The sequence below is a fragment of the Pseudomonas sp. AS2.8 genome, from assembly GCF_014190935.1.
Taxonomy (GTDB): domain Bacteria; phylum Pseudomonadota; class Gammaproteobacteria; order Pseudomonadales; family Pseudomonadaceae; genus Chryseomonas.
Window position 1 is genome coordinate 784,467 of sequence record NZ_JACHVV010000003.1, and the last position, 110,671, is coordinate 895,137.

Below are 110,671 nucleotides of genomic sequence, written 5' to 3' on the forward strand. Positions count from 1 at the left end.
CGTTCCAGCCGGCGTGCAACAGGGCGGCGAGCAATACCAGGGCGAACAGGGGCGTGGTCACGAGGCCTCCGGCCAGGCGGGTCCATCAGTCTAGCCCAGGGCGCCTTCCAGGAGGCCGCCCATGGCGCCCGAACCCTGTACGCCGCACACTGGCAGCCGTGTTTCGCTGCCGCGCCAGGATGGCTGCCATGAGTTCCCCCGCTACCCCTCCGCCCCTCGCCCCGCCCGTGACACCACGGCATGGCGCGGTCGGCCTGGCGCTGGTCGCCGGTCTGTCGCTGCTAGCCGGCATGACCGATGCCATCGGCTTTCTCGCCACTGGCGATTTCGTCTCCTTCATGAGCGGTAATACCACCCGTCTAGCTGCCGATGTGGCGGCAGGCCGCTGGGCCGCCGCGGGGCATCTGGCGCTGGCCATCGGCACCTTCGTGCTGGGCAATGCCGGTGGGGTGCTGCTGCAGCGGCTGACCCGCCAGCGGGCCTGCCTGCTGCTCGGCCTGCTGGCCCTGTTGCTGGTCGTGGCGGCCAGCCTGCCCTTGGGGCGCCTGGCCCTGCTGACGGGCGTGTTCGCCATGGGCATGGTCAATGCGGTGGTGGAGCAGGTCTATGGCCTGCCCATCGGCCTCACCTACGTCACCGGCGCCCTGTCGCGTTTCGGACGCGGCCTGGGTCACTGGCTGCTGGGCAAGCGCCGTCGCGGCTGGCGCATCCAGCTGGTGCCCTGGCTGGGCATGCTGCTCGGCGGGGTACTCGGCGCTGCACTGGAGGCGGGACTGGGCCTGGCGGCCTGGTACGCCAGCGCGGCCCTGGCCGCAACGATGGCGGTGGTCTTTCGCCTGATCCCGCGGGCCTGGCAACTGGGTTATCTGGCGTCATGAGTGCCGCGACCCAGACCCTGGCCGTCAGCCCCCGCGATCCCGAACTCGGCCAGGCCAAGGTCCGTCTGGCCTTCATCCTGCCGGCCTCGGCCTACATCATCGGCGCCTGGGCCTGGGGGCTGTTCGGTACCCCCATCCTGCTGGCCAACCTGCTGTGCTACGCCCTGTTCGCCGTGGTGGCCGTCGGCCTGTTCTTCGAGGTGCGGCGGCGGCCGGGGGTGAAGCCCTGGCGACGGCTGCTGGCCATGAGCCTGGACTTCGGCGCCATCACCTTTTCCTCCATCACCAGCGGTGAGGCCCTGCTGCCGTTGTTCGGCGTGCTGCTCTGGGTCACGGTGGGCAACGGCCTGCGCTATGGGCGCGGCTACCTGCTGCTGGCTACCGCGCTGTCGCTGACCGCCCTGGTCGCCATCATCGCCGGGATGCCCTTCCTGCAGCGTTATCCCACGGTGGCGCTGATGATGCTGGTGACCGCACTACTGGTGCCGGGCTACGTGCATTTCCTGCTGACCCGCATCCAGGATTCGCTGCGCGAGACCCAGGCGGCCAACCTGGCCAAGGCGCGCTTCCTGGCCCAGGCCAGTCACGACCTGCGCCAGCCGATCCACTCCATCGGCCTGTTCACCGCCTGCCTGCGCGACGGCCAGCTGAGCGCCGATCAGGGGCGGCTGGTCGACAACATCGACCGCTCGCTGCTCGGCGTCGAGCAGCTGTTCCGCTCGCTGCTGGATATCTACACCCTCGATCAGAAGCAGGTCAGTCCGCGGCGCACGGTGGTCGATCTGGATACCCTGTTTGGCGACTTGGTGCGGCAGAACGCTGAGGCGGCGCGCTGGGCCGGGGTGGAAATCCGCTGGCGTGCCTGCGGATTGCAGGTCTACAGCGATCCGGCGCTGCTGCTCACCTCGCTGCAGAATCTGCTGTCCAACGCCCTCAAGTACGCGCCTGGCAAGCCCCTGCTGTTGGCGGTGCGCCGCCGCCAGGGCCAGCTCGCCCTGGTGGTCTACGACCAGGGACCGGGCATTGCCGCCGAGCACCTGCCGCACCTGTGCGAGGAGTTTTACCGGGTGCGGGAGACGCGCGATCGCGACATCGAGGGCGTCGGCCTGGGGCTGTCCATCGTGCAGCGCATCGCCACCCTGCTTGAGTTGCGGCTGACCCTCAGCTCGCGCCCCGGTCGCGGTACCGCGGTCACGCTCCAGGGCCTGCCGCTGGCCACCCTGCCGCTGGAGGCGCGGCCCCGGCCGGTGAGCGGCCCCCAGCACCTGCTCGCCGGCTGGCGGATCCTGCTCATCGAAGACGATGCCAATGTGCTGCTGGCCACCGCGACCCTGCTGCGCAGCTGGGGCTGCGAGGTCACCACCGCCACCAGCATCCCCTCCGGCGCCGTGAGCTGCGACCTGGTGATCACCGATTTCGATCTGGATCGCAGCGCCTCGGGCGCCGACTGCATCGCCTATCTCAATCGGCTGCAGGGCCGGCGCATCCCGGCCATCGTGGTGACCGGGCATGACATCCCCCAGGTGCAGCAGGCGCTGGGCGACGCCGAGATCCCGGTGCTGGCCAAGCCGGTGCGACCGGCGGAATTGCGCGCCCTGCTGCTGGCCTTTCGCGTCGCGGCTAGCTGAGCGAGCGTTGGGCGCCGAGGCCGGCCTTGGCGCCAAAGGCGGCCGCCGCCGCGCGGCTGCTGACGCCCAGGGTGCGCAGCAGTGCGGAGACATGGATACGCACGGTAAAGGGCGAGATGGCCAGGATCCGGGCGATCTCCTTGTTGCTCAGGCCCTGGGTGATCAGGCCGAGCACCTCCAGCTGCCGCGGCGTCAGCGCCTGCAGCCGGTTGTCGGGCGTCAGGCTGACCGGGGCCAGGGTGGGCATGGCATAGCGCACCACCGGTTGCCCGGCGAGGCAGTCGGCGATCGCCTCGGCCATGGCCGCCGGCGGCAGCGCCTTGCCGATGAAGCCATCCACGCCCGCCGCCAGGATATGCTCGATCACCGTGGCGTCTTCCAGCATCGAGACCACGATCAGGGTGCTGCGCTTGAATTCCTGGCGCAGGGCGCGCAGCGAAAAGCTCAGGTCCTGGCCGGGATAGAGCAGGTCCAGCAGCAGCCCGCTGGGCGGTTCGCCCTGGCGCGCCAGTTCCAGGACCTGTTGCAGGCTGTCGGCCTGCTCCACCTGCGCCTGTGGCTGCAGCTGGCGCAGGATGCGCACCAGGCCTTCACGAAACAGCGGATGGTCGTCGGCGACGATGAAACGTTGCATCTTTGGCTATCCTAGGGCCCTGGACACCGGTCGCAACGCCGGGGTGGCCCAAAACTTCTAGTCTAGCGCAGGCCCCAAGGGTGGACCACTTGGTGAAACGCTTGGGCCACCGCGGCGCTCAGCCGTTTTGCGCCATGCCGTGCGGCGCGGCCAGTGGCTCTGCGAAGCCCGCACCCAGCTGCCGCCGCATCAGCCACTCGAAGGCACCGGTCAGCAGCAGCGCCGCACAGGCCAGTCCAAATGCCAGGCCCCACCAGACGCCATGGGGGCCGAAACCCAACCGGACGCCCAGCAGCCAGGCGCCACTGGCGCCGATCAGGCAGTAGCAGAGCAATCCGCCGTAGAAACCCAGGCGCGCCTGGCGGATGCCGCGCAGTGCCCCCTGGGCAATGCTCTGGGTGCCATCGAAGATGACGAACACCGCAGCGATCAGCACCAGCTGCCGCGCCAGCTCGCTGACCGGGCTGTGGCCGTCCGGCAGAAACAACCCTACCAGCCAGCCGGGAAAGCTCCAGAACAGCAGGGCGATGCCCAGCATCACCAGCGCGCCGCCGCCGATGGCCAGCCGCCCCACCAGCAAGGCCTCGCGCGGCCGCCCGGCACCCTGGTGCTGGCCGATACGGATGCTGGTGGCGTATGAGAGGCCGGCTGGCAACATGAACACCAGGTACACCAGCTGGTTGGCGATCTGATGGGCCGCCAGCGCCGTGGCGCCCAGGGCACCCATGCACAGCGCCGCCGAGAGGAACAGGCAGGCTTCTACCGCATAGGTGCCACTGATCGCCAGGCCCTGGCCGAGAGTGTCGGCGAGGGCGCGGCGATCCGGACGGCGTAGATAGCGACGCAGGGGATAGGCGGCATAGGCCGGATGGCGGGCGATATACAGCGCCAGGCCCAGGGCCGCGCCATTCATCACCACCGCGGTCACCGCGCCGATGCCTGGCAGCCCGGGTTGCGGCAGGCCACCCCAGCCGTGCAGCAGCGCCAGGTTGAACAGGGCATTGAGCAGCGCCGCGCCGAGTACGATGGTCAGCACCGGTCCGGGTCTTTCCAGGGCGCTGGTGAAGCCCCGCAGGGTCATGAACAGCAGATGGCCGGGCAGGGCGAAGGCCAGGCAGCGCAGGAAGACGCCGGCCGCCTGACGACTCTCTTCCGGCTGGCCGGCCAGGGCCAGCAGCGGTTCGATGTGCCACAGCAGGGTGCCGGCCAGCAGCGCCAGCACCCCGGCAATCCAGATCCCGGCAGCGGTGACCGCCGCTACCCCGTCGGTATCCCCCGCACCCCGGCGCAGCGCCGCCAGATTGGCCACCGCAGTGATCACGCCGACGCAGATCACCGAGACGAAGGAGTAGACCGCCGCTCCAAGGCCGCCACCGGCCAGAGCTGCCGGACCCAGGCGACCCATCATCAGGGTGTCGGTGAAGACCATGGCCACATAGGCCAGCTGCGCGCCGATCAGGGGCAGGGCGAGACGCAACAGCGCGAGTAATTCGTGACGCGGCAGAGACATGGGTGGATCTCGCTGAGCAGGTGGCCGACGTTTGATAAGAACTCATTGTTGGATGCGGGCGCGCCGCCCACAATCGGAAAATAGCCATGCCATCCATGAGTCCGAGTCATGCCCGAGCACCCCTCGCGTCTGCCGCCGCTGTACGCCCTGCGCGCCTTCGAGGCCGCCGCTCGGCATGGCTCCTTCACCCGCGCGGCCCAGGAGTTGTCCCTGACGCAGAGTGCGGTCAGTCGCCATGTGCGGACGCTGGAAGAGACCTTTGGCTGCCGCCTGTTCGAGCGCGCCGGGCGTCAGCTGGCGCTGACCGAGCCCGGCAAGCTGCTCTCGCCGGGCCTGAGCGAGGGCTTCGAGGCCCTGGCGCGGGCCTGTGGCAATCTCGCCGTGGCCGAGGGCACCGTGAGACTCAAGGCGCCCACCACCCTGTCGCTGCGCTGGTTACTGGCACGTCTGGCGCGCTTTCGCCAGCTCAGCCCGCAATTGGACGTCCAGCTCACCAGCGTCTGGATGGCCAGTGACCGGGTCGACTTCGTCCATGAGCCCTTCGATTGTGCCGTGTTGCTCGGCGATGGCCGCTTCCCGGCGGACTGGGAGGTAGTGCCGCTGTTCGAGGAGTGGCTGGTGCCGGTCTGCTCGCCGGCCGCCGCGTGCGAGGGCGTCTGGGACCTGGCGCGGCTGCAGGGGGAAGAACTGCTGCATCCCACCTTCGACCGCCGCGACTGGCGCCGCTGGCTGCAGGCCATGCGCCTGACCCAGGCAGTGCCCCTGAGTGGCGGCCAGGTGTTCGACACCCTGGAGCTGGGCATGGCCGCCGCCGCGCGTGGCTACGGGGTTTCCATTGGCGATCTGGTGATGCTCGCCGAAGACGTGGCGGCCGGGCTCATCGCCTTGCCCTGGCCCGAGGCGGTGGCCAGCGGCGATGCCTATTACCTGGTCTGGCCGCGCAATCGCCGGGGGCAGGCGCGCCTTCGCCAGCTGGCTGACTTCCTGCAGCGGGAAGTAGCGTCCCAGAGCCTTCCGGAGGTCGTTCGCCATAAATAAGGCGCCAGACTGCTGTCATTCGCTTTAGTTCATCGTACCTCTGCCGATAAAATAACCGTTAACCGCTAAGAAGACCGCCCTAGAGCGGTCGGTCCCCTGATATAGCCCTTGCCCTCAAATTCGTACTGCCCTACAGGGATGTAGGCGCTTTGGAGCCCCCTATGGTCATTTCCCCGCGTCGTAGTATCGCCCGACAACTTGCCTTGGCCCTCAGTCTGGTACTGATTGTGGTGATCGCCGGCAGCTGTTTGTTCGCCCTGCATGCCTTGAGCGTGTCCATCGAAGGCACCCAGCGCAAGCACCTGGGCAGCGAGGCCCGGCTGCTCTCCGATCAACAGCAGACCTTTCTCAGCACCCTGAAGATCAGCACCCAGCGGCTGGCCAACCTGTTCGAGCGCCGCTTCGATGCCGGCTTGAGCCTGGCCGGCGAGCGACTGCCCCTGGGCAGCGCTACGGCCCCCGCCCTGCTGTTCGCCGGTCAGGCCCTGAACAGCGACTTCAGCCAGGTCGACGACTTCACCCGGCTGACCGGTGGTGTCGCCACCATCTTCGTGCGTGATGGCGACGACTTCACCCGTATCACCACCTCGTTGAAGAAGCAGGACGGCAGCCGCGCCATCGGTACCCAGCTCGATCGCAAGCACCCGGCCTATGCCGGTCTGCTGCAGGGGCAGAACTACGTCGGGCGCGCCCAGCTGTTCGGGCGCTCCTACATGACCCAGTACACCCCGGTCCGCGACAGCGCCGGCAAGGTCATCGCCGTGCTCTTCGTCGGCTTCGACTACACCGACGCCCAGGCCCAGCAACTGGCCCAGCTGACCCAGCTGCGCATCGGCGAGACCGGCTCCCTGGCCCTGCTCGACGAGCAGGGCAACTGGCTGGTGCCGCCGGCCAATGCCAAGCAGACCAACGAGCTCCTCGCCGCCCTCAAAAACGATCCCAAGCAGCACGAACACAGCTGGCAGGACGGCAACGAGGACTTCCTCAGCGTCAGCGCGCCGGTCGCCGGCGAAGGCTGGACCGTGGTCGCCACCCTGCCCAAGGCCGAACTGGACGCGCCGGTGCACGCCGTGGGCCTGCGCCTGGCCATCGGCAGCCTGATCGCCTTGGTGCTGGCGGTACTCGCCTCGGTCGTCCTGCTGCGCCACAAGCTGAAGCCACTGGGCCAGCTGGTGGAGCGGGCCCAGGCCTTGGGTCGCGGTCAGCTTAGCGTGCGGGTCGAGGCGCGCAGCCACGACGAAATCGGCGAACTCGCTCAGAGCTTCAACCAGATGGCCGATGCCCTGGCCTCCACCGTCGAGCAGGTCCGTGGCTCCTCCCGCGAGGTCACCGATCGGTCCCAGCAACTGAGCCAGCTTTCCGACCAGACCCTGAGACGCTCCGCCGAGCAGTCCAGCCAGATCGACAGCATGGCCAGCGCCGTGGAGGAATTCAGCGCCACCGCCCAGAACATCGCCGACGGCATGCAGCGCACCGAACGTCTGGTGCAAGAAAACGCCCAGCAGACCCGCACCGGGACCCAGGCCATGCAGGGCGCCTCGGGCGCCTTGGAGCAGATCGCCGACTCCCTGGCCAGCACCGCCGAACTCATCAAGGGCCTGGACAGCCGCTCCCAGCAGATTGGCGGCATCATCGGCGTCATCAGCGGGATCGCCGAGCAGACCAACCTACTGGCGCTCAACGCCGCCATCGAAGCGGCGCGGGCCGGTGAGCAGGGCCGCGGCTTCGCCGTGGTCGCCGACGAGGTCCGGCAGCTGGCCGGTCGCACCAGCGAAGCCACCCGCGAGATCTCGCAGATGATCGGCGCGGTGCAGGGCGAGACCCAGCGCGCCATGGGCGCCATCGACGAAGGCAATCGCCTGATGGAACAGGGGCTGGCGCGCAACGCCGACGTGGCCCAGGCGCTGCGCAGCATCGACCAGCAGGTCGCCGAGGCGGTGGAGCAATTCTCCGGCATCGCCCAGGCCACCGCCGAGCAGAGCACCACCGCCACCGCCCTGAGCCGCAACATCCAGGCGATCGCCGTGGATAACGCCGCCCAACGCGATGCCGCCGAGGTGCTGGCCGGTACCGCTGGCGAGCTGCGTCATTTGGCGGAAGACCTGAGCGCCGAGGTGGGTCGGTTCAACTGACCGGACCTTTTCCGGCAGCAGTGAAAGGGAGGCTCAGGCCTCCCTTTTTCATTCCCGCGCCGCTTGGGCCTTGCCTGGCTGCAATACTCTGACTACTGTATGCAAATACAGTATAAGAGGAGGGGTGTCATGGGCGTATCCAACGAGGCGGTGCAAGCCGTCGAGCGCATGCTGACCACGCTGCGGGCAGAGCGGGACGACTATCGCGAGCTGGCCCATCAGTGGCGGGCCATGTGCTTCGAGCTGGCCCAGGAAAACCAGGCGCTGCGCGATCGCCTGCAGGAGCCGCCGCGACGCTACGGCCCGCCTGCCGGCGCCTAGTGACTCGCCCGATACTACAGCGCTTCCGCCAGCTGCGGCCGCTGGATCTCGGCCTGGCCGGCGAGATCGGCCAGGGTGTGGGCCACCTTGACCACCCGGTGCAGGGCACCCAGGGACAGATTTAGGCGTTCGCCGGCGTCCTCTAATCAGCGCTGATCGGCCTCGCTAAGGGCACAGACCTGGTGCAGTTGATCACGCGATCCTTGGCTTCGCGGACGGCGGTTTCCGGCAGGCCGCCCAAGGTGAGGGCGGGCAGGCCATTGGCCAGATGCGTCTCAACGATCACTGGCGGCGCTTCCACGCCTACCTGGGCCCAGGTATGAACGAGGGCAAGCGACATGATCTGTCCTTGATCGTAATTCGCCAGACTCAGGGCTGCACCATCCTGGCGCGCCCTTGGGGGTCAGTCGGCGGGTGCGACGTCCGTGGCCGGGGTGACCGGCGGCTTGACCTCGGAGGTCTGCGGCTTTTCCAGTTCGGTCAGGCGTGCCTCGAGGGCTTCCAGGCGCGCACGAGTGCGCGCCAGCACGGCCATCTGGGCATCGAATTCGTCGCGGCTGACCACGTCGAGCTTGCTCAGAGCGCCTTGCAGCAGGGCCTTGAACTGGCTCTCGATCTCGGCCTTGGGCAGCGGCGAGTCCTGACCGAACAGCCGGCTGGCCTGCTGAGTCAGGGAATCGAACAGCGAACGGGTCGTGGACATGGTTTGGCCCCTGCAATGGATCGAGGCCCGAGTGTAGCACAGCGGGGGTGCCGCCCCTGGTGGCGTCTCTGCACCGCTTTGGTGCCAGTCCCGGGCCAGAGCTGTTCGCTGTTGGTGCAAAGTCCTGCCCGCGGGGCCGAGCCTTGCCCCTTCAGGAGGCGCGCCAGGCGCGCTGGCGCCCGAAATCCGTACGCCTTCACAAACCTGGCAAGCTTTCTGCTACTGCCGATGCAGAGACGGGCGTCAGAGGGCGCCTGGGGTAGAGGCGCGCTCTGGCCGCTTCTGCCGTAACCACGGCGATTACCACGCCAACGGTTAAACAGACGGTCACTGCGCTAGACTTGGGCCGGGGTTTGTTTTCCTGGGGCCAGTCAACTCAATCGGGAGAAGTTCATGAAACTAGTCACCGCCATCATCAAGCCGTTCAAGCTCGACGACGTGCGTGAGTCGCTGTCCGAGATCGGTGTGCAAGGCATCACCGTTACCGAGGTCAAGGGCTTCGGCCGTCAGAAGGGCCATACCGAGCTCTATCGCGGCGCCGAATACGTCGTCGACTTCCTGCCTAAGGTCAAGATCGACGTCGCCATCGCCGACGATCAGCTCGACCGCGTCATCGAGGCCATCACCAAGGCTGCCAACACCGGCAAGATCGGTGACGGCAAGATCTTCGTGGTGAATCTCGAGCAGGCCATCCGTATCCGCACCGGCGAAACCGACACAGACGCCATCTGACGCGCTAACCGACCGCCCAACCCCACACGAGCCCCAGGAGAAACAACGATGACTCTGCGCACCTACGCAGGGCTAGGAGCCCTCATGTCTTTCGTAGCGCTGCCGGGCCTGGCCATGGCCCAGGAAGCGGCTGCGGCACCAGCCATCAACAGTGGCGATACGGCCTGGATGCTGGTCTCGACGGCCCTGGTGCTGTTCATGACCATCCCGGGTCTCGCGCTGTTCTATGGCGGCATGGTGCGTGCCAAGAACGTCCTCTCGGTGATGATGCAGTGCTTCGCCATCACCGGTCTCGTCAGCATCCTGTGGATGGTCTATGGCTACAGCCTGGCCTTCGACACCACCGGCATGGAGAAGGGCGTCACCAACTTCAATTCCTTCATCGGCGGTCTGGGCAAGGCCTTCCTGTCCAGTCTGCAGCATGATGCCGTGACCTCGGCCACCGCCCTGTTCCCGGAAAGCGTCTTCGTCACCTTCCAGATGACCTTCGCCATCATCACCCCGGCGCTGATCGTCGGTGCCTTCGCCGAGCGTATGAAGTTCTCCGCCATGCTGGTCTTCACCGGCCTGTGGTTCACCTTCGTCTACGCCCCCATCGCCCACATGGTCTGGAGCGGTGACGGCGGCCTGATGTGGGACTGGGGCGTGCTGGATTTCGCCGGCGGCACCGTGGTGCACATCAACGCCGGTGTGGCCGGTCTGGTCGCGGCCCTGGTCCTGGGCAAGCGCAAGGGCTATCCCACCACCCCCATGGCGCCGCACAACCTGGGCTATACCCTGGTCGGTGCCGCCATGCTGTGGGTCGGCTGGTTCGGCTTCAACGCCGGTTCCGCCGCCGCTGCCAACGGCACCGCCGGCATGGCCATGCTGACCACCCAAATCGCCACCGCCGCTGCCGCCCTGGGCTGGATGTTCGCCGAGTGGATCACCCACGGTAAGCCGAGCGCTCTGGGCATCGCTTCCGGCGTGGTCGCCGGTCTGGTCGCCATCACCCCGGCCGCCGGTACCGCCGGCCCCATGGGCGCCCTGATCATCGGCCTGGCCGCTGGCGTGATCTGCTTCTTCACCGCCACCAGCCTCAAGCGCAAGCTCGGCTACGACGACTCCCTGGACGCCTTTGGCGTGCACGGCATCGGCGGCATCGTCGGCGCCCTGCTGACCGGTGTCTTCGCCGCACCGTCCCTGGGTGGCTTCGGCACCGTCACCGACATCGGCGCCCAGCTGTTCATCCAGTTCAAGGGCGTGGCCTTCACCATCGTCTACACCGGCATCGTCACCTTCGTGATCCTCAAGGTGCTGGACCTGGTCATGGGTCTGAGAGTCAACGAGGAAGAGGAAACCGTGGGTCTGGACCTCACCTTGCACAACGAGCGTGGCTACAACCTGTAAGCCGCCGCTCTGGAAAAAGGCGCCGCAAGGCGCCTTTTTCATGTCCGCCATACGGCTGGAACAACCGCCATCCTGCTGTGTCTAGACTGCACGCCAGTGGTGTGCAATCACCGCTTTGCTTTTCCGATCGTCGCGCTAGAATGCGCGCCCAGTCAGTCGGCGGGGGTTGTTCATGTGGCTGCAGCGGAGCTTTTCCCTGCGCGCGCGGGCGCGTGGTTTCCATCTCGTCACCGCTGAGGTGCTGGAGCAACTGCCCGAGCTTGGCGAATGCCGAATCGGCCTGCTGCACCTCTGGCTGCAGCACACCTCGGCCTCGCTGACCATCAATGAGAATGCCGACGGGGCGGTGCGGCGCGACTTCGAGCGGTTCTTCAACCAGCTGGTGCCCCAGGGGCAGGCCGGTTACGAACACGACTACGAAGGGCCGGACGACCTGCCCGCGCATTTCAAGAGCAGTCTGCTCGGCTGCAGCCTGAGTCTGCCGGTCCAGGCAGGGCGCCTGGCCTTGGGAACCTGGCAGGGCATCTATCTGGGCGAGCATCGCGACCAGGGTGGCGCGCGGCGGCTGATCGCGACGCTGCAGGGCGAATAGCCAGGAATTTTTTTTTAGCGGCCGCGTCAAAACGCGCGGTCCGATTTTGCCAAAGTCTGTGGAGGCGGTTTATGAGCGACGAAGATCTGGAGCAGGACGACCTGGAGACAGGCGCGGAAGAAGAGGGCGATAACGAAGACTTCGCTGCCGCAACCGACGACGCCGAGCAAGAGGAAAGCGGGGAAAGCGAAGCGCCCGCGTCCGGGAGCAAGGCCAAGAAGAAGCGTGAAGCCGAGCCCGAGGAACTGCCTTCGGTGGAAGCCAAGCAGCGCGAGCGGGATGCGTTGGAAAAGGCCATGCAGGACTTCCTGGCCCGTGGTGGCAGGGTCCAGGAGATCGACGCCAATGTCGTCGCCGATCCACCCAAGAAGCCCGACAGCAAATATGGCAGTCGTCCTATCTAGGAGCGTGCCATACCGCCTTCGAAACCCCGCCTCGGCGGGGTTTCGTCTGTCTGGCGATTACAACAAGGCCATCACCATGATGAAGCCGGTGAAGGCCGCAGCCATGGTCGCAAGGCAGGCCATGCAGATTACATCATCTCTCTCATACATGTTGGCAGCGCCCTAAAGCCTAATGGGTGATGGCATTCTGCTCCTCTTGCAAATATCTCCCTGTGTGGCTCATCGCAAAAGGCCATCATCTCGCCACCGTGATGCCAAGCAGTTCACCAATGGCGGGGCGGACCGTAATAGGGACGGGGTTCATAGGCCGGCTGGTAGGGGTAGTAGCCCCGCGGTGCCGGTCGCCAGTGGGGGGCGCCATAACCCGGCTGTGGGTAGGGCTGGTAATAGCTGTAGGGATAGCGATCCCTGCGGTAATAGGGGTGGTGCCGGTGATACCGTCGAAATTCGCCTGCCGGCAGGAATTCGCCGCCTTCGGCGACCACCGCGGGGCGGCCCGCCCACGGTTGCCCCTGATCGGGACCCTCGTAGGCGGCAGCCAGGCCGCTGGCGGTCAGGGTGGCAGTCAACAGCAGAATCAACGACGCTCGCGATGCCATGGTGCTCTCCTCGCGGCGCTCGATGGGCCGCGTCACCATGAAACACCTTTGGCGGTCAGCGGACGTCAGGCCAGGTAAAGGTCTGGTAAGGCCGCCCGCCGGCTCAGGCCCAGTCCAGGCCCTGCATGCCCACGGCGACGATGAGCGCCATGGCCAGGAGACCGATGCCGCACATCAGGATGGTCAACTCCAGTTGATCCAGGCGCCGCTTCATCCCTGCCACCAGTGCCATAGGGTAAAGCCGATCAGCGCCATGACCAGGCTGAGAAACAACCGGTTCAGCCAGAGGCTGACGCCACTCAGGAGTCTGAGCCAGAAGGGGGCGGTGGGCTCGACGGCGAGCGTGCCGGGCTGAGCGGTGGCTTCCTGGGAGAGCGCGCCGGGCAGGGTGGAAGCGACAAGGGGAATCGAGGGAGTGGGCATGCAGTGAGCGCCTCCGTGCGCCTTATGCGGGGTCTGGCTGCGCCTGATGGCCAGCCAAGGTCGAGCGGCGCCCTGGACGGGTTGCCACCGCTGCGATCGATCATCGCCGAAATCCTGTACAGCCGGGAAACGACCTTTTGAAAAGGTCGGGCGGATCGCACTCTTGACGGCAAATGGCAGAGCACCTGAGGCCAGGGTGGCGCCTCCGGGCGACGTGGGGCCCTTCGAGACTTGAGCGCCTGATCGGACAGGCGCAGTCTGGATCACCTTGACGCGCCCTAGCGCGAGGCTCAGCGGGAAAACGTCATGCTTAATCTGTTTCGCGACCTGCCCGATGCCGCCGCGGCAGAGGTGTTCACGGCCCTGCTGGAGCGTCCCGGCTGTCGTATCGAACGGATCGTCTCCCAGGGCCAGACGACGCCGGCGAAGGCGCCCTGGCGGCAGGGCCATGAGGAATGGGTGCTGCTGCTGAAGGGCGCCGCGCGGATCGCCCTGGAGGGGCGGGAAGTGGTGCTCGAACCGGGCGATACGCTGTTCATCCCGGCTGATACCGAGCACTGGGTGACCTACACCGATCCCGCGGTCGCCACGGTGTGGCTGGCGATCCATCTTGGCGTGGTGGACGGAGCCCCGGCACCCGCGTGAGCAAGACGGCACCCGAATGCTCTGGGTCAGGTGCTGGCAGCGCGGGTCGCTTAAGGGGCATCCTGGGCGGCAGGGAAGGGACGCGGTGACGCGGTGGGACTCTGGAGGCCGCGGGCAATTATCGCGGGCACAAAAAAACCGGCGCTAGGCCGGTTTCTCTGATTCCAGATCCCGCAGGATTCGGAAGCTTGTCTTGGTGCCCAGGGACGGAATCGAACCGCCGACACGGGGATTTTCAATCCCCTGCTCTACCAACTGAGCTACCTGGGCAACGGGGCGCATTAAAAGCGTTTCTCGACCTTGTGTCAACAGCGAGCCCAAAAAAATTTAGATTTTTCGGGCGCTTAGCCGTCGACTCAGGCGCTGGGGGGCACGTAGCCCTCGGCCTGGGCGTAGTCTTCACCGGACAGGAACTTGTCCATCTCGGCCTGCAGGAACTTGCGATCCTCGGCGTTCATCATGTTCAGCCGACGCTCGTTGATGAGCATGGTCTGGTGCTTCTGCCACTCTTCCCAGGCCTGCTTGGAGACGTGCTGGTAGATGTCTTCGCCCTTGGCGCCGGGATAGGGCGGGCGATCGAGGGCGGGCAGCTCCTGCTTGTGCTTGCGGCACATCACGGTGCGGGTCATGCGGGTTCTCCTTTGAGCGCCTGCTCGGCGCGCTTGAGCAGTTTCTGCACCGGGGCGGCGAGGCCCAGGCGCGGCGGGGAGGCGAGGTTATACCAAAGCCAGTCGCCCTCGGCCACGCGGTGCTGGCGGTGGTCCACCTGTACCAGCCAGGGTTCGATGGCCAGCTGGAAGTGGCTGAAGGTATGCACCAGGCCGGGCAGTGCCTGGCGTTCGTCGATGACCAGGCCCTGGCGTTCGGCGAGGGCTTCGAGCTCGGCCGCATCGGCCACCTCCGGCGGTCCCCAGAGACCTCCCCAGAGACCGGTCGAGGGACGGCGCTGCAGGAGCACGGCATTGGCGTCGTTGACGAACAGCGGCATCAGCGTCTGCCGCTGTGGCAGGGTCTTGCGCGGCTTGGGCGTGGGAAAAGCGGTTTCCTGGCCCAGCAGATGGGCGCGGCAGCCCGGCTTGACCGGACACAGCAGGCAGCTGGGCTTGCTGCGGGTGCAGAGGGTGGCGCCCAGGTCCATCATCGCCTGGGTGTAGGGGCCGACCCGCTCGCGGGGCATCAGCCGGTCGGCCACTTCCCACAGGCGGCGGGCCACGGCCGGTTCGCCGGGATAGCCGGCGGTGGCGGTGTAGCGGGCCAGGACGCGTTTGACGTTGCCGTCGAGGATCGGGGCGCGAATGTCCATGCTCAGACTGGCGATGGCGCCGGCGGTGGAGCGACCGATGCCGGGCAATTCGGCCAGGGCCTCGACGCTACGGGGGAATTCGCCGCAATGACGCTCGACCACGGTCTTGGCGGCCTTGTGCAGGTTGCGCGCGCGGCTGTAGTAGCCGAGGCCGGTCCAGAGATGCAGGACCTCGTCTTCCGCAGCCGCGGCCAGCGCCTCGACGGTGGGCAGCGCCTGCATGAAGCGATCGAAATAGCCCAGTACGGTGGCCACCTGGGTCTGCTGGAGCATGATCTCCGAGACCCAGACGCGATAGGGCGTCACGCCCTGTTGCCAGGGCAGGTCCTTGCGACCGTGCAGGTCGTACCAGGCCAGCACGGCGGTACCAAAGTCGTCATCAGTCATCGACGTTGCAGCAGCCCTCGGATGGCGTTCTGGATGTCGGGACTGATCTTATCACCGAGCTTCTCTTCGATTTTTTCGTTCAGACGATTGCCGGCGGCGCGGGCGACGATCTGGCCCATGGCCTCGCGATCCAGGCGGCAGGCCTTGGCACCCAGTTCCAGGGGGCCGCGGCACTGCAGCGGCCACTCGATATCCGCATAGCGCTCGCCGACCTGGCAGCCGGGATCGGCGGCGGCATTGGTGTCGCCCTGCACGGTGATGCCCAGCCGGTAGTCGAGGCCGAGGGTGCGCAGGTCGATGTCGCCCGCACCCTTCACCGCAAGGCCCGGGACGCTGACACTGAGGTCCTGGTTGCGGGCCACGCCGTTGACGATGCTGAGGCTGCCGCTCAACTGGCGGAAGGGCGTGTTCTGGCCGCCATGGGGTAGCTCCAGCGGTTTGCGATTGAGCAGGGCGATGCCCTGGCACAGCTGGCTTTCGACGTTGGCGTCGATCAGCTGACCGTTGCGCAGGGCGAAGCGCGCGGTGCCGCCCAGGTTGTCGATCAGGGTGCGCTGGCTGGCGCCCGAACTGCGCAGATCAGCGTCCAGATCGAGCTGGCCTTCCACCGGCGGCTTCTGGCCCTGAGCCTGGAGAATGCGTTCCACCGGCACGCCCTTGATGCGCTCGCGGGCGGTCAGTTGCGGCTGGGCGCCCCGCACGTCGAGGGCGCCGTTGGCTTCGAAGCGACCACCGAACAACTCGCCTTCCAGAGCGCTGAGCTGCAGCTGGCCATCGGCGGCCCTGGCCTTGAGGCTGGCGCCTTCGAAGGGCAGGCGATTGAGGGTCAGGTGCTGCAGGCCGAGGTCGACCTCGGCGTCCAGGCTGCGCAGGCGCTCCACCGGCAGCAGGGTTTCCTGACTCCAGGCGTGCTGGGTCGGCGCCTCGGGCAGCGGCGAGTTGCCCTGGGTGGCGATGGCATCGACCTGGGCGACCTCTTCCTGGCGCGCGCCGTTGGCCTGGCGCGCCGCGGCGGCCTTGGCCGGCAGGTAGCGATCCAGATCCAGGCGATCGCCGCTGAGCTGGACGCGCAAGGCGCGGCGGGCGATGTCGGCCACGGCGACCCGACCCTTGAGGCTGCTGTCGTCCAGCTGGAAATTGAAGTCGTCCAGCGCCAGGGCGTTGCGGCTGGCCTGCACTTGGGCATTCATCTCGAAGCGCTGCAGGGTCTTGGCATCGGCCATGGCCGGCAATTCGACGCCGATACTGTCGAGGAAGGCGCGCAGGTCCAGGCGGGCGATGGAGACACGTCCGGCCAGCTGCGGATCGCTCTCCAGGCCGCTCAGCTTGAGATCGCCCAGGGCCTTGAGGTCGTTGGCGGTGAGCTTGAGGCTGGTCCACTCGGCGGTCTGGGCGCGGCGGTCGAAGGCCAGCTGGCCGCTGGCGGAATAGTTGACCAGCTTGCCGTTGAAGGGCTCGCCACTGGCGTCGCCGGTCAGCTGGAGATTGTCCAGGGCGTACTGCTGGCTGGCCGGATCGAAGCGGAATTCGCCATTGAGCAGCACGGTGGCGTTGACCGGCGGCTGGGTGGTGCTGGCGGTGCCGGCCAGCTTGATGGGAATGGGCGTGCCGGCGTAGATGGCCCCGGTCTCCAGGTCGATACCCTCGAAGGCATAGCGGGCGCCGTTGCGGGCATCGCTGTATTCGACCCGGGAATTGCGCACGGTCAGGCTCTCGACATTGAGCTTGAGCGGCTGGCGTCCCGCGGTCGCCTCGCCCGGGGTACCCGTGGAGGTATCAGCCGGCGCGCCACCCGTGTCCGCCTTGGGCGCCGGGCGGCCGATCTCGGCCCAGTTGGTGCGGCCCTGGTCATCGCGGCTGGCGGTGAGGTCCAGGCCGTCGATCTTGATGTCGCTCATCTCCAGGTCGCGGCGCAGCAGCAGCGGCAGCAGGCGGACCGAGAGGATCAGCCGCTGCACCTGCGCCAGCTGGCGATCGGGCGTGGCGGCACTGGCCAGGGTGGCGTCGTGCAGTTCGACGCCCAGCCAAGGAAACAGACTCCAGCCGATATCGCCCTTGAGCTGCAGGTCGACATTGGCCTTGTCGCGCGCCAGCTGGCGGATCTCGTCCTTGTAGTCGTTAGGATCGACCAGGTGGGTGAGGGCGAAGCCTACGGCGACCAGCAGGAGCAGCAGGCCGACGAGGACGATACCCAGCACTTTGGCGAAAGCTTTCATGACGAGGAAATTCCTGTTCCGGCGGGCGAAGGCGCGACTGGCCAGTATAGGGGCTCGGCCGCGCCCGATGACATCGGGGTGTCGGCGCTGTGACAGCCGTGGTACTCGCCCGTTTCGTCGGATGGCTGATGCCGCCCGTACCCTGATAAATGAGCAGGGCTGGCAGTTGGCTAGGGTGCGCTTTAATGTCGCGCACCTCTGGTCGGTTGGCGCCGTTTCTTTGACTCGTTTACGGGGAAGCGTGCAGGGAATGTCCACCGGCCTGGACGCTATACACTAGAAAAGGGCTGAACCCATGAGCACTACTCTCACTGCTGGCGGTGTCGCTTCGGCACGTCCGGCTTTCCTTTCCAAGGAGCGCATCGTCGCCCGGCCCGGTTTCAACCGCTGGCTGGTCCCGCCGGCCGCTTTGGCCATCCACCTGTGCATCGGCATGGCCTACGGCTTCTCGGTCTTCTGGCTGCCGCTGTCCAAGGCGATCGGTATCACCGCCGCCGTGGCCTGCCCGGTCGAGATGGGCTTCTTCGAGCAGATCTTCAGTGCCACCTGTGACTGGAAGATCTCCCAGCTCGGCTGGATCTACACCCTGTTCTTCATCTTCCTCGGCTGCTCGGCCGCCCTGTTCGGTGGCTGGCTGGAACACGCCGGTCCGCGCAAGGCCGGGGTCGTCTCGGCGCTGTGCTGGTGCGGTGGTCTGCTGATCTCCGCCCTGGGCATCTATACCCACCAGATCTGGATGCTGTGGCTGGGTTCGGGCGTGATCGGCGGTATCGGTCTGGGCCTGGGCTACATCTCGCCGGTGTCGACCCTGATCAAGTGGTTCCCGGACAAGCGCGGCATGGCTACCGGCATGGCCATCATGGGCTTTGGTGGCGGCGCCATGGTGGGTGCACCCCTGGCCGATGCCCTGATGCGTCACTTCGCCTCGGCCACCGAAATCGGTGTCTGGCAGACCTTCCTGGTCATGGCGGTGATCTACTTCGTGTTCATGCTGAGCGGCGCCCTGGGCTACCGCGTACCGCCGACCGGCTGGAAGCCCGCGGGCTGGACGCCGTCCACCAAGAAAGCCGGCAGCAACATGATCACCAATCGCCACGTCCACGTGAGCAAGATCTGGGGCATCCCGCAATTCTGGCTGGTCTGGGCCGTGCTCTGCCTGAACGTGACCGCCGGCATCGGCATCATCGGCATGGCTTCGCCGCTGCTGCAGGAAGTCTTCGGTGGTCGTCTGCTGGGCAATGGCCTGGCCTACGGTGAACTCAGTGCCGATCAGCTCAAGCAGATCGCCGCCATCGCCGCCGGCTTCACCGGTCTGCTGAGCCTGTTCAACATCGGCGGTCGCTTCTTCTGGGCATCCTTCTCCGATTACATCGGCCGCAAGATGACCTACTTCGTCTTCTTCACCCTGGGCTTCGTGCTCTATGCCATCGTGCCCTGGACCGGTCACCTGGGCAGCGTGGCGCTGTTCGTCTTCGCCTTCTGCCTGATCCTGTCCATGTACGGCGGTGGTTTCGCCACCGTGCCGGCCTACCTCGCCGACCTGTTCGGTACCCAGATGGTCGGCGCCATTCACGGTCGCCTGCTCACCGCCTGGGCTGCCGCCGGCGTCTTCGGTCCGGTGCTGGTCAACTACCTGCGCGAGTACCAGCTGAGCATGGGCATCCCCCGCGCCCAGGTGTACGACATCACCCTGTACATCCTGGCCGGCCTGCTGGTGCTGGGCTTCATCTGCAACCTGCTGGTGCGTCCGGTCGCCGACAAGCACTTCATGACCGAGGCCGAACTCGCCGTCGAGCGGGCCAATGGCCACGACAGCAACGCCGGCAGTGCCCAGGTGTTGGAGTGGAGCGCCGATCCCAAGACCAAGCCGCTGGCCATCGCCGCCTGGCTGGCCGTGGGCATCCCGCTGGCCTGGGGCATCTGGATCACCCTGCAAAAGACCGCCGCCCTGTTCAGCTGAGTCATAGCCGCACCGGACGGTAACGGGGCGTCCCCACGCGGGCGCCCCTCGCGGTGGGACGCCTCGTCCCGCCGCGCTTTCGATCCAGCCCCCGCGCCCCTATAATATCGGCCCTTTCGCCCACCGATTTTCGCGGAGCAGGCTATGGCCGAACGCAAGGCAACCGTCGAGCGCAACACCCTGGAAACCCAGGTCAAGGTATCCCTGGATCTGGACGGCACGGGCGCAGCGCGCTTCGACACCGGGGTCCCCTTCCTCGAGCACATGCTCGACCAGATCGCCCGCCACGGGCTGATCGACCTCGATATCCACTGCCGCGGCGACCTGCACATCGACGACCACCATACGGTGGAAGACATCGGCATCACCCTCGGTCAGGCCTTCGCCAAGGCCGTCGGCGACAAGAAGGGCATCCAGCGCTATGGCCATGCCTATGTGCCCCTAGACGAAGCCCTGTCGCGGGTGGTCATCGACTTTTCCGGCCGGCCCGGGCTGCACTGGAACGTGCCCTTCACCCGCGCCACCGTGGGGCGCATGGACGTCGACCTGTTCCTCGAATTCTTCCAGGGCTTCACCAATCACGCCCAGGTGACCCTGCACGTCGACAACCTGCGCGGCGTCAACAGCCACCACCAGATCGAGACGGTGTTCAAGGCCTTTGGCCGCGCCCTGCGCATGGCCCTTGCCGAAGACCCGCGCATGGCCGGTGTCATGCCCTCCACCAAGGGGTGCCTGTGATGCAGACGGTAGCCGTCATCGACTATGGCATGGGCAACCTGCACTCCGTGGCCAAGGCCCTGGAGCACGCCGGTAGCCACCAGGTACTGGTGACCGGCGATCCCGCGGTGATCCGCGAGGCGGACCGCATCGTGCTGCCCGGCGTCGGCGCCATCCGCGACTGCATGGCCGAGATCCGCCGTCAGGGCATCGATGAGCTGGTCCGCGAAGTCAGCCAGGATCGTCCCTTCCTCGGCGTCTGCGTCGGCATGCAGGCGCTGATGCAGCGCAGCGAAGAGAACGGCGGGGTAGACTGCATCGGCCTGTTCCCCGGCGCCGTGCGGCGTTTCCCGGGTGGCATGCAGGAAGAGGGCGAGACCCTCAAGGTGCCGCACATGGGCTGGAACGAGGTCAGCCATGTGCTCGACCATCCGCTCTGGCACAGCATCCCCGATCGCGCCCGCTTCTATTTCGTGCATAGCTTCTATGTCGAGGCCGGCAATCCGCGCCAGGTGGTCGGGCGCGGCCATTACGGCCTGGACTTCGCCGCGGCGCTGGCCGACGGCTCGCGCTTCGCCACCCAGTTCCACCCCGAGAAGAGCGCCGACTGCGGTCTGCAACTCTATGCCAACTTCCTCGCCTGGGACGGCCGCTGGTAATGGCACGCAAGCCGCCCGCGCCGCTGGTGACGCTCGAACCTGAGCAGAGCCAGCGCCTGGTCACGGCCTTGCAGACCCTGCTGGACGATCGCTTCGAGGTCCGCCTGGGGCGGTTCGAAGTCGAGGAACTGCTGGATTTCTTCGCCCGCGAGTGCGGGCCGCTGTACTACAACAAGGCGGTTGCCGACGTGCAGACCCTGCTCAGGGAGCGTGTCGACAGCCTGGAAAGCGACATCTGGGCGCTGGAAAAGCCCTAGATCGCCCTCACCCCCGAGCCAAGGTATTGCCATGCTGATCATCCCCGCCATCGACCTCAAGGACGGTGCCTGTGTCCGCCTGCGCCAGGGGCGCATGGAAGAGTCCACCGTGTTCTCCGACGATCCCGTGGCCATGGCCGCCCAGTGGGTCGACGGCGGCTGCCGCCGGCTGCACCTGGTGGATCTCAACGGCGCCTTCGAAGGCCAGCCGGTCAATGGCGAGGTGGTCACCGCCATCGCCAGGCGCTACCCCGGCCTGCCGATCCAGATCGGCGGCGGCATCCGCTCGCTGGAGACCATCGAGCACTATGTGCGCGCCGGCGTCAGCTACGTGATCATCGGCACCAAGGCGGTCAAGCAGCCGGAATTCGTCGCTGAAGCCTGCCGCGCCTTCCCCGGCAAGGTCATCGTCGGCCTGGACGCCAAGGACGGCTTCGTCGCCACCGACGGCTGGGCCGAGGTCAGCGAGCTGCAGGTCACCGACCTGGCCCGTCGCTTCGAAGCCGACGGCGTCAGCGCCATCGTCTACACCGACATCGCCCGCGACGGCATGATGCAGGGCTGCAACGTGCCGGCCACCCGCGCCCTGGCCGAAGCCACCAGCATCCCGGTGATCGCCTCCGGCGGTATCCACAACCTGGGTGACATCCAGAATCTGCTCGACGCCCGCAGCCCGGGCATCATCGGCGCCATCACCGGCCGGGCGATCTACGAGGGTACCCTCGACGTCGCCGAGGCCCAGGCGCTGTGCGACAACTTCAAGGTCTGAGGACTCAGTCATGGCGCTGGCGAAACGCATCATCCCCTGCCTGGACGTGGACAATGGCCGCGTGGTCAAGGGCGTCAAGTTCGAGAACATCCGCGATGCCGGTGATCCGGTGGAGATCGCCCGCCGCTACAACGAGCAGGGCGCCGACGAGATCACCTTTCTCGACATCACCGCCAGCCACCAGGGCCGCGATACCACCCTGCACACCGTGGAGCGCATGGCCAGCCAGGTGTTCATCCCGCTGACCGTGGGCGGTGGGGTGCGCACCGTGCAGGACATCCGCAACCTGCTCAACGCCGGTGCCGACAAGGTCTCGATCAACACCGCGGCGGTCTTCACCCCGGAGTTCGTCGGTGAAGCCGCGGCGCGCTTCGGGGCTCAGTGCATCGTGGTGGCCATCGACGCCAAGCGCGTCAGCGGCCCCGGCGAAACCCCGCGCTGGGAGATCTTCACCCATGGCGGGCGCAAGCCTACCGGCCTCGACGCCGTGGCCTGGGCGCAGAAGATGGAAGGCCTGGGCGCCGGCGAGATCCTGCTCACCAGCATGGACCAGGACGGCATGAAGAACGGCTTCGACCTGGGCGTGACCCGCGCCGTCAGCGAGGCGGTGGGCATTCCGGTGATCGCCTCCGGCGGCGTTGGCAATCTGCAGCACCTGGCCGACGGCATCCTCGAAGGCAAGGCCTCCGCGGTGCTGGCCGCGAGCATCTTCCATTTCGGCGAATGCACCATTCCCGAGGCTAAACGGTACCTGGCCGAAAAAGGGATTGTGATACGCTCCACAAAATCTTAAGCACCGGCGGTGCCGGCAGGGAGAGGGGTGTGCGCAAGGGAGTCTGGGCCTGCTTGGCCGGTTTGCTGCTGGTATCCACCGCGGCCAGGGCGGAGCTCCCGGCGAGTTATCAGCTGACGCTGCTGACGGAAAACTTCCCGCCCTACAACTTCTCCGTGGATGGCAAGAACTTCGCCCGCGAAGGCGAGCTTAAGGGCATCGCGGTCGACATGGTCCGTGAGATGTGCCAGCGCGCCGGCATCTCCTACAACCTCACCCTGAGATTTCCCTGGGAGCGGATCTACGGCATGGCCCTGGATCAGCCCGACCACGGCGTCTTCGTTACCGCCCGGCTGCCGGAGCGCGAGGGCCTGTTCAAGTGGGTCGGTCCCATCGGCCCGGATGACTGGGTGCTGCTCGGGCGCGCCGACAGCCACCTGCAACTGCGCAGCCTGGAAGACGTCCGCAAGCAGCAGCTCAAGATCGGCGCCTACAAGGGCGACGCCATCGCCGAGAGTCTCGTCCAGCAGGGGTTCCAACCGGATCTCGCCCTGCGCGATCAGGAAAACGTGCAGCGCCTGGTCAAGGGGCAGATCGACGTCTGGGCCACCGGCGATCCCGCCGGGCGCTACCTGGCCCGCCAGGAAGACGTGAGCGGACTCAAGATGCTGCTGCGCTTCAACAGCGGCGAGCTGTTCCTGGCGCTGAACAAGCAGACCCCCGACGAGGTGGTACAGAAGCTGCAGAAGGCCCTCGACGAGATGCGCCAGAGCGGCGCGGTTCAGACCATCTTCAATCGTTATCTGTGATCCCGGCGGGCCGAGCAATCGGCGCGGACGGTCGCCTGAGGAGAGAGCTATGCGCAAGTCCTGGTTGGCCATCGCCGCCGTGCTGTTGAGTTGCCCCCTGGCCCTGGGAACGGCCTGGGCGGAATTGCCAGCGGGCTATCGCGTGGTGGTGCTGACCGAGAACTTCCCGCCCTTCAACATGGCGGTGGACGACAAGAACTTCGCGCGTGACGATGCCATCGACGGCATCAGCGCCGATCTGGTGCGCGAGATGTTCAAGCGCGCCGGGATCGACTACAACCTCTCGCTGCGCTTTCCCTGGGATCGCATCTACAACCTGACCCTGGAAAGCCCCAACTACGCGCTGTTCTCCGTGTCGCGCACCGAGTCCAGGCTGCCGCTGTTCAAGTGGGTCGGGCCGCTGGGCAAGACCCGCAAGGTGTTCATGGCGCTGGCCGGCAGCACCCTCAAGGTGCCGGACCTGGCCACGGCGGCCCGGCTGCGCGTCGGCGCCTACAAGAATTCCGCCGTGAGCCTGATGATTCAGGAAAAGGGCATCGTCCCCATCGACGCCCTGCGTGATCAGGAAAACATCGCCAAGTTGCAGAAGGGCGAGATCGACGTTTGGGCCACCACCGACGTGGTCGCCCGCTACCTGGCCAAGCAGCAGGGCGTCAGCAACCTGCAGACCCTGCTCAGCTTCCAGGAATCCGACCTCTACCTGGCCTTGAACAAGGACACCCCCGACGAGGTGGTGACCCGCCTGCAGCAGGCCTTGGATGCCATGCGCCGCGAAGGCCTGGTCGACAGCATTACCAATAACTATCTCTAGTGCACCGCCGCCTGGCTGTGGGCATTCGCACACGCCTCGTCTGGAGGCGGGCGTGGACGTGAGGGACTACGGATTTCGGATCGGCTAGGCGGCTAGACCGGGATCGACGCAGGGCTGACGATCGCGGTGAGCCGAGCCGCAGTGAGCGCTGAACGTTGTAAAGGGATACTCAACGAAACCTCGGAAATGCGGCCTTGCGTCGCCAGGGAGTTGCAATGCAAAAGCTATGGTTACGTCTTGCCGGTGTACTGCTGGGTTGCACGCTGGGCCTGACCCAGGCCCGTGCCGAGTTGCCGGATTACTATCAGGTCGTGCTCCTGACCGAAAATTATCCCCCCTTCAACATGTCGGTCGATGACAAGAACTTCGCCCGCGATGACGCCATCGATGGTATCGCCACCGATATCGTCCGCGAGATGTTCAAGCGGGCCGGCATCAAGTACAGCCTTTCGCTGCGCTTCCCCTGGGACCGCATCTATCGGCTGACCCAGGAGACGCCCAACTACGGCCTCTTCTCCGTCGCCTACACCGAGGCGCGCAAGGATCAGTTCAAATGGGTGGGCCCTTTCGGCCGTTCGAGCTGGACCCTGCAGGCGCTGCCTGGCAGCAAGCTGGACGTCAAGACGCTCAAGGACGCCGCCCGCTATCGCATCGGTACCTATCGCAACGATGTGATCAGCAAGACGCTGGCCGCCCAGGGCATTCCGGTCATCGACGCCCTGCGTGATCAGGAAAACGTCGACAAGCTGGTGAAGGGCCAGATCGATATCTGGGCTACCGCCGATCCAGTCGGCCGCTATCTCGCCAAGCAGCAGGGTGTGACCGGCTTGCAGACGCTGCTGCGCTTCAACGAGGTGGACCAGTATCTGGCGCTGAACAAGGACACGCCTGACGAAGTGGTGACACGCCTTCAGGCGGCCCTGGAGCAGATGCGCAAGGAAGGGGTGATCGACAGCATCACCAACAACTACCTCTGACCCCTGGAGGCCGTCTGCCGGTCGCTAGCGATAGCGCCCGTCACGGCCGTGCCCGGGCATGGCCTGATTGGCGCGCAGGGCGATCATCTGTGGCAGGTCGATGACCTCCACGCCCTGGGCCTTGAGTTGCGGCAACTGCTGGGCCAGCACCGCCAGGGTCGCCGGGTGCGGATGGCCGATCAGCACGGCGCTGCCCTGGCGCTGGGCCAGGCGTACGCCTTCGGCCAGCTGGGCCGCCACCGCCGCCGGGGTGGCGTCATTGTCGAGAAAGACATCGCGCGAGACGCTGGCCAGGCCGATCTTCTGGGCTTCCGCCGCGGCCACGGTGGCGGCGCTGGTGCGGCTGTCGAGAAACAGCAGGTGGCGCTCCTGCAGGACCTGCATCAACTCGGCCATGGCCGGTCGGTCCGCGGTCATGCGACTGCCTTCGTGATTGTTCACCCCATCCGCCTCGGGTACCCGTTCCAGTGCCCGGTCCAGGCGTTGCAGGCGCTCGGCCGAAGACATCTCCGGATGCCAGGCATAGGGACCGCCGGCCGGGTCCATGGGCAGATGCAGCAGCACGGTGCGCCCGGCGCGGTGGGCCGCGGTGGCCAGTTCGGCGGCGTAGCGGGTCTCGGGGATGATCGCCAGGACCACCGGCGCGGGCAGGGCCAGCACCTGACGGTCCCGGGCCGGATTCTGCCCGAGGTCGTCGATGATGATGGTCAGCTGCGCGGTGGCAGCCTGGGCGAGTACGCTGACCAGGGCGAGCGCCCCGGCCAGTAGCCAGCGTCCAGCCCTCACGGGGTATGGGTGACGTTAAGTCCCTTGAGCAGCGACAGCGCCTGGGAGAGCTGGAAGTCGTCATCCTGCGGCCGCGGACTCTGATTGGGCGCCTTGCTGCCGGTGGGTCGATCGGCGCCGCCATTGCCATTACCCAGGTGACCAGCCAGATCGGCTTCGCGGAAGTATTCGTCGCCACCGCTCTGCGGGGTGACCTTGGCCGGCGCCACGGCGATGTCCGGGGTGATGCCCTGGGCCTGGATGGAGCGCCCGCTCGGCGTGTAATAGAGCGCCGTGGTGAGCTTGAGTGCGCGGTCGTTGTTGAGCGGCAGCACCGTCTGCACCGAGCCCTTGCCGAAGCTGTCGGTGCCCATGAGGATGCCGCGCTTGGAATCCTGCAGGGCGCCGGCGACGATCTCCGCGGCCGAGGCGCTGCCGCCGTTGATCAGCACCACCAGGGGCACCTTCTCGCTGGGATCGGCGGCGTCGGCCGAGAAGCGCAGCTCGGAGTTGGGCAGGCGGCCCTTGGTGTAGACGATCAGGCCGTGGGTCATGAAGGCATCCGCCACCTCGACCGCCGACTGCAGGACGCCGCCCGGGTTGTTTCTCAGGTCGAGGATCAGGCCCTTGAGCTTGCCCTTGTTCTCCTGACGCAGCTTGGCAAGGGCCTTGACCGTCTCTTCGCCGGTATTGACTTGGAACTGCGAGATGCGCAGCAGGCCGTAGCCGGATTCGAGCAGCTGGCTCTTGACGCTGTTGACCTTGATCACCGCCCGCGCCAGCTTGACGTCGAACGGCTGGCCGCCACCGCGAACGATGGTCAGCACGATGGGGCTGCCCGGCTTGCCGCGCATCTTGTCGACGGCTTCGTTGATGGCCTGGCCCTTGGTCGGCTGGCCGTCGATCTTGACGATCAGATCGCCCGGTTGCAGGCGCGCCTTGGCCGCCGGGGTGTCGTCGATGGGCGAGACCACCTTGATGAAGCCGTTCTCCTGGCCGACTTCCAGGCCCAGACCGCCGAATTCACCGCTGGTGGTTTCCTGCAGTTCGGCGAAGTCCTTGGGTTCCAGGTAGGCGGAATGCGGATCCAGGTTGCTGAGCATGCCCTTGATGGCGTTTTCCAGCAGGACCTTGTCCGACACCGGCTCCACATAGGCGGCCTTGATACGGTCGAACACCTCGGCAAAGGTGCGCAGCTCGTCCAGCGGCAGCGGAGCACTGGCCGGGGCCGCGGGCGCGGCGCCCGGTGCGACCGGCGTCACCGCAGCCGGCGTGCTCTGCGACGATTGCGCCTGGACGACTCCGGCGCCGCTGAACAGCAGGGCGAGGACCAGGACGGTGGGACGAAAGCGATGCGGCATGTGCAGCTCCTAAACCGAGGTGTGTCGCACTATCCCTGAGCACGGCACCAGATGACCGGGTCCGTCGGGCGGCCCTGTTGGCGGATGGCGAAGTACAAGGCGGAGGCTTCCTGACCGCCGCTGGCGCCGACGGTCGCGATGGCATCCCCGGCCTTGACCACGTCACCCGCAGACTTGAGCAGGCTCTGATTATGTCCGTACAGGCTGAGATAGCCATTCCCATGATCGATGATAACCAGTTGGCCGGCGCCTCTTAGCCAGTCGGCGAAGACCACCCGGCCGTCGTGCACCGCCTTGACCCGGGTACCGGCCCCGGCCGCGATCAGGACACCGTCCCACTTCGCGCGGGGGTCGTCGCCGCGGGCACTGCCGAATCGGGCCACCAGACGGCCATCGACCGGCCAGGGCAGCTTGCCGCGGGCATTGGCGAAGGCGCCGCCATAGGCAGGTGCTGCACTAGACACCGTCAGTTCCGGGGCGTTCGAGGGGCGCGGGGCTTTCGGCTCGCTTTGCGCCTGGCGCCGTGCCGCTTCCCGTGCCTCGGCGGCGCGGGCTTCGGCCAGTTGTCGCTGGCGAGCTTCCTCGGCTTCGCGAGCCTGGCGCGCGAGGGTTTCCTCGATGGTCTTGAGCACCTTGTTCAGCGCGGCCTGATCCTGCTCGCGATTCTCGATCTCGCGACTCTTGTCGCGGTAGTCCGCGTTGATCTTGGCCAGCGCCGCCTGGCGCTCCTTGCGCACCTCGGCTAACTCCGCCTGACGCTTCTCCAGGTCTTCGCGGCGGGCGACCAGATCGCCCTGTTCCTGCTGGATGCCCTGTTCCACCTCGCGCAACTCGCGCAGGGTGTCGTTGAAGGTGGCGAGCTGATCCAGCCGGGTGCGATTCAGGTAGTTGTAGTAGGTGAGGGTGCGGCTGACCTTTTCCGGATGCTCCTGGTTGAGCAGCAGCTTGAGGTATTCCTGGCGGCCGCTCTGGTAGGCGGCCCGCACCTGCACGGCGATCAGCTGTTGTTGCTCAGCGCGAGACTGGTCGAGCTTCTTCTTGCGCCCGTCCAGCTCTTGCAGCTTTTTTTCGCCGTTCTCCAGCTGCTTCTGCAGCGAGTCGACCTGCTTTTCCAGCTCGCCCATCTGGGTCTCGGTGCCCTGCAGCTGCTTCTGCACGCCGGACTTTTCGGCCTGCACCTGCTTGAGGACCTTCTGCATCTCCTGGATTTCCCGGCGGGTCTGCTCGATCTGCCGCTGGGTATCGGCGCGATCGTCGGCCAGGGCGGGAGCGAGAACGCTGGCAAGCAGGAGAAGGGCGAGAACACGGCGCATGCGAGGTCGTACGTTTCTAGGGCGAAGCGCCTAGTATGCCCGTCACATCCGGCAAAAAAAACGGCAAGGCACGCCGTTCAGCGTTCACAGCCCGACCAGGCGGCCAGGCTGCGAACGAGGGGGCATTTCCGTTTCAGTAGCCGACGGTGAAGCGAGTGCGGTAATGGACGGGGCGTTCGACCTCGTCCAGCAGGGCCATGGCGAAGTCTTCATAGGAGATATGGCTGTCCCCGGCCGCATCGAACAGCAGGGCATCGTCGCCCAGGCGGAAGCGGCCCGTGCGCGTGCCGGGGGCGAAGACCATCTGCGGACTGACGAAGACCCAGTCGAGGTCGCTGACCGCTCTCAATGCCTCCAGGGTAGCGATGCCGGCCCCGGCCTCATTGCGGTATTCCACGGGAAAGGCCGGCGCATCGAACAGTCGCGAGCCATCCGGCAGATGCAGGCTGGCGGCGCCGCCAACGATCAGCAGGCGGGGGATGCCGGTGGCGCGGGCGAAGTCGATCAGGGCGCTCGGCGCGAGGTCGGCGAATCTCAGGCTGCTGATCAGCACCTCATGACCGGCTAGAGTCGGGGCGGCCTGCAGGTCGGTGACATCACCGGCGATGACCGTCAGGTCGGGCCGCGACGCCAGGCGCGCGGGATCCCGTACCAGGGCGGTGACCCGGTGGCCGCGGGAGAGGGCTTCGTCGAGCAGACGGCTGCCGACGTTGCCGGTAGCGCCGAGCAGGGCGATGGAGGTCATGGCTGGATTCCTCGGAAATGAACGGAAGCCAAGCCTAGGCAGAGCGGCGGAAGCCGCCAAGGAGGCAGTTCGAGATGAGCTGGTTACCTGCAGATAACCCGGGGTCGGCGAGGGTATGGCGCCATCGGGGGGCTGTGTATACTGGCCAGCATTTTTAGCCCTCCTTGGATAGCTCTTTCATTATGGAATTTATCGGTCGGGCGGTTGAATTCGCCACCCATCATCCGCTTCTCGTCGCCGCCTTCCTCGCCATCGTCGCCCTGATGCTGTTCAACGAGACCCGTCGTGGCGGGCGCAGCCTGTCCACCGCTGAACTCACCAACCTGCTTAACCGCGAGCAGGGCGTGGTCCTCGACATCCGTCCGAGCAAGGACTTCGCCGCCGGGCATATCGTCGGCGCGCTGAATATCGCTCAGGAGAAAGTCGCCAGCAGCCTGTCTCTACTGGAGAAGCACAAGGCCAAGACCCTGATCGTGGTGGACAGCGCCGGCCAGCAAGCCGGTGCCGTGTGCGGCGATCTGCAGAAGGCCGGCTTCACCGCCGCCCGGCTGAACGGCGGCATTGCCACCTGGCGTGCAGAGAATCTGCCCCTGGTGAAGTGAACCCCTAGCGTGGCCGCCTCATCGGCCACTGGAGACCGCGCATGTCTGACGTCGTCATCTATACCAGTGCCTGGTGTCCCTATTGCCATCGTGCCAAGCACCTGCTCGATCGCAAGAACGTGGCCTACCGGGAAGTCTCCGTCGACGGCCAGCCCGCGCTGCGCAGCGAGATGGCCCGCAAGGCCGGTCGCACCAGCGTGCCGCAGATCTGGGTCGGCAGCACCCACGTCGGCGGTTGCGACGAGCTCTATGCCCTAGACCGAAGCGGACGCCTCGATCCGCTGCTGTCCGCCTGACCAACACTCACAACTCAAGGCCCTACCATGACCGACCAAGCCAATGGCGCCCAGGAAGACGGCGCTCAGTTCTCCCTGCAGCGCATTTACATCCGCGACCTGTCCTTCGAGGCGCCCAAGAGCCCCGAGATCTTCCGTCAGGACTGGCAGCCCAACGTCAACCTGGATCTGGCCACCCGCCAGAAGACCTTGGGCGACGACTTCCACGAAGTGGTGCTGACCCTGACCGTGACCGTCAAGAACAACGAAGAGACCGCCTTCATCGCCGAAGTGCAGCAGGGTGGCATCTTCCTGATCAAGGGCCTGGACGCCGCTTCCATGGCCCATGCCCTGGGCGCCTTCTGCCCCAACATCCTGTTCCCCTACGCCCGTGAGGCGCTGGACAACATGGTGGTGCGTGGCTCCTTCCCCGCGCTGATGCTGCAGCCGGTGAACTTCGACGCCCTCTACGCCCAGGAACTGGCGCGCATGCAGACCGCTGGCGAAGCCTGATCGGCGCCGCTGCGATGATGAACGCCCCTTGCGAGGGGCGTTCTGCTATCTGGCCTTCAGCTTGCGACTGGCGCGCCAGAGATCGAAGCTGAACACGGCCAGGCCCGTCCAGATGCAGATGAAGGCGAACAGCCGCTCGCGAGGGAAGGGTTCGTCGTAGAGCCAGACCGCCTGGATCAGCACCAGGGTCGGTGCCAGGTACTGCAGAAAGCCCAGCGTCGAATAGGGCAGCTTGCGCGCCGCGGCGTTGAAGCATAGCAGGGGGATCAGGGTGACCGGCCCAGCCAGCACGATCAGCAGGCCCAGGGAGGACTGCCAGGTCTCGGCCTGCAGGCTCACCCCCGGGGTCAGCAGCGGCAGCGCGACCAGGGCGATCGGCACCAGCATCCAGCTCTCAACCACCATGCCCGGCAGGGCGGCCACCGGCGTCTGCCGCCGCACCAGGCCATAGAAGGCGAAACTCAGGGCCAGGGCCAGGGAGACCCAGGGCAGTTGCCCCAGGGTCCACAGCTGCTGGGCCACGCCCAGCACCGCGAGGCCCACGGCGATCCACTGCAGCGGACGCAGGCGCTCGCGGAGGATCACCAGGGCGAGCAGGATGTTGACCAGGGGATTGATGTAGTAGCCCAGGCTGGCCTCGACCACGTGGGCGTTGTTGACCGCCCAGATGTAGACCAGCCAGTTGCAGGCCACCAGGGCGCCGGACACCGCCAGCCAGAGCAGCCGTCGCGGGTGGGCGCGCAGCTCCGCCCACCAGCCGCGATGGCGCCAGACCAGCAGCAGCAGGGCGCTGAACAGGGCGGACCAGAGGATGCGCTGGAACAGGATCTCGGTCGCCGGCAGGGCCGCCAGCAGTTTGAAAAACAGCGGAAACAAGCCCCATAGCCCGTAGGCGGTGAGGCCCAGGGCGTAACCCTGGCGCAAGGCAGACATGAGAGGTCCTTAGGCAGGCAACGATTTTTGTTTGGGGAGCATAGCTCAAGGGGTGGTCGGGTGTGGACTGAGGTGCTGCGCCTGTGGTGTGACCGTCGCGACGGTCGAGCACGGCCCTGGCGGTCCGCCGATGCGGCCACGCCTATGGAAACTCCCGTGCCTACAGGAGCGGCCCGTGGCCGCGATCAGTGCTGTAGCCTGGAAAGCGGCGCAGTCCTTCATTGAAGAGTTCATCGCAGGGCCTACCCTCACCCCGGCCTTCTCCCAGAGGGAGAGATGAAGTTCGAGCCCGTAGCGTGGAAAACGGCGCAGCCTTTTCCACTGAGTCGCACAAAGACTAGAACAATCGCAACGGCGCCTCGTCCAGGGCGGCGCGCTGTTCGCGCAGGGTGAGGATCTGGTCGCCCCAGTAGCGTTCGCTGCCGAACCAGGGAAAGCTCTTGGGAAAGGCCGGATCGTCCCAGCGACGCGCCAGCCAGGCGCTATAGTGCATCAGCCGCAGGGTGCGCAGCCCCTCGATCAGGGCCAGCTCGCGCGGCTGGAAGTCGTGGAATTCCTCGTAGCCGTCCATCAGCTCGGACAGCTGCGTCAGCCGTTCCTGGCGATCGCCGGCCAGCAGCATCCAGAGATCCTGCATGGCCGGGCCGTGGCGGCAGTCGTCGAGGTCGACGATATGGTAGGCGTCATCGCGGCAGAGCAGGTTGCCCGGATGGCAGTCGCCGTGCAGGCGGATGACGTCGTAGCTGACGCTTTCGAAGAGTTCGTCGAGGCGCTGGAGCAGGTCGCGCGCCACCGATTCATAGGCCGGCAGCAGGCTCTGGGGAATGAAGTTGCCAGTCAGCAGCGTATCCAGAGAGGCATGGCCGTAGCCCTGGACGTCCAGCGTCTCGCGGTGCTGGAAGGGTCGGCTGGCGCCCACCGCGTGCAGGCGACCCAGCAACTGGCCAAGGCGATGCAACTGGTTGAGATCACCCGGCTCCGGCGCCCGCCCGCCGCGGCGGGGAAAGAGCGCGAAGCGGAAGCCGGCATGGCTGAACAACGTCTGGCCGTCACGCTGCAAGGGCGCGACCACGGGCACCTCGCGTTCTTCCAGCTCAGCGGAAAAGGCGTGTTCTTCCAGAATGGCCGCATCGGTCCAGCGATCCGGCCTATAGAACTTGGCGATCAGCGGGGTCTCGCCTTCGATGCCGATCTGGTAGACGCGATTCTCGTAGCTGTTGAGGGCCAGCACCCGGGCATCGCTGAGATAGCCCAGGCTTTCGATGGCGTCGATGACGAGGTCGGGACTCAGATTTTCGAACGGATGAGACATGGCGCGCTCCTCGGTCACGGGGGACGATGGCGATTGCCACCCTGCATCCGGGAGATGCTAGCGCATGCCCGAGCCCCATGGCGAAGGCTCGAGCGCTATCCGCTCGCCGGTCAGGCGCCGATCACACCGCCGTCTTCGCGGGTAATGACCATCACCGAAGAGCGCGGCTGACCGTTCGGCTGGGCCTCGGGAAAGGTCGAGCCGCCTTCTTCGCCAGGGTGCTGGATGCCAACGAACATCGTCCGATAGTCCGGCGAGAAGGCCAGGCCGGTGACCTCGCAACCGACCGGGCCGACCAGGAAGCGGCGCATCTCGCCGCTGCGCGGATCGGCGCAGAGCATCTGGTTGTTGCCCATGCCCTCGTAGTCGCCCTTGTTGCTGTACTTGCCATCGGTGAGCACCCACAGCCGGCCGGCGGCGTCGAAGCCCAGGCCATCGGGACTGTTGAACATGTTCTCGGCATTGATCTGCTGCGAGCCCGCTTCCGGCTTGCCCGGGTGCACCTTGGGATTGCCGGCGATGACGAACAGGTCCCAGTCGAAGCTCAGGGCCGCGGCATCGTCGTCGCGCTCGCGCCAGCGCACGATCTGGCCGTAGAGGTTGTTGGCGCGGGGATTGGGGCCGCCCACCGGCATGCCGTCCTCACCACGCTTGGTGTTGTTGGTCAGGGTGCAATAGACCTGGCCGTCCTTGGGGCTGACGGCGATCCACTCCGGACGGTCCATGCGCGTGGCGCCGACCTGGGTGCCGGCCTGGCGGGCGTGGATGAGCACCTCGGCCTGGCTGGCGAAGCCGTTGGCGGCGGTCAGGCCGTTCTCGCCATGCACCAGCGGCAGCCACTGGCCGCGGCCCTTGGGACGGTTCGGGTCACGATCGCCTTCGTCGAAGCGCGCGACATAGAGGGTGCCGTGATCGAGCAGCTCGCGATTGGCCTTGGGATCGTCCTGCAGGCGATCGCGGCTGACGAACTTGTAGATGAATTCACCACGCTCGTCGTCGCCCATGTAGACCACCACGCGGCCATCGCGGGTGCGGGTCAGGGCGGCGTTCTCGTGCTTGAAGCGACCCAGGGCGGTACGCTTGACCGGTTTGGCCTGGGGGTCGAAGGGGTCGATCTCGGTGATCCAGCCGTGGCGATTGAGTTCGTTGGGATTCTGCGCCAGGTCGAAGCGGTCGTCGTGCAGGTGCCAGTCATTCTCCACGCTGGCGTGCTTGACGCTGTAGCGCTTCTGGGCGGCGTCGAATTTCAGATTGGCATCGCGACTGCCGAAGACGTCGGTGAAGTTTTCTTCGCAGGTCAGGTAGGTGTGCCAGGGCGTGGCGCCGCTGGAGCAATTCTGGAAGGTGCCCAGCACCTCGCGTCCGGCCGGGTCGGCGGCGGTCTTGAGCAGGTCGTGACCGGCGGCTGGACCGCTGACGGCGATGAGCGTATTGCCATGCACGCGACGGTTATAGGTCGAGCCCTGGACGAAATGCCACTGGCCATCCACGCGCTTAACCTCGATCACCGAGACGCCCTCGGCGGCCTGGGCCTTGCGGGTGTCTTCCAGGGACTTGGGTGGCGTGCCGTGGCTGAGCAGATAGCGGTAGTTGGTGTATTCGTTGTTGATCGCCATCAGTGCCCGATCCGGATCGTTCGGGAAGGGATAGAAGGCCATGCCGTCGTTGTTGTCGCCGAATTGCACCGCCTGGTCGGCGGCGCTGGGGCTGCCATCGGGGCGGAAGGCCGGGCCGTCGGCATGCAGCGGCTGGCCCCAGCTGATGAGCACGCTGGCGCGATAGCCGGGCGGCACCACCAGGGTGTCGGCGGTGGAGGCGGGGATGTTGGCGAAGCCGATCAGCGGATTGCCCGAGGCCTCGCTGACCGCGTCGGCCAGGGCGCTGCGACCGAGCAGGCCGCCGCCCAGGAACAGGGCGGCGCCGGCCAGGGCGCCGGCGCCGATGAAGCGGCGGCGGCTGAGGTGGACGAGGCGTTCGAGATCGGTCTGGTCGTTATGCATGCTGATGGCTCCCTCACAGTGTGCAGGCGAGGCTAGTCAGACTAAATGACGTTTTGGTGACATGGCTACTCGCCGGGTGGCAGCGTCCGCGCCAGGCAATAGACATCGACCCGCCGGGCGCCCGCGCGCTGGAGCAGGCGCGCCAGGCTGTCGGCGGTGGCGCCGGTGGTGAGGACATCGTCCACCAGGGCCAGGTGGCGACCCTCCAGCTGGGCATCTTCCACCAGGGCGAAGGCCTGCTTGAGATTGCGCCGTCGCTCGCTGGCGCTCAGGCCCTGCTGGCTGTGCTGCTCCAGCAGGCCGCTATCCACCGGCAGTTGCAGGCTCCTGCCGAGCCAGCCGGCCAGCAGCGCGGCCTGGTTGAAACCGCGTTGGCGCAGGCGCAGCGGGGCGAGGGAACCGGCAGCAGCAATGCCGGGCGCGGCTGGCCTTCGTCGAACAGGTGCTGCAGATGCCGCGCCAGCAGTGCGCCGGCCAGGCGGCCGAGACTGCCCTGGTCGCGGTGCTTGAATCTGTTGATCAGGGTGTCGACCGGAAAGGCATAGCGCCAGGGCGCCAGTACCTGGTCGAAGGCCAGTGGCTTGGCCAGGCAGCCACCACAGAGCAGGCCGTCCACTGGCAGAGGCAGGGCGCAGCAGCGGCAATGGGGGCCGAGCCAGGGCAATTCGCTGTCGCAGCCTTCGCACAGCGGCAGTCCGGCCGCTAGCCAGGCGCCGCAGAGCGCGCAACCGGTTCCGGGGCGCAGGCGTTGCCAGTGACGCTTCAGCGCGAGAGAAAGGGGTGGGGGCATGACGGCTTCCGTGCCGAGCGAAGACCCTACTGTGCCAGGCGGCTGGCCTTGCGACCAGTCAGCCGCGGATCAGCCAGCTCATCACCATCAGGCCGAGGATCAGCCAGATGACGCCGCCCACCACCGAGCGAGCCATGAAGGCGCGTACCGCGGCGTAGAGCAGCAGCAGGCCGATGGCCAGGACCACGAAGCTGATATAGGAGTCGTCCATGCCGATGGAGCGGGCCATGCCATGGAGGAAGTCGTGCACGGCGTCAGCGAGGCCGCCGAGGACCGAGCCGAACAGATCGATGATGAAACGGATGACCTGGCCGAGCGCGGCGCCGAGCCAGTCGAAAAAGCCTTCAGTACGCATGGATGTTTCCGGATCCTTGGCAATGTCCCTTGGAACCCGCGAAGCCCGCCGGGTTCGCTGGTGATCCGCGCTACACTGCGCGTTTTCCGCAGTGTCTCTCAAGTCCCCCGTGATGACCGCTACCGATTCCCTTCCGCTGATCCTGCTTCCCGGCCTGCTCTGTGACAGCCGTCTCTGGGCCACCCAAGCCGCCGACCTGGCCGACGTCTGTCCGGTACTCATTCCTGACCTCACCCGCGATCTGGGCATCGCCGTCCTGGCGCGCCGGGTGCTGGCCGAGGCGCCCCCGCGCTTCGCCCTAGGCGCGCTGTCCATGGGCGGCTACGTGGCCTTCGAGATCCTGCGCCAGGCGCCGGAGCGGGTGGCGCGACTGGCGCTGTTCGACACCATGGCCAGCCCGGATGCCCCCGAGCGCGCCGCCCAGCGCCGCGCCATGCTCGAACTGGCCGAGCGCGGGCGTTTCCTCGGTATTAGTCCGCAACTGCTGCCGCGGCTGATCCACGCCTCGCGCCTGGGCACGCCGGTGGCCGACACCGTGCTGGCCATGGGCAAGGCAGTGGGCAAGGAGGCCTTCCTGCGCCAGCAGCAGTCGATTATCGACCGCCCCGATTCGCGGCCAACCCTGGCGCAGATTCGCATCCCGACCCTGATCGTGGTCGGCGCCCAGGACCAGCTCACGCCGCCGGCCGAAGCCGAGCTCATGCACGCTGGTATCCGGGACTCGCGCCTGGTGGTGCTGGACGACTGCAGTCACCTGCCGCCGCTGGAAGTGCCGGAGCGGACCACGGCGCTGCTGCGGGAATGGCTGGCCTGACCCCTCGTCGCGGGCGCTGAACCCGGGCGCCAGGCGGACCTCCATTGGCAAAGCCCTGTTGGAGTCCCGCATGTCGCCTCAACCGCCGCTTTCCATCCTTTCCCTGGTGCTGGGCCTGGCACCTGCCACCCTGGCCCTGGCCGCGCCGGTGGTTGCCGGTCAGCCCGAGCTACTGCACTTCGCCGATGACGGCATCATCCCCAACAGCCGCCTACCGGTGCTGCTCTATCGTAAGGTCCCGCTGCCGGGTAGCGACCGCGCCGCGGCCTTAGAACGGCTGTTTACCGCCAATGCCTGGCCGCCGCAGTGGCGCTATGGCGTCTACCGCTATCATCACTATCACCCCAATGCCCATGAGGTGCTGGGTGTGGCCAGCGGCCAGGCACGGCTGCGCCTCGGCGGCGAACAGGGGCAGGATGTGCAGGTGACTGCGGGCGATGTGGTGGTGCTGCCAGCGGGGACCGGGCACCGCAATCTGGAATCCAGCGCGGATTTCCTGGTGGTGGGCGCCTATCCGCCCGATCAGCAGGACTTCATCACCCAGCGCGCCGATCCGGCCGCCCATGCCCGCGCTCTCGAACTCATCGCCCAGGTACCTATGCCAGTAAGCGATCCAGTGACCGGACGGGAAGGGGCGCTACCTGGGCTCTGGCGCTAGCAGAGTCGGGTCAGGGTGGCTTCGTCCGGCCGCCCGGCGAAAAAGGTCTTCAGCGCCTGGCGAAAGGGCTCGGGGTCTTCGGCCACGGCAGCGAAGAGGGTCAGGCAGGAATGGAATTTGAGATCGTCCGGCTGGCCGAACAGCGCCGTGGCGGATAGCTCCGGATGCTCCAGCGCGGCGGCGGTGATCTCCCGCAGCCGTGGCCCCAGCAAGGGATGCGCCAGATAGGCACTGGCCTCGTCGCGGAAGGCGATGGCGTAGTGCTGTGCCGTCTCGCTGCGCCCGAGTCCCTGGATCTGCGGAAAGACAAACCACATCCAGTGGCTGCGTTTGCGGCCGGCGCGGATCTCCGCCAGGGCGGTGGCGTAGGTGTCGGCCTGGGCGTCGAGGAAGCGTTGCAGGTCGTGAGCGGCGGGCATGGGAAAACTCCGGGCCTTTTGCCTATCGGCAGGCCGGCCCGGAGGAAGTGCCGGTCATTAGACGAGCGGTTTAGCCTCGCACCGGGCGATAAGCCGTTTCACCGCCTTCGCCGACCTCGTCCAGATCGATACGCGAGGTCTCGGGCAGACTCAGGCCACCGACCAGGCCAAGCAGGGCGATCAGGATCAGGTAGAGCGCCGGCGAGAGGTTGCTGCCGGTGGTGCCGATCAGCCAGGTCGCCATCAGCGGCGCGGTGCCACCGAAGATAGTGTAGGCCAGGTTGTAGGTGATGGCGCCTGCGGTGTAGCGGGTGCGGGTGGGGAAGATCTCGCTGAGCAGCGGCGCGGTTACCACGTTGCACAGCACCGCCCCGGCGCCCAGCAGCAGACTGCCCAGCAGGGCGCTGCCGAACTGCCCACTGCTGGCCAGCAGCAGCGCCGGATAGACGCCTACCGCCAGGACCAGACTGGCCAGCACCGTGGTCATGCGCCGGCCGATACGGTCGGTGACGCGCCCCAGCACCGGGCAGGCGGCCGCGGCCGCGAACAGGGTGATCAGGCTGATGGCCAGGGCCGCGGCCCGGTCGAAGCCGCCGGCCAGTTGCAGGTAGGTGGAGAAGTAGGTGGTGAACATATAGAAGGACAGCGCCGTCAGCGAGATGAAGGCGCCCAGGCGCAGGATCGAGCGACCCTGCAGCCTGAGTGTCTCGCCCAGCGGCGAATGGCTGACCTCATGGTCCGCTTCCAGTGCCTGGAAGGCCGGCGTCTCGTCCAGCTTCAGCCGCAGATAGAGGCCGATCAGGCCCAGCGGCGCGGCGGCCAGGAAGGGGATGCGCCAGCCCCAGTCGGCCATGGCCGCGGCGCCCAGCAGCCGCTCCAGGCCCCAGGCGGTCAGGGCCGCGCTGGCGAAGGCGAGAAAGGTCGAGACCGGTACGAAGCTGCCATAGCGCCCGCGCCGATCGCGTGGCGAATGCTCCATCACGTAGGCGCAGGCCCCGGCGTATTCGCCCCCGGCGGAAAAGCCCTGGGCGCAGCGGATCAGCGTCAGCAGGATCGGCGCCCAGATGCCGATGGTGGCGTAGCTGGGCAGGATGCCGATCAGGGCGGTGGCGCCGGCCATGATCAGGATGGTCAGCGCCAGGGTGCGCTTGCGGCCGATGCGGTCACCCAGCAGACCGAAGACGATGCCGCCCAGCGGCCGGAAGGCAAAGGCCACGGCGAAGACGGCAAAGGTCTTGAGCAGGCCGGCGGTGGCATCGCCACTGGGAAAGAAGTGCGCCGCGAGCAGGGTGGCGAGAAAGCCGTAGAGGGCGAAATCGAACCATTCGACGAAATTGCCGATGGACGCGGCGGAGATGACCTTGCGCAGGGTGGCGGGTGAAACGGAAGTCGCTGTCTGGCTCATGGCGGGCCTCGGGAAAGGGCGGAGACGGAGGCAGAAATGGAGCGCCTTGTTTTATTGTCATGAAATCGGGGCGTACCGCAGGATCGACCCTAGTCCTTTTGCCGTGACCGAGCAGTCCCGCCAGCGACTTGTCCACCGTTGGAACCGACTTCAGGAGCCCCGCCATGACCATGACGACCACCTATGCGGAAAAGGAGCCCGCCCGCACCGATGTCGACGCCCTGCCGGGTGTCACCCTGCTGGAGTTCGGCGCACCCTGGTGCGGCCACTGTCGTGCCGCCCAGTCACTGCTGGCTACGGCGCTCGCGGACTATCCCGGTGTACGCCATCTCAAGATCGAGGATGGCCCCGGCCGCCGCCTGGGGCGCTCCTTTCGCGTCAAGCTCTGGCCCACGCTGGTCGTGGTCAAGGAGGGCCGGGAACTGGCGCGGCTGGTACGTCCGGCGACGGCGGCGGCCCTGCGCGAAGCCCTGGCCGAGGCGGACTGACCGGTCGCTCCGCTCGTCCTCGCCGCGCTTGACAAGGCCAGGCCTGGAACATTAGTTTCAAACGACTGTTTAAACGCCCTGGCGACAGGTCCGCAGCGACGCTGCCGCCACCCTCGACAACAAGCATTCGCAAAGAGGTAACAGTCATGCCCGATTACAAAGCCCCCCTGCGGGACATCCGCTTCGTTCGCGACGAACTCCTGGGCTATGACGCGCACTACCAGAGCCTGCCCGGGTGCGGTGACGCCACTCCCGACATGGTCTCCGCCATCCTCGAAGAAGGCGCCAAATTCTGCGAGCAGGTCCTGGCGCCGCTCAATCGCATCGGCGACCAGCAGGGCTGCACCTGGAGCGAAGACGGGGTGAAGACCCCCGATGGCTTCAAGGAAGCCTATGCCCAGTTCGTCGAGGGTGGCTGGCCGAGCCTGGCGCACAACCCGGCCCACGGTGGCCAGGGCCTGCCCGAGTCCCTTGGCATCTCCCTGTCGGAAATGGTCGGCCAGGCCAACTGGTCCTGGGGCATGTACCCGGGCCTGTCCCACGGCGCCATGAACACCCTGGAGCAGCATGGCACCGACGAGCAGAAGCACACCTACCTCGAAAAGCTGGTGACCGGCGAATGGACCGGCACCATGTGCCTGACCGAGCCCCACTGCGGTTCCGACCTGGGCATGCTGCGCACCAAGGCCGAGCCGCGCGCGGACGGCAGCTACGCCATCACCGGTACCAAGATCTTCATCTCCGCCGGTGAACACGACATGGCCGAGAACATCGTCCACATTGTGCTGGCCCGCCTGCCCGACGCCCCCGCCGGTACCAAGGGCATCTCGCTGTTCATCGTGCCCAAGCGCCTGCCCGACGCCAGCGGCGCGGCCGGCGAGCGCAACGCCGTGCACTGCGGGTCCCTCGAACACAAGATGGGCATCCACGGCAACGCCACCTGCGTGATGAACTTCGACGGCGCCACCGGCTTCCTGATCGGCCCGCCGAATCGCGGTCTGAACTGCATGTTCACCTTCATGAACTTCGCCCGCATCGGCACCGCCCTGCAGGGCCTGGCCCATGCCGAGGTGGCCTTCCAGGGCGGTCTGAAGTACGCCCGCGAGCGGCTGCAGATGCGTTCCCTGACCGGTCCCAAGGCGCCCGAGAAGCCCGCCGACCCCATCATCGTGCACCCCGACGTGCGCCGCATGCTGCTGACCATGAAGGCCTTCGCCGAGGGCAGCCGGGCGATGATCTACTACACCGCCAAGCTGGTGGACATCCTCAAGTACAGCCAGGACGAGGAGCAGAAGCAGCAGGTCGAGACCCAGATGGCCTTCCTCACCCCCATCGCCAAGGCCTTCATGACCGAGGTGGGTTTCGAAGCGGCGAGCCACGGCGTGCAGATCTATGGCGGCCACGGCTACATCGCCGAGTGGGGCATGGAGCAGAACCTGCGCGATGCCCGCATCGCCATGCTCTACGAAGGCACCACCGGCATCCAGGCCATCGACCTGCTGGGTCGCAAGGTGCTGATGACCCAGGGTGAATCGCTCAAGGCCTTCACCAAGGTGGTGCACAAGTTCTGCCAGGCCAACGTCGAAAACGCCGAACTCAAGGCCTTCGTCGAGCCGCTGGCCAAGCTGAACAAGGAGTGGGGCGAGATCACCCTCAAGGTCGGCATGGCCGCCATGAAGGATCGCGAGGAGGTGGGTGCCGCCGCCGTCGACTACCTGATGTACTCCGGCTATGTCTGCCTGGCCTACTTCTGGGCCGACATGGCCCGGGTTGCGGCCGAGAAGCTGGCCGCCGGTACCGACGAGGCTGCCTTCTACCAGGCCAAGCTGGCCACCGCGCGCTTCTACTACGAGCGCCTGCTGCCCCGTACCCGCGCCCACGCCGAGGCGCTGCTGGCCGGCGCCGGCAGCCTGATGGCCCTGGCCGAGGAAGACTTCGCCCTCGGCTACTAAGCCGTCGCAGCTCCACTGAAAACCCCGCTCCGGCGGGGTTTTCGTCTTTTCGCGGCTGCGAAAAAACCACCCGCTACAGACCTCCGATCGGCTGACCATTGGGTCAGATCATGAACCTATGTCTCCCTTCCGGTTCGGTCTTACACTCGAGTCATACCGACAAGAACACCTTCCGAGGAGACTCGACATGGCCGACTACACCCCGCCGCTTCGCGATATCCGTTTCGTGCTGGATGCCGTCCTCAAGGTCAAGGACCGCTGGAGTCAGTGGCCCGCCCTGGCCGAGGTGGTGGACGGCGAGACCGCCGATGCCATCCTCGAAGAAGCCGGCAAGCTGTGCGCCCAGGAACTGGCGCCGCTCAATCGCAATTCCGACGAAGAAGGCTGCCACTGGCAAGCCGGCGAGGTGACCACGCCCCAAGGCTTCCGCCAGGTCTACCAGGCCTTTGCCGAAGGCGGCTGGGTCGGGGTCGGTGGCGATCCCGAATACGGCGGCATGGGCATGCCCAAGGTGCTCACCGCCCAGGTCGAGGAAATGATGCACGCCAGCTGCCTGGCCTTCGGTCTCTATCCGATGCTCAGCGCCGGCGCCTGCCTGGCCCTGCACGCCCATGGCAGCGAGGCGCTCAAGCAGGCCTATCTGCCCAATCTCTACAGCGGCCAGTGGGCCGGCTCCATGTGCCTGACCGAACCCCATGCCGGCACCGACCTGGGTCTGATCCGCACCCGCGCCGAACCTCAGGCCGATGGCAGCTACCGGGTCACCGGCACCAAGATCTTCATCACCGCCGGCGAGCATGACCTCACCGAGAACATCATCCACCTGGTGCTGGCCAAGCTGCCCGATGCCCCGGCCGGCTCGCGGGGCATCTCGCTGTTCCTGGTACCCAAGATCCTGGTGGACGAGGCGGGCGCCCTGGGCGCGCGCAACGCCGTGGCCTGTGGCTCCCTGGAACACAAGATGGGCATCAAGGGCGCCGCTACCTGCGTGATGAACTTCGATGGCGCGGTGGGCTACCTGGTGGGCGAGGTCAACAAGGGCCTGGCTGCCATGTTCACCATGATGAACTACGAGCGCCTGGGCGTCGGCATCCAGGGCCTGGGTTCGAGCGAGCGTTCCTACCAGAATGCCCTGGCCTATGCCCGCGAGCGCCTGCAGAGTCGTTCGCCGGCCGGCATCCAGCAGGCCGCCAAGAACGCCGATCCCATCATCGTCCATCCCGATGTGCGGCGCATGCTGCTGACCATGAAGGCCCTCAACGAAGGCGGCCGACTGTTCTCCAGCTATGTCGCCCTGCAACTCGATACCGCCAAGTACAGCCCCGAGCCCGTCGAGCGCGAACGCGCCGAAGCCCTGGTGGCGCTGTTGACCCCGGTGGCCAAGGGCTTCCTGACCGATCTCGGCCTGGAACTCTGCGTCGCCGGTCAGCAGGTGTTCGGCGGCCATGGCTACATCCGCGAATGGGGCCAGGAGCAGCTGGTGCGCGACGTGCGCATCACCCAGATCTACGAAGGCACCAACGGCATCCAGGCCCTCGACCTGGTCGGCCGCAAGCTGGCCGGCAGTCGCGGTGCCCTCTACCGGCCCTTCAGCGAAGAGGTCCACGGCTATCTGAGCGGTCTGCCGGCGGACAACGAATTCGCCGCACCCCTGCGCCAGGCGCTGGATCAGCTGGACGGCGCGACCGAGTGGCTGTTGCAGGCCGGCGCCAGCGACCCCCATGAGCTGGGGGCCGCCTCGGTGGACTACCTGCACCTGTTCGGCTATGTCGCCTACGGCTATCTCTGGGCCCGTGCGGCGGCCGCCGCGGCGGATCAGGAGGCGACCTTCGCCGAAGCCAAGCTGGCCACCGCGCGCTTCTATTTCGCCCGCCTGCTGCCGCGCACCCTGAGCCTGGCTGCAGCCGTGCGCAGTGGCGCCCAGCCGCTCTACGCCCTGGCCGAGGAGGCTTTCTAAGCTGTTGACCGACAAGGTAAAAAGCCATGCCGTGTAAGCTTTGGCTTACATGACGTCGCCGCGATAAGCCATCGCCTACACCCGGATAGCTGCGTAATCTACACCCATCGGATCGCGGTACAGGATGTACCCAGCGCTCCAGATGATTTCAAGGAAATGTGGCCAGGATGGCCCCCCGGCAAGGATGTCGGGCAGAGACTTACAGGGATAGATGGCCAAGGATTGGCGGCCCGACAAGGATGTCGGGTTAAGTCTGCGAAACCCCGCTTCGGCGGGGTTTTTTATTGCCTGCCGGAACCTGATTCAGGCCCTGCCAGTCTTAGAGGCATCTTCTTGCCTGCCCTCTACTGGAGCCTGAAATGGACCTCATCCGCCTGATCTTCGCCATCATCCTGCCGCCCGTGGGCGTCTTCCTCCAGGTCGGTTTCGGCGGCGCCTTCTGGCTCAACATCCTGCTGACGCTGCTGGGTTACATTCCGGGTATCATTCATGCCGTCTGGGTGATTGCCCGTCGCTGAACCAGCGGCCTGATCGCGGCCCGAATGCCGCGATCGCCTGGCTGACCCGAGGGTCAGCGCCGACCGGAGCGAAAGGGGCCAGAGGGCAAGACGCCTGCGCTAGGCGGTCGCGCCTCCCATGGTCCTGTTCGAGGCCTTTCGGCCAGCCGGTGTCGGTATCCTTGATCGACCGTCGGTTGCGCCGCGGTCAGTGACGACACCCCTCCGCAGGCCGAGGCTTTGCCGTCGCCGACCGTTTTGTCCCGTACAAGGCTTTCAGACCCCATGAATCGCGAGTCGCCCCTCGATCAGAAGCACTTCAGCCAGATCCTCAAGCGCAATCTTTCCCTGCCTCTGAGCATCGGTGTCTTCAGCGCGATCTTCTTTATCGCCATCATCTATTACTTGCTGAAGGTAACCCAGTGGGTCGAGCACACCGACCGCGTCATCAGCGAGGCCAACGCCAACTTCCGCCTGGTGGTCGATCTGGAAACCGGGATGCGCGGCTATCTGCTCAGCGGCAATACCGCGTTCCTGCAGCCCTATGAGCGCGCCCTGCCCAACGTCGAGCCGCAACTGGATGAGCTGAAGAATCTGGTCAGCGACAGCGCCGTGCAGATCCGCCGGCTGGAGCGGATCGAAGCGGTGCACCGCGAGTGGCGCCAATACGCCAGCCAGGTGATCGAGGCGCGCCGTACCGGGGGAGACTTCCAGACCCCGCTGAGCGATGGCCAGGGCAAGAATCGCATCGACAGCATCCGCCGCGACTACACCGATTTCATCGCCTACGAAGAGCAGATGCGCGCCGAGCGGACCGAGACGGCCAGCCGCATGACGGTGATCTTCGTCGCCGCCTTCCTCATCGTCAGCCTGCTGCTCTCGGGCATCATGGCCTTCTTCGGGCGCCGCGAACTCATGCGGCTCTCCGCGACCTATACCCGACTGCTCGACCAGCAGGCCGAGCACACCGACAATCTGGAGCGGCAGAGCTGGTTCCGCTCCGGCCAGAATCAGCTGTCGGAAGCGGTCATCGGCCAGGCGACGCTGGCGCCGCTGGGGCAGAGCATCCTGCAATTCCTGGCGCGCTATCTCGGCGCCGCGGCCGGTGCCCTCTATGTACGACTCGACGACGGCACCCTGGAGCGCGTCGCCGACTACGCCCTGGACGACGAGGGCCGTCGCCGTCGCCAGCGCCTGGCGCCGGGCGAGGGCCTGGCCGGGCAGGCCGTGCTGGACGGGCGCCTCGTGGCGCTCGACCAGTTGCCCCTCGACTACCTCAAGGTCAATTCGGCGCTGGGCGAGCGCCAGGCCAGCGCGGCGCTCATCGTGCCCATCGAGAACGATGGCCGGGTGAACGGCGTGGTCGAACTGGGCTTCCTGCGCGCCCTGCGGCCGCAGGACGAAGAACTGCTGACCCTGATCGCTGATTCCATCGGCTCCTCGGTGGAAGCCGCGCGCTATCGCCAGCGGCTGCAGCAGGTGCTGGCGGAAACCCAGCAACTCAACGAAGAGCTGCAGGTACAGCAGGAAGAACTGCGCACCGCCAACGAAGAACTGGAAGAACAGTCCCAGGCGCTCAAGGAATCCCAGGTTCATCTGGAGCAGCAGCAGGCCGAACTGGAGCAGACCAACGAGCAGCTCTCCGAGCAGGCCCAGGAACTGCTGCAGCAGCGCGATGTGCTGGACGACCGCAACAACCGCCTCAACGAAGCCCAGCAGCTGCTGGAAGACCGGGCACGTGAACTGGAAAGGGCCAGCCAGTACAAGTCCGAATTCCTGGCGAACATGTCCCATGAATTGCGCACGCCGCTGAACAGCTCGCTGATCCTCTCCAAGCTGCTGGCGGACAACCCGGCCGGCAACCTCAGCAGCGAGCAGGTGCGCTACGCCGAGTCGATCTATTCGGCGGGCAACGACCTGCTGACGCTGATCAACGACATCCTCGACATCTCCAAGGTCGAGGCCGGCATGCTGGAGATCCGCCCGGAGCAGATGTCCGTGCGCCGCCTGGTGGAGGCCCTGAAGACCGCTTTCGAGCCGGTGGCCCAGAACAAGGGCGTCGCCTTCGTGGTGGAGCTGGATGCGCGGATGCCGCCGGCTTTCTTCAGCGATCGCCAGCGGGTCGAGCAGATCCTCAAGAATCTGCTGTCCAACGCCTTCAAGTTCACCGAGCACGGCCAGGTGACCCTGCGCCTGTCGCTGGAAGACGGCCAGCCCAGCTTCGCCGTGAGCGATACCGGCATCGGCATCGCCGCCGAGCAGCAAGAGCTGATCTTCGAGGCCTTCCGCCAGGCGGACGGCGCCATCACCCGTCGCTACGGCGGCACCGGCCTGGGGCTGTCGATCTCCCGCGACCTGGCGCTGCTGCTGGGTGGCACCTTGAGCGTCACCAGCCAGCCGGGCGAGGGCAGTACCTTCACCCTGCGCCTGCCGCTGGAGTACCAGGAAGCCGCCGCGCCCAGTCAGCCGGTCACGCCGATCATGGCGCAGACCGCCATGCCGACTGCGGCGCCCACGCCCCTGCCGACCCTGGCCGCCACCCCGCGTCCATCCGCGCCACCGCCCATCACCGAGGCCGCGGCGCCGGTGGGGTCGGCCTTCGCCGATGACCGCGACAGCTGGCCCTATCCGGATCGCCGGGTGCTGGTGATCGAGGACGAGGTGCCCTTCGCGCAGATCCTCTTCGATCTGGCCCACGAGCTGAAGTACAGCTGCCTGGTGGCCCATCGTGCCGAGGAAGGCTTCGCCGCGGCGCTGGAATACCGTCCCGACGCCATCCTGCTGGACATGGGCCTGCCGGATCATTCCGGTCTCACGGTGCTGGAGCGACTCAAGGAAAATCCCCTGACCCGGCACATCCCGGTGCACGTGGTCTCGGCCTCGGATCGCATCGAGACGGCCATGCACATGGGCGCGGTCGGCTACGCCATCAAGCCCACCACCCGCGACGAACTGCGCGAGGCCTTCAATCGCCTGGAAGCCAAGTTCGCCGCCGGCATCAAGCGGGTGCTGCTGGTGGAAGACGACGCCCTGCAGCGCGACAGCATCGCCAAGCTGATCGGCGACGTGGACGTCGAGATCACCGCGGTGGAGATGGGCAGCCAGGCCCTGGAACTGCTGCGCGACGAGGTCTACGACTGCATGGTCATCGACCTCAAGCTGCCCGACATGGAAGGCGGCGAACTGCTCCAGCGCATGGCCAGCGAAGACATCTGCTCCTTCCCGCCGGTGATCGTCTATACCGGACGCAGCCTGACCCGCGACGAAGAAGCGGCGCTGCTCAAGTATTCTCGTTCCATCATCATCAAGGGCGCGCGCTCGCCGGAGCGTCTGCTCGACGAGGTGACGCTGTTCCTGCACAAGATCGAGGCCGACATGCCGCTCGATCGCCAGCGCATGCTGGAAAGCGCCCGCAGCCGCGAAAAGGCCTTCGACGGCCGTACCCTGCTGCTGGTGGACGACGACGTGCGCAACATCTTCGCCCTCACCAGTGCCCTTGAGCAGAAGGGCGCCAAGGTGGAGATCGCCCGCAATGGCCTGGAGGCGCTGGAGAAGCTCGACAACAGCGACACCATCGACCTGGTGCTGATGGACATCATGATGCCGATGATGGACGGCTACGAAGCCATGCGCGAGATCCGCAAGCGGCCGCACATGAAGAAGCTGCCGATCATCGCCATCACCGCCAAGGCCATGAAGGACGACCAGGAGCGCTGCCTCGCCGCCGGCGCCAGCGACTACCTGGCCAAGCCCATCGACCTGGACCGGCTGTTCTCGTTGATCCGCGTCTGGATGCCGTCGCTGGAGCGGCTGTAGGTCATGAGCGAACGGCTGCAGGACATCGAGCTGAGGTTGCTGCTGGAAGGCATCTTCCTGAGATACAGCCACGACTTCCGCAATTACTCCAAGGCCTCGCTCAAGCGCCGGGTGCTGCAGGCGCTGACGCGCTTCGACTGCCCGAGCATCTCGGCGCTGCAGGAGCGGGTGCTGCGCGATCCGGCACTGTTCGCCGAGCTGCTGCAATTCATCACCATCCCGGTCAGCGAGATGTTTCGCGATCCGGGCTACTTCCTCGCCCTGCGCCAGCAGGTGGTGCCGGTCTTGCGCACCTACCCCTCGCTCAAGGTGTGGATCGCCGGCTGCAGCACCGGCGAGGAAGTCTTCTCGATGGCCATCCTGTTCCAGGAGGAAGGGCTGCTCGAACGCACCCTGTTCTATGCCACCGACATCAATCCGCGCTCCATGGAAAAGGCCCGGCAGGGCATCTTCCCGCTGGAGCGGATGCGCGCCTACACCGCCAGCTACCAGAAGGCCGGCGGCACCCGGGCCTTTTCCGACTACTACACCGCGGCCTACGATGGCGCCCTGTTCGACAAGTCGCTGATCGCCAACGTGACCTTCGCCGACCACAGCCTGGCCACCGACAGCGTCTTTTCCGAGACGCAGCTGGTGTCCTGCCGCAACGTGCTCATCTACTTCAACAAGAATCTGCAGAATCGGGCACTCGGCCTGTTTCACGAGTCCTTGAGTCACCGCGGCTTTCTCGGCCTGGGCAGCAAGGAGTCGCTGGACTTCTCCGCCTATGCCAGCCACTTCGAGCCGGTGGTGAAGCAGGAACGGCTGTTCCGCAGGCTCTAGCATGTTCCCGCCCCTGAAGCCGTTGCGCCTCATCGTCATCGGAGCCTCTGCCGGCGGGCTGCAAGTGCTGCTGCGCCTGCTCTCGACCCTGCCGGCCAGTTACCGCCTGCCGCTGGCCGTGGTGCTGCACCTGCCGGATGACCGCACCTCGCGCCTGGCCGAGCTGTTTCAGCAGCGGCTGGCCTTGCAGGTACGCGAGGCCGAGGACAAGGACGCTATACTGCCGGGCACCCTGTATTTCGCGCCGCCGGGTTATCACCTGCTGGTGGAGGACGACTTCAGCCTGTCGCTGTCGCGCGACGAGCCGGTGCAGTTCTCCCGGCCGTCCATCGATGTCCTGTTCGAAAGTGCGGCCGATGCGCTGGGCGAGCAGGTCTGCGGCATCCTGCTGACCGGTGCCAACCACGACGGCGCCAGCGGTCTGCAGGCCCTGGCTCAGAACGGCGGCGTCACCGTCGTCCAGTCGCCGCAATCCGCCGAGGTGCCAACCATGCCCGAGGCGGCACTGAAGAGATTCCACCCGGATTTCGTGCTGGATGTGCCGGGCATCCATCTATTGCTCATCGAGCTGGAACGCGACCATGGCTGAAGTACCCGTCGAACAGGCGAAGCTCCTGCTCGTAGACGACCTGCCGGAAAATCTCCTGGCACTGGAAGCCCTGCTGCGCAGCGAGGCGCTGGAGATCTTCCAGGCCAGCTCCGCCGAGGCCGCGCTGGAGCTCCTGCTGATGCACGAATTCGCCCTGGCGATCCTCGATGTGCAGATGCCGGGCATGAACGGTTTCGAACTGGCGGAGATGATGCGCGGCCTGGAAAAGACCCGGCACATTCCCATCGTCTTCGTCAGCGCCGCCGGCCGTGACCTCAACTATGCCTTCAAGGGCTACGAGAGCGGTGCGGTTGACTTCCTGCACAAGCCCCTCGACGTCCATGCGGTGAAGAGCAAGACCCGGGTCTTCGTCGACCTCTACTGGCACCGCAAACGCCTGGCCGAGCAACTGGTGGCCCTGGAGCAGAGTCGCCAGGAGCAGGAGATCCTGCTCGCCGAGCTGCGCCAGACCCAGGTCGAGCTGCAGCAGGCGGTGCGTACCCGCGACGATTTCATGTCCATGGTCTCCCACGAACTCAAGACGCCGCTCAACACCCTGATGCTCGAAGCCCAGTTGCGCCGCATGTACCTGGACAAGGGCAAGCTGGAGGCCTTCACCCCCGACAAGCTGGCCGGCATGGCCGAGCGCGACGAGCGGCAGATCCAGCGCCTGGTGCACCTGATCGACGACATGCTCGACATCTCGCGCATCCGCACCGGCAAGCTGTCGATCCGCCCCTCGCAGTGCGACCTCGCTACCCTGGTCAACACCGTGGTCGACAGCTTCGCCTCGCAATTCGCCGCCGCCGGTTGCCCGGTGGAGCTGCACGCCGAAGGCCCGGCGCCCGGCTACTGGGACGAATTCCGCATCGAGCAGGTGATCACCAACCTGCTGACAAACGCCATGAGATACGGCGCCGGACGTCCGGTGGAGATTTCCCTGCGCAGCGACGGCGCCGAGGTGGAGCTGAGCGTCAAGGACCACGGCATCGGCATCCCGGTGGAGCACCAGGCGCTGATCTTCCGCCAGTTCGAGCGCGCCAGCGGCACCGAGAACATCGCCGGCCTGGGCCTGGGCCTCTATATCGCCGACCAGATCGTCAAGGCGCACCACGGCAGCCTGCACGTGGAAAGCCTCGCCGGGCAGGGCGCGACCTTCCGCCTGCGACTGCCCTGTCTGTCGGCCTAGGTAGCATTGACAGGACCCCAGGGGCCCGCGAGAATCGCTAAAAGAGGTGAGATGTCGTACCTCTTGCCAGATAACTCCATAAGAAGGCGCCCCCTCATGTCCGAAGTCTCCTCGTCACCTTTCCACCGTCTGTTGCTGACCGGCGCTGCCGGCGGCCTGGGCAAGGAGCTGCGCCAGCGGCTCAAGGCCTATGCCGAGATCCTGCGGCTGTCCGACATCGCGCCGATGGACGCTGCCGAAGGCCCGGCGGAAGAGGTGGTGACCTGCGACCTGGCGGACAAGGCCGGCGTCCATGCCCTGGTGGAAGGCGTCGATGCCATCCTGCATTTCGGTGGCATCTCCACCGAGCATGCCTTCGAACCCATCCTCGAAGCCAACATCCGCGGCACCTTCAACCTCTATGAGGCCGCGCGGCGCCACGGGGTGAAGCGCATCGTCTTCGCCAGCTCCAACCATGTCATCGGCTTCTATCGCCAGGACCAGCGCATCGACGCCAGCGTGCCCCAGCGTCCGGACAGCTACTACGGCCTGTCCAAGGCCTTTGGCGAAGACCTGGCGACCTTCTATTTCGATCGCTATGGCATCGAGACGGTGAGCATCCGCATCGGCTCCTCCTTCCCCGAGGCGCAGAATCGCCGCATGCTCGCCACCTGGCTGAGCTACGAAGACCTGACCGATCTCATCCTGCGCAGCCTGACCACGCCGGATGTCGGCCACACCATCGTCTATGGCGCCTCCAACAACCGCGACAGCTGGTGGGACAATCGTCTGGCCGCGCACCTGGGCTTCCAGCCCAAGGACAACTCCGAGAAGTTCCGCGCCAAGGTCGAGGCCCAGCCCATGCCGGCGGCGGACGATCCGTCGAGGGTCTACCAGGGTGGTGCCTTCGTCGCCACCGGTCCTTTCGACGACTGAGGTAGGCCGCCATGACTGCTGAATTGCTCGTCGATGCCCGCAACGCCACCGGTGAGTGCCCGGTCTGGCAGGTCGCCGAACAGGCGCTCTACTGGGTCGATATCCCTGCCAAGCGGCTGCACCGCTGGACCCCGGCTGGTGCCCTGGACAGCTGGAGCGCACCGGAAATGCTCGCCTGCATCGCCGCCCGCGAGGGTGGCGGCTGGCTCGCCGGCCTGGAAAGCGGCCTATTCGCCCTGCAGGCCGAGGCTTCCGGCCCGCTCCGCGGCGAGCGCCTAGTCGCCCTCGACCATGCCCAGCCGGCGATGCGATGCAACGACGGTCGCTGTGATCGCCAGGGCCGCTTCCTGGTGGGCACCATGGTTCAAGACATGGCGAAGGGCGTCCCGGCTGGTCGCCTCTACAGCCATGCGGCCGGCGAGGGCGCCCGGCTGCTGCTGGACGACCTCATCGTGCCCAACGGCTTGGCTCTGAGCCCCGATGGCCGCACGCTCTATCTGTCCGACTCCCATCCCAGCCGCCAGCTGATCTGGGCCTTCGACTACGATCCCGACAGCGGCACACCCAGCAACCGGCAGCTGTTCGTCGACATGAACGTCCATCCCGGCCGGCCCGATGGCGCCGCGGTGGATGTCGACGGCTGCTACTGGATCTGTGGCAACGATGCCGGCCTGATTCATCGCTTCACGCCCGACGGTCGTCTCGATCGCTCCCTGGCCGTGCCGGTCAAGAAGCCGGCCATGTGTGCCTTTGGCGGACGCAACCTGGATACCCTGTTTGTGACCTCCATCCGTCCGGGTGGTGATCTCACCGACCAGCCGCTGGCGGGTGGACTGTTCGCCCTGGACCCCGGCGTGCAGGGGTTGCCGGAACCCACCTTCGCCGGCTGAATCAGTCCCGGTTTGAGAGGCCGCAGGACGCCCAAACGGCGGCGTCCTGCGCGGCGCCTGGCAACCTTGGGAAACCGGTTGTCATGCTTTTGTCATGAACATCGGCAGGGCTCACGTCCAGGCGGCTTATAATCAGGTTCTATCCGACGTAAATCGCCGCCATGACCTCTTCAACCGCAAGCCGCCCCACCGCCCGTTACTACGGCCTGGAATGGCTGAGATTCCTCATGGCGCTGTACATGGTCGTCTACCACCTGGGCGGGCTCTACAGCGACCTGCCGGATGCCTTCCGCCGCCTGGCCGGCATGGGCTTCTTCGCCACCAGCACCTTCTTCCTGCTGTCAGGCTTCCTGCTGGCCCATGTCAGCCTGGATCGCCAGGGCGCGCTCAAGGGCAGCTCGCGCGGCTTCGTCCTGCGACGACTGTGCAACCTCTATCCCATCCACCTGCTGACCCTGTTGGTCGCACTAGGGCTGTCCTACTGGTTGTCCCAGGATTCCTGGCTGGAACACGGGGTGCCGGTCTACTACAACCAGCACCCCTATCTGCAGCTGGAGGAAGGCGGCCAGCTGGACGAGATGCTGCCGCTGTCCTGGCTGGCCGCCACCACCCACGTGCTCCTGCAACTGCTCCTGCTGCAATCCTGGGAGCCGCGCTTTCTCTGGCTCAACGGCGCCGCCTGGTCGATCTCGGCGTTGCTGTTCTTCTATCTGCTTTTTCCGCTGCTCGGCCCGCGGCTGATGCGCCTGCGTCGCTGGGCCCTGGCCACCGCCGTGCTCTGGGGGCTCTATCTGCTCGGTCCGCTGGTGGCCACCTGGGCCCAGGCCTTCGATACCGTGACGGTGGGCGTCATCCATCGCAATCCACTGATCCGCCTGCCGGAGTTCCTGCTCGGCATCCTGCTCTATCGCGCCGTGCAGGAGGCCTGGGTGGCCGAGACGACCCAGCGCCTGCGCGTGCCGCTGCTGCTGTTCGGCCTGACCGGCCTGTGGCTGGGCGCCCTGCTGCTGGAAGGCGATGGCCGCCGCTGGTTCTACCTGGTCCACAATGGCCTGCTGACGCCATTCCAGGCCGCGGTGCTGCTGGCCTGCGCCACCTTCGGCGAGCCAGGTCGTGCTGGTGTACGCCGCCTGGCCCAGCGCCTCGGCGAGGCTTCGCTGTGCATCTTCGCCGTCCATACCCCACTGATCGGCGTGCTCGAACCCTGGACCCGTACCCTGCTGGGCTGGATGCATCTGGCCGGCGACAGCCTCGAAGACTTGGCCGAAGACGTCGGCGAGGCCCTGGCGCTGCCCATCCCCATCCCCGGCTGGATGCTGCCGCTGCACCTGGTGCTCATCGTTATTCTCGGCCTGGCGATGCAGCGCTGGGTGGCCGGTCCGCTACGCCGCTGGCTGCAGGCGCGGCTGCCTCAGTCTTAAGAAGGTCTTAAGCCAAACCGGCTAGCCTCGCCGCAGGAATCCGCAGCGGAGCTGAGCCTTGTCCAGCGAATACGAAGTCCACGGTCCCCACGACCACGAGGTGGAGCACGCCGCCCAAGGCGCCCATCGCCGCGACAGCCTCACCGGCCGCATCGCCGTTACCACTGCCATCCTGGCGACGCTAGGCGCGCTCTGCGCCTACCAAGGCGGCAACGCCGAGAGCCTGGCGCTCTACTACAAGAACGAAGAAGCCATCGCCAAGACCGAAGCCGCCAACCAGTGGGGCTACTACCAGGCCAAGGGCGAAAAACAGAACCTCGCCGACCTCGGCGCTGCTCTCGCCAGCAACCCCGACACCGCCCAACGCTTCACCCAGGACAGCCAGCGCTACGCCCAGCAAAAGGCCGAGATCCGCACCAAGGCCGAAGCCCTGGAAGCCAAGGTCGATGCCAACGAAGCCCTGAGCGAAACTCAGCTCCACCGCCACCACCGCTGGGCCCAGGCCACCATGCTGATGCAGGTCGCCATCTCCCTGGCTGCCATCACCCTGCTGACTCGACGGCGCTGGTTGCAGGCGGCGGTGTATGGGGTGGCGGGGGCAGGGGTGGCGGTTGGGGTCTTGGCGCTTCTGCACGTCTGAGTGCTGTGGCCTCAAGCTTCAAAAGCTTTGCATCGTCCGACATCTGGGAAAAGCAGAGCAGCCCCAGAACTGCTGCCCTGCTTTTGCTCCCGACTTCACCGTGCGTATCAGCAGCGCACTGCCACATCTGGGGCATTGCCGCTCCGTAGTCGGATCGCTACGGCGCTTCAGGGTTTGCACGTGTTCTCGGTGGGTGGCGAGGGTCGGTGCGCGACGGCCGGTTTGCAGGGCATGCAGCATCTTTTCGACCTTTGCATCGCTGAACACCGGTTGCTGGAATGATCGGATATAGCGAATGAAGCCGATGCCCTGGGTCACATTGGCCGGCACCTCGGTCTTGAAGGTGCTGCCGCCCACGAAGGTGATGACCGAATGCAGATGCTCCGGGTTGATACCAAGGGCGGCTTCCAGCGCTTTGAGGTGCTTGTAATTTTGCCGCAGCGGATTCTGAAATTTGAAGGTGCGCTTGTAGAGCTTTTGCGTCCACTGCGCCTGGCGTTCGCTGCCAAAGATCCAGCCACTCATGTTCTTCGTCTCTACCACGAAGATGCCGTAGCGCGACAGGAAGACATGATCGATCTGAGTGGTGCCGTCTGGCGTAGGCAGGGTGACATTGTGCAGGCGGCGATAGGTCTGCTTATCGAGCCACCAATGGGCGAAAAGACGTACCAGTAATTCGCCCAGATACCCTTTAGTCCAGGGTGACTTGAGCAAGCCGATGGCGAAGGCGAGGGGTAGCAGCCAGAACAGCGTCGGCGCGAGATGCGCCAGATGGGAGAAGTCCATTTCCCAGATCCTGCAGATAACAGCACGAAGGGTAAGACTAGTGCAGGCAGGGGAGCGGGGTGGGACCGTTCGGTAGGGATTCGCTACCGGCTTTCGGATTGGCTCAAATCCCAGGCACAAAAAAGCCGCACAACGCGCGGCTCCTGAAAGATGGTGGGCCCACACGGACTTGAACCGTGGACCAAAGGATTATGAGTCCTCTGCTCTAACCAACTGAGCTATAGGCCCTATAGCGCGAAGGAGTATACCGGGGGTGGCAGGGATCGCCAAACCCTTGTCGGGCATAAAAAAACCGGAGCCTGGGCTCCGGTTTCTGGTGCAGCGTGGCGCCTTACTCGTCGAGGAAGGAGCGCAGGTGTTCGCTGCGGGACGGGTGGCGCAGCTTGCGCAGGGCCTTGGCTTCGATCTGGCGGATACGCTCGCGGGTGACATCGAACTGCTTGCCCACTTCCTCGAGGGTGTGGTCGGTGTTCATGTCGATGCCGAAACGCATGCGCAGGACCTTGGCTTCGCGGGCGGTGAGGCCGGAGAGCACGTCGCGGGTGGCTTCCTTGAGGCTTTCGCTGGTAGCCACTTCGATCGGGGATTGCATGGAGCTGTCCTCGATGAAATCGCCCAGGTGCGAATCCTCGTCGTCGCCGATGGGCGTCTCCATGGAGATCGGCTCCTTGGCGATCTTGAGCACCTTGCGGATCTTGTCCTCGGGCATCTCCATGCGCTCGCCCAGCTCTTCCGGGGTCGGCTCGCGACCCATCTCCTGCAGCATCTGGCGGGAGATCCGGTTCAGCTTGTTGATCGTTTCGATCATGTGCACCGGAATCCGGATGGTGCGCGCCTGGTCGGCGATGGAGCGGGTGATGGCCTGGCGAATCCACCAGGTGGCATAGGTGGAGAACTTGTAGCCACGACGGTATTCGAACTTGTCCACCGCCTTCATCAGGCCAATGTTGCCTTCCTGGATCAGATCGAGGAATTGCAGACCACGGTTGGTGTACTTCTTGGCGATTGAGATCACCAGGCGCAGGTTCGCCTCGACCATTTCCTTCTTGGCGCGGCGAGCCTTGGCCTCACCGATGGACATGGCGCGGTTGATGTCCTTGATCTGCGAGACTTTCAGCTCGTAGTCACGCTCCAGCTCGGCCAATTGGGCCTGCTTGGCCTTGATGTCGGCCTGGAAGCGCTCGAGACCTTCGGCGTACTTGGGCTTGCCCTTGAGCAGGCCGGCAGTCCACTCGGTGTTGGTCTCGTTGCCGGGGAAGTGGCGCAGGAAGTCGGCACGCGGCATGCGCGCATCGCGCACGGCGAGCTGCATGATGGCGCGCTCGAGGCCACGCACACGCTCCAGGGACTCGCGCACGCGGATCACCAGGGCTTCGTACTGCTTGGGCACCAGCTTGATCGGCGAGAACAGCAGGGCCAGGGCGACGAATTCTTCCACGGCGTGGTCGGTATCGCGGCCGTGCTTCTTCAGCACCTTCTTGGTCTTTTCCAACTGCTCGGCGACCGCGCCGAAACGCAGGCGAGCCTCTTCCGGATCCGGACCGCCGTCGCCTTCTTCCTCGTCGGCGTCGTCGCTTTCTTCTTCGTCGTCCTTCTCGTCGTCCACGGCCTTGGCATCAGTAGCCTTGTTCGGGACGGGCAGGACCTCGCTCTCGTTCGGCAGGCTGCCGTCGTCGGGATCGATGTAGCCGGCGAGGACGTCGGACAGGCGACCGCCTTCGGTGGTGACGCGGGTGTATTCGCTGAGGATGTAGTCGACGGTGCCCGGGAACTGGGCGATGGCGCCCATGACTTCGCGGATGCCTTCCTCGATGCGCTTGGCGATCTCGATCTCGCCTTCGCGGGTCAGCAGTTCCACAGTACCCATTTCACGCATGTACATGCGCACCGGGTCGGTGGTGCGGCCGACATCGCTTTCCACCGCGGCCAGGGCGGCGGCGGCTTCTTCGGCGGCGGCTTCGTCGGTATCGGTTTCCGCCAGCAGCAGGGCATCAGCGTCCGGCGCGGTCTCGAATACGTTGATCCCCATGTCATTGATCATGCGGATGATGTCTTCCACCTGTTCCGGATCTGAAATATCCTCCGGTAGGTGGTCATTGACCTCCGCGTAAGTCAGGTAACCCTGCTCACGACCGCGGGCGATCAATTCTTTCAGACGGGATTGCTGTTGCGCTTTTCCGGACATAGGTACCCTTCCACTGAAGGCTTAGGCGGGCAAAAATAGCTGAACATTATAGCCGGTTAGACGGTGGTCGTGCCAGTTAGGTCACGGACCCCGCCGGACGGCTGAGGAGTTCGCGTAGGCGGTCCTTGTCTTCGGAGCTCAGTTCGCTCTGTCGCGCCTTGCGTAGGAGTTGCTCCAGCGAGCGATCACGCTGGCTGGCGGCTAACCTCGTTATGGTGTCGAAAAACTGTTGTTCAAGGTTGTCGCCGGCAATCAGCCACTCTTTTTCCGCCAAGGCGCGCAGCAGTCGGCCCTGTTCGGTGCCGTGCCAGCGGGCGATGAGCGCTAAGGTGCTCTGTCCCGGTTTCTTCTGCAGCGCCTCGACTAGGGCGACCAGCAGCTGGGCGTACTGATCGCTTTCCTCGGCCAGGTTGCGGGCGTCCTGTACCGCCTGGGCCAGCGTCGGGTGATGCAGCAGGCTGCGTAGCGCGGCCAGCACCGGCGTCTCCACCTTGACCGGTGGCTGGCGCGGGATGCGCTCGCCGCCGCCCTTGCCGTTGAAATCCTTTTTCCAGCCCTTGCCGTCGCGTCCGCCCTTGCCCTCGCGGCGTGGCGTCCACTGCTGCTGCGCCGGCGCTTCCTCGGCATGGGCGTAGGCGTAGTCGCCATAGTCCATAGGTGGCGCATCCTGCGCCGGTGCGGACGGTGCCAGCTGGCTCAGGGCGTCGTTGCCGAGACCGGTGAGCTCGCTCAGGCGCTGGCGCATCAGCAGGCGCAAGTTGTTACCGGGAATCTTCTCGATCAGCGGCGCCGCCAGGGTGGCCAGGTGCGCCTTGCCTTCCAGGGTGGCCGGGTCCGCTTCGATCATCAGTTGCTGGAAGAAATACTCGGCCAGGGGCTGGGCCTGCTGGACGAAGCGCGCCTGGAAGGCATCCGCCCCCTCGGCGCGCACCAGGGTGTCGGGGTCCTCGCCCTCGGGCAGGAACAGGAAGCGCACCCGGAAGCCGTCCTTGAGCACCGGCAGGGCCGATTCCAGGGCGCGCCAGGCGGCGCTGCGGCCGGCCTGGTCGCCGTCGAAGCAGAACAGGATGCTCGGCACGATGCGGAACAACCGCTTGATGTGCTCTTCGCTGGTGGCGGTGCCCAGGGTGGCCACGGCATTGCGGATACCCTGCTGAGCCAGGGCGATGACGTCCATGTAGCCTTCCACGACAAGGATCTCGTCCAGGTCGCGGTTGTGCTTGCGTGCCTCGAACAGGCCGTAGAGCTCCTGGCCCTTGTGGAAGACCGGGGTTTCCGGGGAGTTGAGGTACTTGGGCTTGTCGTCGCCCAGCACCCGACCACCAAAGGCGATCACCCGGCCCCGGCTGTCGCGGATCGGGAAGATCACCCGGTCGCGAAAGCGATCGTAACGCTTGCCGCTCTCGGCGTTTTCTACCAGCAGGCCGGCATCGAGCATGGCCTTCTGCTGCAGGTCGTCGCCACCCAGGTGCTTGCCCAAGTTGTCCCAGCCCGGCGGGGCGAAGCCCAGGCCGAAATCGCGGGCGATCTCGCCGGTGAGGCCGCGCTTCTTCAGGTAGTCCACCGCCGCCTGGCGCTTGGGATGGTTGCGCAGCGCCAGGCGATAGAATTCGGCGGCCGCGGCCAGCAGCGGATAGAGCGGCGAGTCCGTGGGTTGCCGTGGCTTGCGCCGGCCACCGCTTTCCTCGCGCGGCACGTCCACGCCGGCCTTTTTGGCCAGCTCCTCGACCGCCTCGGGAAATTCGAGGTTATCGTGGTCCATGATGAAGCCCAGGGCGTTGCCGCCGGCGCCGCAGCCGAAGCAGTAGTAGAACTGCTTGTCGGGGCTGACGCTGAAGGAGGGCGTCTTCTCGTTATGGAAGGGGCAGCAGGCCATCCAGTTTTTGCCGGCCTTCTTGAGCTTCACCCGTGCGCCCACCACTTCGACGATGTCGGTGCGGTTGAGCAGGTCGTCGATGAAGCCTTGCGGGATGAGTCCGGCCATGGTCAGCGTCTGGATAGAGGAGCGAAGAGCGGAGGGTGGGGCAGGCCAAATGGCCAGAAGGAGAGTCTAGCGCCAGAGGGCGCCAGGGCGAAGCGGGAAGGCCAGAAACAGACAACCCGACCAGAGGTCGGGTTGTTTGATGACGCCAGAGGAGCGCTGTAACTCAGTACAGACGCTCGCGACGGCGCTGCTCGCGCTGTACTTTCTTGGCGTGGCGCTTGACCGCGGCGGCAGCTTTACGCTTGCGCTCGGCGGTGGGCTTTTCGTAGAACTCGCGGCTACGAACTTCGGCCAGTACACCGGCCTTCTCGCAGGAACGCTTGAAACGACGCAGCGCTACGTCGAAGGGTTCGTTTTCTTTGACTTTGACGTTGGGCATCCAGGTCGTACCTTCAAATTTACCGAGGTTTAATCCAACGCTAGCGGCAAAAGGGCACGGGAAGCGTCGGTTTTTAAGGGTTGCGGATAGTAACGCTTCAACTGCCCTGCTGCCAACCCCCGGCGGACGAAAAGCGCTGGCCGGTGCTGGAAGCGGCGCTTATCATGCGCAGCCTGACATTCTATACCCTCGAAGGCTTATCTCCATGCGTGTTCTGGGACTGGAAACGTCCTGCGATGAAACCGGCGTCGCCCTCTACGACAGCGAGCGTGGCCTGCTGGCCGATGCGCTGTTCAGCCAGATTGATCTGCACCGCGTCTACGGTGGCGTGGTACCGGAGCTGGCCTCGCGCGATCACGTCAAGCGCATGCTGCCGCTGATCCGCGAAGTGCTGGACGAGGCGGGCAGCCGTCCCGCGGACGTGGACGCCATCGCCTATACCGCCGGCCCCGGCCTGGTCGGCGCCCTGCTAGTGGGCGCGGCCTGCGCCCAGGCGCTGGCGCTGGCCTGGGGCGTGCCTGCCCTGGGCGTCCACCATATGGAAGGTCATCTGCTGGCGCCCATGCTCGAAGAGCAGCCGCCGCAATTCCCCTTCGTCGCCCTGCTGGTGTCCGGTGGCCATACCCAGCTGGTGCAGGTCGATGGCATCGGTCGCTACAGCGTGCTGGGCGAATCCCTGGACGATGCCGCCGGCGAGGCCTTCGACAAGACCGCCAAGCTGCTGGGCCTGAGCTATCCCGGTGGACCGGAGATCGCCCGCGTGGGCGAGCGTGGCGTCGTGGGGCGGTTCGTCTTTCCGCGACCCATGACCGATCGGCCCGGCCTGGACTTCAGCTTCAGCGGCCTCAAGACCTTTACCCTCACCACCTGGCAACGCTGCCGGGCGGCCGGTGACGACAGCGAGCAGACCCGTTGCGACATCGCCCTGGCCTTCCAGACGGCGGTGGTCGAGACCCTGGCGATCAAGTGCAAGCGCGCGCTGAAGCAGACCGGGCTCAAGTCGCTGGTGATCGCCGGTGGCGTCAGTGCCAACCAGGCGCTGCGCCAGAACCTGGAGCAGATGCTCGGCGAGCTGGGCGGCCAGGTCTTCTATGCGCGGCCGCGCTTTTGCACCGACAACGGCGCCATGATCGCCTATGCCGGTTGCCAGCGCCTGCTGGCCGGCCAGCAGGAAGGTCCGGCCATCGCGGTCAAGGCACGCTGGCCCATGGAGCAGCTGGCGGCGCTCTGAGACGGGCGGAGGGCGTGGCTGGGTAATTCCCGGGCGGCGCCAGGATCAAAAATGACGCTCGGTGCCCTGGCGCAGGGCGCGCAGGTTGTGCCGGTGGCGAATCAGGATGAGCAAGGCGAGCAGCAGCATCGGCGGCAGCAGGTCCGGACGTTGCCAGGCGAACAGCGGCAGGATGCCGAGCACGGCGACCAGCGATGCCAGGGAGGCGATCCTCAGGCTGGCGAACACCGCAGCCCAGAGCACCAGCCCCAGCAGGGCCGCCGGCGGATAGAGGCCGAGCAGCAGCCCGGCCGCGGTGGCGACGCCCTTGCCACCGCGGAAATGGAAGTACAGCGGATAGAGATGGCCGACCACGGCGGCCAGCCCGATCCAGGCCTGCTGCAGGGGCGACAGTCCCAGCTGCTGGGCGATGAGCACGGGAATCAGGCTCTTGCTCAGGTCACCGGCGAGGGTCAGCAGCGCCAGCTTGCGTCCGGCCAGACGCAGCATGTTGCTGGCGCCGGGATTGCCGGAGCCGTCGTGACGCGGATCGCGGGTGCCGAACAGGCGACTGAGCAGCACGGCGAAGGACAGCGAGCCCAGCAGATAGGCCAGCAGGAGCAGCAGCCAGAACATGGTAGGGTTCCGCGCCAGGAGAAGGCTCGATTCTACCGACAGCCCGCCGCCCGACGATAGGCCGGTGGTGACGATCAAACAGAGCACGGCAAAGGTGCGAGGCAAAGGCAGTGGACAAGGTTTTCATCGAGGGACTCGAGGTCGACACCGTGATAGGGGTGTATGACTGGGAGCGTGACATCCGCCAGTGCCTGCGCATCGATCTCACCATGGGCTGGGATATCCGCGCGGCGGCGGCGAACGACGAACTCGAACACACCCTGAATTATGCGGCGGTGGCCGAGCGCATCACCGCCTTCGCCCACGAGACCGCCTTCGAGCTGGTGGAGACCTTTGCCGAGCGCCTGGCCGCCCTGTTGCAGGCGGAATTCAAGCTGCCCTGGCTGCGCCTGCGCATCACCAAGCCGGGCGCGGTGCCGACCGCTCGCGGTGTGGGCGTGGAGATCGAGCGGGGGCAGGCGTGACCCGGGTCCATCTGGGGCTGGGCAGCAATATCCAGCGCGAGCAGCACCTGGGCATGGCCCTGGACGAGCTTGCGACGCTGCTGACCGACATGCAGTGCTCGCCGGTCTTCGAAAGCGAGGCGGTGGGTATCCGCAGTGCGCCCTTCTTCAATCTGGTGGTGGCGGGTGACACCAACCTCGACCCTGCGGCCCTGAGCCAGAGACTCAAGGCCATCGAAACCCGCAGCGGTCGCTATGCGCCGGATCGCCAGGGCCTGCCGCTGGACATCGACATCCTGCTGCATGGCGACCTGACCGGCGAGTTCGCCGGCCTGACCTTGCCGCGCGCCGAGATCCTGCGCAACGCCTTCGTGCTCTGGCCGCTGGCCCTGTTGGCCGGCGAGCGGCGGCATCCGGACAACGGCCGCCGGCTCGATGAGCTGTGGCAAGAGATGCGCGGCCAGACCACCCAGGTGCTGCGGCCGGTGGCTTTCAGCTGGAAGGGTATGGAACTGACGCCAGACGCGTTGCTGGGCGCCGATCGGGTATAGCGCGGCGGTCGTTGGGCTTCGCTGCGCTCAACCCAACCTACGGGAGCTCTTCCCCCCTCTCCCTTTGGGAGAGGGCTGGGGTGAGGGTACGCCTCGCGAAGACCCCCCAGTGGAAAAGGCTGCGCCGTTTTCCACGCTACGGCTCTAGCACAGGCTTCGCTTAGCTCGGACAACCCCCCTCTCCCTCGGGGAGAGGGTTGGGGTGAGGGCGATTGGGAGGAGCTGCGCAGCGCTCAAATCAACCTACTAAAGCTGCGCCAAGGCGTCGATGCGGGCCTGTTTGAGCGCCTCGCCCAGGGCCGCGCCCTTGAAGCCCTGGGCGACCAGGGGTTGGACTTGCACGCCACGCAACACCTCGGCCGCCTCGCGCAGCAAGGCCAGCGGTGGCTCGCCCTCGGCGGTCCTCACCGCCGCCGCACAGGCGCAGGCCTGGAGGAATTCCTCGAAGCGCGCCGGGCGGCGTAGCACATCGAAACCCTGCAGCAGCTCGAACCAGGCCTCCGGCGTCAGCTGCCGGGCCTGCAGGGCCGTGGGCCAATGACGTACCAGCAGCAATGCCAATTCGGCCGGGTCACGCGGAACCTTGAGGCGGGCGTTGACGGCCGCGTGCTGTGCTTCCGGTACGTCCAGCAACAGGCAGGCCCAGCGCACGTTCAGCGAGGCCTGGACCTCGGCGCTCTGGCGCAGGGTGGCATAGATCCGGGCACCCGGCTCGGGCTGCTCGTTGGCGAATCCTGCAGCTACCTCCGGCAGCAGCGCAGCCAGGGCGCCACAGTCGTGCAGCACCCGGATGAAGACATCGGGCCGCTCTTCGAGCAGGGCGCGCGAGATTTCCTTCCATAACCGCTCGGCGGTCAAGGCATCCAGCTCGCCGCTGGCGACCATCTCCTGCATCAGCAGCAGCGTTTCGGGCGCCACCTGGAAACCCAGGCTGCAATAGCGGGCGGCGAAACGGGCGACCCGCAGCACGCGCAGCGGATCTTCGGCGAAGGCGGGCGAGACGTGGCGCAACAGGCGCGCCTGGAGATCCGCGCGTCCGCCATAAGGGTCTATGACCTGGCCATCGTCGTCTTCGGCCATGGCATTGACGGTGAGGTCGCGGCGGATCAGATCCTGTTCCAGGGTGACGTCGGGCGCGGCGTGAAAGGTGAAGCCGCCATAGCCGCGCCCGCTCTTGCGTTCGGTACGGGCAAGGGCGTATTCCTCGCCGGTCTGGGGATGCAGGAACACCGGGAAGTCGGCGCCCACAGGGCGATAACCCTGGGCAGCCAGGGCTTCGGCGGTGGCGCCTACCACGACCCAGTCGACTTCGGTCACCGGCCGGCCGAGCAGGCGATCGCGCACGGCGCCGCCCACCTTGTAGATTTGCATAGAAAAAGACCTCCTTGCGGAGGTCTAGGATAGCCCGAAAGAACCGCTCGGCTCAGATCGGCGAAGCCAGATCCAGCCGCCGGTCATGGTCGCGGCTCTCGTGGCGGGGCGGAACCTGGAAGCTGTGGGTGACATCTTCGCCCCTCATGCTTTCCAGGCGGATGTCGAACCCCCAGAGCCGGTGCAGGTGCTTGAGCACCTCGTCCGTGGAGTTGCCCAGCGGCTTGCGGTCATGCTGGAAATGGCGAAGGGTGAGCGAGCGATCGCCACGTCGGTCCACGTTCCAGATCTGCACATTGGGCTCGCGATTGCCCAGGTTGTACTGGGCGGCGAGTTGCTCGCGGATCATGCGATAGCCGCCATCGTCGTGGATGGCCGCCACTTCCAGTTCGTCGCGCTGGTCGTCATCGAGAATGCTGAACAGCTTGAGGTCGCGGATCACCTTGGGCGAGAGGTACTGCAGGATGAAGCTTTCGTCCTTGAAGCTCTTCATGGCGAAGGTGACGGTGGCCAGCCAGTCGCTACCGGCGATATCAGGAAACCAGCGGCGGTCTTCTTCCGTGGGATCCTCGCAGATGCGGCGGATGTCGCGGAACATGGCGAAGCCCAGGGTGTAGGGATTGATGCCGCTGTAGTAGGGGCTGTCGAAGCCCGGCTGATAGATCACTCCGGCGTGGGATTGCAGGAATTCGAACATGAAGCCTTCGGTGACCAGGCCCTCGTCGTAGAGATCGTTGAGCAGGGTGTAGTGCCAGAAGGTGGCCCAGCCTTCGTTCATCACCTGGGTTTGGCGCTGGGGATAGAAGTATTGGGCGATCTTGCGCACGATGCGGATCACCTCGCGCTGCCAGGGCTCCAGCAACGGCGCGTGCTTTTCCACGAAATAGAGGATGTTTTCCTGGGGCTCGCTGGGGAAGCGCGCTCCTTCGTCATGCAGCTCCTTGCCGGCCATCTTGGGAATGGTCCGCCAGAGGTCGTTGACCTGGCGCTGCAATTGCTCCTCGCGCTCCTTCTGCCGCTGGCGTTCCTCGGCGGCGGAGATGGGGTAGGGCCGCTTGTAGCGATCCACCCCGTAGTTCATCAGCGCATGGCAGGAATCCAGCAGTTCTTCCACGGCATCGATGCCATGGCGTTCTTCGCACTGGGTGATGTACTGCTTGGCAAACACCAGGTAGTCGATGATGGAGCTGGCATCGGTCCAGGTGCGGAACAGGTAGTTGCCCTTGAAGAAGCTGTTGTGGCCGTAGCAGGCGTGGGCGATCACCAGCGCCTGCATGGTCATGGTGTTCTCTTCCATGAGGTAGGCGATGCAGGGATCGGAATTGATCACGATCTCGTAGGCCAGCCCCATCTGGCCGCGGCTGTAGTGCTTCTCGGTGTGCAGGAAGTGCTTGCCGTAGGACCAGTGGTTGTAGCCGATGGGCATGCCGACGGAGGCATAGGCATCCATCATCTGCTCGGCGGTGATCACTTCGATCTGGTTGGGGTAGGTGTCCAGCGCATAGCGCTTGGCGATCCGGGCGATCTCCCGGTCGTAGGTCTGGATCAGCTCGAAGGTCCATTCCGAGCCGGTGGAGATGGGCTCACGTTTCATGACACGAGTCTCCGCTGGAACAGTTCGCGGAACACGGGATAGATATCCCCCGCCGAGACGATCTGCTGCTGCGAGAAGGAATCCGGGAAGCTGCCACGCACGTTCTCGTATTCGTACCACAGCGCCTGGTGCTCGCGTGGGGTGATCTCCACATAGGTGTAGTACTGCATGAACGGCAGGATCTGCTTGGTCAGGATCTCCCGGCAGATGGGCGAGTCGTCGTTCCAGTTGTCGCCGTCGGAGGCCTGGGCGGCATAGAGATTCCACTCGTTGACCGGATAGCGCTCGACCATGACCTCCTGCATCAGCTTGAGGGCGCTGGAAACGATGGTGCCGCCGGTTTCCCGGGAGTAGAAGAACTCTTCCTCGTCCACTTCCTTGGCACTGGTGTGGTGACGGATGAACACCACCTCGATGCGCTCGTAGTTCCGCTTGAGGAACAGGTAGAGCAGGATGTAGAAGCGCTTGGCGATGTCCTTGGTGGCCTGGGTCATGGAGCCAGAGACGTCCATCAGGCAGAACATCACCGCCTTGGAGCTGGGGCTGGGCTGCTTGGACAGCAGGTTGTACTTGAGGTCGAAGGTGTCGAGGAAGGGCACCTTGTCGATGCGCGCGCGCAGCCGCTCGATCTCGGCTTCCAGCGTCTGGATGTCGCCCAGGTTGTCGGGCTCTTCCACCCGCAGCCGCGCTAGCTCCGCCTTGGCTTCGCGCAGCTTGTTGCGACTGCCGCCGGAGAGGGCGATGCGCCGCGCATGGGAGGCACGTAGGGTGCGGATGATGTTGATGCGGGCAGGGTTGCCCTCGTTGCTGATGCCGGCGCGTACCGTCTTGAAGGTGTCGGTGCCGGTCAGCTGCTTCTTGACCAGGTTGGGCAGCTCCAGGTCTTCGAACATGAAGTCGAGGAATTCGTCCTGGGTGATCTGGAAGGCGAATTCGTCCATGCCTTCGCCGCTGTTGCTGGCCTTGCCCTGGCCCTGGCCACCGCCGCCGCCCTGGGGCCGCGGGATGCGTTCGCCGCTGACGAATTCCTTGTTGCCCGGGTGGACGATGGTCTGGCGGCCGCCCTTGCCCTGATAGAGGGCGGGTTCGTCGATGTCGCGGGCAGGAATGCTGATCTGCTCGCCGTGTTCCATGTCGGTGATGGAGCGCCGGCTCACGGCTTCCTCGACCGCCTTCTTGATGTGCTCACGATAACGCCGCAGGAAACGCGTGCGGTTCACCGTGCTCTTGTTCTTGCCGTTTAGACGCCGGTCGATGACATAGCTCATACAGGCCCTCCGGGCTATTGCAGGACACCACGACGACGCGGCTGGCGCGTCGTCGCGGGTTCAGCCTCAGGCTGCCTTACTGCGACTTGCGTACCCGTGAATACCACTCGGACAGCAGTCGTACCTGCTTCTCGGTGTACCCGCGCTGGACCATGCGGGTCACGAAGTCGCTGTGCTTCTGCTGATCTTCCTTGCTGGCCTTGGCATTGAAGCTGATGACCGGCAAGAGCTCCTCGGTGTTGGAGAACATCTTCTTCTCGATCACCGCGCGCAGCTTCTCGTAGGACAGCCAGCTCGGATTCTTGCCGTTATTGTTGGCACGGGCGCGCAACACGAAGTTGACGATTTCGTTGCGGAAATCCTTCGGATTGCTGATCCCGGCCGGTTTCTCGATCTTCTCCAGTTCCTCGTTGAGCGAGGCCCGGTTGAGGATCTCGCCGGTCTCCGGATCGCGGTATTCCTGATCCTGGATCCAGAAGTCTGCGTAGAGCACGTAGCGGTCGAAGATGTTCTGGCCGTATTCGCTGTAGGACTCGAGGTACGCGGTCTGGATCTCCTTGCCGATGAATTCCACGTAGCGCGGCGCCAGGTATTCCTTGATGAATCTCATGTAGCGCTCGCGGGTCTCGGCCGGGAACTGCTCGGCTTCGATCTGCTGCTCCAGCACATAGAGCAGGTGCACCGGGTTGGCCGCGATCTCGTTGGCGTCGAAGTTGAACACCCGCGAGAGGATCTTGAAGGCGAAGCGCGTGGAGAGCCCGTTCATGCCCTCGTCGACGCCCGCGCTGTCGCGGTATTCCTGGATCGACTTGGCCTTGGGATCGGTGTCCTTGAGGTTTTCGCCATCGTAGACGCGCATCTTCGAATAGATGTTGGAGTTTTCCGGTTCCTTGAGGCGCGAGAGCACCGAGAACTGGGCCAGCATCTTCAGGGTGTCCGGCGCGCAATGGGCGTTGGCCAGGGAGCTGTTGACCAGCAGCTTGTCGTAGATGTGGATCTCGTCGGAGACGCGCAGGCAATAGGGCACCTTGACGATGTAGATCCGGTCGATGAAGGCTTCGTTGTTCTTGTTGTTGCGGAAGGTGTGCCACTCGGATTCGTTGGAGTGGGCCAGGATGATGCCGCTGTAGGGCAGGGCGCCGAGGCCCTCGGTGCTGTTGTAGTTGCCTTCCTGGGTCGCGGTCAGCAAGGGGTGCAGGACCTTGATCGGGGCCTTGAACATCTCCACGAATTCCATCAGGCCCTGGTTGGCGCGGCACAGGGCGCCGGAGTAGCTGTAGGCATCCGCATCGTTCTGCGGGTATTCCTCCAGCTTGCGGATATCCACCTTGCCCACCAGGGCGGAGATGTCCTGGTTGTTCTCGTCGCCCGGCTCGGTCTTGGCGATGGCGATCTGGTTGAGGATGGAGGGGTAGAGCTTGACCACCCGGAACTTGCTGATGTCGCCGCCGAATTCCTGCAGCCGCTTGGCCGCCCAGGGCGACATGATGCTGCGCAGGTAGTGGCGGGGAATGCCGTAGTCCTCTTCGAGGATCTGGCCGTCTTCGTCGGGGTTGAACAGCCCCAGGGGCGATTCGAACACCGGCGAGCCCTTGATGGCGTAGAAGGGGACCTTCTCGATCAGGTGCTTGAGTTTTTCCGCGAGGGACGACTTGCCGCCACCCACCGGGCCGAGCAGATAGAGGATCTGCTTCTTCTCTTCCAGGCCCTGCGCCGCATGGCGGAAGTAGGACACGATCTGCTCGATGCAGTCTTCCATGCCATGGAAGTCGGCAAAGGCGGGGTAGCGGCGGATGACCTTGTTGGAAAAGATGCGGGACAGGCGTGAATCGCTGGTGGTGTCCACCAGTTCGGGTTCGCCGATGGCCATGAGCATGCGCTCGGCGGCACTGGCAAAGGCGGTACGATCCTTCTTGCAGATCTCAAGGTATTCCTGAAGGGAATACTCTTCCTGGCGAGTCGCTTCAAAACGCCCCTGGAAGTGACTGAAAATGCTCATGACGTCTCCTCGCTGGATACCCTGGACCAGCTTGGAATCGATGCCTGGAGCCTTGCCTTGCTGCCGGTGGGAAGCGGTCATGCCGGGCGACGAAAGATAACGTCTCTAATACCTTCGTTGTCGTCTTGCCTAATCGATCCGCCTGCAGAAGTAGGGTTGGGTTTCGAGAGACGCACGAAGGAGACCGATGGAAACGGTCCCCCTGGAATTCCCCCGAATCTCCAGTGGTTACACCGATGGTCCAAAGCCGGTTATCGAACCCGCCGTTTCCGGAGGGCCTGATTCCAGAATAGTCCTATCTGCGAGATGTGGAAGAGCCAATTCGGTTTATTCTTGTAACCACAGCGTCAAGCCGTTGTGTTAAACGGCCTCGCCACTTTCGGTCTGCTCGGGATAGCGGGTGCGCCAGTTTTCGAAGCCGCCGTCGACGCTGTAGACCTGGCTGAAGCCCTGGCCGGCCAGAAAGGCCGCCGCGCTCTGGCTGGAGTGGCCGTGGTAGCAGAACACCAGCAGCGGCGCGTCGAGATCGGCAGCGGCGATGAAGTCGTGGATGTTCTGGTTGTCGAGGCGCTGGGCGCCGGCGACGTGCAGGGTGGCGTAGCTGTGCGGATCACGGATGTCGACAATCCGCGCGTCCTCGCTGCGCAGTTCCAGCGCCCGTTCGGGGGAGATACAGGTGAATTCGCTCATTTCTTCTCCTTGCAACTGCAGAGATGACGGCGGTTGCCGTCGACGTCGAGCAGGGTCATGTCGCCGCCCCAGACGCAGCCGCTGTCGAGCGCCTCGACATTGGGCGCCGCGCAGCGACCCTTAAGCGCGGCCCAGTGGCCGAACAGGATGCGCACGTTGCGGGTCAGCCGATGGTCGTGGCTGAACCAGGGGGCGAAACCGGCCGGCGCGCTGTCCAGGCCTTCCTTGCTCTTGAATTCCAGACGACCGTCCGGGCTGCAGAATCTCATGCGCGTCAGGTAGTTGGTAATCAGGCGCAGACGCTCCTGGCCCTGCAGCTCATCTTGCCAGAGCGCCGGCTCGTTGCCATACATCTGCTCGAGAAAGGGCACATGGGCCAGATCGTCGCGCAACACGGCTTCCACTTCGCCGGCCAGGCTCATGGCCTGGGCCAGCGTCCATTGCGGCGGCAGACCGGCGTGGACCAGTACGCAGTTGCGCCCGGCATCGTGCTGGATCAGCGGCAGGTGGCGCAGCCAGTGCAATAATTCGTCGCGGTCGGGCGCGGCGAGGATGTCGCTCAGGGTGTCCTGCTTCTTCAGCCTGGCGCCGCCGAAGGCCACCGCCAGCAGGTGCAGGTCGTGATTGCCCAGGACGCTGACAAGCGAATCGCGCATCGCGTGCAGGTATCTCAGGGTTTCCAGGGACTGAGGTCCGCGGTTGACCAGATCACCCACCAGCCAGAGGCGGTCCTGCGCGGGATCGAAGCGGACCTCGTCGAGGAGGCATTTGAGCGGGTCGAGGCAACCTTGCAGATCGCCAACGGCGTACAGCGTCATCGGGACTCCTAGTGCAGCGAGCCGGGTACGGCCAGGCGGAAGGTGGGGATGGTGGCCTCGAAGGTATGGCCATCGCTGGCGACCATCTGGTAGCTGCCCCTCATGCTGCCCACCTGGGTCGGCATCAGGGTGCCGCTGGAATAGCTGTGGGTTTCACCCGGAGCGATCAGCGGCTGCTCGCCCACCACGCCCGGGCCGCGCACTTCCTGCACCTCGCCGTTGCCGTCGGTGATGATCCAGTGGCGGCTGAGCAACTGCGCCGGCAGCCGACCGTCGTTGCGGATGCTCACGTCGTAGGCGAAGGCGTAGCGCTCCTGGCTGGCGCTGGATTGTTCGGGCAGGTAGCGGGTGGTGACCTGCACGGTGATGAGGTAGCGCGGATCGGGCTCGGTCACGAAAGGATTCTCGGCAGATACGGATGGAAGGGCTTCAGCTGGACGCCAGCTGGTTGGCCAGGCGCACATAGGCGGCCAGGTCCAGCTGCTCCGGACGCAGCCCCGGGTCGACGTCGGCGGCTTCGATGGCGGCGCTGTCCAGGGTGCCCTTGAGGGTGTTCCTGAGGGTCTTGCGCCGCTGGCCGAAGGCCTCGCGGACGACGCGCTCGAGCAGCACCGGATCGCGCGCCACATGGGGCCGCTCGGTGTGGGGCACCAGACGCACGATGGCCGAATCCACCTTGGGCGGCGGATTGAAGGCGCCCGGACCGACGTTGAACAGGTGCTCCACGCGGCAGTGGTACTGGACCATGATCGACAGCCGTCCCCAGTCGCCATTGCCGGGCACCGCGGCCAGGCGTTCCACCACTTCCTTCTGCAGCATGAAGTGCATGTCGGCGATGATGTCGGCGAAGCTGAGCAGGTGGAAGATCAGCGGTGTGGAGATGTTGTAGGGCAGGTTGCCCACCACCCGCAGCCGATCGCCGGCGGCGATGCTGGAGAGATCGTATTTCATGGCGTCACCCTGGTGCAGGGTGAACAGCGGATTGAGGCCGAACTTGAGTCGGAGCAGGGGAATCAGGTCCTGGTCCAGCTCGATGACGTCGAGCCGGGCGCCACTGCCGAGCAGGCCTTCGGTCAGGGCGCCCTGGCCCGGACCGATTTCCAGCAGGCGCTCGCCGGGTCGCCCGTGGATGGCGCGCAGGATGCGATGGATCACCCCGGCGTCGTGCAGGAAATTCTGGCCGAACCTCTTGCGGGCGCGGTGTTGGTAGAGCTCGGTCATCAGGTGCTCCGGCGCAGGCAGCGGGCCTGCGATTTCAAGACGGCAAAGACCCACCAGTTTAGCAGACCCTTTGCCGTCACCGGAGCGCTCAGAGTCTATTCATAACCTGCTGCGCATCGGCCTAACTGCGTTGAAAAGACCCTGGAAGGCCAGCCCCGTCGGAAATGCTCATTTACCATTCGTAAACTCGCCCGCGAGTCCGATCCGCTTCCTCAGGGCTTTTCGTGGGGCCGCCTAGGCCTTGTTTGTCTCTAGCTCGCGAGGTTATGAATAGCCTCTTAGGTCACCGAACGGCGATGGGCCGCCATGCTGTAGGCGGTTTCCAGGGCGACCTTCAGACTGCCGGTATCGATGCGCCCGCTACCGGCCAGGTCGAGGGCGGTGCCATGGTCGACCGAGGTGCGGATGATCGGCAGGCCCAGGGTCACGTTGACCGCCGCGCCGAAACCCTTGTGCTTGAGCACCGGCAGGCCCTGGTCGTGGTACATGGCCAGGACCGCGTCGCAGTGCTCGAGGTGCTTGGGCGTGAAGAGGGTGTCGGCGGGCAGCGGCCCGACGAGGTCGAGGCCTTCGGCGCGCAGGCTGTCCAGCGCCGGCTCGATGATCTCGATCTCTTCGCGGCCCAGGTGACCGCCTTCGCCGGCATGGGGATTGAGACCGCAGACCAGGATGCGCGGCCGGGCCACGCCGAAGTAGCGCTGCAGATCGCCATGCAGAATGCGGGTCACGTCCAGCAGCGTCTGGCGATCGATGGCATCGGCCACCTCGCGCAGTGGCAGATGGGTGGTGACCAGGGCCACTCTCAGGCCGGCAGTGGCGAGCAGCATCACCACCTGGGGGGTATGGGTCAGCTCGGCGAGGAATTCGGTGTGGCCGGAGAAGGCCACGCCGCCATCGTTGATCACGCCCTTGTGCACCGGCGCGGTGATCATCCCGGCGAAGGTGCCGTCGAGGCAGCCCTGGCCGGCACGGGTCAGGGTGTCCAGGACATAGGCGGCATTGGTGGTGTCGAGCTGACCGGTCACCACCGGCGCACCCAGCGGGGTATCCCAGACATAGAGCGCACCGGTGGGTGCCGGGCGGTCGGGCCAGGCCGAGGGGGCGACGTCGATGAGGTCGATGGCGAGTCCCAGCTCGATCGCGCGAGCGGCCAGGAGGTCGCGGCTGGCGATGCCGATCAGGGCGTGGGGCTGGGCCACGCGGGCCAGCAGCAGACAGAGGTCGGGACCGATACCGGCGGGCTCACCGGGGGTCAGGGCGAAGCGCAGGGCCATGGCGGGCTCCGGAAACAAGAAGGCCGCAGGGGGTGCCTGCGGCCTTGGGGTTACTGCTTGATCTCGACGTAGGCTTCGTCGCGGATCTGGCGCAACCAGGTCTGCAGTTCCTGATCGTACTTGCGGCTACGCAGGAGATTCAACGCCTGCTGCTCGCGCGCCTGCTGGGTGTTGTCGGTGGCCCGACGGCCCAGGACTTCCAGGATGTGCCAGCCGAAGGCGGTGCGGAACGGCTGCGACAGCTGGTTGACCGGCGAATTGTTCATCACCTCGCGGAATTCCGGGACCAGGGATTCCGGATTGATCCAGCCCAGGTCGCCGCCATTGAGCGCCGAGCCCGGATCTTCCGAGAAGCTCTTGGCCAGGGTGGCGAAGCTCTCGCCATTCTGGATGCGCTCGCGCAGACGCGCAGCCAGGCGCTGGGTCTCGGCATCGCTGCGCACGGCATTGGGCTTGAGCAGGATGTGCCGGACGTGCACCTCGTCGACGATGCTGGCCTCGCCTCCGCGCTTCTCCTCCACCTTGAGGATCACGAAGCCGCCGGGGACGCGCACCGGCTGGGTGATGCCGCCGACGCCGACACTGCCGATCAGGCGATCGAAGGGCGGGGGCAGCTGGGCCGCCTTGCGCCAGCCGATCTCGCCGCCGTCGAGGGCGTTGTCACCGGCCGAGCGGGCGATGGCCAGCTGGTTGAAGTCGGCGCCCTGGCGCAGCTGGTTGTAGGTGTCCTGAGCCTGACGCGCGGCAGCGTCGAGACCGGCGGTGCCGGCGTTGTCCGCCACCGGGATCAGGATGTTGGCCAGGCGATACTCTTCGGACAGCTGCAGCTTGCCCAGGTCCGAGGCGAGGAAGTTCTGCACCTCCTGCTGGGTGACCTGCACGCGCTGACCGACCTGACGCTGACGCACCCGGCTGATCATCATCTCGCGCCGGACCTGCTCGCGGGCGGCGTCGTAGGAGAGACCGTCGCGGGACAGGGCCTGGCGGAATTCGGCCACGCTCAGGCCATTGCGCTGGGCGATGGTGGCCACGGCCTGGTTGAGCTCCTCGTCGGAGATCTTCACGCCCATGCGCCCGGCCAACTGCATCTGGATGTCTTCCAGAATCAGCCGTTCGAGCACCTGCTGCCGCAGCTCGCTTTCCGGCGGCGCCGCGGCGCCGCGGCGGGTGATGTTCTGCTTGACCTCGTTGAGTCGCTGATCGAGCTGGCTCTGCATGACCACGTCGTTGTCGACGATGGCCACGACCTTGTCCAGCGGAACCACGGCAGCCTGAGCCAGAGGGGAGAGAGCGAGCGCCGCGCCCAGGGCGAGCGGGCGCAGGGCGTTACATAGCTTGGTCTTCACGTTCACGATAGCCTTGAATGCCTCTGTCCAGGAAGCCTTCGGTCTTGCCGCCGAAGACGTTGCCGAGTCCCTTGAGCACGATCTGCAGGAAGATCCCGCGATCGGCTTCGGAGCTCTGGGCGGTGTAGAAGACGTCGTCTTCGCTCTTGAGCCAGTAGCGGCTGATCAGGCGCAGCTTCCAGCAGCAGTTGTCGTATTCGAAGCCACCGAAGGCTTCGAGGGTACGGCTCTTGTTGTAGTCGAACTGCCAGCGGGCAATCGCGGACCACTGGGGCACGATCGGCCAGATGAAGGAGATGTCGTGCTGGTCGACCTTGTAGTCGTCGCTGTTGTAGGTGAAGCGGCCGAAGTTCGGATCGAACACCCGGACGTTGTCACGATAGCGATAGCCGACGTTGAGGATCTTGCCCGGCTCGGCTTCCGGCTGGTAGTGGAACATGACGCTGCCGGAGTCCGTCTGGTGCAGGGTCGGATCCCAGTTGAATTCGCCGTTCACGCGCCAGTCGCGGTTGAAGCGATACATGCCGGCGAGGGCATAGGGCGAGCGCGAGGTGGTGGCCTGGGGATTGTCGATGTTCTGCCCCAGGCTGCGGGCGTAGGCCAGGTCGTCCTTGGTCAGGCCGGGCAGTTGCACTTCGCGGTCGCGGAAGTAGAACAGCTGGCCGAAGCTGACGTTGGCGCGCTCGAAGCCGTTGGGCTCGATGAAGCGGCTGGTGGCACCCAGGGCCAGCTGGTTGGCGTCGCCGATGCGGTCGCGACCGGTGAAGCGGTTGTCGCGCCATAGCGAGCTGTAGCTGAAGGTGTATTCGCCGGTATCGAACACCGGCAGATCGTCCTGGTCGCGGTTGGGTACGTAGAGGTACTTGGCGCGGGGTTCCAGGGTCTGCTTGCCGCCTTCGCCGAACAGATTCGAGGTGCGGTCGAAGTAGAGGCCGCTGTCGAGGCTGAAGATCGGCACCGAGCGGGTCGGGCTGTCGTTGAAGCTGGTCACGCTGGAGCCGGCCGAGGCGCGACGACCACCGCCGACCAGCGGCGAGTTCAGGTCGTTCTCGCCGGTGCTGTCCAGGTCCAGATCGTAGCGGGTGTAGGCATAGCGCAGCGACGGCGTCAGGAAACCCCAGGACGCGGTCATCGGGCGGGCGATGCCCGGCTCGACGTGGTAGCGATTGCCTTCGGCACGGGTCAGGCCGAACAGGTTGACGTCCGGGCGGTTGCGCACGTTGGTGCGGTTGCCGTTGTCGTCCAGGTCGAAGTAGGTGTTGTCGTCGAAGCTGCGGGTGAAGCGCACTGCCTCGGTGTCGTAGGTGAAGTCCAGGCCGCCCGGGTTGTAGGGCAGGGCACCGGTCAGGGTCAGCTGCGGCAGGCGGTTGTAGGGCGTCACGTCGGACACCGTGGCCAGCTGGTAGGCCTGGGCGTTGAGGCCGGCGACGAAGGTGTCGCCGCGATAGGTCAGGCGACCTTGCTGGTTGACGTAGGTCGGCTTGTTGATGCCGAGGTCGGTGTCCAGGTCCTGGAAGTAGTAGGGATCGCTGATGCGGGTGTAGTCCACCTCGGCCATCAGGCGCGAATCCAGGCCGCTGCGGTTCTTCCAGCCGTACAGCCAGCGGTTGTCGGTGGCTTCCGGTTCGCCCTCGTGCTCCGGGTCGGTGTCCTTGAGGTAGGAGCCGTAGACCTCGCCTTCGCTGCTGCGGGTCAGGTAGCGGAAGTCGCCCTCGGTCTGCAGGCCGTGCTTGGCCATGTAGCGCGGATAGAGGGTGGCATCGTAGTTGGGCGCCAGGTTGAAGTAGTAGGGCGTGGTGATCGCGAAGCCGGTGTCGCTGGAGGTGCTGATCGAGGGCGCCAGGAAACCGGACTGCCGACGGTCGTCGATCGGGAAATAGATGAACGGCGTATAGAGGACCGGGATGTCCTTGACCCGCAGCGTGGCGTTGGTCGCGTAGCCGAGGCCCGTGGCCGGGTTCAGGGTGACGGTGTTGCCCTTGACCTGCCAGGCGTTGCTGCCCGGTTCGCAGGTGGTGTAGGTGCCATCCTTGAGGCGGATGATGGCGTCGTCGCCGCGCTTGGCGTAGAGCGCGCTGCCGCGGGCGCGGCTCTGGTGCATGACGAATTCGGCGTTGTCGACCTGGACCTGGCCGTTGTCCAGCTGCAGATCGGCCTTGTCGCCGACCATCAGCAAGCCGTTGTCGCGGAATTTGACGTTGCCCTTGAGCTCGCCGCGATTTTCCAGCTGGTGCAGGTTGGCTTCCTGGGATTCCACCTGCATGCCGCCCTGGCGCAGCACCACGTCACCGGCCAGGGTGGCGACCTGCTGCTCCTGCTCGTAGCGCGAGGCCTTGGCGGAGATGTAGGTCGGGGCCTTGGCGGTCGGGGTGTCGTCGTACATGCCCGGACGCTGCGGCTCGACATAGGCACCGCTGCAGTAGGGACCGGTCTCGGCCAGCTGGGCCGGGGTCAACTGATCGCGCGGGACCCAGTCCAGGTGGCTGTAGTCGGCGCTGCGGGACTTGAGCGCGCGGCCCTTGCTCTCAGTCACCAGCACGGCATCGTCACCCTTGCGCGCGGCGGGTTCCGCCGCGATGCCCTGGGTCTCGCCCTTGCTGGGGCGGGGCGGAATGGCCGCGGTCGGTGCCTGGGTGTTGCACGACCAGCCACCGCCGGCTCCGGCGCTACAGCTGAACTGCTCGGCGGGGGCGGCGATAAGGGCGGTGACGGGCTGCATGGCGAGCAGGCTGCCGGTTACCAAGAGGGGAAATTTTCTGCGAAACGCGGGGGTTTTCACGGCCATCCTTAAAGTCGTCCTGCACGCCGGCCATTAAGGGGCCGCGGCCTCTCGATGGGCTCAAAAAGATAGCGGATAATAAAACATGACCTGCGCATCGGCTAGGGCCGAGGGATCCGCTGTAAATGACTGAAGATGTTCGCTTAAACCAGATAGAAGACTGGCTGACCACCGTTCTACCGGAAATTTTCCGGGAGCAGGCCTGGGGCGAGGTGCCCGAGGGCAGCCTGACCGCGGCCAGCAGCGATGCCAGCTTTCGCCGTTATTTCCGCTGGGCGGGCGAGGGCCGCAGCCTGATCGTGATGGATGCGCCGCCGCCGCAGGAGGACTGCCGTCCGTTCGTGCAGGTGGCCGCGCTGCTGGCCGAGGCCGGGGTCCATGTACCGCGCATCCTGGCTCAGGATCTGGAGCGGGGATTCCTGCTGCTGAGCGATCTCGGCACCCTGACCTACCTGGAGGTGATCAATGCGGCCAATGCCGACGATTATTTCCAGGCGGCCATTGATGCCCTGCTGGCTTTCCAGGGCAGGCAGCCGACGAACGGCAGTCTGCCGCTCTACGACAGGGCTCTGCTCGCCCGCGAGTTGAGTCTGTTTCCGGAGTGGTACGTGGGTCGCGAACTGGACACGACCCTCGGCGCCAGTCAGCTCGAACGCTGGCAGGCCATCTGCGCGGTGCTGATCGACAGCGCCCTGGCGCAACCCCAGGTGCTGGTCCACCGGGACTTCATGCCGCGCAACCTGATGCTGAGCACGCCCAATCCGGGTGTGCTGGACTTCCAGGATGCGGTCATCGGGCCGGTGACCTACGACATCACCAGCCTGTTCAAGGATGCCTTCCTCAGCTGGCCCGAGCCGCTGGTGCAGCGCTGGCTGCTGGGCTACTGGGAGCAGGCGCGGGCCGCCGGCATTCCGGTGCAGGCCGAGTTCGCCGATTTCCAGCGGGCGTCGGATCTGATGGGCGTGCAGCGCCACCTCAAGGTGATGGGCATCTTCGCCCGCATCTGGCATCGCGACGGCAAGCCGCGCTACGTCGCCGACACTCCGCGCTTTCTCTCCTACATCCGCACCGTGGTGGCGCGCCGACCGGAGCTGGCCGATCTCGGCGCCCTGCTCGACGAGCTGCACGCCGAGCGGGTCGAGGCATGAAGGCCATGATCCTGGCGGCGGGCAAGGGCGAGCGGATGCGACCGCTGACGCTGAGCCTGCCCAAGCCGCTGATCGAGGTGAACGGCCGGCCGCTGATCGAGCATCACATCCGGGCGCTGGCGGCGGCAGGCATCACCGAGCTGGTGATCAATCACGCCTGGCTGGGGGCAAAGCTGGAAGCCGCCCTAGGCGATGGCAGCCAATTAGGCGTCACCATCCGCTTCTCTGCCGAAGGTGAGCCGCTGGAGACCGGAGGCGGCATCTTCCGTGCGTTGCCGCTGCTGGGCAGCGCGCCCTTCGTGCTGGTCAACGGCGATATCCGCACCGATTTCGCCTTTGGCACCCTGGCCTTGCCGGCCGGTTGCCTGGCGCACCTGGTACTGGTCGACAATCCGCTGCATCACCCGGGCGGCGACTTCGGCCTGGTGGACGGGCGAATCACCCTGGATGCCCCGGAGAGGCTCACCTACAGCGGCATCGCCGTGCTGCATCCGCAGCTGTTCGCCGCGCGCACGGCCGGGGCCTTCAAGCTGGTGGACGTGTTGCGACCCGCCATTGCCGCCGGACAGGTCTCGGGCCAGCGGCTGGACGGTCGCTGGGTGGACGTGGGCACCCTGGAGCGCCTGGCGGAAGCGGAGCGGCTGTTCGGGACGGCTTCTTGAAGATCTGGTTCTGGCCGCTGACGGTGCTGGGCTTCCTGGCCGGCTGGGCCGTGGCCAGCATTCCTGGCGCACTGCTGGTGGCGCTGCTCGCCCATGCCGGCGAGCGCCAGTTGGGATTGACCTCCCTGGCGGGCTGGAAGGCGCGCTGGCAGGGCCGCCCCGGACGCTTCGAGCACCAGGCGCAATTCCAGATGCTTGGCCGGCTGGCCAAGCGTGGCGGGCGGGTGCTGACCGCCCATATCCGCCAGGCCGAAGGCGAGATCGAGCGTCTGGGGCTCGGCGCCGACGAACGCCAGAAGGCCATCGCCGCCTTCGAGCAGGGCAAGGGCGGCACCCTGCCGTCGACGGCCGACCTGCAGCGCCTCAGCGAACGCAGCGAGGGCATCCTGCGCGCCTGTTGGCGCATGGTCTGGATCAGCGGCAGCGTGCGCCCCGGCGATCGCGACGAGATCCTCGGCTGGGGGCAGGCGATGGGCCTGGCCGAAGCCCAGGTGCTGGCCCTGCAGCCGCCGGTGCAGGCGGCGCCGCGCCAGCCCAACAGCGAGGAGAAGTATCGCAAGGCGCTGCAATTGCTTGGCGTCACCGATGACGCCGACGCCGCCACGGTCAAGCAGGCCTATCGGCGGCTGCTTTCGCGCCATCACCCCGACAAGAAGGCCGGCGCCGGGGCGGGCCAGTCGGCGGTCTATGCCGCGGCCCAGCGCACCGCCGAGCTGCATGCCGCCTATCAGGTGATCAAGAGGCGGCGGGGCTTCCGCTAGCGGCCGGTGGCAGCCGGTCCAGCCAGGCGCGCAGGCGGCGGACGGTCTGCTCCTGCTCCGCGGCGCGATCACCCGGGATGACCGGCAGGTCGATCTGCCGATAGCCCTTGTTGGCCTTTTGCGCCGCCCGCTCCTTGCGCCGCTGCGCGGCCGGTCCGGGCGCGTGCACCAGGTCGGCGATCTGCAGATCGGTCTTGCCCATGGTGGCGTCCAGCCGCGGCGGCAGCCCCTGGGGCTCGCGACCGTCGATGAGCACCAGCTGCTTGACCTCGCCCGGCTCCTTTTCCGCCAGATAGCGCGCCGCCCAGTAGGCGCCGGTGCCGTGCCCGACCAGCACGATAGAATTGGCGCCCTGCTGCAGGGCCAGGTCGATGCCGGCGGCGATGCGCGCCAGCACCCGGGTGGCCTGGGCATTGGCCGCGGCCTCGGGATCGACCGGTGCGACCGCCGCCTGGGCCGGTTCGCCACTGCCGGCTTCGGCCTGGGTCGGGGCGGCGGGCGCCGTGCCGCTGCTACCGGTCACCGGCGGTGCCGTCTGCTCGCTGTTGGCCTGGGCGTCGGTGTCCGCCGGGGCGGTATCGCGCTCGATCGCCACCACCGGGTCATAGGGGTCGGGCAGGCTCAGACTGATGGTCTGCCAGCCAAAGGTGGGCAACTGCTGGCGCACGGGCGCCACCACATTGGGCCAATCGGCCGATTCGCCGTCGCCCGGAACCAGCACCACCGTCCCGTTGGCCTTGGCCCGGGCGGCAGGCACCAGCAGGGCAAGAAAGGACTCGTCACCGGCCTGCAGGGTCTTCTGCTGCTCGGCGGGCAATTGCCGCATCAGCGCCTGCTGCTGCTCCTGACTGCGCTCCAGCGCCGGGGCCACGGTTGCCGGCGCCGCAGGCGTTTCCGGGGCCGGGGTGGGTGGCTCTTCGGCGAGCACCGGGGCGGCAAGGCCGAGCAGGAGAAGGCAGAGCGGCAGCAGGGTGGACGACGACATCGACGGGAATCCTCGACAAGGGCACGGTTGACCCTGGCGAGCCTACCGCCGTTCGCGCCGTCGGGGCAGCGGGAACGCCCGAGCCGCAGACGGATCTCCGTTACAATGCCGCCACTTAACCTTCGCCGAGGCTATCCCATGCAACCCTTCGCCATCGCCCCCTCGATCCTGTCCGCCGATTTCGCCCGCCTGGGCGAGGAGGTCGACAAGGTCCTCGCCGCCGGTGCCGACATGGTCCATTTCGACGTGATGGACAACCACTATGTGCCGAATCTCACCATCGGCCCCATGGTCTGCAGGGCGCTGCGCAACTACGGGGTGACCGCGCCCATCGACGTGCACCTGATGGTCAAGCCGGTGGATCGCATCATCGGCGACTTCATTGAAGCCGGTGCCACCGACATCACCTTCCACCCCGAGGCCTCCGAGCACATCGATCGCTCGCTGCAGCTGATCAAGGACGGCGGTTGCCGGGCCGGCCTGGTGTTCAACCCGGCCACCTCGCTGGATGTCCTCAAGTACGTCCTGGACAAGATCGACATGGTGCTGCTGATGAGCGTCAACCCCGGCTTCGGCGGCCAGAAATTCATTCCCGGCACTCTCGACAAGTTGCGCGAGGCGCGCGCCCTGATCGACGCCTCCGGCCGGCCGATCCGGCTGGAGATCGATGGCGGGGTTAACGTCAAGAACATCGGCGAGATCGCCCGCGCCGGGGCCGATACCTTCGTCGCCGGCTCGGCCATCTTCGGCCAGTCCGACTATGCCGCGGTGATCCAGGCGATGCGTGCTGAACTGGCCAAGGCCCGCTCGGTATGAGCGCCCTGGTGCGACTCGGTGGCGGGCATCCGCCCGCCCTGGTGATGTTCGACCTCGACGGCACCCTGTTGGATTCGGCGGCGGACCTGGCCGCCGCCGTGGACGCCATGCTCGTACGCCTGGACCGCGCGCCGGCGGGGCTGGACAAGGTGCGGCTGTGGATTGGCAACGGCGCCCGGGTGCTGGTGCGTCGCGCCCTGGCCGATGACATGCAGCACGACGCCGTGGACGCTGCCGCCGCCGACGAGGCTCTGGCGCTGTTCATGGCGCTCTATGACGGCAGCCACGCCCTGACCCGTGTCTATCCCGGCGTGCTGGACAGCCTGGCGCTGCTGCGCACCCTGGGCGTGCGCCTGGCGGTGATCACCAACAAGCCGGAGCGCTTCGTCGCGCCGCTCTTGGCCGACATGGGCCTGGGCGATTTCGACTGGATCGTCGGCGGCGATACCCTGCCGCAGCAGAAGCCGGATCCGGCGGGCTTGCTGTGGGTCATGCAGCAGGCAGGCGTGGCGGCCGGCCAGGCGCTGTTCATCGGCGATTCGCGCAACGACATCCGCGCCGCCCGCGCCGCCAGGGTGCGCTGCGTGGCCCTGAGCTATGGCTACAACCATGGCGAGCCCATCGCCCGCGAGCAGCCGGATCTGGTCGTCGACGATCTGCGCGAGCTGTTCATCTAGCATGCCGAGGTAGCCGGCCGGTTGCCATGCCGCGCCGGCTAGGCTAACGTGGCCCTTCAACCCCCGCCTCAAGAGCAAGAGATCGCATCGTGGTGGTCACCCGCACAGGCTCCTCGCGAGCATGGATGAAAGTCATCAAGGCCCTGGCCCGTTGGCGCTGGCGCGCCTGATTTCGTCCCTGCCGGTATCTGACCGGCGCGCTGTGCACCCGACCTTTCGTTTTCCTCGCCACGAGGCTGATCATGACCCGCGACGATTTTCTGCGCCTGGCCGCTCAAGGCTATAACCGCATTCCCCTGGCCTTCGAAACCCTGGCCGACTTCGACACCCCGCTGTCCCTCTATCTCAAGCTGGCCGATGCGCCCAACTCCTATTTGCTGGAATCGGTGCAGGGCGGCGAGAAATGGGGGCGTTATTCGATCATTGGTCTGCCGTGCCGGACGCTGCTGCGCGTGCATGGCTATGAGGTGACCGTGCACGAGGGCGAGCAGCAGCTCGAAGCCTGCACCGTCGAGGATCCGCTGGCTTTCGTCGAGGCCTTCAAGACCCGCTATCACGTGCCGGCGGTGCCCAACCTGCCCAAGTTCGATGGCGGTCTGGTGGGCTACTTCGGCTATGACTGCGTGCGCTATGTCGAGAAGCGCCTGGGCGCCAGTCCCAATCCCGATCCGCTGGGCACCCCGGACATCCTGCTGATGGTCTCGGACGAGGTGGTAGTCTTTGACAACCTCGCCGGCAAGCTGCACTGCATCGTGCTTGTCGATCCGAGCCAGCCGGATGCCTATGAACAGGGCCAGGCTCGACTCGCGACGCTGCGCGAGCGCATTCGCCAGCCCATCGCTCCCCGCCTGGGCCTGGATTTCGCCGCAGTGGGCAGCGGCAGCGAGCCGGCCTTTCGCTCCAGCTACAGCCGTGCCGACTATGAAAACGCCGTGGAGCGGATCAAGGACTACATCCTGGCCGGCGACTGCATGCAGGTGGTGCCCTCGCAGCGCATGACCATCGATTTCCAGGCGGCGCCCATCGACCTCTATCGGGCGCTGCGCTGCTTCAACCCCACGCCCTACATGTATTTCTTCAACTTCGGCGACTTCCATGTGGTGGGCAGTTCGCCCGAGGTGCTGGTGCGGGTGGAGGACGGCGAGATCACCGTGCGCCCCATCGCCGGGACCCGCCCGCGTGGCGCCACCGAAGAAGCCGATCTGGCGCTGGAACGCGATCTGCTGGCCGATGCCAAGGAACTGGCCGAGCACCTGATGCTGATCGACCTGGGCCGCAATGACGTGGGCCGGGTCTCCACCATCGGCAGCGTGACCCTGACCGAAAAGATGGTCATCGAGCGTTATTCCAATGTCATGCACATCGTCAGCAACGTCACCGGTCGGCTCAAGCCCGAGCTGAGCGCCATGGACGCCCTACGCGCCATCCTGCCGGCCGGCACCTTGTCCGGGGCGCCGAAGATCCGTGCCATGGAGATCATCGACGAACTGGAACCGGTCAAGCGGGGCATCTACGGCGGCGCCGTGGGTTACCTGGCCTGGAACGGCAACATGGACACCGCCATCGCCATCCGCACCGCGGTGATCAAGGACGGCGAACTGCACGTGCAGGCGGGCGGCGGCATCGTCGCCGACTCCCAGCCGGCGGCGGAGTGGGAGGAGACCCTCAACAAGCGTCGCGCCATGTTCCGCGCCGTCACCCTTGCCGAACAGTCCGTCTGAGGAATCCACCATGTTGCTGATGCTCGATAACTACGATTCCTTCACCTACAACTTGGTGCAGTACCTGGGTGAGCTAGGGGCCGAAGTCAAGGTGGTGCGCAACGACGAGGTGCCGGTCGAGGCCCTCGAGGATATGGCGCCGGAACGCGTCGTCGTCTCTCCCGGTCCCTGCACGCCCAACGAGGCGGGCATCTCCCTGGCCACCCTGGAGCGCTTCGCCGGCAAGCTGCCGGTGCTAGGCGTCTGCCTGGGGCACCAGAGCCTGGGCCAGGCCTTTGGCGGCGAGGTGGTGCGGGCGCGCGAGCCGATGCACGGCAAGACCAGTCCGGTCTACCACAACGGCGAAGGCGTCTTCGCCGGCCTGCCCAATCCCTTCACCGTGACCCGCTACCACTCGCTGGTGGTCAAGCGCGAGACCCTGCCCGAGTGTCTGGAGATCACTGCCTGGACCCAGCACCCGGACGGCAGCATGGACGAGATCATGGGGCTGCGGCATCGCGAGTTCATGATCGAGGGGGTGCAGTTCCATCCCGAGTCCATCCTTACCGAGCATGGCCATGACCTGCTGGCCAACTTTCTCCAGCAGCAGGGAGGGCGACGCTAGATGGACATCAAGCAGGCCCTGAATCGCATCAGCGGACAACTCGACCTCAACGTGGCCGAGATGCAGGCGGTGATGCGCCAGATCATGACCGGTGGCGCCGACGAGGCGCAGATCGGTGCCTTCCTCATGGGCATGCGCATCAAGAGCGAGACCATCGACGAGATCTGCGGCGCGGTCAGCGTGATGCGCGAACTGGCCACCCCGGTGGTGCTGCCGACCCTCGATCACGTGGTCGACGTGGTGGGCACCGGCGGCGATGGCGCCAATATCTTCAACGTCTCCTCGGCCTCGGTGTTCGTGGTCGCGGCGGCGGGCGGCAAGGTCGCCAAGCACGGCAATCGCGCGGTGTCCGGCAAGAGCGGCAGCGCCGATCTGCTGGAGGCCGCCGGCATCTACCTGGAGCTGACTCCGGCGCAGATCGCCCGCTGCGTCGAGCAGGTGGGCGTCGGCTTCATGTTCGCCCAGTCGCACCACAGCGCCATGCGTCACGCCGCCGGGCCGCGCCGCTCCCTGGGGCTGCGCACCCTGTTCAACATGCTCGGTCCCCTGACCAATCCGGCCGGTGTCCGGCACCAGGTGGTCGGGGTGTTCAGCGCCGCGCTGTGCCGACCGCTGGCCGAGGTGCTGCAGCGCCTGGGCAGCCACCACGTGCTGGTGGTGCACTCCCGCGACGGCCTGGACGAATTCAGCCTGGCCGCGGCGACCCAGGTCGCCGAACTCAAGGACGGCAGCATCAGCGAATACCAGGTGCTGCCGGAGGATCTGGGCATCAAGAGCCAGACCCTGGTCGGCCTCACCGTGGACGGCCCCGAGGCCTCGCTGGCGCTGATCCGCGACGCCCTCGGCCGGCGCAAGACCGAAGCCGGGCAAAAGGCCGCCGACATGATCGTGCTCAACGCCGGCGCGGCGCTCTACGCCGCGGATCTCGCCCAGAGCCTGCATGAAGGGGTACTCTTGGCCCACGACGCGCTCTACAGCGGCCTGGCCCGGGAAAAGCTGGACGAGCTCGCCCATTTCACATCCGTCTATCGCGAGGAGGGTCGCCCGTGAGTGTGCCAACCGTGTTGCAGAAGATCCTGGCCCGCAAGGCCGAGGAGATCGCCCAGCTCAAGGCCCGGACCAGCCTGGCCGAACTCGAGGCCCAGGCCCGTGCCGCCGATGCTCCGCGCGGCTTCGCCCGTGCCCTGCAGGCCCAGGTGGCGCGCAAGGAGGCAGCGATCATCGCCGAGGTGAAGAAGGCTTCGCCGAGCAAGGGCGTGATCCGTGAACACTTCGTGCCGGCCGAGATCGCCCACAGCTATGCCTTGGGCGGCGCCACCTGCCTGAGCGTGCTCACCGACGTGGACTTCTTCCAGGGTGGCAACGCCTATCTGCAGCAGGCGCGCGCCGCCTGCCAGCTGCCGGTGATCCGCAAGGACTTCCTCGTCGATCCCATCCAGGTGGTGGAAGCCCGGGCCATCGGCGCCGATTGCATCCTGCTGATCGTCGCCGCGCTGGACGACGGCCTGATGGGCGAACTGGCCGCCACGGCCAAGGACGTCGGCCTGGACGTGCTGGTCGAGGTGCATGACGGCGCCGAGCTGGAGCGCGCCCTGACGGTGCTGGATACCCCGCTGGTGGGGGTCAACAACCGCAACCTGCACACCTTCGAGGTCAGCCTGGAAGCCACCCTCGATCTCCTGCCGCGCATCCCCCAGGATCGCCTGGTGATCACCGAGAGCGGCATCCTCAACCGCGCCGACGTGGAGCTGATGGAAACCAACGAGGTGCGTGCCTTCCTGGTCGGCGAAGCCTTCATGCGCGCCGACGAACCGGGGCAGGAACTGCAGCGTCTGTTCTTCCCGGATCGCCGCTTCCCGCTCAGAGACGCCTGAGGCGTCGGTCGTTCGCCCAAGGCCCCGGGGATAACCTCGGGGCTTTTTTCTTTGTGCAGGGTGATCCAGGTCGACTCGCGCCCACCCCGGGCGGCGGGAACGACCTCCGTGTGCCCGCTGCCGACGCAGGGCTTTGTTTCCATGGGAATAAACCCGGTTAATGGCCTCCAACTCGCTGAACCGTGGCGAGGCGTGGAGACGGCTGGCTGTCGCAGGACGAGCCAACGCTCCGCCGCACCAGGCCATCCATAACCAGGGCAAGCAAGCACCATGGCAACGGAAGAAAAAAGCGAAACACTTGATATCAGCGTCACCGATCCCTCCCGCACCGAGGAGTCGCGACGGGATCGGCGACTCGCCGGCACCACCGACTGGGTGGTCTTCGGCGTCACCAGCATCGCCGCGCTGGCCTTCGTGATCTGGGGCTTCGTCAGCCAGGCCAGTCTGGCCAGCAGCGCCTCGACCGCCCAGGGCTGGGTGATCACCCACTTCGGCTGGCTGTTCGTGCTCACCTCCACCGGCTTCGTGGTCTTCGTCATCTGGCTGGCCGCCAGTCGCTATGGGCGGATCCCCCTGGGGCGCGACGACGAACAACCGGAATTCCGCACCCTCTCCTGGGTGGCGATGATGTTCAGCGCCGGCATGGGTATCGGGCTGATGTTTTTTGGCGTCGCCGAGCCGCTGTCGCACTATCTCAATCCGCCGCCCGGTGGCGCCGCGGGGCAGAGCAGCGCCGCCCTGCAGGTGGCCATGGCCACCACGCTGTTCCACTGGACCCTGCATCCCTGGGCCATCTATGCCGTGGTTGGGCTGGCCATCGCCTATGGCACCTATCGGCGCGGTCGCAGCCAGCTGATTTCGGTGGCCTTTCGCCCGCTGATCGGCGAACACGCCAATGGCCCGCTCGGCCGCGTCATCGACATGATGGCGATCTTCGCCACCCTGTTCGGTTCGGCGGCCTCCCTTGGTCTGGGCGCGCTGCAGATCGCCGGCGGACTCGAACACAACGGCTGGATCGAGCAACCCGGAAAGATGCTCTACATCAGCATCATCACGGTGCTGACGGTGGCCTTCGTCATCTCCGCGGTGCCCGGGGTCGAGAAGGGCATCCAGTGGCTGTCCAACACCAACATGGTGCTGGCGGTGGCCCTGGCCCTGTTCGTCTTCGTCGCCGGTCCGACCCTGCTGATGCTCAATCTGCTACCCACCGCCATCGGCGACTACATCGACCTCCTGCCGGAAATGATGGCGCGCACCAGCGCCAGCGGTGGCGAGGCCATGGGCAACTGGCTGTCCAGCTGGACAGTGTTCTACTGGGCCTGGTGGATTTCCTGGACGCCCTTCGTCGGCATGTTCATCGCCCGCATCAGTCGCGGTCGCACCATCCGCCAGTTCGTCACCGGGGTGCTGCTGGTGCCGAGTCTGGTCAGCGTGGTCTGGTTCGTGATCTTCGGCGGCGCGGCCATCGACGCCATGCGCCTGGGCGCCTTCACCCTGGTCGACGGCGCGGTGAACAGCAACTTCGCCCTCTACGACCTGCTGGCCAGCTATCCCTGGGTCTCGGTGACCTCGGTGCTGGTGATGGTGCTGGTGGCGATATTCTTCGTGTCCGGCGCCGACGCCGCGTCCCTGGTGATGGGCACCCTGTCCGAGCGCGGCACCACCGAGCCGTCACGGCGCACGGTGATCTTCTGGGGCGCCCTCACCGGCGCGGTGGCGGCGATCATGCTGGCCATCGGCGACCCGGGCAATCCGGGTGCTGCGCTCAATGGCCTGCAGAATCTGACTATTGTGGTCGCGCTGCCCTTCGTGGTGGTGATGGCGCTGCTGTGCCTGGCGCTCTATCGCGATCTGCGTTGCGATCCGCTGATGCTGCGGCATCTGCGCGGTACCGAGCTGATCGAGAAGGCGGTGCTCTATGGCGCGGTCAAGCACGGCGAAGAATTCCACTTCGTCGTAGGCGAGCCCAAAGCCAAGGGCAATGGCGAGAAGACCGTCGACGAGAAGGCCACGGTGCGGGTGACCAAGGTCCAGCCGAGGGTCGAGAGCTGAAGCCCTGACGGGCGGGGGGAGCGGCCCCCGCCTGCTGGCAGGGGCGTGCCGGGCGGGCTCAGCGGGTGCCGAACACCACCATGGTCTTGCCCTTGACGTGGACCAGACCCTGCTCTTCGAGGGACTTCAGTACGCGACCGACCATCTCGCGGGAGCAACCGACGATGCGGCCGATCTCCTGACGGGTGATCTTGATCTGCATGCCATCCGGGTGGGTCATGGCGTCGGGCTGCTTGCACAGGTCGAGCAGGGTGCGGGCCACGCGACCGGTGACGTCGAGGAAGGCCAGGTCGCCGACCTTGCGGGTGGTCTGGCGCAGGCGCTCGGCCATCTGGCGACCGAGGGAGAACAGCATGTCCGGGTCCTGCTGGCTCAGTTCGCGGAACTGGCCGTAGCTGATCTCGGCGACTTCGCACTCGGTACGGGCACGCACCCAGGCGCTGCGCTCGGGCTCGCTGCCTTCCTTGGAGAACAGCCCCATCTCGCCGAAGAAGTCCCCGGCATTAAGATAGGCGATGATCATTTCGCGGCCTTCATCGTCTTCGATGAGGATGGTCACCGAACCCTTGAGGATGAAGAACAGGCTTTCGCTGTTGTCGCCAGCGTAGATGATGGTGGTTTTTGCCGTGTAGCGGCGACGCGAGCAGTGCGCTAGCAGCTTGTCGATGTGCTGTAACTTCGCGGGTGGGATGATAGCGGCCATGCTGATTCCTGAGGTTGAAAGCTAACCTGAGTCGGGGGCACCGATGTCCGAACCGGTGCATGCACAGGCTGCGCCGGTTCCAATTCAAAGACCGGATAAGAACATGCGCAGCTTAAATGCGAGCTGAATAACCCTTCACTGCGCACCAGTTTACGCCATCCAGCATGTTAAGCTGATCACCATTTGCATATATAAGTAGGACGAGAGCGATGAAAGCGCGCATCCAGTGGGCAGGCGAGGCCATGTTCCTCGGTGAATCCGGCAGCGGCCACGTGGTGGTCATGGACGGCCCGCCGGAAAGCGGTGGTCGCAACCTCGGCGTGCGGCCGATGGAAACCGTGCTGATCGGCCTGGGCGGCTGCGCCAGCTACGACGTGGTCAGCATCCTGCGCAAGGCGCGGCAACCGGTGGAAAGCTGCGAGGCCTTCCTCGAGGCCGACCGCGCCGACACCGAGCCCAAGGTGTTCACCCGTATCCACCTGAAGTTCGTGGTCAAGGGCCGCGGGCTCAAGGAAGCCCAGGTCAAGCGCGCCATCGAGCTGTCGGCGGAAAAGTACTGCTCGGCCTCCATCATGCTCGGTCGGGCCGGCGTCGAGATCACGCACAGCTACGAACTCGTCGAACTCGCCTGATGCGCCTGCAGGCGATGCCCGTGCGGGCGTCGCCTTCCGCTTCACTCCTTCCCGCCGACATCAATTCATCACCTGAGCCCGGCAGACTCTGGCCCCAGCCGCTGCCGATCTGCATAATGCGCCGCTCTTAAGGGGCATGCCCCCGACAAGTACAGCCAATCGCCATCGCGAAGAGGTGTTCGCCGCCCTACGCAGCTTGCGCAATCCGCAACTGACGGGCACTCAGGACCGCGGTCAGAGACCGCACGACGGGAGCTTTACCACCGTGAAAAGCAAACTCAGGCTTCATGGTTTCAACAACCTGACCAAGACCTTGAGCTTCAACATCTACGACATCTGCTACGCCGAGACGTCGGAAGATCAACAGGCCTATGTCCAGTACATCGACGAGGAATACGACGCCGAGCGTCTGACCCAGATCCTGACCGACGTGGTCGATATCATCGGGGCCAACATCCTCAATATCGCCCGCCAGGATTACGATCCCCAGGGCGCCAGCGTGACCATCCTGATCTCCGAGCAACCGGTCGAGCCGACTGAGAGCCAGATCGAGGAGTCGCCCGGTCCGCTGCGCGAGACCATTCTCGGCCACCTGGACAAGAGCCACATCACGGTGCACACCTATCCGGAGATCCATCCGGACGACGGCATCGCCACCTTCCGCGTCGACATCGACGTCTCCACTTGTGGCGTGATCTCCCCGCTCAAGGCCCTGAACTACCTGATCCACCAGTTCGACTCGGACATCGTCACCGTGGACTACCGGGTGCGCGGCTTCACCCGCGACATCGAAGGGCGCAAGCACTTCATCGACCACGAGATCAATTCGATCCAGAACTACCTGTCCGAGGACACCCGCGCGGCCTACCAGATGACCGACGTAAACGTGTACCAGGACAACCTGTTCCACACCAAGATGCTGCTCAAGGAATTCGAACTGGACAACTACCTGTTCGGCGACGCCTCCCGCAGCCTCTCGTCCGAACAGCGCCAGCAGATCACCCAGCGTCTCAAGCACGAGATGCGCGAGATCTTCTCCGGCCGCAATCTGCCGCGCTGATCGCTCGGCTGTTGTGCAGAGAACCCCGCCACGGCGGGGTTCTTGCTTTTCAGGGGTTTAGTGGTGTTCGTCGCGTGCGACCGGGGTGCCACCGGTGACGCTCTTGACCACCCGGCCAATGGTCAGGCCCTGGCCGAGGATGGAAACCAGCACCACGATATAGGTCAGGGCCAGGATCAGATCCCGTTCCGGACCGGCCGGCAGACTCAGCGCCAGGGCCACGGAGACACCGCCGCGCAGGGCGCCCCAGGTGAGGATGCGCGCCGTGCCGCGGGTCATGTTTCGCCAGTGCGGGCTGAGCAGCACCACCGGCGCCACGCTGATCCAGCGTGCGAAGAGGATCGCCAGGGTCACCAGCAGCGCCGCGCCCAGGTGGTTCCAGCTGAAGGGTAATACCAGCAGCTCCATGCCGATCAGGGCGAACAGCAGGGCGTTGAGGATCTCGTCGATCAACTCCCAGAAGCCGTCCAGATAACGCCGGGTGAAGTCGTTCATCGCCTTGGTTCGCCCCAGGTTGCCGATGATCAGGCCGGCCACCACCATGGCGATGGGACCCGAGACGTGCAGGTGGCTGGCCAGGGTCGAGCCGCCGATCACCAGGGCCAGCGACAGCATCACCTCGATCTGGTGCTGCTCGATGCTCAGCATCATCCAATAGCAGACGAAGCCGATCAGCAGGCCGAACAGGATGCCGCCGCCCGCTTCCTCCAGGAACAGCCAGAGCGCCGCGTTGACCGTCGGCGCCTCGCCCAGCTGGATCACCCCCAGCAGCACCGAATAGACCACCACGGCCACGCCGTCATTGAACAGCGCCTCGCCGACGATGGTGGTTTCCAACGACTTGGGCGCGCCGGCCGAGCGCAGGATGCCGAGTACGGCGATGGGATCGGTCGGGGAGATCAGGGCGCCGAAGATCAGGCAGTAGAGAATGTCGACGTGCCAGCCCAGCCAACCGAAGATCCAGTGGCTGAGATAGCCGATCAGCACCGTCGAGATGATCACCCCGAGGGTCGCCAGGCCGCCGATGGCCCACCTGTAGTCGCGCAGGTCCTTGAGATTGACGTGCAGGGCGCCGGCGAACAGCAGGAAGCCGAGCATCCAGTTCATCAGCAGGTCGTTGAAGTCGATCTGCCCGAGCAATTCGCCGATGCGGTGTTCCAGACCGGGAAAGCCCAGCCAGGACAGACTCTGCAGGCCGACCGAGAAGATCAGCGCGATGACCATGACGCCGATGGTCGGTGGCAAGCCGACGAAGCGATAATTGAGGTAGGTGAGCAGCGAGGTGAAGCAGATGAAGGCAGCAGCGAGTTCGAGCATGGGCGTTCCAGATCCATCAGACAGCGAGCCCCTGCGAACGCAGGGCCTAGGGGTAGGATGGGGCGGACGCCGCAAAAGTTACATTTTCGATAGCTGGCTAGCCAATCGTCCGCGCAGGAACAGCCGTGAACCGCCCTGGGCTGCCGCTGCGCGGGCGGTGCCAGGGCGATCCGGAAGACGGACGGTTAGGCGGCTGCCGGCCTAGAGCGGTGCGGCCATGCCCGTGGTCGCCTCGCGCAGCGGCAACGCATGGGGCGCGGCGATGCGCGCCTCCAGCGTGGCCACGTAGCTGCGGGCGTCGGCTTCGCTGAGAAAGGTGATGGCCTGCTTGTCGATGCAGACCTGCCAGGCACTGGTGGTGGACTTGCGCAGGGGGCGAACCACGATCTTCATGCTGAAACCCTCGGGGACAGACGAAAAGTGGAAACCCGAGTCTAGAGCGGTTTTGATTGCAGAACAGTGACACTCGTCGGCCGGGCGCTAGGCGCGCGCCTTCTGCCGTTCGGCATACCAGGCCTCGAACTCTTCCGGCGGCAGCGGCGGACTGAACAGGAAGCCCTGGCATTGCTGGCAGCCCAGCTTGCGCAGGATGTCCCACTGCTCGGTGGTTTCCACCCCTTCGGCCAGGACGTCCAGATCCAGCCCCTGGCCGAGGGCGACGATGGCCGCGGCGATCGCCTGGCTGCTGTGGGTGCCGCTGTCGCTGCGCAATTCGTGCATGAAGCTCTGGTCGATCTTGAGCTTGTCCAGCGGGAAGCGCCGCAGGTAGGCCAGCGAGGAATAGCCGGTGCCGAAGTCGTCCACCGCGATGCGCACCCCCAGGGTCTTGAGGGTGGCCAGGGACAGCAGTGCCTCCTCGACATTGTCCATCAGCGTGCCTTCGGTGATCTCCAGTTCCAGCTTCTCGGCCGGCAGGCGACTGCGCGCCAGGGCGCGGGAAATGGTGCTGGCCAGATCGCGCTTGGCGAATTGCCGGGGCGAGATGTTGATCGCCAGGGTTTCCAGTTCCAGTCCCTGGGCAAGCCAGCTGTGCATCTGCTGGCAGGCGGTCTCGATGATCCAGTCCCCCAGCGGCACGATGAGTCCGGTCTCTTCGGCCAGCGGAATGAATTCGGTGGGCGGGATGAGTCCTAGCTCCGGATCGCGCCAGCGCACCAGGGCTTCCACGCCAAGGGTCTGGGCCGTGCTGACGCTCATCAGCGGCTGGTAGTAGAGGACGAAATCACCGCGCTTGAGCGCCGTGCGCAGCCGCGATTCCAGATTCAGCCGTCGCCGCGACTGTTCGGTGAGGGCCTGGGTATAGAAGCGGAAGGTGTCGCGACCCTGGTCCTTGGCCTGGTGCATGGCGGTGTCGGCATTGCGGATGAGGTCATCGGCGGTGGCGCCATCGTCGGGAAAGAGGCTGATGCCGATGCTGGCGTTGAGATAGATGTCGTGCTCGCCGAGATGGAAGGGCTGCTCCAGCTTGCCGAGCATGGCCTGGGCGATCTGGGCGGCGAATTCGGGCCGGTCTAGCCGCTCGATGATGACCAAGTACTCGTCGCCACCGATGCGCGCCAGGGTGATGTCTTCGCTGAGCAAGGCGCGCAGGCGGGCGGCGAATTCCACCAGCAGTTCGTCACCCAGGGCATGGCCATGGCTCTCGTTGACCGTGCGGAAGTGATCGAAGTCGAGGATCAGCACGGCGACCAGGTATTCCTGGGGCTCGGCCAGGGCCAGGGCGTGTTCCAGATGGGTGCGCGCCAGCAGGCGATTGGGCAGGTCGGTCAGGGGATCGTGATGCGCCAGGTGACTCAGGCGCGCCTCGCTTTCCCGCAGGCGTGTGGTATCGCTGACGGTGACCGTGTATTGCCGGGTTTCCCGGGGGTAGAGGGTATCGATGGTGGTCCAGGCCGGAAAGGTATTGCCGTCGAGGCGCGGCCAGAGTAGTTCGCCCTCCCAGCGACCCTCGCGGCGCACCGTGCGCCAGAGCTCGCGATAGAAGCGCTGGTCCTGGCGACCGCCGCCAGGCAATCCCAGGCGCTGGCCGAGCAGGGTGCCTTCATGGGCGCCCAGCAGGCGGGCGAAGGCCGGATTCACCGCCAGTATCCAGCGGCGCTCGTCGAGCAGCAGCAGGCCGTCGCGACTGTTCTGGAACATCGCCGCGGCCTGGCGCAGGCTCTCTTCCTGCTGCTTGCGCAGGGTGATGTCCTGGGCGGTGCTGATGAAGTACTGGGGCACCCCCTGGTCGTCGCGGATCAGGCGGGTGGTGACGTTGGCCCAGACCGGCTGGCCATTGCGATGCAGATAGCGTTTTTCCAGGGTGTAGCGGTCCTGGCCGGTGTCGACCAGTTGTTTGCGCAGGGTGGCGCCCAGGGCGCGCTCGTCTGGATGGGTCACCGAGGCGGTGTCCTTCTGCAGCAATTCCGGTTGCGAGTAGCCGAGCATCTGGCAGAAGTGGTGGTTGGCGCTCAGCCAGCGACCCTCCAGGTCACTGAGCATGATGCCGGTGTAAGCCTGCTCGAAGATGCCACGGTAACGCGCCTCGCTCGCGCGCTGCGCCTGGACCACGCGCTGTTGCCGGATGGCCAGCACCGCCAGGCGGGTGAATTCGGTGATCAGCGCCTGGGTTTCCGTCTCGGGCAGCCGCGCCTCCCCGTAGTAGATGCCCAGGGCGCCCACGGCGCGCTGCTGCTCGTCCTGCAGGGGCAGGGCCCAGGCGCCACGAATGCCTGCCGCCTGGGTGGCCGGGAGCAGCGGCTGCCAGGCCGGATCCAGTTCGACGTCGATGGTGAACACCGGGGCGTTGGTGGTGACGGCACTGCAGCAGCCCTGGTCGTGGCGGCTGCGCGGCACGCCCTCCAGCGCCGCCTGGAAGGCGGGCGGCAGGCTCGGCGCGGCGGCGACCCGCAGATGCTCGCCCTGGTCGTCCAGCAACAGGGCGACGCGCATCTCCGGATAGATCCGCTCCAGCCGCAGCGCGATGCCCTGCTGGATCTCCGCCAGCGGCAGGCCGGTGAGCAGGTCGTCGAGGACGTCGCTGCGGGCCTGTTGCAGCTGCTGCGCCTGGTAGTCGTGATGGATGTCGGTGAGGGTGCCTTGGATCTCGCCATCGAGACCGGCGCGCAGCTCCATTTGCATCCAGCGATGGCTTTCCACCGACAGGCGCAGCCGTACCACGCCATTCCAGTGCAGGCGCTGACCGGCGGCGAAATCGGCCACCAGCTGGCGCAGGCGGGCACCGTCCTGGGGATGGAAGGCCTGATCCAGGGGATGGTTGAGTTGCTGGGCGGCGGGTTGCCCGGTCAGGGCTTCCCAGGCTGGATTGAGAAACTGCCAGCGGCCACGGTGATCGCTGGCGAAGACCACCAGCGGCAGGTGCTGGACCAGTTCGCGATAGCGTCTCTGGCTGTCCTGCAGCGCCTGCTCGGCCAGCTTGTGGCTGGTGATGTCGACCAGGGCGCCGCGGGTGGTGCCCGCTTCGTCGAAGTCGCTTTGCCAGTTGAGCCAGCGCCAACTGCCCTGGCCATCGGCGAAATGCGCGGAGAAATTCAGCGGGCCCTGCATGTGCTGCAGGCGCTCGAGCATGCTGTGCACATGATCGCGGTCATCGACGCGGGCGCAGGCTGCGATGGTGGCGAAGTCCAGCGGATCGCTGCCCTTGGGCTGGTGCAGCATCACCAGGGTGCGGTCGGAGCAGAGTAGGCGGCCATCGGACGTAAGCTGCCAGTCGCCGGTGTTGGTCAGGCGCTGGACGAAATCCTGGGTGGCGCGCTGGTTCTGCAGTTCGTCGATGAAGCCTTCGCGATAGCTGGCCTGGCGCCGCAGCAATCCATAGAGCACCAGCGACAGCAAGCTCATGAAGGCCAGGCCCTTCAGGGTGTGCCACAGATGGACACTGTCCTGATCGCTGAGCAGCAGATACAGCAGCCCGTCGCTGCCGATCACCCAGAGGGCGCTCAGCAGCAGATAAACCAGGGCAATGCGCGCAGGAGAGAGAGGCCGCATGCCGGATCCTCAAGGCCCGATCGCAGGTGTCGGGTTCAATTGGGTTTTGACCGGATAAAGGGATGGCAGTTCTGGCCTGGTCACGTGGAAATCTTTTTCATCAGTCCGACTTTATCAGGCGGGGTGCCCTGGCAGGCACCCTTCCCGGTCCAGGCTCAAGAGTCGTCTGACCTCGTGCAAATTACCAGGCCTATCCACCGTCCAATTGCATTTTGCCCGCTTCCTGCCTACGCCTTTTTTATATAAGTCATTGATTAATAACGTCTTTAACAAGTCTTGGAATTCGGCGCGGCCGTTGCGCTCTACATCTAGGTCGCTGCTACCAGGACCTGGCGCAGTACAACCAAGGAAAACAGGAGTCATCTCATGAAAAAGACTTTCGGTACTTTTGCCCTCGCTGCCGTTACCGCTTCCGTACTGAGCCTGCCGCTGGCCGGCGGTGCCTTTGCTGCCACCAGCCAGAATATGACCCTGGCCGCCAACAACACCATGGACAAGACCGAAGAAGCCGCATCCGATACCTGGATCACCAGCAAGGTGAAGGCGTCCTTCCTGGCCGACGAACACATCAAGGGCACCTCGATCAAGGTCGAGACCAACAAGGGTGTCGTGTCCCTGTCCGGCACCGTGGCGACCGAAGCCCAGCGCGACCTGGCGATCAAGGAAGCCAAGGCCATCAAGGGCGTCAAGGCCGTATCGGCTGACGCGCTGAAAGCCGCTCAGTAAGAACGCTCGGTACACCCGGCACGATGGCGGCGCCGCTCGCTGCCATCACCCCCCCTTTCCTTCGCCCCGGAGAACTGCCATGACCAACACGACCGAAACCCTCAACGATCTGATCGAGATCGCCCGTGACGGCAAGAATTTCTACGAGCACGCCCTCACCGAAGTGAAGAACCCCGAATTGAAGGCCCTGTTTACCGAGATCGCCCAGAGCAAGGCCGAGATCATCAGCGCCCTGAGCAGCCAGGTATCGGCCGCGGGTGAGAAGCCCGCCGAGCAAGGCACCTTCGCCGGCAGCTTCCGCAAGTACTACACCGACGTCAAAACCTCCTTTTCCAGCAAGGAAAAGGAAGAAGTCACCTACGTCAGCGAGCTGGAAGAGCAGGAAGACCGCCTGCTGCACGCGCTGGAGCGTGCCGTCAACGAACACGCCACCCCGGATGCCCAGGCCAACCTGCGCAGCCAACTGGAAAAGGCCCGTGCGACCCATGATCGCATGCGTGACCTGAAGCACCGCATGCAAGCCGCCCACTAAGGCTGCGCGCAGAAAAAAGCCCCGCCTAGGCGGGGCTTTTGTTTGGGCCACCGTTCAGGCCTGGGGCGCGCGATTGAGGCGAGCGTCGATCAGGCTGTCGACCACCGACGGATCGGCCAGCGTCGAGGTATCGCCCAGACTGTCCAGCTCGTCGCAGGCGATCTTGCGCAGGATGCGTCTCATGATCTTGCCGGAACGGGTCTTGGGCAGGGCAGGTGCCCACTGCAGGAATTCCGGCTTGGCGAAGCTGCCGATCTCGTCGGCCACCTGCTGGCGCAGGCGGGCCTTGAGCTCGTCGCTCGGCGTTACTCCACCCTTGGTGGTGACGAAGGCATAGACCGCCTGACCCTTGACCTCGTGGGGGCAGCCGACCACGGCGGCCTCGGCCACGTCCGCATGCTCGGTCAGCACGCTCTCCACCTCGGCGGTGCCGATGCGATGACCGGAGACATTGAGCACGTCGTCCACCCGTCCGGTGATCCAGTAGTAGCCGTCTTCGTCCCGGCGTGCTCCGTCGCCGGTGAAGTAGTAACCCGGGTAGGCACTGAAATAGGTGTCGATCAGGCGCTGGTGGTCGCCATAGACGGTACGGATCTGGCTTGGCCAGCTGGACTTGATCGCCAGTACGCCGCTGCCGGGCCCCTCGATTTCCTTGCCCTGTTCGTCCAGCAGCACCGGCTGGACGCCAAAGAAGGGCAGGGTGGCCGAGCCGGGTTTCAGCGCCAGGGCGCCGGGTGGCGGAGCGATGAGGATGCTGCCGGTCTCGGTCTGCCACCAGGTGTCGACGATGGGGCAACGCCCTTCGCCCACCACCCGGTGATACCACTCCCAGGCCTCGGGGTTGATCGGCTCGCCGACACTGCCCAGCAGTTGCAGGCTCTGGCGCGAGGTGCGCTGCACCGGGCCGTCGCCTTCGCGCATCAGGGCGCGCAGGGCGGTGGGGGCGGTATAGAAGATGTTGACCTGGTGCTTGTCCACCACCTGCCAGAGGCGACTGGCATCGGGATAGCTCGGTACCCCTTCGAACATCAGGGTGGTGGCACCATTGGCCAGGGGGCCGTAGACGATGTAGCTGTGGCCGGTGACCCAGCCGACATCGGCAGTGCACCAGAAGACCTGGCCCTCGTGATAGTCGAACAGGTACTTGAAGCTCAGGGTGGCGCCCAGCAGGTAGCCGCCGGTGGTGTGCAGTACGCCCTTGGGTTTGCCGGTGGAGCCGGAGGTGTAGAGGATGAACAGCGGATCCTCGGCGTCCATGGGCTCCGCCGGGCAATCGGGCGAAGCCGCGGCCACCGCCTGGGCGTAGGGCAGGTCGCGCCCCTCCTGGCGGGCCACGGCGGCGCCGGTGCGTTCGACCATGACCACGGTGTGGACGTCCGGGCACTTGGCCAGGGCCTTGTCGACATTGGCCTTGAGCGGGACGCGCTTGCCGCCGCGCACACCCTCGTCGGCGGTGATCACCACCCGGCAGTCGGAATCGAGGATGCGGTCGCGCAGCGCCTCGGGCGAGAAGCCGCCGAACACCACCGAATGCACGGCGCCGATGCGGGCGCAGGCGAGCATGGCGTAGGCCGCCTCGGGGATCATCGGCAGATAGAGGCAGACGCGGTCGCCCTTCCTGACCCCGCGATCCTTGAGCACATTGGCCAGGCGGCTGACGTGCTCGTGCAACTGGCGATAGCTGATGGCCTGGCTGTCGGCGGGATCGTCGCCTTCCCAGAGGATGGCGGTCTGCTCGGCCCGGGCACCCAGGTGACGATCGATGCAGTTGTAGGCGACGTTGAGCTGGCCACCGCTGAACCAGCGGGTCTGGCCCTTGCGCAGGTCGCCGCTATGGACCTCGTCCCAGGTGCGCGACCAGTCGAGCAGGGCGCTGGCCTGTTCGCTCCAGAAGCGCTCCGGCTGTTCCACCGAGCGCTGGTAGAGCTCGCGATAACGGGCTTCGTCGAGGTGGGTGCGGGCACTCAGGCTCTCGGGCACGGGATAGCGTTGGCTCATGGCCGGCTCCTTCTTGGTGTTGTTGTGCTCCCAGTTTAGGCCGCGGATGGCCTGCCGGGGTTCAGCGAGGCGATAAAACGAAAAAAGCGCCGCAGAGCGGCGCCTTTCCGAGCGGACCTTGGTCGATCAGCCGCGGTGACGACCGCGGAAGTAATCGATCAGGCCCTGGGTCGAACCATCGTCGGCCTTGCCTTCGCTGCGGCCGATGATGTGCTGGTAGACGTCCTTGCCCAGCTCCTTGCCCAGCTCGACGCCCCACTGGTCGAAGCAGTTGATGCCCCAGATGACGCTCTGCACGAACACCTTGTGCTCGTACAGGGCCACCAGCGCACCCAGGCGCCGCGGCGAGATGCGCTCCAGCACCAGGGTGTTGCTCGGGCGGTTGCCCGGGATCACCTTGTGCGGCGCAAGCTTGGCGATCTCGGCTTCGCCCAGGCCCTTCTCGCGCAGCTCGACCTCGGCTTCTTCGCGGGTCTTGCCCAGCATCAGCGCCTGGCTCTGCGACAGGCAGTTGGCATACAGCCACTGCTGGTGATCGGCCACCGGGTTGTGGCTCACCACCGGCACGATGAAGTCGCCGGGAATCAGCTGGGTGCCCTGGTGCAGCAGCTGGTGGTAGGCGTGCTGACCGTTGCAGCCGACGCCACCCCAGATCACCGGACCGGTCTCGACGCTGACCGGCGAGCCGTCCTGACGCACGCTCTTGCCGTTGGACTCCATGTCCAGCTGCTGCAGGTGCTTCACGAAGTTACGCAGGTGGTGGTCGTAGGGCAGGATGGCGTGACTGGTCGCGCCCCAGAAATTGCCGTACCAGACCCCAAGCAGGCCCAGCAGCACCGGCATGTTCTCTTCGAAGGGGGCGCTGGTGAAGTGCTGGTCCATGGCATAGGCGCCGGCCAGCAGGTCCTTGAAGTTGGACATGCCGATGGCCAGGGCGATGGGCAGGCCGATGGCCGACCACAGCGAATAGCGGCCGCCGACCCAGTCCCACATCGGGAAGATGTTTTCTTCGGCGATGCCGAATTCCACCGCCACCTTGACGTTGCTGGAGACGGCGATGAAGTGCTTGTGCAGCTCCGGCTCCGGGCAGCCCTGGGCCAGGCACCAGGCGCGGGCGGCCTGGGCGTTCTTCAGGGTCTCCAGGGTACCGAAGGACTTGGAGGAGACGATGAACAGGGTGGTATCGGCGGCGAGCTTGGAGGTCACCTCGCGGAATTCGCTGCCGTCGATGTTGGCCAGGTAGTGGCAACGCACGCCGCGCTGGGTGAAGGGCACCAGTGCCTCGGAGACCAGCTGCGGACCGAGGAAGGAGCCACCGATGCCGATGTTGACCACGTCGGTGATCGGCTTCTCGGTGTAGCCGCGCCAGAGGCCGTTGTGGATGCGGGTGACCAGCTGGGTCATCTGGTTCAGGACCCGGTGCACCTCGGGCATGATGTCCTGGCCGTCGATCTGGACGCTATCGCCCACCGGGCGGCGCAGGGCGGTGTGCAGGGCGGGGCGGTGTTCGGAGGAGTTGACGTAGGCGCCGTCGAACAGGGTGTGGATGGCCCCTTCCAGACCCGCTTCACGGGCCAGGTTTACCAGCAGGTCGCGGGTCTGCTCGGTGATGAGGTTCTTGGAGTAGTCGAGGAACAGACCGCTGGTGTTCAGGGAGAACTGCGAGAAGCGCTGCGGATCGGCAGCGAAGGCATCGCGCATGCGGAAATTCTGCATGGCCTTGCGGTGTTCCTGCAGGGCTTTCCAGGAGGCGAGCTGGGTCACGTCGAGGGGGTGTTGATAGTACTCCATGGCTAGGCTTTTCCTTGGTGGCTCTTGTTTGCTGTTGTGCCCCACAAGCCGCTGGCTTGCAAGAGAAAGTCGGTGACCGCGAGACGCCGGTCTTGGCGCCGCGCTTCGAGCATGAAAAAGCCCGGTATGTTCCGGGCTTCCAGGGTTCAGACAGGGTCGGGTGAGCTAACCTTCGGTTGCGTCACACTCGGGCCCTGCGGCGAAAGCTCAGGTTGTCGATCAGCCGGGTCTGGCCGAGGTAGGCCGCTACCAGCAGGACCAGCGCAGCGGTGTCCGGCCCGGCCGGTTGCAGACTCAGCTGCTCGCGCAGTTCCAGGTAGTCCACCTTAAGCCCCTGAGCTTGCAATTCGGCGACACCGGCGGCCAGGGTCGGCTCGACCGCGGCGCCAGCGGCGAGTTGATCGGCGAGTCGCCTGAGCAGGCTGTACAGGCAGGGCGCACTGGCGCGCTGACCGTCGTCGAGATAGCCATTGCGTGACGACAACGCCAGGCCGTCGGTGGCCCGCACCGTGGGCTGGGCGACGATCTCGATGGGCATGTCGAGATCCTGGACCAGCTTGCGGATCACCGCCAGCTGCTGATAGTCCTTTTCGCCAAAGACCGCCACGTCCGGTTGCGCCATCTGGAACAGCTTGGTGACCACCGTCGCCACGCCTTCGAAATGCCCGGGCCGGCGTGCGCCGCAGAGGCCTTCCGACACCTGGGGGACGCTCACCCGGGTCAGGCCGTCCATGCCGCTGGGATACATCTCGGCCACCGCCGGTGCGAACAGCAGGTCGCAATGGGCCTCGTGCAGCTGGCGGCTGTCTTCGGCCAGGGTGCGGGGATAGGTGTCCAGATCCTCGCCGGGGCCGAACTGCAGCGGATTGACGAAGATGCTCGCCACCACGAAGTCGGCGTGGCGCCGGGCAGTGTCCACCAGGGCGATATGGCCGGCGTGCAGATTGCCCATGGTGGGCACCAGGCCGATACGCAAGCCCTGGCGGCGCGCGGCGACGACGGCGGCGCGCAATTCGCGGACGCTATGGACCGTTTTCATGCGGAGAATCCGTGTTCGGGAGCAGGAAAGCTGCCGTTCTTGACGGCGGCGACGTAGGCCGCCAGGGCAGCCTGGATGCTGTCCTGACCGGCCATGAAGTTACGCACGAATTTCGGTGTGCGCCCGCGCAGGGCCAGGCCGAGCATGTCGTGCAGTACCAGCACCTGGCCATCGGTGGCGGCACCGGCGCCGATGCCGATCACCGGCACCCGGGCGGCCCGGGTGATTTCTTCGGCCAGCGCCGAGGGCACGCATTCCAGCAGCAGCATGGCCGCGCCGGCTTCTTCCAGCTCACGCGCCGCCTCGCGCAGTTGCTGCGCCCGGAGCGGATCGCGGCCCTGTACCTTGAAGCCGCCGAAGACATTGACCGACTGGGGCGTCAGGCCCAGGTGGGCGCAGACCGGCACGCCATTGGCGGCCAGACGGCGAATCGGCTCGGCCAGCCAGGCATCGCCCTCGAGCTTGACCATCTGCGCGCCCGCCTGCATCAGGCGACCGGCGCTGGTCAGGGTCTGCTCCAGGGTGGCATAGGTCATGAACGACAGGTCGGCGACGATGAAGGCACCCGCGTGGCCGCGCTTGACGCAGGCGGTATGGTAGACCATGTCGTCGAGGGTCACCGGCAGGGTGCTGTCGTGACCCTGCAGCACCATGCCGAGGGAATCGCCGATCAGCAGCATCTCCACGCCGGCCTGACTGGCGGCCTGGGCGAAGGTGGCATCGTAGGCGGTCAGCATGGCGATCTTTTCGCCGCGCTGCTTGAGCCCCTGAAGGGTCGTGAGGCTGATATCAGGCATGCAAGGGGTCCTCGTGGGACGGCGCTATGGTTGTTGTCTGGGCGCCGCGGGCGCGGGGTGGCCGCGCGCAAACGGCTGCTATAGTCCCGGCGCGTCCGGCACAAGTCAATGCTCGGTGTTACGGCTGTGTTACCGGCTGGGTGACGACGGTAGCAGCCGTTCCAGGCCTTCGAAAGGGCAGGCGGACAGCAGGTCCGGCAAGCGGCGGCCGTCGGGCAGGTGCAGCGCGGGGGCCAGCTCGGCCAGCGGATAAAGAACGAAGGCGCGGGCCTGGAGGTGATAGTGCGGCACCTGCAGGCGCGGCTCGTCGATCAACCGTTCGCCGAACAGCAGGATGTCGATGTCCAGGGTGCGCGGACCCCAGCGTTCGTCCTTGCGCACGCGGCCCTGCTGCTGCTCGATGGCCTGGGTGGCGTCGAGCAGCGCCAGCGGGGCGAGGGTGGTATCCAGCGCGGCGACGGCATTGACGTAGCGCGGCTGGTCGGGCGGCCCCAGGGGATCGCTGGCATAGAAGGCGGAGACTGCCACCAGCTGACTCTCGGGCAGGCTGGCCAGGGCCTCCAGGGCCGCGTCCAGCTGCTGCCGCGGCTCGGCCAGGTTGCTGCCCAGGCCGAGATAGACCCGTTCCATCATTCGTCGCCGGCGGTGGGCGCATCCGAGGTGCGCCGCTTGCGATTGCTGCCGCCACGGCGGCGTCGCTTGGCCGGTGCGCCTTCGTCCCGGCTGAGATTCTTGATCATCTCGCGCCGCTGGCTGTCACCGACCTCCTGGTAGCGCGTCCACCAGTCGCCCAGGCCGCCGGTCTCCTCGCCCGCGCTCTCGCGCAGCAGCAGGAAGTCGTAGCCGGCACGGAAGCGTGGATTTTCCAGCAGTTGATCGGCGCGCTTGCCCTGGCGGCGTGGCAGGCGTTCCTGCATGTCCCAGATCTCGCGCATCGGCAGGGTGAAGCGCTTGGGGACGGCGGTGCGCTGGCACTGCTGCAGGGTAAGGTCGTGGGCGGCTTCCTGCATGGCTGGAATCGGTGCCAGGCCGAGCTCTTGGTGATGACGGACGCGCTCGGGCAGCGCCGGCCAGAGTAGCGCGGCGAACAGGAAGGCCGGAGTGACCGGCTTGCCTTCACGGATGCGGGTATCGGTATTGGCCAGGGCCTGGCGGATCAGGCTGCCGGCGTATTCCGGGTCGCGTTCCAGGGCTTCGCCACTGGCCGGGAACAGCGGGGCGAACAGGCCGTACTGGCAGAGCAGCTCGAAGGTGCGTTCGGCCTTTCCGCCGAGCAGCAGCTTGATGACCTCGTCGAACAGCCGCGGTGCGGGAATGTCACGCAGCAGCGGCGCCAGGCGACTGATGGGCTCGGCGGTGGCGGTCTCGATCTGGAAGTCCAGCTTGGCGGCGAAGCGCACGGCGCGCAGCATCCGTACCGGATCTTCCAGGTAGCGCTGCTCCGGGTCACCGATCAGGCGGATCTGCCGCAGGCGGATGTCCTGGGTGCCATTGGCGTAGTCGAGGATGCGCTCGCCACTGGCGTCGTAGTAGAGCGCGTTGATAGTGAAGTCGCGCCGCTGGGCATCCTGTTCCTGGTTGCCATAGATGTTGTCGCGCAGGATCCGCCCGCTTTCATGGCGCGAGCCCTGGGCCTCGTCCTCGGCATCGCCGGTGGGATGGTTGGCGCGGAAGGTCGCGACCTCGATGATCTCGCGGCCGAAATGCACGTGGACCAGCTTGAAACGGCGGCCGATGACCCGTGCATTGCGGAATTCGGCCCGCACCTGTTCGGGCGTGGCACTGGTGGCGACATCGAAGTCCTTGGGCTCGAAGCCCAGTAGCAGGTCCCGGACGCAACCGCCCACCAGGTAGGCCTGATAACCCGCCTTTTCCAGCCGCTCGACGACGCTCAGGGCGTAGCGGCTGATGCGCTCTCGTTCCAGAGCATGCTGACTGCGGGGCAGTTCGATGGGCAAGGCAGGCGCGGGCGGAGTACGCCGCAGGGGCGAGCGCAGAGTCTGGATCAGCTTCTTCAGCATGCGAGTTTCTGTTCGGAGAGACGGCTATACGCAATCTGGCCCACAGTGGGAACCGTTGCGCAATAGATAAGGAGGGGATCTTGAACGAGGGAGGGGAGGCTGTCAAAGGCACTGGGGGAGCCGAAGCTCCCCCCCAAAGTGGTACGTGCTTTGTTTTTATTGTTTATCCAGACCTCTTGTTTTTCTTGTGTGGTCTGTTCCGTGCGGTTACCTGCCGCCGGAAAGGCTCTGAAGTCTAGAGCCAAGAGCAAACGGATTACTTTGGAAGCTGATGCCGTCAGGATCATTCCTGCTCTGCCTGGTACGGGTGCTGCCTCGGGACAGTTTTGTTGTTCTCTGGCCTGACATCGCGCGGACCATCCCGCTAGACGACTCTTCTCCAAAATGATCAGTTAGCTACGCCTCCGCCTGCTTGTTCTTATTGTGCTGGAGTCGCTACGTCTTGTTTTTGTTATGGGGTGGGTACGTTCTTATTGTTCTTGTACGAGAACATAAAGCAGATGCCGTGCCAGTTTTGAAAAAGCCTTTATTTTCAGTGACTTATGAAAAATGTAGCCTTTTTGCTCAGGGGCTACAGGCAGATTTTCGTTACCGCTGAACCCGCCGGCTGTTACGGCGGTAACACATTGCAAAGGATGGGGAGGCGACGAGCGGTGTGTTACCGCGGGACGTGCGGGGCTGTCACGCCCCGGCGCGGATCAGGAGGCGTCGCTGCTGGCGCTGGCCTTGCGCCGCGGAATGCCCAGGCGCTGACGACGTTCCCACAGGCACTTGCGGCTGACGCCGAGCTTGCGCGCCAGCTCGGTCTCGGTCATGTGATCCTGGTGTTCGAGCACGAAGTGCTGGAAATAGTCCTCCAGCGACAGGTCCTCGGTGGGCTCGTGGGCGCCATTGCCGTTACCCAGCCCCGTGCTCGGCAGCGGATCCAGGTAGCTGTCGGCCAGTTCCAGCTCGCCGAGCTCGACGTCGATGCCAAGCTGATCGGCATTGATCTCCTGGCCTTCGCTGAGAATCACCGAGCGCTCGATGGCGTTCTCCAGCTCGCGCACGTTGCCCGGCCAGCTGTAGTGGCGAATGGCGGCCTCGGCTTCGGCGCCGAACTTCAGGCCGGGACGACTCATGCGCGCCGACTGGCGAGCGAGGAACACCCGGGCGATCTCCATGACGTCGCCGCCGCGTTCGCGCAGGGCGGGCAGGCGCAGGGAGATGACGTTGAGGCGATAGAAGAGGTCTTCGCGAAACTGGCCGATCTTGGCCAGGCCCTTGAGATCCCGGTGGGTCGCGGCGATCAGGCGCACATCGACCTTTTGCGACTGCACCGAGCCGACCCGGCGAATCTCGCCTTCCTGCAGCACGCGCAGGAGGCGCGCCTGGGCTTCCAGCGGCAATTCGCCGATCTCGTCGAGAAACAGGGTACCGCCGTCGGCCGCTTCCACCAGGCCGGTACGGCTGGCGCTGGCGCCGGTGAAGGCGCCCTTCTCGTGGCCGAAGAGTTCGGATTCGATCAGCGTCTCGGGAATGGCCGCGCAGTTGACCGAGATCAGCGGCGCCTTGGCCCGGCGCGACAGATTGTGCAGCGCTCGCGCCACCAGTTCCTTGCCGGTACCGGACTCACCCTGGATCAGCACGGTGGAGTCGGTGGGCGCTACCTTGCGGATCTTGCCGAACAGATCCTGCATCGGCGCGCAGTTGCCGATGATGCCGATCTCGCCGGTGGCCGGCGCCGGGGTGACGCTTTCCTCGGCGGCCATCAGCGGGCGCTGCTCGCGCTCCACCAGGATGCGCGCCACGGCCTGCAGCATCTCGTCGTGATCGAAGGGCTTGGCGATGTAGTCCACCGCGCCCTGCTTCATGGAATCGACCGCCGAGCGAAGGCTGGCGTAGCTGGTCATGATCAGCACCGGCTTGCCCTTGGCGAGATCGATCATCTCGGTACCGGGAGCGCCGGGCAGGCGCAGATCGCTGATGACGAGATCGAAGCTGGGAACGTCGTAGAGATCCTGGGCTTCCTGGACGGAGCCGGCTTCGCTGACACGGAACTGGTTGCGCTCGAGCAGGCGGCGCAGCGCCGAACGGATGATCTTCTCGTCTTCGACAATCAGGATATGGGCCATCAAGTGCGCTCTCTTACGGGAAGGCAAGACGACCCACGCCAGGCAGCGTGTCTTGTCGCGGTCGTCTGGACTTCCGAATGCTTTAGCAGATCCATCCAGCAGGCGGATGGCTCCGTCACGGCGCCTCCGGCAACCCGAGATAGCGCGGCAGCAGTACCCGAATGCGGGTGCCCTGGCCGGTCACGGGGTCGGTAGGACTATCGATCATTATCTGACCATAATGCTCTTCTACGATGGAATAGACCAGCGCCAAGCCAAGCCCTGTCCCCTTGCCCGGATCCTTGGTGGTGAAGAAGGGTTCGAACAGCCGACTGACGATGGCCTTGGGAATGCCGCTGCCTTCGTCCTCGACGCTCAGGGTCACGGTCTGGCCGTGGGCCTCGCTGCGCACCCGGATCGGCGCGCCGGGCGGCGAGGCGTCGCGGGCGTTGGACAGCAGGTTGATCATCACCTGCACCAGCCGTTGGGGATCGCCCTGCACCAAGTGTTCCGGGTCGCAGAGATTGAAGAAGTCGACGTCTACACTCTGACGATTGAGCGAGAGCAGGGCGATGGCCTCCTGGGCCGCCTCGGCCACGCACACCGGTTCGTGGGCCTGCTGGCGGCCGCCGGCATGGGCGAAACTCATCAGCGACTGGACGATGCGGGTGATGCGGCGGGTCTGCTCGATGATCTGGCTGCTGATCTCGTCGATCTCTTCGTCCGCCTCGCGCTCTTCGCGCAGATTCTGCGCCAGGCAGGCGATGCCGGTGACCGGGTTGCCAATCTCGTGGGCGACGCCTGCGGCCAGCCGGCCGATGGAGGCCAGGCGCTCGGAGTGGATCAGGCGGTCTTCCAGCAGCTGGGTCTCGCTGATGTCTTCCACCACCAGCACCGTACCGTTGCTGCCCACCGCCAGGGGTTCGTCGATGGTTGCCTTGTGCAGGTTGAGCCAGCGCTGCTCGTGTTCCTGGGGCAGCCGCTGCTTGTAGAGGTGCTGCTGCGCCGGTTCGGCGAGAAAGCGCTCGAACAGGTCCTGCCAGGGATCGGGCAGGGCGCTCAGGCGCGAGCCCACCACCCGGGCGCCGTCGATGCCGGTGAGTTCTTCCATGGCGCGATTCCACATGAGGATCTCGCGGTCGCGGGCCAGGGAGCAGACGCCCATGGGCAGCTCCTGCAGGGTCTGGCGGTGATAGCGGCGCAGGGCGTCCAGCTCGGCGGCCAGGCCCGTCAGGCGCGACTGGTAGTCTTCCAGGCGATTCTCTATGAAGTGGATGTCTTCGGTGGCATAGGCCTCGCTTTCGGCCTTGAACGGCAGAAAGGTCTCGACGATGTCCTGGGCGACCCGCGGGCCCATCAGTCCCGAGAGGTTGGCCTCGATGCGATCGCGCAACCGGCGCAGGGCATAGGGGCGGCGCTCGTCATAGGGCAGCAGCAGGTCGGCCAGGGCGCGCTCGACTTCCTTTTGCGCGGTCTTGGCGCCCAGTGGTTTGGCCAGCTGGGCGGCGAAGTCCTGGGGCGAGCTGGCCGCCAGTTCGCGGCGCTGCGGGCGGCGGACGTTGTCCACCGCGCAGGCCTCGGCGGCGCTCTTCTCTTCTTCGCTGGCCTCGGTGAACAGCGAGACCAGGGCGAACACCAGCACGTTGACGGTCAGCGAGGCCACGGCGGCGAGGTGCCAGTTGCTGGCGCTGATGCGATAGCTGAAGACGCCGATGTGCAGCGGGTTGATGTCGGCCACCAGCGGCATGAGCATGCTCAGGAACCACAGGCCCAGGCCGCACAGCAGGCCGGCGATGAAGCCCTTGCGATTGGCCGTCTGCCAGTAGAGCACCGACAGCGCGCCGGGCAGGAATTGCACGGTGGCGACAAAGGAGACAATGCCCAGGCTGGAGAGATCGCCATGGCCCTGCAGCAGGCGATAGAAGCCGTAGCTGCCGAGGATGATGGCGGCGATCAGCATGCGCCGGGTCATGCGCAGCCAGCGATAGATGTTGCCGTCGGTGGGCGGCTGGTAGAGCGGCAGCACGATGTGGTTGAGCAGCATGCCCGACAGCGCCATGGTCACCACGATGATCAGGCCGCTGGCCGCCGACAGGCCGCCGACAAAGGCCACCAGCGCCAGCAGCGGATTGTCCAGCGCCAGGCCCACGCCCAGGGTGAAGTACTCCGGCGGCGTCGGCGAACCCAGCGCCAGGCCACCCCAGAGAATCGGCGGCACCGCCAGGCTGATCAGCAGCAGGAACAGCGGCAGGCCCCAGCTGGCGCTGACCAGCGCCTGGGGGCTGAGATTCTCGGTAAAGGCCATGTGGTACATGTGCGGGGTGACGATGGCTGCGGCGAAGAACACCAGCAGCAGGATCCGCCAGGGGCCTTCCTGCAGCGGGGTGTGCAGGGTGGAGAGGGCGCTCTGGTTCTGCTGCAGCCAGGTCTCCAGGCCGTTGGGGCCGCCGAACACGGTATAGAGGGTGACGCCGCCAACGATGCCCAGGGCCAGCAGCTTGACCAGGGATTCGAAGGCGATGGCCACCACCAGGCCCTCGTGGCGCTCCTTGGAATTGATCTGGCGCGCGCCGAAGAGCATGGCGAACAGGGTGATCAGCAGGCAGAAGCCCAGCGCCGGGGCGTCCTGGGCGCGGGCCTGCACCAGAATGCCGGTGCTGGTGGCCACCGCCTGGATCTGCAGCGCCAGCAGCGGCAGCACGGCGATCAGCATGCCCAGGCTGGTGAGGGCGCCGGCCCAGGTGCTGCGGAAGCGGAAGGCGAAGAGATCGGCCAGCGAGGCCAACTGGTAGGCGCGGGTCAGGCGCAGGATGGGATAGAGCAATACCGGCGCCAGCAGAAAGGCGCCGCACAGCCCCAGGTAATAGGCGAGAAAGCCGTAGCCGTAGTCGTAGGCCAGGCCCACGGTGCCATAGAAGGCCCAGGCGCTGGCATAGACGCCAAGCGACAGGGTGTAGATCAGCGGATGGCGCACCAGCCGGCGCGGCACCCAGCCCTTCTCGGTCATCCAGGCGACGCCAAAGAAGATCAGCAGGTAACCGGCGCTGATCAGGACCAGTTGGGACAGACTAAAGCTCGTCGGCATCGCGCTGGCTCTGCAGGATGAAGGTCACCACGATGAGGATGAGCCACAGCAGGTAGGGGCGATACCAGGCGCCGCTGGGAGCGATCCACCAATCCATGATGGCGGGGGAGAACAGATAGATGCCTACCACAAGGAGCAGGACCAGCCGGTAGATGTACATGCGCGGTTCCCGAACGGCGATGGCGCCATGGTAAAGCAAAAGCGCTGTACCCCGGAGAGGGGGGCTTCTACGGTGAAGGCTTCCTTGCCCGCTGGAGTTCGCCGATGACCAGGCCCCGCCTCGCCGCCGTGCTGGAAACCGCGCTCTATGTCGCCAATCTGCCGAGGGCCCGGCGCTTCTATGACGAGGTGCTGG

The 110,671-nt window shown here is 65.9% G+C and carries 103 protein-coding genes, 2 tRNA genes and 3 pseudogenes (2 of these 108 only partly in view); 54 read left to right on the forward strand and 54 right to left on the reverse strand.

Features of this window, described 5'->3' with window-relative positions:
* A protein-coding gene (locus tag FHR73_RS16055) for an EamA family transporter (RefSeq protein WP_183632567.1) crosses the window boundary here: on the reverse strand, nucleotides 1-61 show its 5' end (the start). It extends 785 nt beyond the left edge of the window; the window shows 61 of its 846 coding nt (coding positions 1-61); it begins with the start codon at nucleotides 59-61; its stop codon lies beyond the left edge, outside the window.
* 127 nt (nucleotides 62-188) lie between these two features.
* On the opposite strand from FHR73_RS16055, the gene FHR73_RS16060 reads away from it, so the two are divergent.
* Together FHR73_RS16060 and FHR73_RS16065 are read left to right on the forward strand one after the other, a co-directional pair.
* The gene (locus FHR73_RS16060) at nucleotides 189-878 is read left to right on the forward strand and encodes a YoaK family protein (RefSeq protein ID WP_183632569.1); all 690 of its coding nucleotides are present in this window, start codon (nucleotides 189-191) and stop codon (nucleotides 876-878) included.
* Nucleotides 875-2,506, forward strand: coding sequence for a hybrid sensor histidine kinase/response regulator (locus FHR73_RS16065; protein WP_183632571.1), 1,632 nt, complete (start codon nucleotides 875-877; stop codon nucleotides 2,504-2,506). The genes FHR73_RS16060 and FHR73_RS16065 overlap by 4 nt, the downstream gene beginning before the upstream one ends.
* Here the strand turns inward: FHR73_RS16065 and FHR73_RS16070 are convergent.
* Both FHR73_RS16070 and FHR73_RS16075 read right to left on the reverse strand, forming a co-directional pair.
* Entirely contained in the window at nucleotides 2,499-3,140 is a 642-nt protein-coding gene (locus FHR73_RS16070) for a response regulator transcription factor (RefSeq protein WP_183632573.1), read from the reverse strand. The two genes, FHR73_RS16065 and FHR73_RS16070, sit on opposite strands and share 8 nt — an antisense overlap.
* Nucleotides 3,141-3,258: 118 nt before the next feature.
* Nucleotides 3,259-4,650, reverse strand: coding sequence for a NorM family multidrug efflux MATE transporter (locus FHR73_RS16075; protein ID WP_183632575.1), 1,392 nt, complete (start codon nucleotides 4,648-4,650; stop codon nucleotides 3,259-3,261).
* A 108-nt stretch (nucleotides 4,651-4,758) separates the two neighbouring features.
* Between FHR73_RS16075 and FHR73_RS16080 the strand changes: the two genes are divergently transcribed.
* From FHR73_RS16080 to FHR73_RS16090, 3 genes are all read left to right on the forward strand, one after another.
* Complete coding sequence (locus FHR73_RS16080; RefSeq protein ID WP_183632577.1) at nucleotides 4,759-5,688, forward strand: LysR substrate-binding domain-containing protein; 930 nt, start codon at nucleotides 4,759-4,761, stop codon at nucleotides 5,686-5,688.
* 161 nt (nucleotides 5,689-5,849) lie between these two features.
* Nucleotides 5,850-7,820 (forward strand): methyl-accepting chemotaxis protein, encoded by a 1,971-nt coding sequence (locus FHR73_RS16085; protein WP_183632578.1) that lies wholly within the window; start codon nucleotides 5,850-5,852, stop codon nucleotides 7,818-7,820.
* Between the two features lie 129 nt (nucleotides 7,821-7,949).
* Nucleotides 7,950-8,141 carry a hypothetical protein gene (locus tag FHR73_RS16090; RefSeq protein WP_044342256.1) on the forward strand — a complete coding sequence of 64 codons (192 nt, stop codon included), beginning with the start codon at nucleotides 7,950-7,952 and terminating at the stop codon, nucleotides 8,139-8,141.
* A 14-nt stretch (nucleotides 8,142-8,155) separates the two neighbouring features.
* Here FHR73_RS16090 and FHR73_RS22865 read toward each other — a convergent pair whose 3' ends face one another.
* The 3 genes and pseudogenes from FHR73_RS22865 to FHR73_RS16105 form a co-directional block, all read right to left on the reverse strand.
* The gene (locus tag FHR73_RS22865) at nucleotides 8,156-8,236 is read right to left on the reverse strand and encodes a hypothetical protein (RefSeq protein WP_409258692.1); all 81 of its coding nucleotides are present in this window, start codon (nucleotides 8,234-8,236) and stop codon (nucleotides 8,156-8,158) included.
* Nucleotides 8,237-8,334: 98 nt separating this feature from the next.
* Nucleotides 8,335-8,481 (reverse strand): annotated as a pseudogene (locus FHR73_RS16100) (hypothetical protein); the annotation flags it as partial.
* A 63-nt stretch (nucleotides 8,482-8,544) separates the two neighbouring features.
* Nucleotides 8,545-8,844, reverse strand: coding sequence for an accessory factor UbiK family protein (locus tag FHR73_RS16105; protein WP_183632581.1), 300 nt, complete (start codon nucleotides 8,842-8,844; stop codon nucleotides 8,545-8,547).
* A gap of 393 nt (nucleotides 8,845-9,237) precedes the next feature.
* Between FHR73_RS16105 and glnK the strand changes: the two genes are divergently transcribed.
* The 4 genes from glnK (at nucleotide 9,238) to sutA (ending at nucleotide 11,961) form a co-directional block, all read left to right on the forward strand.
* Nucleotides 9,238-9,576 (forward strand): P-II family nitrogen regulator, encoded by a 339-nt coding sequence (gene glnK / locus FHR73_RS16110; RefSeq protein WP_003096476.1) that lies wholly within the window; start codon nucleotides 9,238-9,240, stop codon nucleotides 9,574-9,576.
* A gap of 48 nt (nucleotides 9,577-9,624) precedes the next feature.
* The gene (locus FHR73_RS16115) at nucleotides 9,625-10,965 is read left to right on the forward strand and encodes an ammonium transporter (RefSeq protein ID WP_183632583.1); all 1,341 of its coding nucleotides are present in this window, start codon (nucleotides 9,625-9,627) and stop codon (nucleotides 10,963-10,965) included.
* A gap of 172 nt (nucleotides 10,966-11,137) precedes the next feature.
* Entirely contained in the window at nucleotides 11,138-11,557 is a 420-nt protein-coding gene (locus FHR73_RS16120) for a secondary thiamine-phosphate synthase enzyme YjbQ (RefSeq protein ID WP_007159806.1), read from the forward strand.
* A gap of 71 nt (nucleotides 11,558-11,628) precedes the next feature.
* Complete coding sequence (gene sutA / locus FHR73_RS16125) at nucleotides 11,629-11,961, forward strand: transcriptional regulator SutA (protein WP_183632585.1); 333 nt, start codon at nucleotides 11,629-11,631, stop codon at nucleotides 11,959-11,961.
* Between the two features lie 263 nt (nucleotides 11,962-12,224).
* On the opposite strand, the gene FHR73_RS16130 is transcribed toward sutA, so the two are convergent.
* Both FHR73_RS16130 and FHR73_RS16135 read right to left on the reverse strand, forming a co-directional pair.
* On the reverse strand, nucleotides 12,225-12,560 hold the full coding sequence (locus FHR73_RS16130; RefSeq protein ID WP_183632588.1) for a hypothetical protein: 336 nt from the start codon (nucleotides 12,558-12,560) through the stop codon (nucleotides 12,225-12,227).
* A 210-nt stretch (nucleotides 12,561-12,770) separates the two neighbouring features.
* Nucleotides 12,771-12,983, reverse strand: coding sequence for a hypothetical protein (locus FHR73_RS16135; RefSeq protein WP_183632590.1), 213 nt, complete (start codon nucleotides 12,981-12,983; stop codon nucleotides 12,771-12,773).
* Between the two features lie 306 nt (nucleotides 12,984-13,289).
* On the opposite strand from FHR73_RS16135, the gene FHR73_RS16140 reads away from it, so the two are divergent.
* Entirely contained in the window at nucleotides 13,290-13,628 is a 339-nt protein-coding gene (locus FHR73_RS16140) for a cupin domain-containing protein (protein ID WP_183632592.1), read from the forward strand.
* A 194-nt stretch (nucleotides 13,629-13,822) separates the two neighbouring features.
* Here the strand turns inward: FHR73_RS16140 and FHR73_RS16145 are convergent.
* The 4 genes from FHR73_RS16145 to FHR73_RS16160 all read right to left on the reverse strand — a co-directional run bounded on the left by FHR73_RS16145 (nucleotide 13,823) and on the right by FHR73_RS16160 (nucleotide 17,534).
* Nucleotides 13,823-13,898 (reverse strand) — tRNA-Phe (locus FHR73_RS16145).
* An 86-nt stretch (nucleotides 13,899-13,984) separates the two neighbouring features.
* Nucleotides 13,985-14,257, reverse strand: coding sequence for an oxidative damage protection protein (locus FHR73_RS16150; RefSeq protein WP_017639567.1), 273 nt, complete (start codon nucleotides 14,255-14,257; stop codon nucleotides 13,985-13,987).
* Complete coding sequence (mutY, locus tag FHR73_RS16155) at nucleotides 14,254-15,318, reverse strand: A/G-specific adenine glycosylase (RefSeq protein ID WP_183632594.1); 1,065 nt, start codon at nucleotides 15,316-15,318, stop codon at nucleotides 14,254-14,256. The genes FHR73_RS16150 and mutY overlap by 4 nt, the downstream gene beginning before the upstream one ends.
* The gene (locus tag FHR73_RS16160) at nucleotides 15,315-17,534 is read right to left on the reverse strand and encodes an AsmA family protein (protein WP_183632596.1); all 2,220 of its coding nucleotides are present in this window, start codon (nucleotides 17,532-17,534) and stop codon (nucleotides 15,315-15,317) included. The genes mutY and FHR73_RS16160 overlap by 4 nt, the downstream gene beginning before the upstream one ends.
* A 295-nt stretch (nucleotides 17,535-17,829) precedes the next feature.
* On the opposite strand from FHR73_RS16160, the gene FHR73_RS16165 reads away from it, so the two are divergent.
* The 9 genes from FHR73_RS16165 to FHR73_RS16205 all read left to right on the forward strand — a co-directional run bounded on the left by FHR73_RS16165 (nucleotide 17,830) and on the right by FHR73_RS16205 (nucleotide 25,265).
* Nucleotides 17,830-19,494 carry an OFA family MFS transporter gene (locus FHR73_RS16165; protein ID WP_133861991.1) on the forward strand — a complete coding sequence of 555 codons (1,665 nt, stop codon included), beginning with the start codon at nucleotides 17,830-17,832 and terminating at the stop codon, nucleotides 19,492-19,494.
* A gap of 144 nt (nucleotides 19,495-19,638) precedes the next feature.
* Nucleotides 19,639-20,232, forward strand: coding sequence for an imidazoleglycerol-phosphate dehydratase HisB (gene hisB, locus FHR73_RS16170; protein WP_007159790.1), 594 nt, complete (start codon nucleotides 19,639-19,641; stop codon nucleotides 20,230-20,232).
* Nucleotides 20,232-20,870: an imidazole glycerol phosphate synthase subunit HisH gene (hisH, locus tag FHR73_RS16175; RefSeq protein WP_183632598.1), complete on the forward strand. Its 639-nt coding sequence runs from the start codon at nucleotides 20,232-20,234 to the stop codon at nucleotides 20,868-20,870. Before hisB ends, hisH begins: the two co-directional genes overlap by 1 nt.
* Nucleotides 20,870-21,127, forward strand: coding sequence for a DUF2164 domain-containing protein (locus tag FHR73_RS16180; RefSeq protein ID WP_007159788.1), 258 nt, complete (start codon nucleotides 20,870-20,872; stop codon nucleotides 21,125-21,127). Before hisH ends, FHR73_RS16180 begins: the two co-directional genes overlap by 1 nt.
* A gap of 31 nt (nucleotides 21,128-21,158) precedes the next feature.
* The gene (gene hisA, locus FHR73_RS16185) at nucleotides 21,159-21,896 is read left to right on the forward strand and encodes a 1-(5-phosphoribosyl)-5-[(5-phosphoribosylamino)methylideneamino]imidazole-4-carboxamide isomerase (protein ID WP_183632601.1); all 738 of its coding nucleotides are present in this window, start codon (nucleotides 21,159-21,161) and stop codon (nucleotides 21,894-21,896) included.
* A 10-nt stretch (nucleotides 21,897-21,906) separates the two neighbouring features.
* Nucleotides 21,907-22,689, forward strand: a complete 783-nt coding sequence (gene hisF / locus FHR73_RS16190; RefSeq protein WP_183632603.1) for an imidazole glycerol phosphate synthase subunit HisF — start codon at nucleotides 21,907-21,909, stop codon at nucleotides 22,687-22,689.
* Nucleotides 22,690-22,718: 29 nt separating this feature from the next.
* On the forward strand, nucleotides 22,719-23,477 hold the full coding sequence (locus FHR73_RS16195; RefSeq protein ID WP_183632605.1) for an ABC transporter substrate-binding protein: 759 nt from the start codon (nucleotides 22,719-22,721) through the stop codon (nucleotides 23,475-23,477).
* Between the two features lie 49 nt (nucleotides 23,478-23,526).
* Nucleotides 23,527-24,288 (forward strand): ABC transporter substrate-binding protein, encoded by a 762-nt coding sequence (locus tag FHR73_RS16200; protein WP_183632607.1) that lies wholly within the window; start codon nucleotides 23,527-23,529, stop codon nucleotides 24,286-24,288.
* Nucleotides 24,289-24,503: 215 nt separating this feature from the next.
* Nucleotides 24,504-25,265, forward strand: a complete 762-nt coding sequence (locus tag FHR73_RS16205; protein WP_183632609.1) for an ABC transporter substrate-binding protein — start codon at nucleotides 24,504-24,506, stop codon at nucleotides 25,263-25,265.
* Between the two features lie 24 nt (nucleotides 25,266-25,289).
* Here FHR73_RS16205 and FHR73_RS16210 read toward each other — a convergent pair whose 3' ends face one another.
* The 4 genes from FHR73_RS16210 to FHR73_RS16225 form a co-directional block, all read right to left on the reverse strand.
* Nucleotides 25,290-26,051, reverse strand: a complete 762-nt coding sequence (locus FHR73_RS16210; RefSeq protein WP_183632611.1) for a divergent polysaccharide deacetylase family protein — start codon at nucleotides 26,049-26,051, stop codon at nucleotides 25,290-25,292.
* Nucleotides 26,048-27,391, reverse strand: coding sequence for a S41 family peptidase (locus tag FHR73_RS16215; RefSeq protein ID WP_183632613.1), 1,344 nt, complete (start codon nucleotides 27,389-27,391; stop codon nucleotides 26,048-26,050). Before FHR73_RS16215 ends, FHR73_RS16210 begins: the two co-directional genes overlap by 4 nt.
* A gap of 29 nt (nucleotides 27,392-27,420) precedes the next feature.
* A complete protein-coding gene (locus FHR73_RS16220; RefSeq protein WP_183632615.1) occupies nucleotides 27,421-28,704 on the reverse strand; it encodes a murein hydrolase activator EnvC in 1,284 nt (427 codons plus the stop codon).
* A gap of 133 nt (nucleotides 28,705-28,837) precedes the next feature.
* Nucleotides 28,838-29,449, reverse strand: coding sequence for an NAD(P)-dependent oxidoreductase (locus FHR73_RS16225; protein ID WP_183632616.1), 612 nt, complete (start codon nucleotides 29,447-29,449; stop codon nucleotides 28,838-28,840).
* A gap of 182 nt (nucleotides 29,450-29,631) precedes the next feature.
* Between FHR73_RS16225 and FHR73_RS16230 the strand changes: the two genes are divergently transcribed.
* Genes FHR73_RS16230 through secB form a run of 3 tightly spaced genes read left to right on the forward strand, consistent with a single transcriptional unit; the run spans nucleotide 29,632 to nucleotide 30,839 of the window.
* Nucleotides 29,632-30,051 carry a rhodanese-like domain-containing protein gene (locus FHR73_RS16230; RefSeq protein WP_093254972.1) on the forward strand — a complete coding sequence of 140 codons (420 nt, stop codon included), beginning with the start codon at nucleotides 29,632-29,634 and terminating at the stop codon, nucleotides 30,049-30,051.
* 41 nt (nucleotides 30,052-30,092) lie between these two features.
* Entirely contained in the window at nucleotides 30,093-30,347 is a 255-nt protein-coding gene (gene grxC, locus FHR73_RS16235; RefSeq protein ID WP_133861979.1) for a glutaredoxin 3, read from the forward strand.
* A 27-nt stretch (nucleotides 30,348-30,374) separates the two neighbouring features.
* Complete coding sequence (gene secB, locus FHR73_RS16240) at nucleotides 30,375-30,839, forward strand: protein-export chaperone SecB (protein ID WP_007159775.1); 465 nt, start codon at nucleotides 30,375-30,377, stop codon at nucleotides 30,837-30,839.
* Nucleotides 30,840-30,884: 45 nt separating this feature from the next.
* On the opposite strand, the gene rarD is transcribed toward secB, so the two are convergent.
* The 5 genes and pseudogenes from rarD to FHR73_RS16265 all read right to left on the reverse strand — a co-directional run bounded on the left by rarD (nucleotide 30,885) and on the right by FHR73_RS16265 (nucleotide 36,229).
* Nucleotides 30,885-31,772, reverse strand: a complete 888-nt coding sequence (gene rarD / locus FHR73_RS16245) for an EamA family transporter RarD (RefSeq protein WP_183632618.1) — start codon at nucleotides 31,770-31,772, stop codon at nucleotides 30,885-30,887.
* A 337-nt stretch (nucleotides 31,773-32,109) separates the two neighbouring features.
* Entirely contained in the window at nucleotides 32,110-33,084 is a 975-nt protein-coding gene (locus FHR73_RS16250) for a serine/threonine protein kinase (RefSeq protein WP_183632621.1), read from the reverse strand.
* Between the two features lie 110 nt (nucleotides 33,085-33,194).
* Nucleotides 33,195-35,084, reverse strand: coding sequence for a PhoX family phosphatase (locus FHR73_RS16255; RefSeq protein WP_183632623.1), 1,890 nt, complete (start codon nucleotides 35,082-35,084; stop codon nucleotides 33,195-33,197).
* 65 nt (nucleotides 35,085-35,149) lie between these two features.
* A pseudogene (locus FHR73_RS16260) lies at nucleotides 35,150-35,874 on the reverse strand (ComF family protein).
* 58 nt (nucleotides 35,875-35,932) lie between these two features.
* Nucleotides 35,933-36,229, reverse strand: a complete 297-nt coding sequence (locus FHR73_RS16265; RefSeq protein ID WP_007159771.1) for a hypothetical protein — start codon at nucleotides 36,227-36,229, stop codon at nucleotides 35,933-35,935.
* A gap of 112 nt (nucleotides 36,230-36,341) precedes the next feature.
* On the opposite strand from FHR73_RS16265, the gene FHR73_RS16270 reads away from it, so the two are divergent.
* Entirely contained in the window at nucleotides 36,342-37,043 is a 702-nt protein-coding gene (locus FHR73_RS16270) for an alpha/beta fold hydrolase (protein ID WP_183632625.1), read from the forward strand.
* 70 nt (nucleotides 37,044-37,113) lie between these two features.
* Nucleotides 37,114-37,701: a cupin domain-containing protein gene (locus FHR73_RS16275; RefSeq protein ID WP_183632627.1), complete on the forward strand. Its 588-nt coding sequence runs from the start codon at nucleotides 37,114-37,116 to the stop codon at nucleotides 37,699-37,701.
* On the opposite strand, the gene FHR73_RS16280 is transcribed toward FHR73_RS16275, so the two are convergent.
* Both FHR73_RS16280 and FHR73_RS16285 read right to left on the reverse strand, forming a co-directional pair.
* The gene (locus tag FHR73_RS16280) at nucleotides 37,698-38,120 is read right to left on the reverse strand and encodes a DUF1810 domain-containing protein (protein ID WP_183632629.1); all 423 of its coding nucleotides are present in this window, start codon (nucleotides 38,118-38,120) and stop codon (nucleotides 37,698-37,700) included. The genes FHR73_RS16275 and FHR73_RS16280 overlap by 4 nt on opposite strands.
* Nucleotides 38,121-38,190: 70 nt before the next feature.
* On the reverse strand, nucleotides 38,191-39,525 hold the full coding sequence (locus tag FHR73_RS16285) for an MFS transporter (RefSeq protein ID WP_183632631.1): 1,335 nt from the start codon (nucleotides 39,523-39,525) through the stop codon (nucleotides 38,191-38,193).
* A 164-nt stretch (nucleotides 39,526-39,689) separates the two neighbouring features.
* Here FHR73_RS16285 and FHR73_RS16290 point away from each other — a divergent pair, with 164 nt between their 5' ends.
* The 12 genes from FHR73_RS16290 (at nucleotide 39,690) to FHR73_RS16345 (ending at nucleotide 54,701) form a co-directional block, all read left to right on the forward strand.
* Nucleotides 39,690-40,013 carry a thioredoxin family protein gene (locus FHR73_RS16290; RefSeq protein ID WP_183632633.1) on the forward strand — a complete coding sequence of 108 codons (324 nt, stop codon included), beginning with the start codon at nucleotides 39,690-39,692 and terminating at the stop codon, nucleotides 40,011-40,013.
* A 146-nt stretch (nucleotides 40,014-40,159) separates the two neighbouring features.
* On the forward strand, nucleotides 40,160-41,965 hold the full coding sequence (locus FHR73_RS16295) for a phenylacyl-CoA dehydrogenase (RefSeq protein ID WP_183632635.1): 1,806 nt from the start codon (nucleotides 40,160-40,162) through the stop codon (nucleotides 41,963-41,965).
* 187 nt (nucleotides 41,966-42,152) lie between these two features.
* Nucleotides 42,153-43,922, forward strand: coding sequence for an acyl-CoA dehydrogenase C-terminal domain-containing protein (locus FHR73_RS16300; RefSeq protein WP_183632636.1), 1,770 nt, complete (start codon nucleotides 42,153-42,155; stop codon nucleotides 43,920-43,922).
* A gap of 359 nt (nucleotides 43,923-44,281) precedes the next feature.
* Complete coding sequence (locus FHR73_RS16305; protein WP_007159763.1) at nucleotides 44,282-44,440, forward strand: YqaE/Pmp3 family membrane protein; 159 nt, start codon at nucleotides 44,282-44,284, stop codon at nucleotides 44,438-44,440.
* 264 nt (nucleotides 44,441-44,704) lie between these two features.
* Nucleotides 44,705-48,235: a response regulator gene (locus FHR73_RS16310; RefSeq protein ID WP_183632638.1), complete on the forward strand. Its 3,531-nt coding sequence runs from the start codon at nucleotides 44,705-44,707 to the stop codon at nucleotides 48,233-48,235.
* 3 nt (nucleotides 48,236-48,238) lie between these two features.
* Nucleotides 48,239-49,057: a protein-glutamate O-methyltransferase CheR gene (locus tag FHR73_RS16315; RefSeq protein ID WP_183632640.1), complete on the forward strand. Its 819-nt coding sequence runs from the start codon at nucleotides 48,239-48,241 to the stop codon at nucleotides 49,055-49,057.
* 1 nt (nucleotide 49,058) lies between these two features.
* Complete coding sequence (locus FHR73_RS16320; protein ID WP_183632642.1) at nucleotides 49,059-49,646, forward strand: chemotaxis protein CheB; 588 nt, start codon at nucleotides 49,059-49,061, stop codon at nucleotides 49,644-49,646.
* Complete coding sequence (locus tag FHR73_RS16325) at nucleotides 49,639-50,835, forward strand: hybrid sensor histidine kinase/response regulator (RefSeq protein WP_183632644.1); 1,197 nt, start codon at nucleotides 49,639-49,641, stop codon at nucleotides 50,833-50,835. The genes FHR73_RS16320 and FHR73_RS16325 overlap by 8 nt, the downstream gene beginning before the upstream one ends.
* Nucleotides 50,836-50,931: 96 nt before the next feature.
* Nucleotides 50,932-51,750, forward strand: coding sequence for an NAD(P)-dependent oxidoreductase (locus tag FHR73_RS16330; protein WP_183632646.1), 819 nt, complete (start codon nucleotides 50,932-50,934; stop codon nucleotides 51,748-51,750).
* Nucleotides 51,751-51,761: 11 nt separating this feature from the next.
* Nucleotides 51,762-52,640, forward strand: coding sequence for an SMP-30/gluconolactonase/LRE family protein (locus tag FHR73_RS16335; RefSeq protein ID WP_183632647.1), 879 nt, complete (start codon nucleotides 51,762-51,764; stop codon nucleotides 52,638-52,640).
* Nucleotides 52,641-52,801: 161 nt separating this feature from the next.
* Nucleotides 52,802-54,061, forward strand: a complete 1,260-nt coding sequence (locus tag FHR73_RS16340) for an acyltransferase (protein WP_183632648.1) — start codon at nucleotides 52,802-52,804, stop codon at nucleotides 54,059-54,061.
* A 58-nt stretch (nucleotides 54,062-54,119) separates the two neighbouring features.
* Complete coding sequence (locus FHR73_RS16345) at nucleotides 54,120-54,701, forward strand: DUF4337 domain-containing protein (protein WP_183632649.1); 582 nt, start codon at nucleotides 54,120-54,122, stop codon at nucleotides 54,699-54,701.
* 18 nt (nucleotides 54,702-54,719) lie between these two features.
* Here the strand turns inward: FHR73_RS16345 and FHR73_RS16350 are convergent, their stop codons facing one another.
* The 5 genes from FHR73_RS16350 to rpsU form a co-directional block, all read right to left on the reverse strand.
* Nucleotides 54,720-55,487: a nuclease-related domain-containing protein gene (locus FHR73_RS16350; RefSeq protein ID WP_183632650.1), complete on the reverse strand. Its 768-nt coding sequence runs from the start codon at nucleotides 55,485-55,487 to the stop codon at nucleotides 54,720-54,722.
* A 151-nt stretch (nucleotides 55,488-55,638) separates the two neighbouring features.
* A tRNA-Ile gene (locus FHR73_RS16355) sits at nucleotides 55,639-55,715 on the reverse strand.
* A gap of 103 nt (nucleotides 55,716-55,818) precedes the next feature.
* Entirely contained in the window at nucleotides 55,819-57,672 is a 1,854-nt protein-coding gene (gene rpoD / locus FHR73_RS16360) for an RNA polymerase sigma factor RpoD (protein WP_183632651.1), read from the reverse strand.
* A gap of 76 nt (nucleotides 57,673-57,748) precedes the next feature.
* On the reverse strand, nucleotides 57,749-59,656 hold the full coding sequence (gene dnaG / locus FHR73_RS16365) for a DNA primase (RefSeq protein ID WP_183632652.1): 1,908 nt from the start codon (nucleotides 59,654-59,656) through the stop codon (nucleotides 57,749-57,751).
* Between the two features lie 163 nt (nucleotides 59,657-59,819).
* On the reverse strand, nucleotides 59,820-60,035 hold the full coding sequence (gene rpsU / locus FHR73_RS16370) for a 30S ribosomal protein S21 (RefSeq protein WP_007159750.1): 216 nt from the start codon (nucleotides 60,033-60,035) through the stop codon (nucleotides 59,820-59,822).
* Nucleotides 60,036-60,240: 205 nt separating this feature from the next.
* Here rpsU and tsaD point away from each other — a divergent pair, with 205 nt between their 5' ends.
* Nucleotides 60,241-61,266 carry a tRNA (adenosine(37)-N6)-threonylcarbamoyltransferase complex transferase subunit TsaD gene (gene tsaD / locus FHR73_RS16375; protein WP_183632655.1) on the forward strand — a complete coding sequence of 342 codons (1,026 nt, stop codon included), beginning with the start codon at nucleotides 60,241-60,243 and terminating at the stop codon, nucleotides 61,264-61,266.
* Between the two features lie 45 nt (nucleotides 61,267-61,311).
* Here the strand turns inward: tsaD and plsY are convergent, their stop codons facing one another.
* A complete protein-coding gene (gene plsY / locus FHR73_RS16380; RefSeq protein ID WP_183632656.1) occupies nucleotides 61,312-61,881 on the reverse strand; it encodes a glycerol-3-phosphate 1-O-acyltransferase PlsY in 570 nt (189 codons plus the stop codon).
* A 110-nt stretch (nucleotides 61,882-61,991) separates the two neighbouring features.
* On the opposite strand from plsY, the gene folB reads away from it, so the two are divergent.
* Together folB and folK (FHR73_RS16390) are read left to right on the forward strand one after the other, a co-directional pair.
* Nucleotides 61,992-62,345, forward strand: coding sequence for a dihydroneopterin aldolase (folB, locus tag FHR73_RS16385; RefSeq protein ID WP_007159747.1), 354 nt, complete (start codon nucleotides 61,992-61,994; stop codon nucleotides 62,343-62,345).
* Nucleotides 62,342-62,875, forward strand: a complete 534-nt coding sequence (folK, locus tag FHR73_RS16390; protein WP_183632658.1) for a 2-amino-4-hydroxy-6-hydroxymethyldihydropteridine diphosphokinase — start codon at nucleotides 62,342-62,344, stop codon at nucleotides 62,873-62,875. The genes folB and folK (FHR73_RS16390) overlap by 4 nt, the downstream gene beginning before the upstream one ends.
* Nucleotides 62,876-63,121: 246 nt before the next feature.
* Here folK (FHR73_RS16390) and FHR73_RS16395 read toward each other — a convergent pair whose 3' ends face one another.
* The 11 genes from FHR73_RS16395 to FHR73_RS16445 all read right to left on the reverse strand — a co-directional run bounded on the left by FHR73_RS16395 (nucleotide 63,122) and on the right by FHR73_RS16445 (nucleotide 77,241).
* Complete coding sequence (locus FHR73_RS16395; RefSeq protein ID WP_183632660.1) at nucleotides 63,122-64,246, reverse strand: multifunctional CCA tRNA nucleotidyl transferase/2'3'-cyclic phosphodiesterase/2'nucleotidase/phosphatase; 1,125 nt, start codon at nucleotides 64,244-64,246, stop codon at nucleotides 63,122-63,124.
* A 52-nt stretch (nucleotides 64,247-64,298) separates the two neighbouring features.
* On the reverse strand, nucleotides 64,299-65,840 hold the full coding sequence (locus FHR73_RS16400) for a SpoVR family protein (RefSeq protein WP_183632662.1): 1,542 nt from the start codon (nucleotides 65,838-65,840) through the stop codon (nucleotides 64,299-64,301).
* Nucleotides 65,837-67,108 (reverse strand): YeaH/YhbH family protein, encoded by a 1,272-nt coding sequence (locus FHR73_RS16405; protein ID WP_183632664.1) that lies wholly within the window; start codon nucleotides 67,106-67,108, stop codon nucleotides 65,837-65,839. Before FHR73_RS16405 ends, FHR73_RS16400 begins: the two co-directional genes overlap by 4 nt.
* A 76-nt stretch (nucleotides 67,109-67,184) precedes the next feature.
* Nucleotides 67,185-69,107 carry a PrkA family serine protein kinase gene (locus FHR73_RS16410; RefSeq protein WP_158891495.1) on the reverse strand — a complete coding sequence of 641 codons (1,923 nt, stop codon included), beginning with the start codon at nucleotides 69,105-69,107 and terminating at the stop codon, nucleotides 67,185-67,187.
* A gap of 360 nt (nucleotides 69,108-69,467) precedes the next feature.
* Nucleotides 69,468-69,797, reverse strand: coding sequence for a thiosulfate sulfurtransferase GlpE (gene glpE / locus FHR73_RS16415; RefSeq protein WP_183632666.1), 330 nt, complete (start codon nucleotides 69,795-69,797; stop codon nucleotides 69,468-69,470).
* Nucleotides 69,794-70,615, reverse strand: coding sequence for a symmetrical bis(5'-nucleosyl)-tetraphosphatase (locus FHR73_RS16420; protein WP_183632668.1), 822 nt, complete (start codon nucleotides 70,613-70,615; stop codon nucleotides 69,794-69,796). Before FHR73_RS16420 ends, glpE begins: the two co-directional genes overlap by 4 nt.
* A gap of 8 nt (nucleotides 70,616-70,623) precedes the next feature.
* Entirely contained in the window at nucleotides 70,624-71,010 is a 387-nt protein-coding gene (gene apaG, locus FHR73_RS16425; protein WP_183632670.1) for a Co2+/Mg2+ efflux protein ApaG, read from the reverse strand.
* A gap of 34 nt (nucleotides 71,011-71,044) precedes the next feature.
* The gene (gene rsmA, locus FHR73_RS16430; protein ID WP_017640354.1) at nucleotides 71,045-71,836 is read right to left on the reverse strand and encodes a 16S rRNA (adenine(1518)-N(6)/adenine(1519)-N(6))-dimethyltransferase RsmA; all 792 of its coding nucleotides are present in this window, start codon (nucleotides 71,834-71,836) and stop codon (nucleotides 71,045-71,047) included.
* Between the two features lie 278 nt (nucleotides 71,837-72,114).
* The gene (gene pdxA, locus FHR73_RS16435) at nucleotides 72,115-73,110 is read right to left on the reverse strand and encodes a 4-hydroxythreonine-4-phosphate dehydrogenase PdxA (RefSeq protein WP_183632672.1); all 996 of its coding nucleotides are present in this window, start codon (nucleotides 73,108-73,110) and stop codon (nucleotides 72,115-72,117) included.
* Nucleotides 73,111-73,160: 50 nt separating this feature from the next.
* The gene (locus FHR73_RS16440) at nucleotides 73,161-74,456 is read right to left on the reverse strand and encodes a peptidylprolyl isomerase (RefSeq protein WP_183632674.1); all 1,296 of its coding nucleotides are present in this window, start codon (nucleotides 74,454-74,456) and stop codon (nucleotides 73,161-73,163) included.
* Nucleotides 74,437-77,241, reverse strand: a complete 2,805-nt coding sequence (locus tag FHR73_RS16445) for an LPS-assembly protein LptD (RefSeq protein WP_183632676.1) — start codon at nucleotides 77,239-77,241, stop codon at nucleotides 74,437-74,439. The genes FHR73_RS16440 and FHR73_RS16445 overlap by 20 nt, the downstream gene beginning before the upstream one ends.
* A gap of 119 nt (nucleotides 77,242-77,360) precedes the next feature.
* On the opposite strand from FHR73_RS16445, the gene FHR73_RS16450 reads away from it, so the two are divergent.
* From FHR73_RS16450 to FHR73_RS16460, 3 genes are read left to right on the forward strand one after another with little or no spacing between them, the layout of a single operon-like run.
* Complete coding sequence (locus FHR73_RS16450) at nucleotides 77,361-78,383, forward strand: aminoglycoside phosphotransferase family protein (protein WP_183632678.1); 1,023 nt, start codon at nucleotides 77,361-77,363, stop codon at nucleotides 78,381-78,383.
* The gene (gene murU, locus FHR73_RS16455) at nucleotides 78,380-79,045 is read left to right on the forward strand and encodes an N-acetylmuramate alpha-1-phosphate uridylyltransferase MurU (protein ID WP_183632680.1); all 666 of its coding nucleotides are present in this window, start codon (nucleotides 78,380-78,382) and stop codon (nucleotides 79,043-79,045) included. The genes FHR73_RS16450 and murU overlap by 4 nt, the downstream gene beginning before the upstream one ends.
* Entirely contained in the window at nucleotides 79,042-79,806 is a 765-nt protein-coding gene (locus FHR73_RS16460; protein ID WP_183632682.1) for a DnaJ domain-containing protein, read from the forward strand. Before murU ends, FHR73_RS16460 begins: the two co-directional genes overlap by 4 nt.
* On the opposite strand, the gene FHR73_RS16465 is transcribed toward FHR73_RS16460, so the two are convergent.
* Nucleotides 79,781-80,791, reverse strand: a complete 1,011-nt coding sequence (locus FHR73_RS16465) for a DUF3530 family protein (RefSeq protein WP_183632684.1) — start codon at nucleotides 80,789-80,791, stop codon at nucleotides 79,781-79,783. The two genes, FHR73_RS16460 and FHR73_RS16465, sit on opposite strands and share 26 nt — an antisense overlap.
* Before the next feature lie 138 nt (nucleotides 80,792-80,929).
* On the opposite strand from FHR73_RS16465, the gene rpe reads away from it, so the two are divergent.
* The 7 genes and pseudogenes from rpe (at nucleotide 80,930) to FHR73_RS16500 (ending at nucleotide 88,535) form a co-directional block, all read left to right on the forward strand.
* Nucleotides 80,930-81,607, forward strand: a complete 678-nt coding sequence (gene rpe, locus FHR73_RS16470) for a ribulose-phosphate 3-epimerase (protein WP_183632686.1) — start codon at nucleotides 80,930-80,932, stop codon at nucleotides 81,605-81,607.
* A pseudogene (locus tag FHR73_RS16475) lies at nucleotides 81,604-82,454 on the forward strand (phosphoglycolate phosphatase). Before rpe ends, FHR73_RS16475 begins: the two are co-directional and overlap by 4 nt.
* Nucleotides 82,455-82,526: 72 nt before the next feature.
* On the forward strand, nucleotides 82,527-84,005 hold the full coding sequence (trpE, locus tag FHR73_RS16480) for an anthranilate synthase component I (protein ID WP_183632689.1): 1,479 nt from the start codon (nucleotides 82,527-82,529) through the stop codon (nucleotides 84,003-84,005).
* 10 nt (nucleotides 84,006-84,015) lie between these two features.
* The gene (locus FHR73_RS16485; RefSeq protein WP_183632691.1) at nucleotides 84,016-84,609 is read left to right on the forward strand and encodes an aminodeoxychorismate/anthranilate synthase component II; all 594 of its coding nucleotides are present in this window, start codon (nucleotides 84,016-84,018) and stop codon (nucleotides 84,607-84,609) included.
* Complete coding sequence (trpD, locus tag FHR73_RS16490; RefSeq protein WP_183632693.1) at nucleotides 84,610-85,659, forward strand: anthranilate phosphoribosyltransferase; 1,050 nt, start codon at nucleotides 84,610-84,612, stop codon at nucleotides 85,657-85,659.
* Complete coding sequence (gene trpC / locus FHR73_RS16495; protein ID WP_007159725.1) at nucleotides 85,656-86,483, forward strand: indole-3-glycerol phosphate synthase TrpC; 828 nt, start codon at nucleotides 85,656-85,658, stop codon at nucleotides 86,481-86,483. Before trpD ends, trpC begins: the two co-directional genes overlap by 4 nt.
* Nucleotides 86,484-86,753: 270 nt before the next feature.
* Nucleotides 86,754-88,535, forward strand: a complete 1,782-nt coding sequence (locus tag FHR73_RS16500; RefSeq protein ID WP_183632695.1) for a BCCT family transporter — start codon at nucleotides 86,754-86,756, stop codon at nucleotides 88,533-88,535.
* A gap of 58 nt (nucleotides 88,536-88,593) precedes the next feature.
* Here the strand turns inward: FHR73_RS16500 and crp are convergent, their stop codons facing one another.
* Nucleotides 88,594-89,238, reverse strand: coding sequence for a cAMP-activated global transcriptional regulator CRP (crp, locus tag FHR73_RS16505; RefSeq protein ID WP_145008655.1), 645 nt, complete (start codon nucleotides 89,236-89,238; stop codon nucleotides 88,594-88,596).
* A gap of 209 nt (nucleotides 89,239-89,447) precedes the next feature.
* On the opposite strand from crp, the gene FHR73_RS16510 reads away from it, so the two are divergent.
* Together FHR73_RS16510 and speD are read left to right on the forward strand one after the other, a co-directional pair.
* Complete coding sequence (locus FHR73_RS16510; protein WP_158891526.1) at nucleotides 89,448-89,870, forward strand: OsmC family protein; 423 nt, start codon at nucleotides 89,448-89,450, stop codon at nucleotides 89,868-89,870.
* Nucleotides 89,871-90,135: 265 nt separating this feature from the next.
* Nucleotides 90,136-90,930, forward strand: coding sequence for an adenosylmethionine decarboxylase (gene speD / locus FHR73_RS16515; RefSeq protein WP_007159721.1), 795 nt, complete (start codon nucleotides 90,136-90,138; stop codon nucleotides 90,928-90,930).
* A gap of 57 nt (nucleotides 90,931-90,987) precedes the next feature.
* Here the strand turns inward: speD and FHR73_RS16520 are convergent, their stop codons facing one another.
* The 3 genes from FHR73_RS16520 to FHR73_RS16530 form a co-directional block, all read right to left on the reverse strand.
* Entirely contained in the window at nucleotides 90,988-92,247 is a 1,260-nt protein-coding gene (locus FHR73_RS16520; protein WP_183632697.1) for a sodium:proton antiporter, read from the reverse strand.
* A 201-nt stretch (nucleotides 92,248-92,448) separates the two neighbouring features.
* Entirely contained in the window at nucleotides 92,449-92,640 is a 192-nt protein-coding gene (locus FHR73_RS16525) for a hypothetical protein (protein ID WP_183632699.1), read from the reverse strand.
* A gap of 87 nt (nucleotides 92,641-92,727) precedes the next feature.
* Entirely contained in the window at nucleotides 92,728-96,234 is a 3,507-nt protein-coding gene (locus tag FHR73_RS16530; protein ID WP_183632700.1) for an EAL domain-containing protein, read from the reverse strand.
* A gap of 366 nt (nucleotides 96,235-96,600) precedes the next feature.
* Here FHR73_RS16530 and FHR73_RS16535 point away from each other — a divergent pair, with 366 nt between their 5' ends.
* The gene (locus FHR73_RS16535; protein ID WP_017640375.1) at nucleotides 96,601-96,960 is read left to right on the forward strand and encodes a BON domain-containing protein; all 360 of its coding nucleotides are present in this window, start codon (nucleotides 96,601-96,603) and stop codon (nucleotides 96,958-96,960) included.
* A gap of 79 nt (nucleotides 96,961-97,039) precedes the next feature.
* The gene (locus FHR73_RS16540) at nucleotides 97,040-97,492 is read left to right on the forward strand and encodes a PA2169 family four-helix-bundle protein (protein WP_183632701.1); all 453 of its coding nucleotides are present in this window, start codon (nucleotides 97,040-97,042) and stop codon (nucleotides 97,490-97,492) included.
* A 54-nt stretch (nucleotides 97,493-97,546) separates the two neighbouring features.
* Here FHR73_RS16540 and acs read toward each other — a convergent pair whose 3' ends face one another.
* The 9 genes from acs to FHR73_RS16585 all read right to left on the reverse strand — a co-directional run bounded on the left by acs (nucleotide 97,547) and on the right by FHR73_RS16585 (nucleotide 110,476).
* Nucleotides 97,547-99,490: an acetate--CoA ligase gene (gene acs, locus FHR73_RS16545; protein WP_183632702.1), complete on the reverse strand. Its 1,944-nt coding sequence runs from the start codon at nucleotides 99,488-99,490 to the stop codon at nucleotides 97,547-97,549.
* A 126-nt stretch (nucleotides 99,491-99,616) separates the two neighbouring features.
* Complete coding sequence (gene pgi / locus FHR73_RS16550; protein WP_183632703.1) at nucleotides 99,617-101,281, reverse strand: glucose-6-phosphate isomerase; 1,665 nt, start codon at nucleotides 101,279-101,281, stop codon at nucleotides 99,617-99,619.
* A 181-nt stretch (nucleotides 101,282-101,462) separates the two neighbouring features.
* Entirely contained in the window at nucleotides 101,463-102,320 is an 858-nt protein-coding gene (panC, locus tag FHR73_RS16555; RefSeq protein WP_183632704.1) for a pantoate--beta-alanine ligase, read from the reverse strand.
* Nucleotides 102,317-103,117 carry a 3-methyl-2-oxobutanoate hydroxymethyltransferase gene (gene panB / locus FHR73_RS16560; protein ID WP_133861925.1) on the reverse strand — a complete coding sequence of 267 codons (801 nt, stop codon included), beginning with the start codon at nucleotides 103,115-103,117 and terminating at the stop codon, nucleotides 102,317-102,319. The genes panC and panB overlap by 4 nt, the downstream gene beginning before the upstream one ends.
* Nucleotides 103,118-103,246: 129 nt before the next feature.
* On the reverse strand, nucleotides 103,247-103,750 hold the full coding sequence (folK, locus tag FHR73_RS16565) for a 2-amino-4-hydroxy-6-hydroxymethyldihydropteridine diphosphokinase (protein ID WP_183632705.1): 504 nt from the start codon (nucleotides 103,748-103,750) through the stop codon (nucleotides 103,247-103,249).
* A complete protein-coding gene (locus FHR73_RS16570) occupies nucleotides 103,747-105,138 on the reverse strand; it encodes a polynucleotide adenylyltransferase PcnB (protein WP_183632706.1) in 1,392 nt (463 codons plus the stop codon). The genes folK (FHR73_RS16565) and FHR73_RS16570 overlap by 4 nt, the downstream gene beginning before the upstream one ends.
* Nucleotides 105,139-105,836: 698 nt before the next feature.
* On the reverse strand, nucleotides 105,837-107,252 hold the full coding sequence (locus tag FHR73_RS16575) for a sigma-54 dependent transcriptional regulator (RefSeq protein ID WP_183632707.1): 1,416 nt from the start codon (nucleotides 107,250-107,252) through the stop codon (nucleotides 105,837-105,839).
* Between the two features lie 115 nt (nucleotides 107,253-107,367).
* Nucleotides 107,368-110,316, reverse strand: a complete 2,949-nt coding sequence (locus tag FHR73_RS16580; protein WP_183632709.1) for a sensor histidine kinase — start codon at nucleotides 110,314-110,316, stop codon at nucleotides 107,368-107,370.
* Nucleotides 110,300-110,476, reverse strand: coding sequence for a hypothetical protein (locus tag FHR73_RS16585; protein WP_007159707.1), 177 nt, complete (start codon nucleotides 110,474-110,476; stop codon nucleotides 110,300-110,302). The genes FHR73_RS16580 and FHR73_RS16585 overlap by 17 nt, the downstream gene beginning before the upstream one ends.
* Nucleotides 110,477-110,580: 104 nt before the next feature.
* Here FHR73_RS16585 and FHR73_RS16590 point away from each other — a divergent pair, with 104 nt between their 5' ends.
* Nucleotides 110,581-110,671 carry the start of a VOC family protein gene (locus tag FHR73_RS16590; protein ID WP_183632711.1) on the forward strand. 326 nt of this gene lie beyond the right edge of the window, so only the first 91 of its 417 coding nucleotides appear in the window; the start codon lies at nucleotides 110,581-110,583; the stop codon falls past the right edge of the window.

What these genes read in the sequence shown, in the direction of transcription:
- FHR73_RS16580 (WP_183632709.1), bottom strand. Translation starts at nt 110,316, where the DNA reads ATGCCGACGAGCTTTAGTCTGTCCCAACTGGTCCTGATCAGCGCCGGT.
- FHR73_RS16335 (WP_183632647.1), top strand. Translation starts at nt 51,762, where the DNA reads ATGACTGCTGAATTGCTCGTCGATGCCCGCAACGCCACCGGTGAGTGC.
- FHR73_RS16250 (WP_183632621.1), bottom strand. Translation starts at nt 33,084, where the DNA reads ATGTCTCATCCGTTCGAAAATCTGAGTCCCGACCTCGTCATCGACGCC.
- FHR73_RS16445 (WP_183632676.1), bottom strand. Translation starts at nt 77,241, where the DNA reads ATGGCCGTGAAAACCCCCGCGTTTCGCAGAAAATTTCCCCTCTTGGTA.
- FHR73_RS16140 (WP_183632592.1), top strand. Translation starts at nt 13,290, where the DNA reads ATGCTTAATCTGTTTCGCGACCTGCCCGATGCCGCCGCGGCAGAGGTG.
- FHR73_RS16405 (WP_183632664.1), bottom strand. Translation starts at nt 67,108, where the DNA reads ATGAGCTATGTCATCGACCGGCGTCTAAACGGCAAGAACAAGAGCACG.
- FHR73_RS16105 (WP_183632581.1), bottom strand. Translation starts at nt 8,844, where the DNA reads ATGTCCACGACCCGTTCGCTGTTCGATTCCCTGACTCAGCAGGCCAGC.
- tsaD (WP_183632655.1), top strand. Translation starts at nt 60,241, where the DNA reads ATGCGTGTTCTGGGACTGGAAACGTCCTGCGATGAAACCGGCGTCGCC.
- hisA (WP_183632601.1), top strand. Translation starts at nt 21,159, where the DNA reads ATGCTGATCATCCCCGCCATCGACCTCAAGGACGGTGCCTGTGTCCGC.
- FHR73_RS16065 (WP_183632571.1), top strand. Translation starts at nt 875, where the DNA reads ATGAGTGCCGCGACCCAGACCCTGGCCGTCAGCCCCCGCGATCCCGAA.
- hisH (WP_183632598.1), top strand. Translation starts at nt 20,232, where the DNA reads ATGCAGACGGTAGCCGTCATCGACTATGGCATGGGCAACCTGCACTCC.
- FHR73_RS16330 (WP_183632646.1), top strand. Translation starts at nt 50,932, where the DNA reads ATGTCCGAAGTCTCCTCGTCACCTTTCCACCGTCTGTTGCTGACCGGC.
- FHR73_RS16530 (WP_183632700.1), bottom strand. Translation starts at nt 96,234, where the DNA reads ATGCGGCCTCTCTCTCCTGCGCGCATTGCCCTGGTTTATCTGCTGCTG.
- FHR73_RS16320 (WP_183632642.1), top strand. Translation starts at nt 49,059, where the DNA reads ATGTTCCCGCCCCTGAAGCCGTTGCGCCTCATCGTCATCGGAGCCTCT.
- rpoD (WP_183632651.1), bottom strand. Translation starts at nt 57,672, where the DNA reads ATGTCCGGAAAAGCGCAACAGCAATCCCGTCTGAAAGAATTGATCGCC.
- dnaG (WP_183632652.1), bottom strand. Translation starts at nt 59,656, where the DNA reads ATGGCCGGACTCATCCCGCAAGGCTTCATCGACGACCTGCTCAACCGC.
- pdxA (WP_183632672.1), bottom strand. Translation starts at nt 73,110, where the DNA reads ATGGCCCTGCGCTTCGCCCTGACCCCCGGTGAGCCCGCCGGTATCGGT.
- FHR73_RS16160 (WP_183632596.1), bottom strand. Translation starts at nt 17,534, where the DNA reads ATGAAAGCTTTCGCCAAAGTGCTGGGTATCGTCCTCGTCGGCCTGCTG.
- trpE (WP_183632689.1), top strand. Translation starts at nt 82,527, where the DNA reads ATGACCCGCGACGATTTTCTGCGCCTGGCCGCTCAAGGCTATAACCGC.
- FHR73_RS16315 (WP_183632640.1), top strand. Translation starts at nt 48,239, where the DNA reads ATGAGCGAACGGCTGCAGGACATCGAGCTGAGGTTGCTGCTGGAAGGC.
- rsmA (WP_017640354.1), bottom strand. Translation starts at nt 71,836, where the DNA reads ATGACCGAGCTCTACCAACACCGCGCCCGCAAGAGGTTCGGCCAGAAT.
- FHR73_RS16060 (WP_183632569.1), top strand. Translation starts at nt 189, where the DNA reads ATGAGTTCCCCCGCTACCCCTCCGCCCCTCGCCCCGCCCGTGACACCA.
- FHR73_RS16085 (WP_183632578.1), top strand. Translation starts at nt 5,850, where the DNA reads ATGGTCATTTCCCCGCGTCGTAGTATCGCCCGACAACTTGCCTTGGCC.
- FHR73_RS16520 (WP_183632697.1), bottom strand. Translation starts at nt 92,247, where the DNA reads ATGCTCGAACTCGCTGCTGCCTTCATCTGCTTCACCTCGCTGCTCACC.
- grxC (WP_133861979.1), top strand. Translation starts at nt 30,093, where the DNA reads ATGTCTGACGTCGTCATCTATACCAGTGCCTGGTGTCCCTATTGCCAT.
- FHR73_RS16525 (WP_183632699.1), bottom strand. Translation starts at nt 92,640, where the DNA reads ATGAAGATCGTGGTTCGCCCCCTGCGCAAGTCCACCACCAGTGCCTGG.
- FHR73_RS16265 (WP_007159771.1), bottom strand. Translation starts at nt 36,229, where the DNA reads ATGCGTACTGAAGGCTTTTTCGACTGGCTCGGCGCCGCGCTCGGCCAG.
- FHR73_RS16350 (WP_183632650.1), bottom strand. Translation starts at nt 55,487, where the DNA reads ATGGACTTCTCCCATCTGGCGCATCTCGCGCCGACGCTGTTCTGGCTG.
- glnK (WP_003096476.1), top strand. Translation starts at nt 9,238, where the DNA reads ATGAAACTAGTCACCGCCATCATCAAGCCGTTCAAGCTCGACGACGTG.
- folK (WP_183632705.1), bottom strand. Translation starts at nt 103,750, where the DNA reads ATGATGGAACGGGTCTATCTCGGCCTGGGCAGCAACCTGGCCGAGCCG.
- FHR73_RS16230 (WP_093254972.1), top strand. Translation starts at nt 29,632, where the DNA reads ATGGAATTTATCGGTCGGGCGGTTGAATTCGCCACCCATCATCCGCTT.
- murU (WP_183632680.1), top strand. Translation starts at nt 78,380, where the DNA reads ATGAAGGCCATGATCCTGGCGGCGGGCAAGGGCGAGCGGATGCGACCG.
- FHR73_RS16150 (WP_017639567.1), bottom strand. Translation starts at nt 14,257, where the DNA reads ATGACCCGCACCGTGATGTGCCGCAAGCACAAGCAGGAGCTGCCCGCC.
- FHR73_RS16090 (WP_044342256.1), top strand. Translation starts at nt 7,950, where the DNA reads ATGGGCGTATCCAACGAGGCGGTGCAAGCCGTCGAGCGCATGCTGACC.
- mutY (WP_183632594.1), bottom strand. Translation starts at nt 15,318, where the DNA reads ATGACTGATGACGACTTTGGTACCGCCGTGCTGGCCTGGTACGACCTG.
- FHR73_RS16075 (WP_183632575.1), bottom strand. Translation starts at nt 4,650, where the DNA reads ATGTCTCTGCCGCGTCACGAATTACTCGCGCTGTTGCGTCTCGCCCTG.
- FHR73_RS16115 (WP_183632583.1), top strand. Translation starts at nt 9,625, where the DNA reads ATGACTCTGCGCACCTACGCAGGGCTAGGAGCCCTCATGTCTTTCGTA.
- FHR73_RS16410 (WP_158891495.1), bottom strand. Translation starts at nt 69,107, where the DNA reads ATGAGCATTTTCAGTCACTTCCAGGGGCGTTTTGAAGCGACTCGCCAG.
- FHR73_RS16305 (WP_007159763.1), top strand. Translation starts at nt 44,282, where the DNA reads ATGGACCTCATCCGCCTGATCTTCGCCATCATCCTGCCGCCCGTGGGC.
- FHR73_RS16575 (WP_183632707.1), bottom strand. Translation starts at nt 107,252, where the DNA reads ATGGCCCATATCCTGATTGTCGAAGACGAGAAGATCATCCGTTCGGCG.
- FHR73_RS16180 (WP_007159788.1), top strand. Translation starts at nt 20,870, where the DNA reads ATGGCACGCAAGCCGCCCGCGCCGCTGGTGACGCTCGAACCTGAGCAG.
- FHR73_RS16120 (WP_007159806.1), top strand. Translation starts at nt 11,138, where the DNA reads ATGTGGCTGCAGCGGAGCTTTTCCCTGCGCGCGCGGGCGCGTGGTTTC.
- FHR73_RS16450 (WP_183632678.1), top strand. Translation starts at nt 77,361, where the DNA reads ATGACTGAAGATGTTCGCTTAAACCAGATAGAAGACTGGCTGACCACC.
- FHR73_RS16500 (WP_183632695.1), top strand. Translation starts at nt 86,754, where the DNA reads ATGGCAACGGAAGAAAAAAGCGAAACACTTGATATCAGCGTCACCGAT.
- panC (WP_183632704.1), bottom strand. Translation starts at nt 102,320, where the DNA reads ATGAAAACGGTCCATAGCGTCCGCGAATTGCGCGCCGCCGTCGTCGCC.
- FHR73_RS16420 (WP_183632668.1), bottom strand. Translation starts at nt 70,615, where the DNA reads ATGACGCTGTACGCCGTTGGCGATCTGCAAGGTTGCCTCGACCCGCTC.
- FHR73_RS16285 (WP_183632631.1), bottom strand. Translation starts at nt 39,525, where the DNA reads ATGAGCCAGACAGCGACTTCCGTTTCACCCGCCACCCTGCGCAAGGTC.
- FHR73_RS16270 (WP_183632625.1), top strand. Translation starts at nt 36,342, where the DNA reads ATGACCGCTACCGATTCCCTTCCGCTGATCCTGCTTCCCGGCCTGCTC.
- FHR73_RS16485 (WP_183632691.1), top strand. Translation starts at nt 84,016, where the DNA reads ATGTTGCTGATGCTCGATAACTACGATTCCTTCACCTACAACTTGGTG.
- FHR73_RS16275 (WP_183632627.1), top strand. Translation starts at nt 37,114, where the DNA reads ATGTCGCCTCAACCGCCGCTTTCCATCCTTTCCCTGGTGCTGGGCCTG.
- FHR73_RS16300 (WP_183632636.1), top strand. Translation starts at nt 42,153, where the DNA reads ATGGCCGACTACACCCCGCCGCTTCGCGATATCCGTTTCGTGCTGGAT.
- FHR73_RS16130 (WP_183632588.1), bottom strand. Translation starts at nt 12,560, where the DNA reads ATGGCATCGCGAGCGTCGTTGATTCTGCTGTTGACTGCCACCCTGACC.
- FHR73_RS16205 (WP_183632609.1), top strand. Translation starts at nt 24,504, where the DNA reads ATGCAAAAGCTATGGTTACGTCTTGCCGGTGTACTGCTGGGTTGCACG.
- hisB (WP_007159790.1), top strand. Translation starts at nt 19,639, where the DNA reads ATGGCCGAACGCAAGGCAACCGTCGAGCGCAACACCCTGGAAACCCAG.
- FHR73_RS16570 (WP_183632706.1), bottom strand. Translation starts at nt 105,138, where the DNA reads ATGCTGAAGAAGCTGATCCAGACTCTGCGCTCGCCCCTGCGGCGTACT.
- panB (WP_133861925.1), bottom strand. Translation starts at nt 103,117, where the DNA reads ATGCCTGATATCAGCCTCACGACCCTTCAGGGGCTCAAGCAGCGCGGC.
- FHR73_RS16540 (WP_183632701.1), top strand. Translation starts at nt 97,040, where the DNA reads ATGACCAACACGACCGAAACCCTCAACGATCTGATCGAGATCGCCCGT.
- FHR73_RS16325 (WP_183632644.1), top strand. Translation starts at nt 49,639, where the DNA reads ATGGCTGAAGTACCCGTCGAACAGGCGAAGCTCCTGCTCGTAGACGAC.
- FHR73_RS16135 (WP_183632590.1), bottom strand. Translation starts at nt 12,983, where the DNA reads ATGCCCACTCCCTCGATTCCCCTTGTCGCTTCCACCCTGCCCGGCGCG.
- FHR73_RS16310 (WP_183632638.1), top strand. Translation starts at nt 44,705, where the DNA reads ATGAATCGCGAGTCGCCCCTCGATCAGAAGCACTTCAGCCAGATCCTC.
- FHR73_RS16080 (WP_183632577.1), top strand. Translation starts at nt 4,759, where the DNA reads ATGCCCGAGCACCCCTCGCGTCTGCCGCCGCTGTACGCCCTGCGCGCC.
- FHR73_RS16290 (WP_183632633.1), top strand. Translation starts at nt 39,690, where the DNA reads ATGACCATGACGACCACCTATGCGGAAAAGGAGCCCGCCCGCACCGAT.
- acs (WP_183632702.1), bottom strand. Translation starts at nt 99,490, where the DNA reads ATGAGCCAACGCTATCCCGTGCCCGAGAGCCTGAGTGCCCGCACCCAC.
- pgi (WP_183632703.1), bottom strand. Translation starts at nt 101,281, where the DNA reads ATGGAGTACTATCAACACCCCCTCGACGTGACCCAGCTCGCCTCCTGG.
- rpe (WP_183632686.1), top strand. Translation starts at nt 80,930, where the DNA reads ATGCAACCCTTCGCCATCGCCCCCTCGATCCTGTCCGCCGATTTCGCC.
- rarD (WP_183632618.1), bottom strand. Translation starts at nt 31,772, where the DNA reads ATGTCTGCCTTGCGCCAGGGTTACGCCCTGGGCCTCACCGCCTACGGG.
- FHR73_RS16510 (WP_158891526.1), top strand. Translation starts at nt 89,448, where the DNA reads ATGAAAGCGCGCATCCAGTGGGCAGGCGAGGCCATGTTCCTCGGTGAA.
- rpsU (WP_007159750.1), bottom strand. Translation starts at nt 60,035, where the DNA reads ATGCCCAACGTCAAAGTCAAAGAAAACGAACCCTTCGACGTAGCGCTG.
- FHR73_RS16400 (WP_183632662.1), bottom strand. Translation starts at nt 65,840, where the DNA reads ATGAAACGTGAGCCCATCTCCACCGGCTCGGAATGGACCTTCGAGCTG.
- FHR73_RS16225 (WP_183632616.1), bottom strand. Translation starts at nt 29,449, where the DNA reads ATGACCTCCATCGCCCTGCTCGGCGCTACCGGCAACGTCGGCAGCCGT.
- plsY (WP_183632656.1), bottom strand. Translation starts at nt 61,881, where the DNA reads ATGTTCTGGCTGCTGCTCCTGCTGGCCTATCTGCTGGGCTCGCTGTCC.
- crp (WP_145008655.1), bottom strand. Translation starts at nt 89,238, where the DNA reads ATGGCCGCTATCATCCCACCCGCGAAGTTACAGCACATCGACAAGCTG.
- FHR73_RS16585 (WP_007159707.1), bottom strand. Translation starts at nt 110,476, where the DNA reads ATGTACATCTACCGGCTGGTCCTGCTCCTTGTGGTAGGCATCTATCTG.
- glpE (WP_183632666.1), bottom strand. Translation starts at nt 69,797, where the DNA reads ATGAGCGAATTCACCTGTATCTCCCCCGAACGGGCGCTGGAACTGCGC.
- sutA (WP_183632585.1), top strand. Translation starts at nt 11,629, where the DNA reads ATGAGCGACGAAGATCTGGAGCAGGACGACCTGGAGACAGGCGCGGAA.
- FHR73_RS16395 (WP_183632660.1), bottom strand. Translation starts at nt 64,246, where the DNA reads ATGCAAATCTACAAGGTGGGCGGCGCCGTGCGCGATCGCCTGCTCGGC.
- FHR73_RS16295 (WP_183632635.1), top strand. Translation starts at nt 40,160, where the DNA reads ATGCCCGATTACAAAGCCCCCCTGCGGGACATCCGCTTCGTTCGCGAC.
- FHR73_RS16340 (WP_183632648.1), top strand. Translation starts at nt 52,802, where the DNA reads ATGACCTCTTCAACCGCAAGCCGCCCCACCGCCCGTTACTACGGCCTG.
- FHR73_RS16255 (WP_183632623.1), bottom strand. Translation starts at nt 35,084, where the DNA reads ATGCATAACGACCAGACCGATCTCGAACGCCTCGTCCACCTCAGCCGC.
- hisF (WP_183632603.1), top strand. Translation starts at nt 21,907, where the DNA reads ATGGCGCTGGCGAAACGCATCATCCCCTGCCTGGACGTGGACAATGGC.
- FHR73_RS16220 (WP_183632615.1), bottom strand. Translation starts at nt 28,704, where the DNA reads ATGCGCCGTGTTCTCGCCCTTCTCCTGCTTGCCAGCGTTCTCGCTCCC.
- FHR73_RS16535 (WP_017640375.1), top strand. Translation starts at nt 96,601, where the DNA reads ATGAAAAAGACTTTCGGTACTTTTGCCCTCGCTGCCGTTACCGCTTCC.
- FHR73_RS16200 (WP_183632607.1), top strand. Translation starts at nt 23,527, where the DNA reads ATGCGCAAGTCCTGGTTGGCCATCGCCGCCGTGCTGTTGAGTTGCCCC.
- FHR73_RS16165 (WP_133861991.1), top strand. Translation starts at nt 17,830, where the DNA reads ATGAGCACTACTCTCACTGCTGGCGGTGTCGCTTCGGCACGTCCGGCT.
- FHR73_RS16280 (WP_183632629.1), bottom strand. Translation starts at nt 38,120, where the DNA reads ATGCCCGCCGCTCACGACCTGCAACGCTTCCTCGACGCCCAGGCCGAC.
- FHR73_RS16215 (WP_183632613.1), bottom strand. Translation starts at nt 27,391, where the DNA reads ATGCCGCATCGCTTTCGTCCCACCGTCCTGGTCCTCGCCCTGCTGTTC.
- FHR73_RS16465 (WP_183632684.1), bottom strand. Translation starts at nt 80,791, where the DNA reads ATGTCGTCGTCCACCCTGCTGCCGCTCTGCCTTCTCCTGCTCGGCCTT.
- secB (WP_007159775.1), top strand. Translation starts at nt 30,375, where the DNA reads ATGACCGACCAAGCCAATGGCGCCCAGGAAGACGGCGCTCAGTTCTCC.
- FHR73_RS16070 (WP_183632573.1), bottom strand. Translation starts at nt 3,140, where the DNA reads ATGCAACGTTTCATCGTCGCCGACGACCATCCGCTGTTTCGTGAAGGC.
- trpD (WP_183632693.1), top strand. Translation starts at nt 84,610, where the DNA reads ATGGACATCAAGCAGGCCCTGAATCGCATCAGCGGACAACTCGACCTC.